At 71.1% G+C, this 112,114-nt stretch carries 103 protein-coding genes, 3 tRNA genes and 1 pseudogene; 56 read left to right on the top strand and 51 right to left on the bottom strand.

The features are described 5' to 3' along the window. Positions 1-129: 129 nt before the first annotated feature. Positions 130-1,122: a helix-turn-helix domain-containing protein gene (locus AB0E24_RS29570; protein ID WP_069864027.1), complete on the top strand. Its 993-nt coding sequence runs from the start codon at positions 130-132 to the stop codon at positions 1,120-1,122. A gap of 189 nt (positions 1,123-1,311) precedes the next feature. On the opposite strand, the gene AB0E24_RS29565 is transcribed toward AB0E24_RS29570, so the two are convergent. From AB0E24_RS29565 to AB0E24_RS29550, 4 genes are read right to left on the bottom strand one after another with little or no spacing between them, the layout of a single operon-like run. Then, the gene (locus AB0E24_RS29565; RefSeq protein WP_069864026.1) at positions 1,312-1,989 is read right to left on the bottom strand and encodes a response regulator; all 678 of its coding nucleotides are present in this window, start codon (positions 1,987-1,989) and stop codon (positions 1,312-1,314) included. Next, positions 1,986-3,308 carry a sensor histidine kinase gene (locus AB0E24_RS29560; RefSeq protein ID WP_069864024.1) on the bottom strand — a complete coding sequence of 441 codons (1,323 nt, stop codon included), beginning with the start codon at positions 3,306-3,308 and terminating at the stop codon, positions 1,986-1,988. Before AB0E24_RS29560 ends, AB0E24_RS29565 begins: the two co-directional genes overlap by 4 nt. Positions 3,309-3,318: 10 nt before the next feature. After that, positions 3,319-4,611, bottom strand: a complete 1,293-nt coding sequence (locus tag AB0E24_RS29555) for an acyltransferase family protein (RefSeq protein ID WP_359381495.1) — start codon at positions 4,609-4,611, stop codon at positions 3,319-3,321. After that, entirely contained in the window at positions 4,604-5,533 is a 930-nt protein-coding gene (locus tag AB0E24_RS29550) for an alpha/beta hydrolase (RefSeq protein WP_359381493.1), read from the bottom strand. Before AB0E24_RS29550 ends, AB0E24_RS29555 begins: the two co-directional genes overlap by 8 nt. Before the next feature lie 194 nt (positions 5,534-5,727). On the opposite strand from AB0E24_RS29550, the gene AB0E24_RS29545 reads away from it, so the two are divergent. Continuing rightward, a complete protein-coding gene (locus AB0E24_RS29545) occupies positions 5,728-5,862 on the top strand; it encodes a hypothetical protein (protein WP_359381491.1) in 135 nt (44 codons plus the stop codon). Here the strand turns inward: AB0E24_RS29545 and AB0E24_RS29540 are convergent. Further along, a complete protein-coding gene (locus AB0E24_RS29540) occupies positions 5,844-6,473 on the bottom strand; it encodes an SRPBCC family protein (RefSeq protein ID WP_069864018.1) in 630 nt (209 codons plus the stop codon). The genes AB0E24_RS29545 and AB0E24_RS29540 overlap by 19 nt on opposite strands. Beyond that, a complete protein-coding gene (locus tag AB0E24_RS29535) occupies positions 6,470-6,865 on the bottom strand; it encodes an ArsR/SmtB family transcription factor (RefSeq protein WP_069864016.1) in 396 nt (131 codons plus the stop codon). Before AB0E24_RS29535 ends, AB0E24_RS29540 begins: the two co-directional genes overlap by 4 nt. Before the next feature lie 88 nt (positions 6,866-6,953). Between AB0E24_RS29535 and AB0E24_RS29530 the strand changes: the two genes are divergently transcribed. Beyond that, positions 6,954-7,568: a TetR/AcrR family transcriptional regulator gene (locus AB0E24_RS29530; RefSeq protein ID WP_197710421.1), complete on the top strand. Its 615-nt coding sequence runs from the start codon at positions 6,954-6,956 to the stop codon at positions 7,566-7,568. 35 nt (positions 7,569-7,603) lie between these two features. On the opposite strand, the gene AB0E24_RS29525 is transcribed toward AB0E24_RS29530, so the two are convergent. Further along, positions 7,604-7,903: an SCO5918 family protein gene (locus AB0E24_RS29525; protein WP_069864012.1), complete on the bottom strand. Its 300-nt coding sequence runs from the start codon at positions 7,901-7,903 to the stop codon at positions 7,604-7,606. 294 nt (positions 7,904-8,197) lie between these two features. Between AB0E24_RS29525 and AB0E24_RS29520 the strand changes: the two genes are divergently transcribed. The 3 genes from AB0E24_RS29520 to AB0E24_RS29510 all read left to right on the top strand — a co-directional run bounded on the left by AB0E24_RS29520 (position 8,198) and on the right by AB0E24_RS29510 (position 10,830). Continuing rightward, on the top strand, positions 8,198-8,401 hold the full coding sequence (locus AB0E24_RS29520) for a cold-shock protein (protein WP_020871138.1): 204 nt from the start codon (positions 8,198-8,200) through the stop codon (positions 8,399-8,401). 97 nt (positions 8,402-8,498) lie between these two features. Beyond that, the gene (locus tag AB0E24_RS29515; protein ID WP_359381487.1) at positions 8,499-9,887 is read left to right on the top strand and encodes a DEAD/DEAH box helicase; all 1,389 of its coding nucleotides are present in this window, start codon (positions 8,499-8,501) and stop codon (positions 9,885-9,887) included. A gap of 133 nt (positions 9,888-10,020) precedes the next feature. Beyond that, positions 10,021-10,830, top strand: a complete 810-nt coding sequence (locus AB0E24_RS29510; RefSeq protein WP_371350666.1) for a phosphatase — start codon at positions 10,021-10,023, stop codon at positions 10,828-10,830. Positions 10,831-11,128: 298 nt separating this feature from the next. On the opposite strand, the gene AB0E24_RS29505 is transcribed toward AB0E24_RS29510, so the two are convergent. The 3 genes from AB0E24_RS29505 to AB0E24_RS29495 form a co-directional block, all read right to left on the bottom strand. Then, positions 11,129-12,025, bottom strand: coding sequence for an acyl-CoA thioesterase (locus tag AB0E24_RS29505; RefSeq protein ID WP_069864008.1), 897 nt, complete (start codon positions 12,023-12,025; stop codon positions 11,129-11,131). Positions 12,026-12,084: 59 nt separating this feature from the next. Further along, positions 12,085-13,242, bottom strand: a complete 1,158-nt coding sequence (locus AB0E24_RS29500; protein WP_069864006.1) for an acyl-CoA dehydrogenase family protein — start codon at positions 13,240-13,242, stop codon at positions 12,085-12,087. Between the two features lie 130 nt (positions 13,243-13,372). After that, positions 13,373-14,065 (bottom strand): SACE_7040 family transcriptional regulator, encoded by a 693-nt coding sequence (locus AB0E24_RS29495; protein ID WP_250849179.1) that lies wholly within the window; start codon positions 14,063-14,065, stop codon positions 13,373-13,375. 117 nt (positions 14,066-14,182) lie between these two features. On the opposite strand from AB0E24_RS29495, the gene AB0E24_RS29490 reads away from it, so the two are divergent. The 4 genes from AB0E24_RS29490 to AB0E24_RS29475 are packed head-to-tail and all read left to right on the top strand — an operon-like array spanning position 14,183 to position 20,393. After that, positions 14,183-15,835: a carboxyl transferase domain-containing protein gene (locus tag AB0E24_RS29490; RefSeq protein ID WP_093702289.1), complete on the top strand. Its 1,653-nt coding sequence runs from the start codon at positions 14,183-14,185 to the stop codon at positions 15,833-15,835. 50 nt (positions 15,836-15,885) lie between these two features. Beyond that, on the top strand, positions 15,886-18,294 hold the full coding sequence (locus tag AB0E24_RS29485; RefSeq protein WP_359381581.1) for an ATP-binding protein: 2,409 nt from the start codon (positions 15,886-15,888) through the stop codon (positions 18,292-18,294). Beyond that, positions 18,291-19,223, top strand: coding sequence for a hydroxymethylglutaryl-CoA lyase (locus AB0E24_RS29480; RefSeq protein ID WP_093703335.1), 933 nt, complete (start codon positions 18,291-18,293; stop codon positions 19,221-19,223). The genes AB0E24_RS29485 and AB0E24_RS29480 overlap by 4 nt, the downstream gene beginning before the upstream one ends. Positions 19,224-19,226: 3 nt before the next feature. Then, a complete protein-coding gene (locus tag AB0E24_RS29475) occupies positions 19,227-20,393 on the top strand; it encodes an acyl-CoA dehydrogenase family protein (protein WP_069864000.1) in 1,167 nt (388 codons plus the stop codon). Between the two features lie 353 nt (positions 20,394-20,746). On the opposite strand, the gene AB0E24_RS29470 is transcribed toward AB0E24_RS29475, so the two are convergent. Further along, positions 20,747-22,387, bottom strand: a complete 1,641-nt coding sequence (locus tag AB0E24_RS29470; RefSeq protein WP_069863998.1) for a beta-N-acetylhexosaminidase — start codon at positions 22,385-22,387, stop codon at positions 20,747-20,749. A gap of 103 nt (positions 22,388-22,490) precedes the next feature. Here AB0E24_RS29470 and AB0E24_RS29465 point away from each other — a divergent pair, with 103 nt between their 5' ends. The 3 genes from AB0E24_RS29465 to glmS all read left to right on the top strand — a co-directional run bounded on the left by AB0E24_RS29465 (position 22,491) and on the right by glmS (position 25,687). After that, positions 22,491-23,399, top strand: coding sequence for a DUF4429 domain-containing protein (locus AB0E24_RS29465; protein ID WP_359381480.1), 909 nt, complete (start codon positions 22,491-22,493; stop codon positions 23,397-23,399). Positions 23,400-23,488: 89 nt separating this feature from the next. Further along, positions 23,489-23,764: a hypothetical protein gene (locus tag AB0E24_RS29460; RefSeq protein WP_055552634.1), complete on the top strand. Its 276-nt coding sequence runs from the start codon at positions 23,489-23,491 to the stop codon at positions 23,762-23,764. A 90-nt stretch (positions 23,765-23,854) separates the two neighbouring features. Continuing rightward, the gene (glmS, locus tag AB0E24_RS29455; RefSeq protein ID WP_102934747.1) at positions 23,855-25,687 is read left to right on the top strand and encodes a glutamine--fructose-6-phosphate transaminase (isomerizing); all 1,833 of its coding nucleotides are present in this window, start codon (positions 23,855-23,857) and stop codon (positions 25,685-25,687) included. A 624-nt stretch (positions 25,688-26,311) separates the two neighbouring features. Here the strand turns inward: glmS and AB0E24_RS29450 are convergent. Next, entirely contained in the window at positions 26,312-26,833 is a 522-nt protein-coding gene (locus AB0E24_RS29450; protein ID WP_069863992.1) for a universal stress protein, read from the bottom strand. A 500-nt stretch (positions 26,834-27,333) separates the two neighbouring features. On the opposite strand from AB0E24_RS29450, the gene AB0E24_RS29445 reads away from it, so the two are divergent. The 5 genes from AB0E24_RS29445 to AB0E24_RS29425 all read left to right on the top strand — a co-directional run bounded on the left by AB0E24_RS29445 (position 27,334) and on the right by AB0E24_RS29425 (position 30,787). Then, positions 27,334-27,708, top strand: a complete 375-nt coding sequence (locus AB0E24_RS29445; protein WP_306425003.1) for a hypothetical protein — start codon at positions 27,334-27,336, stop codon at positions 27,706-27,708. Between the two features lie 507 nt (positions 27,709-28,215). Then, positions 28,216-29,538: a helix-turn-helix domain-containing protein gene (locus tag AB0E24_RS29440; protein ID WP_069863989.1), complete on the top strand. Its 1,323-nt coding sequence runs from the start codon at positions 28,216-28,218 to the stop codon at positions 29,536-29,538. Between the two features lie 5 nt (positions 29,539-29,543). Further along, positions 29,544-30,152 (top strand): oligoribonuclease, encoded by a 609-nt coding sequence (gene orn, locus AB0E24_RS29435; RefSeq protein WP_069863987.1) that lies wholly within the window; start codon positions 29,544-29,546, stop codon positions 30,150-30,152. A gap of 108 nt (positions 30,153-30,260) precedes the next feature. Then, positions 30,261-30,335 (top strand) — tRNA-His (locus AB0E24_RS29430). Positions 30,336-30,469: 134 nt separating this feature from the next. Next, positions 30,470-30,787, top strand: coding sequence for a hypothetical protein (locus tag AB0E24_RS29425; protein ID WP_359381593.1), 318 nt, complete (start codon positions 30,470-30,472; stop codon positions 30,785-30,787). A gap of 4 nt (positions 30,788-30,791) precedes the next feature. On the opposite strand, the pseudogene AB0E24_RS29420 reads toward AB0E24_RS29425, so the two are convergent. The 5 genes and pseudogenes from AB0E24_RS29420 to AB0E24_RS29400 form a co-directional block, all read right to left on the bottom strand. Next, positions 30,792-30,920 (bottom strand): annotated as a pseudogene (locus tag AB0E24_RS29420) (Tn3 family transposase); the annotation flags it as partial. Between the two features lie 140 nt (positions 30,921-31,060). Further along, on the bottom strand, positions 31,061-31,831 hold the full coding sequence (locus tag AB0E24_RS29415; protein ID WP_099016941.1) for a DUF899 family protein: 771 nt from the start codon (positions 31,829-31,831) through the stop codon (positions 31,061-31,063). Positions 31,832-31,870: 39 nt separating this feature from the next. Next, positions 31,871-32,191 (bottom strand): ArsR/SmtB family transcription factor, encoded by a 321-nt coding sequence (locus AB0E24_RS29410; RefSeq protein WP_309145506.1) that lies wholly within the window; start codon positions 32,189-32,191, stop codon positions 31,871-31,873. Positions 32,192-32,208: 17 nt separating this feature from the next. Beyond that, positions 32,209-32,706, bottom strand: a complete 498-nt coding sequence (locus AB0E24_RS29405) for an SRPBCC family protein (RefSeq protein WP_079257745.1) — start codon at positions 32,704-32,706, stop codon at positions 32,209-32,211. Between the two features lie 389 nt (positions 32,707-33,095). Then, positions 33,096-33,974 (bottom strand): helix-turn-helix transcriptional regulator, encoded by an 879-nt coding sequence (locus tag AB0E24_RS29400; protein ID WP_069863979.1) that lies wholly within the window; start codon positions 33,972-33,974, stop codon positions 33,096-33,098. A gap of 105 nt (positions 33,975-34,079) precedes the next feature. Here AB0E24_RS29400 and AB0E24_RS29395 point away from each other — a divergent pair, with 105 nt between their 5' ends. Next, positions 34,080-34,778 (top strand): SDR family NAD(P)-dependent oxidoreductase, encoded by a 699-nt coding sequence (locus tag AB0E24_RS29395; protein WP_093703946.1) that lies wholly within the window; start codon positions 34,080-34,082, stop codon positions 34,776-34,778. Between the two features lie 557 nt (positions 34,779-35,335). After that, on the top strand, positions 35,336-35,551 hold the full coding sequence (locus AB0E24_RS29390) for a hypothetical protein (RefSeq protein ID WP_146055580.1): 216 nt from the start codon (positions 35,336-35,338) through the stop codon (positions 35,549-35,551). Positions 35,552-36,316: 765 nt separating this feature from the next. On the opposite strand, the gene AB0E24_RS29385 is transcribed toward AB0E24_RS29390, so the two are convergent. Genes AB0E24_RS29385 through AB0E24_RS29375 form a run of 3 tightly spaced genes read right to left on the bottom strand, consistent with a single transcriptional unit; the run spans position 36,317 to position 37,954 of the window. Then, positions 36,317-37,171, bottom strand: coding sequence for a helix-turn-helix domain-containing protein (locus AB0E24_RS29385; protein ID WP_069863971.1), 855 nt, complete (start codon positions 37,169-37,171; stop codon positions 36,317-36,319). A 23-nt stretch (positions 37,172-37,194) separates the two neighbouring features. Further along, a complete protein-coding gene (locus AB0E24_RS29380; RefSeq protein WP_147965105.1) occupies positions 37,195-37,722 on the bottom strand; it encodes a DUF6879 family protein in 528 nt (175 codons plus the stop codon). Continuing rightward, a complete protein-coding gene (locus AB0E24_RS29375; protein ID WP_069863967.1) occupies positions 37,694-37,954 on the bottom strand; it encodes a hypothetical protein in 261 nt (86 codons plus the stop codon). Before AB0E24_RS29375 ends, AB0E24_RS29380 begins: the two co-directional genes overlap by 29 nt. Before the next feature lie 238 nt (positions 37,955-38,192). Here AB0E24_RS29375 and AB0E24_RS29370 point away from each other — a divergent pair, with 238 nt between their 5' ends. From AB0E24_RS29370 to AB0E24_RS29360, 3 genes are all read left to right on the top strand, one after another. After that, entirely contained in the window at positions 38,193-38,789 is a 597-nt protein-coding gene (locus AB0E24_RS29370) for a hypothetical protein (RefSeq protein ID WP_359381467.1), read from the top strand. Positions 38,790-39,021: 232 nt separating this feature from the next. Further along, positions 39,022-39,990: an SMP-30/gluconolactonase/LRE family protein gene (locus tag AB0E24_RS29365; protein ID WP_359381464.1), complete on the top strand. Its 969-nt coding sequence runs from the start codon at positions 39,022-39,024 to the stop codon at positions 39,988-39,990. A gap of 390 nt (positions 39,991-40,380) precedes the next feature. Further along, complete coding sequence (locus AB0E24_RS29360; protein WP_359381461.1) at positions 40,381-41,283, top strand: helix-turn-helix domain-containing protein; 903 nt, start codon at positions 40,381-40,383, stop codon at positions 41,281-41,283. A 3-nt stretch (positions 41,284-41,286) separates the two neighbouring features. Here the strand turns inward: AB0E24_RS29360 and AB0E24_RS29355 are convergent, their stop codons facing one another. Next, on the bottom strand, positions 41,287-41,589 hold the full coding sequence (locus AB0E24_RS29355) for a helix-turn-helix domain-containing protein (protein ID WP_079257751.1): 303 nt from the start codon (positions 41,587-41,589) through the stop codon (positions 41,287-41,289). Between the two features lie 66 nt (positions 41,590-41,655). On the opposite strand from AB0E24_RS29355, the gene map reads away from it, so the two are divergent. Then, a complete protein-coding gene (map, locus tag AB0E24_RS29350; protein WP_099013842.1) occupies positions 41,656-42,438 on the top strand; it encodes a type I methionyl aminopeptidase in 783 nt (260 codons plus the stop codon). A 133-nt stretch (positions 42,439-42,571) separates the two neighbouring features. Then, a complete protein-coding gene (locus tag AB0E24_RS29345; RefSeq protein WP_359381455.1) occupies positions 42,572-43,189 on the top strand; it encodes a C39 family peptidase in 618 nt (205 codons plus the stop codon). Positions 43,190-43,273: 84 nt separating this feature from the next. Here the strand turns inward: AB0E24_RS29345 and AB0E24_RS29340 are convergent, their stop codons facing one another. Beyond that, complete coding sequence (locus AB0E24_RS29340) at positions 43,274-44,167, bottom strand: NADP-dependent oxidoreductase (RefSeq protein ID WP_079257754.1); 894 nt, start codon at positions 44,165-44,167, stop codon at positions 43,274-43,276. A gap of 70 nt (positions 44,168-44,237) precedes the next feature. Between AB0E24_RS29340 and AB0E24_RS29335 the strand changes: the two genes are divergently transcribed. Then, complete coding sequence (locus AB0E24_RS29335; RefSeq protein ID WP_359381450.1) at positions 44,238-44,867, top strand: TetR/AcrR family transcriptional regulator; 630 nt, start codon at positions 44,238-44,240, stop codon at positions 44,865-44,867. Positions 44,868-44,948: 81 nt separating this feature from the next. On the opposite strand, the gene AB0E24_RS29330 is transcribed toward AB0E24_RS29335, so the two are convergent. The 3 genes from AB0E24_RS29330 to AB0E24_RS29320 form a co-directional block, all read right to left on the bottom strand. Then, on the bottom strand, positions 44,949-45,326 hold the full coding sequence (locus AB0E24_RS29330; protein WP_079257756.1) for a MerR family transcriptional regulator: 378 nt from the start codon (positions 45,324-45,326) through the stop codon (positions 44,949-44,951). Between the two features lie 186 nt (positions 45,327-45,512). Continuing rightward, on the bottom strand, positions 45,513-46,265 hold the full coding sequence (locus AB0E24_RS29325; RefSeq protein WP_359381447.1) for a Clp protease N-terminal domain-containing protein: 753 nt from the start codon (positions 46,263-46,265) through the stop codon (positions 45,513-45,515). A 222-nt stretch (positions 46,266-46,487) separates the two neighbouring features. After that, complete coding sequence (locus tag AB0E24_RS29320; protein WP_079257757.1) at positions 46,488-46,760, bottom strand: hypothetical protein; 273 nt, start codon at positions 46,758-46,760, stop codon at positions 46,488-46,490. A 154-nt stretch (positions 46,761-46,914) separates the two neighbouring features. Here AB0E24_RS29320 and AB0E24_RS29315 point away from each other — a divergent pair, with 154 nt between their 5' ends. Further along, a complete protein-coding gene (locus tag AB0E24_RS29315) occupies positions 46,915-48,483 on the top strand; it encodes a N,N-dimethylformamidase beta subunit family domain-containing protein (RefSeq protein ID WP_359381578.1) in 1,569 nt (522 codons plus the stop codon). A 51-nt stretch (positions 48,484-48,534) separates the two neighbouring features. On the opposite strand, the gene AB0E24_RS29310 is transcribed toward AB0E24_RS29315, so the two are convergent. Beyond that, on the bottom strand, positions 48,535-51,426 hold the full coding sequence (locus AB0E24_RS29310; protein ID WP_359381442.1) for a glycoside hydrolase family 48 protein: 2,892 nt from the start codon (positions 51,424-51,426) through the stop codon (positions 48,535-48,537). Between the two features lie 299 nt (positions 51,427-51,725). On the opposite strand from AB0E24_RS29310, the gene AB0E24_RS29305 reads away from it, so the two are divergent. Together AB0E24_RS29305 and AB0E24_RS29300 are read left to right on the top strand one after the other, a co-directional pair. Then, entirely contained in the window at positions 51,726-52,901 is a 1,176-nt protein-coding gene (locus AB0E24_RS29305; protein ID WP_359381438.1) for a glycoside hydrolase family 5 protein, read from the top strand. Next, positions 52,898-54,265 carry a glycoside hydrolase family 6 protein gene (locus tag AB0E24_RS29300; RefSeq protein WP_093702503.1) on the top strand — a complete coding sequence of 456 codons (1,368 nt, stop codon included), beginning with the start codon at positions 52,898-52,900 and terminating at the stop codon, positions 54,263-54,265. The genes AB0E24_RS29305 and AB0E24_RS29300 overlap by 4 nt, the downstream gene beginning before the upstream one ends. 198 nt (positions 54,266-54,463) lie before the next feature. On the opposite strand, the gene AB0E24_RS29295 is transcribed toward AB0E24_RS29300, so the two are convergent. Further along, the gene (locus AB0E24_RS29295; protein WP_100807138.1) at positions 54,464-55,510 is read right to left on the bottom strand and encodes a LacI family DNA-binding transcriptional regulator; all 1,047 of its coding nucleotides are present in this window, start codon (positions 55,508-55,510) and stop codon (positions 54,464-54,466) included. A 284-nt stretch (positions 55,511-55,794) separates the two neighbouring features. On the opposite strand from AB0E24_RS29295, the gene AB0E24_RS29290 reads away from it, so the two are divergent. From AB0E24_RS29290 to qcrB, 5 genes are all read left to right on the top strand, one after another. Next, a complete protein-coding gene (locus AB0E24_RS29290) occupies positions 55,795-57,129 on the top strand; it encodes an extracellular solute-binding protein (protein ID WP_069863938.1) in 1,335 nt (444 codons plus the stop codon). Between the two features lie 7 nt (positions 57,130-57,136). Next, on the top strand, positions 57,137-58,162 hold the full coding sequence (locus tag AB0E24_RS29285) for a carbohydrate ABC transporter permease (RefSeq protein WP_069863936.1): 1,026 nt from the start codon (positions 57,137-57,139) through the stop codon (positions 58,160-58,162). A 17-nt stretch (positions 58,163-58,179) separates the two neighbouring features. Then, positions 58,180-59,094 carry a carbohydrate ABC transporter permease gene (locus AB0E24_RS29280; protein ID WP_087684217.1) on the top strand — a complete coding sequence of 305 codons (915 nt, stop codon included), beginning with the start codon at positions 58,180-58,182 and terminating at the stop codon, positions 59,092-59,094. Positions 59,095-59,169: 75 nt separating this feature from the next. Beyond that, positions 59,170-60,576 (top strand): GH1 family beta-glucosidase, encoded by a 1,407-nt coding sequence (locus AB0E24_RS29275; protein ID WP_079257760.1) that lies wholly within the window; start codon positions 59,170-59,172, stop codon positions 60,574-60,576. A gap of 179 nt (positions 60,577-60,755) precedes the next feature. Further along, positions 60,756-62,438: a cytochrome bc1 complex cytochrome b subunit gene (qcrB, locus tag AB0E24_RS29270; RefSeq protein ID WP_069863932.1), complete on the top strand. Its 1,683-nt coding sequence runs from the start codon at positions 60,756-60,758 to the stop codon at positions 62,436-62,438. Between the two features lie 209 nt (positions 62,439-62,647). Here qcrB and AB0E24_RS29265 read toward each other — a convergent pair whose 3' ends face one another. The 3 genes from AB0E24_RS29265 to AB0E24_RS29255 form a co-directional block, all read right to left on the bottom strand. Beyond that, positions 62,648-63,664, bottom strand: coding sequence for a chitinase (locus tag AB0E24_RS29265; RefSeq protein WP_231981441.1), 1,017 nt, complete (start codon positions 63,662-63,664; stop codon positions 62,648-62,650). 159 nt (positions 63,665-63,823) lie between these two features. Beyond that, positions 63,824-65,221 (bottom strand): sensor histidine kinase, encoded by a 1,398-nt coding sequence (locus AB0E24_RS29260; RefSeq protein WP_093701705.1) that lies wholly within the window; start codon positions 65,219-65,221, stop codon positions 63,824-63,826. Continuing rightward, on the bottom strand, positions 65,218-65,931 hold the full coding sequence (locus AB0E24_RS29255; RefSeq protein ID WP_173963286.1) for a response regulator transcription factor: 714 nt from the start codon (positions 65,929-65,931) through the stop codon (positions 65,218-65,220). The genes AB0E24_RS29260 and AB0E24_RS29255 overlap by 4 nt, the downstream gene beginning before the upstream one ends. A gap of 42 nt (positions 65,932-65,973) precedes the next feature. Here AB0E24_RS29255 and AB0E24_RS29250 point away from each other — a divergent pair, with 42 nt between their 5' ends. Continuing rightward, the gene (locus AB0E24_RS29250) at positions 65,974-66,570 is read left to right on the top strand and encodes a hypothetical protein (protein ID WP_359381428.1); all 597 of its coding nucleotides are present in this window, start codon (positions 65,974-65,976) and stop codon (positions 66,568-66,570) included. Between the two features lie 94 nt (positions 66,571-66,664). On the opposite strand, the gene AB0E24_RS29245 is transcribed toward AB0E24_RS29250, so the two are convergent. After that, on the bottom strand, positions 66,665-67,555 hold the full coding sequence (locus AB0E24_RS29245) for a spermidine synthase (RefSeq protein ID WP_069864189.1): 891 nt from the start codon (positions 67,553-67,555) through the stop codon (positions 66,665-66,667). Between the two features lie 108 nt (positions 67,556-67,663). Beyond that, a complete protein-coding gene (locus tag AB0E24_RS29240) occupies positions 67,664-68,182 on the bottom strand; it encodes a hypothetical protein (RefSeq protein ID WP_359381425.1) in 519 nt (172 codons plus the stop codon). A 186-nt stretch (positions 68,183-68,368) separates the two neighbouring features. Here AB0E24_RS29240 and AB0E24_RS29235 point away from each other — a divergent pair, with 186 nt between their 5' ends. Beyond that, positions 68,369-69,790 carry an NsdA family TPR-like regulatory protein gene (locus AB0E24_RS29235; protein WP_359381422.1) on the top strand — a complete coding sequence of 474 codons (1,422 nt, stop codon included), beginning with the start codon at positions 68,369-68,371 and terminating at the stop codon, positions 69,788-69,790. Positions 69,791-69,805: 15 nt separating this feature from the next. Here the strand turns inward: AB0E24_RS29235 and AB0E24_RS29230 are convergent, their stop codons facing one another. Beyond that, on the bottom strand, positions 69,806-70,399 hold the full coding sequence (locus AB0E24_RS29230) for a histidine phosphatase family protein (RefSeq protein WP_069863917.1): 594 nt from the start codon (positions 70,397-70,399) through the stop codon (positions 69,806-69,808). A gap of 309 nt (positions 70,400-70,708) precedes the next feature. On the opposite strand from AB0E24_RS29230, the gene AB0E24_RS29225 reads away from it, so the two are divergent. The 7 genes from AB0E24_RS29225 (at position 70,709) to AB0E24_RS29195 (ending at position 77,946) form a co-directional block, all read left to right on the top strand. Continuing rightward, the gene (locus AB0E24_RS29225; RefSeq protein ID WP_359381419.1) at positions 70,709-71,728 is read left to right on the top strand and encodes a phosphatase PAP2 family protein; all 1,020 of its coding nucleotides are present in this window, start codon (positions 70,709-70,711) and stop codon (positions 71,726-71,728) included. Continuing rightward, positions 71,619-73,238 (top strand): hypothetical protein, encoded by a 1,620-nt coding sequence (locus tag AB0E24_RS29220; protein ID WP_359381416.1) that lies wholly within the window; start codon positions 71,619-71,621, stop codon positions 73,236-73,238. Before AB0E24_RS29225 ends, AB0E24_RS29220 begins: the two co-directional genes overlap by 110 nt. Then, positions 73,229-74,935 (top strand): hypothetical protein, encoded by a 1,707-nt coding sequence (locus tag AB0E24_RS29215; RefSeq protein WP_359381414.1) that lies wholly within the window; start codon positions 73,229-73,231, stop codon positions 74,933-74,935. Before AB0E24_RS29220 ends, AB0E24_RS29215 begins: the two co-directional genes overlap by 10 nt. Further along, positions 74,935-76,317, top strand: coding sequence for an AAA family ATPase (locus tag AB0E24_RS29210; protein ID WP_173963458.1), 1,383 nt, complete (start codon positions 74,935-74,937; stop codon positions 76,315-76,317). Before AB0E24_RS29215 ends, AB0E24_RS29210 begins: the two co-directional genes overlap by 1 nt. A 225-nt stretch (positions 76,318-76,542) precedes the next feature. After that, positions 76,543-76,908: a DUF8844 domain-containing protein gene (locus tag AB0E24_RS29205; protein WP_069863913.1), complete on the top strand. Its 366-nt coding sequence runs from the start codon at positions 76,543-76,545 to the stop codon at positions 76,906-76,908. Between the two features lie 128 nt (positions 76,909-77,036). Then, entirely contained in the window at positions 77,037-77,816 is a 780-nt protein-coding gene (locus tag AB0E24_RS29200; protein ID WP_283886536.1) for a bifunctional DNA primase/polymerase, read from the top strand. A 56-nt stretch (positions 77,817-77,872) separates the two neighbouring features. Continuing rightward, a tRNA-Lys gene (locus tag AB0E24_RS29195) sits at positions 77,873-77,946 on the top strand. Between the two features lie 113 nt (positions 77,947-78,059). On the opposite strand, the gene AB0E24_RS29190 is transcribed toward AB0E24_RS29195, so the two are convergent. The 5 genes from AB0E24_RS29190 to AB0E24_RS29170 all read right to left on the bottom strand — a co-directional run bounded on the left by AB0E24_RS29190 (position 78,060) and on the right by AB0E24_RS29170 (position 83,720). Further along, positions 78,060-79,361: a nucleotide disphospho-sugar-binding domain-containing protein gene (locus AB0E24_RS29190; protein WP_069863909.1), complete on the bottom strand. Its 1,302-nt coding sequence runs from the start codon at positions 79,359-79,361 to the stop codon at positions 78,060-78,062. A 97-nt stretch (positions 79,362-79,458) separates the two neighbouring features. Further along, positions 79,459-80,166, bottom strand: coding sequence for an SDR family NAD(P)-dependent oxidoreductase (locus tag AB0E24_RS29185; protein ID WP_102934766.1), 708 nt, complete (start codon positions 80,164-80,166; stop codon positions 79,459-79,461). Between the two features lie 143 nt (positions 80,167-80,309). After that, positions 80,310-81,260 (bottom strand): GlxA family transcriptional regulator, encoded by a 951-nt coding sequence (locus AB0E24_RS29180; protein ID WP_167501813.1) that lies wholly within the window; start codon positions 81,258-81,260, stop codon positions 80,310-80,312. A 90-nt stretch (positions 81,261-81,350) separates the two neighbouring features. Then, the gene (locus AB0E24_RS29175; protein ID WP_069863905.1) at positions 81,351-82,586 is read right to left on the bottom strand and encodes an FAD-dependent monooxygenase; all 1,236 of its coding nucleotides are present in this window, start codon (positions 82,584-82,586) and stop codon (positions 81,351-81,353) included. Positions 82,587-82,895: 309 nt separating this feature from the next. Then, complete coding sequence (locus AB0E24_RS29170; protein ID WP_030836626.1) at positions 82,896-83,720, bottom strand: AfsR/SARP family transcriptional regulator; 825 nt, start codon at positions 83,718-83,720, stop codon at positions 82,896-82,898. A gap of 183 nt (positions 83,721-83,903) precedes the next feature. Between AB0E24_RS29170 and AB0E24_RS29165 the strand changes: the two genes are divergently transcribed. From AB0E24_RS29165 to AB0E24_RS29155, 3 genes are all read left to right on the top strand, one after another. After that, complete coding sequence (locus AB0E24_RS29165; RefSeq protein ID WP_359381408.1) at positions 83,904-84,158, top strand: hypothetical protein; 255 nt, start codon at positions 83,904-83,906, stop codon at positions 84,156-84,158. 7 nt (positions 84,159-84,165) lie between these two features. Continuing rightward, the gene (locus AB0E24_RS29160; protein WP_359381405.1) at positions 84,166-86,562 is read left to right on the top strand and encodes a TOMM precursor leader peptide-binding protein; all 2,397 of its coding nucleotides are present in this window, start codon (positions 84,166-84,168) and stop codon (positions 86,560-86,562) included. Positions 86,563-86,700: 138 nt separating this feature from the next. After that, complete coding sequence (locus AB0E24_RS29155; RefSeq protein ID WP_231981439.1) at positions 86,701-87,939, top strand: sensor histidine kinase; 1,239 nt, start codon at positions 86,701-86,703, stop codon at positions 87,937-87,939. A 130-nt stretch (positions 87,940-88,069) separates the two neighbouring features. Here the strand turns inward: AB0E24_RS29155 and AB0E24_RS29150 are convergent, their stop codons facing one another. Together AB0E24_RS29150 and AB0E24_RS29145 are read right to left on the bottom strand one after the other, a co-directional pair. After that, complete coding sequence (locus tag AB0E24_RS29150; protein ID WP_206332524.1) at positions 88,070-88,675, bottom strand: response regulator transcription factor; 606 nt, start codon at positions 88,673-88,675, stop codon at positions 88,070-88,072. Between the two features lie 227 nt (positions 88,676-88,902). Further along, positions 88,903-90,171: a M6 family metalloprotease domain-containing protein gene (locus AB0E24_RS29145; RefSeq protein ID WP_102934769.1), complete on the bottom strand. Its 1,269-nt coding sequence runs from the start codon at positions 90,169-90,171 to the stop codon at positions 88,903-88,905. Between the two features lie 612 nt (positions 90,172-90,783). Between AB0E24_RS29145 and AB0E24_RS29140 the strand changes: the two genes are divergently transcribed. Further along, a complete protein-coding gene (locus tag AB0E24_RS29140) occupies positions 90,784-92,430 on the top strand; it encodes a putative bifunctional diguanylate cyclase/phosphodiesterase (RefSeq protein WP_093706699.1) in 1,647 nt (548 codons plus the stop codon). Here the strand turns inward: AB0E24_RS29140 and AB0E24_RS29135 are convergent, their stop codons facing one another. The 6 genes from AB0E24_RS29135 to AB0E24_RS29110 form a co-directional block, all read right to left on the bottom strand. Beyond that, complete coding sequence (locus AB0E24_RS29135) at positions 92,431-93,558, bottom strand: LLM class flavin-dependent oxidoreductase (RefSeq protein WP_173963285.1); 1,128 nt, start codon at positions 93,556-93,558, stop codon at positions 92,431-92,433. Positions 93,559-93,779: 221 nt separating this feature from the next. Further along, complete coding sequence (locus AB0E24_RS29130; protein WP_079257774.1) at positions 93,780-95,654, bottom strand: phospholipase C; 1,875 nt, start codon at positions 95,652-95,654, stop codon at positions 93,780-93,782. Positions 95,655-95,810: 156 nt separating this feature from the next. Continuing rightward, complete coding sequence (gene efeB, locus AB0E24_RS29125; RefSeq protein ID WP_206332527.1) at positions 95,811-97,031, bottom strand: iron uptake transporter deferrochelatase/peroxidase subunit; 1,221 nt, start codon at positions 97,029-97,031, stop codon at positions 95,811-95,813. Beyond that, entirely contained in the window at positions 97,028-98,275 is a 1,248-nt protein-coding gene (locus AB0E24_RS29120) for an EfeM/EfeO family lipoprotein (RefSeq protein WP_359381396.1), read from the bottom strand. The genes efeB and AB0E24_RS29120 overlap by 4 nt, the downstream gene beginning before the upstream one ends. A 141-nt stretch (positions 98,276-98,416) precedes the next feature. Beyond that, on the bottom strand, positions 98,417-99,172 hold the full coding sequence (locus tag AB0E24_RS29115) for a maleate cis-trans isomerase family protein (RefSeq protein WP_069863885.1): 756 nt from the start codon (positions 99,170-99,172) through the stop codon (positions 98,417-98,419). A gap of 268 nt (positions 99,173-99,440) precedes the next feature. Next, entirely contained in the window at positions 99,441-100,427 is a 987-nt protein-coding gene (locus AB0E24_RS29110; RefSeq protein ID WP_069864183.1) for a maleate cis-trans isomerase family protein, read from the bottom strand. A gap of 207 nt (positions 100,428-100,634) precedes the next feature. On the opposite strand from AB0E24_RS29110, the gene AB0E24_RS29105 reads away from it, so the two are divergent. Next, positions 100,635-101,582 carry a D-2-hydroxyacid dehydrogenase gene (locus AB0E24_RS29105; RefSeq protein WP_174881940.1) on the top strand — a complete coding sequence of 316 codons (948 nt, stop codon included), beginning with the start codon at positions 100,635-100,637 and terminating at the stop codon, positions 101,580-101,582. A 37-nt stretch (positions 101,583-101,619) separates the two neighbouring features. Next, positions 101,620-103,038 (top strand): amidase, encoded by a 1,419-nt coding sequence (locus tag AB0E24_RS29100; RefSeq protein ID WP_102934774.1) that lies wholly within the window; start codon positions 101,620-101,622, stop codon positions 103,036-103,038. Between the two features lie 196 nt (positions 103,039-103,234). On the opposite strand, the gene AB0E24_RS29095 is transcribed toward AB0E24_RS29100, so the two are convergent. Further along, a complete protein-coding gene (locus AB0E24_RS29095) occupies positions 103,235-103,744 on the bottom strand; it encodes a DUF3830 family protein (protein ID WP_069863879.1) in 510 nt (169 codons plus the stop codon). A gap of 120 nt (positions 103,745-103,864) precedes the next feature. Between AB0E24_RS29095 and ehuB the strand changes: the two genes are divergently transcribed. The 6 genes from ehuB (at position 103,865) to AB0E24_RS29065 (ending at position 108,075) form a co-directional block, all read left to right on the top strand. After that, positions 103,865-104,788 (top strand): ectoine/hydroxyectoine ABC transporter substrate-binding protein EhuB, encoded by a 924-nt coding sequence (ehuB, locus tag AB0E24_RS29090; RefSeq protein ID WP_079152970.1) that lies wholly within the window; start codon positions 103,865-103,867, stop codon positions 104,786-104,788. Next, positions 104,785-105,537: an ectoine/hydroxyectoine ABC transporter permease subunit EhuC gene (ehuC, locus tag AB0E24_RS29085; RefSeq protein ID WP_069863875.1), complete on the top strand. Its 753-nt coding sequence runs from the start codon at positions 104,785-104,787 to the stop codon at positions 105,535-105,537. The genes ehuB and ehuC overlap by 4 nt, the downstream gene beginning before the upstream one ends. Next, positions 105,534-106,184 (top strand): ectoine/hydroxyectoine ABC transporter permease subunit EhuD, encoded by a 651-nt coding sequence (gene ehuD / locus AB0E24_RS29080; protein WP_069863873.1) that lies wholly within the window; start codon positions 105,534-105,536, stop codon positions 106,182-106,184. Before ehuC ends, ehuD begins: the two co-directional genes overlap by 4 nt. Before the next feature lie 22 nt (positions 106,185-106,206). Beyond that, positions 106,207-106,977, top strand: coding sequence for an ectoine/hydroxyectoine ABC transporter ATP-binding protein EhuA (gene ehuA / locus AB0E24_RS29075; protein WP_069863871.1), 771 nt, complete (start codon positions 106,207-106,209; stop codon positions 106,975-106,977). A 201-nt stretch (positions 106,978-107,178) separates the two neighbouring features. Beyond that, positions 107,179-107,940: an IclR family transcriptional regulator domain-containing protein gene (locus AB0E24_RS29070; RefSeq protein WP_079257779.1), complete on the top strand. Its 762-nt coding sequence runs from the start codon at positions 107,179-107,181 to the stop codon at positions 107,938-107,940. 61 nt (positions 107,941-108,001) lie between these two features. Continuing rightward, positions 108,002-108,075, top strand: a tRNA-Lys gene (locus AB0E24_RS29065). Positions 108,076-108,121: 46 nt separating this feature from the next. Here AB0E24_RS29065 and AB0E24_RS29060 read toward each other — a convergent pair. From AB0E24_RS29060 to AB0E24_RS29050, 3 genes are all read right to left on the bottom strand, one after another. Then, positions 108,122-108,340: a DUF2277 domain-containing protein gene (locus AB0E24_RS29060; protein WP_359381387.1), complete on the bottom strand. Its 219-nt coding sequence runs from the start codon at positions 108,338-108,340 to the stop codon at positions 108,122-108,124. Between the two features lie 75 nt (positions 108,341-108,415). Further along, positions 108,416-109,270, bottom strand: a complete 855-nt coding sequence (locus AB0E24_RS29055) for an alpha/beta fold hydrolase (RefSeq protein WP_069863865.1) — start codon at positions 109,268-109,270, stop codon at positions 108,416-108,418. 23 nt (positions 109,271-109,293) lie between these two features. Then, complete coding sequence (locus AB0E24_RS29050; protein ID WP_359381382.1) at positions 109,294-110,112, bottom strand: 4'-phosphopantetheinyl transferase family protein; 819 nt, start codon at positions 110,110-110,112, stop codon at positions 109,294-109,296. 265 nt (positions 110,113-110,377) lie between these two features. Here AB0E24_RS29050 and AB0E24_RS29045 point away from each other — a divergent pair, with 265 nt between their 5' ends. Further along, on the top strand, positions 110,378-111,289 hold the full coding sequence (locus tag AB0E24_RS29045) for an alpha/beta hydrolase (protein ID WP_079257783.1): 912 nt from the start codon (positions 110,378-110,380) through the stop codon (positions 111,287-111,289). A 114-nt stretch (positions 111,290-111,403) separates the two neighbouring features. On the opposite strand, the gene AB0E24_RS29040 is transcribed toward AB0E24_RS29045, so the two are convergent. Beyond that, positions 111,404-112,114: biotin/lipoyl-containing protein (locus AB0E24_RS29040; RefSeq protein ID WP_359381378.1), on the bottom strand; the 711-nt coding region annotated here is incomplete at its 5' end.

The raw sequence follows: 112,114 nt of genomic DNA, 5'->3' as shown, positions 1-112,114 counted from the left end.
TCATCCTCCCGCAACAAATGGATCGGCCTGAAAGCGGACTGTTCAATGCCGGACCGTTCATCAAACACTTGGCAGGGCCGTCTAAGGTCGCGTCCGCCGAAGAGCGCACCGCCATACCGCGAAAGGGTGATGATCGTGACGGGGCTCCAGATCGACGACATCCCGCCCGCGGAGCGGTTCGCCGCCTGGCGCGCCCTGTGCGAGCTGGCCGCGATCCCGATGGAGCTGCGCAGCGATCATGAACACGACTTCCGCGCGACCGTACGGGGCGGCATGGGCCTCGGCGAGGTGATGCTCACCTACACCTCCGTACCGTCCCTGCGGAACGAGCGGACCGCGGCCCATATCCGCCGCTCCGACCCGGAGCTCTACCATCTGCGGCTGACCCTGCGCGGGGAGAGCGATGTGTGCCACGGGGACGGTGAGGCCACGGTCGGCGCCCGGCAGTTCATGCTCACCTCCACCTCCGTGCCGTATCAGGCGGTGTGCGAGCGCGGCAGGGTGGACGGGATGACGGTCACCCTCCGCCCCTCGCTGCTGCCGTTCCCGGTGACCGAGCTCCAGCGGCTGATCGGGCGGCGGCTGTCCGGGCGGTCCGGGATCGGGGCCATGCTCGCCGACTTCCTCACAAGGCTGGCCACCGAGTCCGACCGCTACGGCCCGGCCGACGCACCGCGCCTCGGCACCGTCGCCGTCGATCTGCTCAACGCGCTGCTGGCGCATGAGCTGGACGCCGGTGCCGAGGCGTGCGCCGAGGACCGGCTCACCCCCGAGAGCCGTCGGCGCACCTTGCGGTTACGCATCCAGGAATTCGTCCGGCAGAATCTGCACCACCCGGGGCTCAGCCCGGCGTCGATCGCCGCGGCCCATCACATCTCGCTCCGGTACCTCTACCGCCTCTTCGAGGAGCAGGGGCACACCGTCTCCGCGTGGATCCGCGCCCAGCGCCTGGAGTGCTGCCGCCGCGATCTCGCCGACCCCGCCCTGGGCGACACCCCCATTCATGTCATCGCCGCCCGCTGGGGTTTCAGCCACGCCGCGGACTTCAGCCGTGCCTTCCGCGGCGCCTATGGCGTGCCCCCACGGGACTTCCGCCGGCTGGCGCTCGCGACGAACAGGTGAGCGGGGCTCCCCCCGTAGGCGCCCCTGCTCACCCGTCACTGTTCAGCATGGGTGCCGCGGCGCCGGGATGTCGTTGGCCTCCTGTGCACAGTGTCTTGATCCTCCGTGCACGGACTTCACGCGGACCCGCACAGACCAGCGCGGACCCGCATGGACGCGCGCGGACCGCGTCGCGCATGACGGGGACGGTCAGGACGCCGACGGGCGCACCAGGCCCGTCTCGTAGGCGAAGACCGCGGCCTGGGTGCGGTCGCGCAGCCCCAGCTTGAACAGGATCCGGCTCACATGGGTCTTCACGGTCTGCTCGGCCACCACCAGCCGTGCGGCGATCTCCGCGTTCGACAGCCCCTGGGCGATCAGGGTGAGCACCTCGGTCTCGCGCTCGGTCAGATCGCCCACCCGGTCCCGGAGGGGCGCGCGCGGGGCGGCGGCGGTCACCCGGGAGAACTCGCCGATCAGCCGCTTGGTGATGTTCGGCGCCAGCAGCGCGTCCCCGGCCGCCACCACCCGTACCGCATGGGCCAGCTCATCCGCCGAGGCGTCCTTCAGCAGAAACCCGGAGGCGCCCGCGCGCAGCGCCTCGTAGACGTACTCGTCGAGGTCGAAGGTGGTGAGGACCAGGACCTTGACGGTGGCGCCGGCGGGTTCGGTGAGCCGGCGGGTGGCCTCGATGCCGCCGACTCCCGGCATCCGTATGTCCATCAGGACCACGTCCGGGGCGAGTTCGGCCACCTGGGCGATGGCGTCGGCGCCGTCCACGGCCTGGCCGACGACCTCGATGTCCGGTTCGGCGTTCAGGAGCACCGTGAAGCCCTGGCGGACCATCATCTGGTCGTCGGCGATCAGAACACGGATGGTCGTCGTCATACGGGGTCCTCGGCGGTTTCGGTCGCGGCGGTGGACGGGGCGGGGTGGTGCGTGGGCAGTACGGCGGTCACCTCGTAACCGCCGTCCGGCGTCGGGCCGGTGGTCAGCTCACCCCCTAGCATCGCAGCGCGCTCCCGCATCCCGAGCAGCCCGTGCCCGGCGCCCGGCGAGGGCGGGGCGGGCCGGTCCGGGGCGGTGTTGACGACCCGGACCGTGAGCCCGCGCCGCTGGTACCCCAGCTCCACCCGCGCCTCCGCCCCCGGCGCGTGCCGCATCACATTGCTCAGCGCCTCCTGCACGATGCGAAACGCCGACAGCTCGACGCCCGGCGGCAGCGGCCGCCGCTCCCCGGTGACATCGGTGAGGATCGTGATCCCGGTCCCGCGCACCGTGCCCACCAGTTCGTCCAGCCGGTCCAAAGTGGGCTGCGGGGCATGCCGGGCGCCGTCGGCCAGGGCGTCCTCGGAGCGCAGCACGCCCAGGACGCGGCGCAGTTCGGCCAGCGCCTCGACCGCGTTCTGGCGGATGCCCGCGAGGTTCTCCTTGAGCTCGTCGGAGGGGTTCTCGGCCAGATGCGGGGCGACCTGGGCCTGGATGGAGATCACCGACATATGGTGTGCCACCACATCGTGCAGTTCGCGGGCGATGCGGTTGCGCTCCTCCAGCAGGGTGCGCCGGGCGCGTTCCTCCGCGGTGAGCTCCTCCTGCTCGACCAGCCGGGTCCGCGCCACCCGGCGGCCCCGCAGCGCGGCGCCCACCACCACGGCGGTCGTGAAGGACACGACGATCTCGTCCACGCCGTCCGAGTGGGTACGGGTGGCGAGGGACGAAGTGAGCGCGCCCACCAGGAGGGTCAGTACCAGCGCCTCGGCGGCGATCCGCGGGCGGACCCGCAGCGCGAGGAGGAACAGGACGAAGGTGTGCAGCGCGATCTGGCCGTAGTTCCAGGGGTAGAGCAGCTGTGAGGGGAGGCGGTCTTCCACGGACAGCGCCGTCACCAGGAGCATGACGGTCGAGAGCCACCACGCGGCTATCGGGCGGGTCAGCGCCAGGAGGACGGCCCCCGCCTGGAGCACGACGAACCAGATCATGGGCACCGGGCCCTGAATCGTCCCCGGACGGGTGGGCTCCTGGAACTGCGCGAAGCTGAGCGAGCCCATGACCACCGCGAAGAGCACCGCGTGGCCATGGGGCAACCGGCCCAGCCAGCGCATCCGCGGCAGTGGGTCGCGCGCCACCGTCAACAGGTCCGCGCGCAGGATGCCCGGCACCGCGCGCAGGCCCTCCGCCAGCCGGTCCGCCATCTGCCCGCCCGTCATGGCCCTGACCTTAAACACTTCGCTTCTCCCCGTTCCGAGTCCGCTGTGCCTCACGTCCCTCACGGACGACGCCCCCGCCACCATGAACCGTCCGGTTGCCGCCGCGCACCGTCCGGTTGCCACCGATGACGCGCCCTCCGCCACGCACCGTCCGCACGCCGCCGACGACGCGCCCGCCGCCCTTCCGCGGCCGCCCGGCCTCGTACCCGTGGAACGCCGCCCAGCAGATCAGCAGCGCCCCCGCGAACGCCGGCAGCCAGAACAGCCGGGCCAGCACCCAGCCGGGGCCGTCGGGCACGGTGTGCAGTCCGGGCAGCGGTCCGGCGGAACGCAAGGTGGTCACGGTGACCGCCATCATCGCGGTCTGGTGCCACAGGAAGATCGTCATCGCGGAGAGGTTGACCAGCGCCACCACCGCCCACGCGACGGGCCGCGCCAGCACCCGGCGCAGCGGGCCGCGCAGCAGCAGGGCCGCGCCGCACTGGGCGAGACCGAAGGTGACGGCCGCCAGGGTGGGCGGGTTGAGGTTGGAGACGGAGGCGCCGGGCACCCCGACCATCGCCGCCGGATAGCCGCCGAACAGGACAAGCCCCGCGGTGACCGCCGCGCCCCCGGTCAACAGCACCCATCCGGCCGTCCGCCCGCGCAGCAGGCCCCGGCCCCAGGCGGCGCCCAGGCAGTACGGAACCAGCCAGCCCGCCGCCAGGTTGATCCAGCCGAGCCAGGCCGGGCCGCCGAGGCCGAACCTGATCAGATCGACATGGAGCACCACGGCGAGCGGCCACAGCGGATGCAGCCGCGCCACCAGCGGGGTCGCGGCCGTGAGCGCCGCGTAGACCAGCAGGAACCACAGCGGGGACAGGACGAGTTTGAGCAGCGTGTGCACGGTCAGCAGGCTCACCCCGGAGCCGAGCATCGCCCCCGCCGCCAGGGTCCACACGATGAGTACGGCGGCGACGGGCCGGAACAGCCGGACCAGCCGGGCGCGCAGCCACCGCCGGTAGCCGATGCCTTGGGCGCGGGCGCAGGCGTGGCTCTTGGCGCCCATCTGCCCGCCGACCAGGAAGAACACCGCGAGGGTCTGGAACACCCAGGAGACCGGGGAGAGTTCGGGCTGGTACCGCAGCGGGCTGGCCGCGCGCAGGGTGCCGCTGTCGGCGACGAGGGCGGTCACCAGCCAGTGGCCGAGCACCACGCCGAGGATGGCGAAGGCCCGCAGGGCGTCCACGGCGCGGTCGCGGTCGGGCGGGGTGGCGGCCTCGATCCGCCGCACGAGGTCGGGTATCCGGACCGTGTCACGCATGGCGGCCCTCCACGATCCGGCCCAGGCTCGCCAGGGCGGTGGATCCGGGCGAGAGGTAGTCGCTGTGCCCGACGTCGCCCGCGTCGAAGATCCGCGCGCCGAACTTCCGGGAGACCGGATCGGTCCCGAAGCCGATGGTCGTGCCCAGCAGCGGGATCCGCACATGCGGCACCCCGCCGATCCAGTCGTTCCCGCCCCGCCCGGCCCAGACGGTGGCGCGGGTGCGCAGCTGCCGGGCGTCGTCGAAGCCCGTACCGGGGCTGCCGTAGAGGACGATGTCCGAGGCGTTCAGCCCCCGCGCGGCGCGGGCGCAGACCACGGTGCCGTAGGAGTGGCACAGCAGCGAGATCCGGGCCCGGGGCTTGGCCGCGCCCAACTCCCGTACGAGCGCGGCCAGTCGGGGGGCAGCACCGGCGGCCCGGCCGGTGGTCAGCACCTCGGGTGCCACGGTGCCGGGCGTCTTGTAGCCGAGCCAGCCGATGACGGCGGCGCCGCCGCCGAGTCGCCGGCTCAGCGCGAGGGCCCCGTCCCGGAACCGGTCGTACGTCTCCAGGTTGGTGTCCGACCCCGGCACCAGCACGGCGATGCGCGTGGCGCGGCCCAGATCCCCGTACACCTCGACGGCCCGGCCGCCGTTCCGCCCGTCGAAGGACAGGAAGTGCCGCGAGGGCCGCCGCATCTTGCGCAGCGCCCGCGCCCGCGTACGGTCCCCGTGCCGGGCCGCCATCGTCTCGGCCGCCCGGATCCCCTCCCGGTTGGCCGAGTACCGGTGCTCAAGCCCCGCGACACTCACCAGCCCGAGCGCCACGGGCGCGGGCGCGGGCGCGGGCACCTCGGTGGGCCCTGCGGCCCCCACCAGGGGCGCCACCACCGAGGCGGTGACGAGCGCCGCGAGGAGGGCGCGGCGAAGACGGGACACCATGGGAGTTCCTTCCGTACCAACAGTTGTCTTGGGTACGGAAGGTAGGGAGCCGGCCGTGTGGTTGGCGTCCCACCGGGGAGTGCATCCGCGGGGTAGTCCCCAGGTATGACGGGTAGGGGGTCGGGCCGGTGCGGCGGTCGTGTTCCGCGCCGCGGTGGGGCCCGGGTGCACGGCCGGTACGCGGTTGACGCACCGTGCGCGCCGAACCACCGCGGCGCACCGTGCTCATGGCCGACCTCAACGGCACCCTCGACGACCGGGCGCGGTCGGCCGTCACCTCCCCGGCCGCGCTCGGCCCGGGCGGCCGACGCTACGCGTTGGGCACGTAGAACTCCGTCGTGGCCCGCACCACGGACGCCACCACGTCCGCCGGCGCCCCCGAGGCTTCGTACGCCGCGCCCCAGAGCTCGCTGCTGCGGGTCATGAACTCCCGTGCCTCGTCCGATGCCTGCCACGCCTCCGGGTCGGCGGGCGTGGCGTCCGCCAGATGCAGGGCGAGGCCGAGCAGCGCGCCGTCCCAGCCGACGCCGACCGCGCCGGGGCCGAACTGGTCCCACATCCCGGGCGGTACGACGGCAACGTGCTCCAGCTCGAACACGGTCCGCTCCTCGCCCTCGGCGGTCAGCCGGACCTCGACCTCGCTGAAGCCGGGGTTCTCGCCGAACAGCCAGCTCACGGCGAGCAGCCGCGGGGGTTCGCAGCGCAGGATCTCGCCGCCCGCGTTGCCCTCCAACTGGTAGTGGCCGCCGAGCTTCAGGTCGCCGCTCACCGGCAGGAACCAGCGGCTGATCCGCTCCTGGTCGGTGCACGCGTCCCAGACGTCCTCGATCGCGGCGTCGTAGGCGCGCCGCAGCAGAACGGTACGGGCCTCGCCCTCGGGCACCTCACGGGTGCCGACCTTACGGTGGACGTGGTTGATCTGATCGACGATCTCGCTCATGACGTGTCCGTCCCATTTTTTGGCTTTTCGGTCGGTTTTTGACTGTCGCCGCCGCGCCCCTGATCGAGCCGCCGCTGCCGCTTGCCCCGCGCCAGTTCCGTCCCCAGCGCGTCCAGCCGCTGCTCCCAGAAGCCCCGGAACCGGTCCAGCCACCGGTCGACCTCCCGCAGGGGCGCGGCCTCGACGGCGTATAGCCGCCGCGTGCCCTCGGCCCGCACGGAGGCGAATCCGGCCTCCCGCAACACCCGCAGATGCTGTGACACGGCGGGCTGCGAAATGCCGAACTCGGCCCGGATGACCGAGCTGACCTCGCCCGAGGATCGCTCCCCCTCGGCGAGCAGCTCCAATATCCGGCGCCGGACGGGGTCTCCGAGGACATCGAGTGCGTGCACGCCGGGACTATGCCAGTCGCCGCTTATATAAGTCAACGCTTAACTTGCCTGGCGCGCCCGCCATGGACGCCCCAGTACGATGTCTGCCGTGACAGGCGAGAGTAAGCGCCGGACCCAGCAGGAGCGCCGGGCCGAGACCGAGCAGCGCGTCCTCGACGCCGCCACCGCGCTGATCGCCCGCAACGGCTCCCGGTCGGTCTCACTGGCCGAGGTCGGACGCCTCGCCGGGTACAGCCGCGGCATCGTCCACCACCACTTCGGCAGCCGCGAACAGCTGCTCGGCGCCGTCGTACGGCATGCCCAGCGGTTCGATCTGCCGGCCGTCGAGGGCGGGGGCCTCGCCCGGATCACGGCGCTGGTCTCGACGTATCTGGTCAACCTGCGTGACCGGGCGCCGGCGAGCCAGGCGTTTCTGCTGCTGTGGGCCGAGTCGATGGCCTCGGATCCGGTGCTCGGCCCTCTGTTCGCGGAGCGCGACGCGTGGTTCCGCGAGCGGCTCACCGATGACATCCGGGCGGGTATCGAGGACGGAACCGTGCGCTCCGACGTCGATCCGCCCAGCGTCGCGATCTCCCTCGCCGGGCTGCTGCGCGGCATCGGGATGCAGTTGCTCTCCGCGGCGGACGACCCGCTGCTGGACCGGGTCACCGAACAGGCCGTGGACCTCGTCCACCGCTCACTCGCCGCGCCCGGCGGTCCATGAGGGATCGGGCGCCGTCCGCGCGGCCGCGGCGGGCGTCAGCTGTCCGCAGGCTTCCCCAGCAGCTCGGAGGCGGTCTCGACGGCGTCGGACGCCGTGGCCGTGGGCGCCGGATGACAGGTGAAGCCGAGGCGCTTCATGGCCCGCGTCACCTCTCCCGCCGTGAAGTCGCGGCGGTCCTGACGAGTGATCACCGCTCCCACCTGCTTGACCGGGTAGACGCGGCGGCCGATCTGGACCGAGGGGCCAGTGATCGGTTCGGGAGTGACGCCGCTCATCGCGTCCGTCACCTCACGCACGGTGAGGTCGAAGGCGTAATTGGCGATGATGCAGCGCATAGCGCCTCCGCAGGGAGAGACGGGAGTCGGAAACACCAGCGTGTCACACCTCGAAGCGGGAGGGGACAGCTCGGCGGCAAAATCGTCCACCTGATTCCCGCCGCTCCGATGCCGCACGTGATAGGATCTCCGTTAGTTGCAGTTTTGGTACTCATGGACTTATGTGCGCCTGACGGTATGTAGCCTCAGGCGCATTACTTGTTTTTGCCGGTCATTTCCGGATGGGGTCATTTCGGCGACTCGGGACGCATTCCCTGTGCGTTCCGGACCAATCCCTATCTGAAGGAGAAGGACATGGCTACTGGCACCGTGAAGTGGTTCAACGCGGAAAAGGGTTTCGGCTTCATCGAGCAGGACGGCGGCGGCGCCGACGTCTTCGCCCACTACTCGAACATCGCGACCAGCGGTTTCCGTGAGCTCCAGGAAGGCCAGAAGGTGACCTTCGACGTCACCCAGGGCCAGAAGGGCCCGCAGGCCGAGAACATCGTTCCCGCCTGATCGCAGCGCCTATCACAAGCCGGGGCCCGCACCTGAAGGGGTGCGGGCCTCGGCTCGTACTCATTTCCGCAGACCGCGCCCAGCAGAAAGCAACGCGTTGAGCCGTTCCCCCCGCTCGTATCGCAAAAAACCGGCGCCCTCCCGCGCCACCGGCAATGGCCGCCCCCGCCCCACCGGCGGAAACGAATTCGCCCTGCCGCCCGGCTCCGCCCCGGTACTGCCCGCCGTCACGTCGTTCTCCGAACTCGACATGCCGGAGGGGCTGCTCAAGGAGCTGGCCGAGCAGGGCGTCACCACGCCCTTCCCGATCCAGGCGGCCGCCCTCCCCAACGCCCTCACCGGCCGGGACGTCCTGGGGCGTGGCCGAACCGGCTCCGGCAAGACCCTGGCCTTCGGCCTCGCCCTGCTGGCCCGCACGGCCGGGCAGCGCGCCGAGCCCCGCCACCCCCTCGCCCTGGTGCTGGTCCCCACCCGGGAGCTGGCCCAGCAGGTCACCGAGGCGCTCACCCCCTACGCTCGGCGGCTGCGGCTGCGCCCGGCCACCGTGGTCGGCGGAGTGTCGATCGGCCGCCAGGCGGACGCCCTGCGCGGCGGCGCGGAGGTGGTCATCGCGACCCCCGGGCGCCTCTACGACCTGATCGAGCGCGGCGACTGCCGGCTGGACCATGTGCGCACCACCGTCCTCGACGAGGCCGACCAGATGGCCGACATGGGCTTTCTGCCCCAGGTGACCCGGCTGCTGCGGCAGGTCCCCGCCGACGGTCAGCGCTTGCTGTTCTCCGCGACCCTCGACCACAACATCGGCCTGCTGGTGCGCCAGTTCCTGCACGATCCGGCCGTGCATTCACTCGACCCGTCCGCCGGCGCCGTCACCACGATGGAGCACCATGTGCTGCACATCGCGGACACCGACAAGCGCTCCGTCGTCACCCGGGTCGCCGCCAGGGACGGCCGCGTCATCCTGTTCCTGGACACCAAGCGCGGCGTCGACCGGCTGACCAAGCATCTGCTGGCCAACGGCGTACGGGCGGCCGCGCTGCACGGCGGCAAGTCCCAGCCGCAGCGCACCCGGACCCTGGACCACTTCAAATCCGGCCATGTCACCGCGCTGGTGGCCACGAACGTCGCCGCCCGGGGCATTCATGTGGACGATCTCGACCTCGTCGTCAATGTCGACCCGCCCGCGGACCACAAGGACTATCTGCACCGTGGTGGCCGTACCGCCCGTGCGGGCGGATCCGGCAGCGTCATCACGCTGGTCGGCCCGGACCAGCGCCGGGACATGGTCCGCCTGATGGCCGACGCGGGCATCACCCCCATGACCGCCCAGGTCCACTCCACCGACCCCGAACTCACCCGTATCACCGGAGCGCAGGATCCCTCCGGTGTCCCCGTGACCATCAGCGCGCCCGTGCCGCCGCCGCAGCCACACCGTGGTGGCAGGTCCGCCCGGCGCCCCGCCAGGCGCCGTCGGCCCGGCCGTTAGGCCCGGTGCGGGTCCCGGGCGGCGGCGGTCCGGGCGGACATCCGGCATTTCTCCGGACATCCGGCATTTCGCCATGGTCGTGTCACGCCCGACCGGCGGTGGATGTCCCCATTCCCTCGTCGGAGAGGCGACAATGGTCGACATGCCGATACCCAGCTCCGTGCCCAGCCGTGCCGAACTGATCGACCACCTCATCCGTACGCGCATCGCGGGCGATGTCGCCACTCCTCGCGAGAACAACCTCTCCCACTACCGCAAGCTGGCGAACGGCGACCGCCACTACTGGCTCGGCCTGGAGCTGGGCGACCGCTGGACCGATGAACAGGACGTATTGGCGGTCATGGCGGAGCGGTGCGGTGTGGTGGACGACCCGGAGCACCGCTCGGGGCAGGACACCATCGACCCGGAGCTGACGGTCGGCGCGCTGGACCGGATGGCGGCGGTGCTGCGGAAGGCGGCGGAGACCGGCGAGCGGGTGCTGTTCGCCACCGGGCACCCGGGCGGGCTGCTGGAGGTCCACCGGGCCACGGCGGCGGCGCTGCGGGCCGCTGGATGCGAGATCGTGGAGATCCCCGCCGGGCTCGACGCGGACGAGGGCTACGTCTTCCAGTTCTGCGATGTGGCGATGCTGGAGCGGGGCGCCACCCTGTGGCACACCCACTCCCCCGCGCCCATGGCGGCGATCCTCGACGGGCTCGCCCGCGAGGGGCGGCCGCTGCCCGATCTGGTGGTCGCCGACCACGGCTGGGCGGGGTGCGCGGGCCAGCGGGGCATCGACGCGGTCGGCTACGCGGACTGCAACGACCCGGCACTCTTCCTCGGCGAGTCCGAGGGCACGCTGTCGGCGGTGGTCCCGCTGGACGACCACGTCACCAGCCCGAGGTTCTACGACCCGATGACGGCGTACCTGCTGGACGCGGCGGGGCTGACGGCCCAGTTCTGACGGCACCGGGCGGCCGTGCCGGAGGCCGGGCGACGGGCCACGGTGGCAGGCGCCGGGCGGGGGCGGGCCATCCCCGCGGACTTACGGCGGGACCGGGCCGCCATGGCGGACGTAGGGCGAGGCCCTGCCGTCCCCGCGGGCATACGGCGGGTCCGGGCCACCCTGGCGGACATCCGGCGGGCCCCGGCCATCCCCGCGGACTTACGGCGGGACCGGGCCACCCTGGCGGGCATCGGGCGGGCCCCGGCCATCCCCGCGGGCATACGGCGGGACCGGGCCGCCCCGCCGCCCGCCGCGCTCACTTCTTCTTCCCGCGCGGCACCCGCATGACCCCCTCCTGGATCACGGAGACGGCCAGCCGCCCGTCGGCGGTGAAGATGCGGCCCTTGGCGAGCCCGCGCCCGCCGGACGCGGAGGGGCTCTCCTGGTCGTACAGCAGCCAGTCGTCCACCCGGAACGGCCGGTGGAACCACATGGCGTGATCCAGGCTGGCCCCGACGATGTCGCCGACCGTCCAGCCGCCGCGCCCATGGGCGAGCAGCACGGAGTCCAGCAGCGTCATATCGGAGACATAGGTCGCAAGGCAGACGTGGAGCAGGGGGTGGTCGGCGAGGCCGTCCAATTTGCCGTTGGTCCGGAACCAAACCTGCGACTTCGGCTCGCGCGGCCGTCCGACGCTGCCGAAGGGCGGCTCGTCCACGTACCGCAGATCGACCGCGGCGCGCGCCTGGAGCATCCGCTCGGTCACCCCGGGGCTGAGGAAGAGGTGCTCATAGCGGGGCAGCAGTTCCTCGGCGGTCGGCAGGGAGAGCGGATCCGGTACGTCCGGCATCGGCTCCTGGTGCTCGAGGCCCTCCTCGTACAGCTGGAAGGAGGCCGAGAGATGGAAGATCGGCTGCCCGTGCTGGACGGCGACCACCCGGCGGGTGGTGAAGGAGTGGCCGTCCCGGATCCGGTCGACGGTGTAGACGATGGGCGCCCCGGGGTCGCCGGGCCGCAGGAAGTACGCGTGCAGCGAATGCGCCGAGCGGTCCTCGGGGACGGTACGGCCCGCGGCGACCAGGGCCTGGGCGGCGACCTGACCGCCGAAGACCCGCGGTACGAGGGGTGCGGCGTCGCTGGTGCCGCGGAAGATGTCCTCCTCGATCTGCTCGAGGTCGAGCAGATCGAGAAGGCCCTGAAGTGCGTCATTCATGGTTCAAGCAGTCTTGCAGACCCGTATTGCGGTCCTGTTGCCCCTGGTCATGACGGTCGTCACAGCCCCATCGACTTGGCGATGATGGACCGCATGACCTCGCTGGTGCCGCCGTAGATCCGGTTCACCCGGGTGTCCGCGTACAGCCGGGCGATGGGGTACTCCATCATGTAGCCGTAGCCGCCGTGGAGCTGGAGGCACCGGTCGATGACGACGGCGGCGCGCTCGGTGGTGAAGAGCTTGGCGGAGGCGGCGTCGGCGGCGGTGAGCTCGCCCGCGTCGTGCGCGTCCAGGGCCCGGTCCACGACCGCCTGCATCGCGTCCACCTCGGACTTGCAGTCCGCGAGCACGAACTTGGTGTTCTGGAACGACGCCACCGCCTGGCCGAAGACGGTCCGGTCCTTGACGTACTCGGTGGCGAACCGTACGGCGGCCACGGCCTGTGCGTACGCCCCGACGGCGATGCCCAGGCGCTCCTGCGGCAGATTGTGGGCGAGGTAGCCGAACGCCTTGCCCTCCTCGCCCAGCAGGTCCTCCACCGGCACCTTGACGTCGGTGAAGGAGAGCTCGGCGGTGTCGGAGGTCTTCAGGCCCAGCTTCTCCAGCTTGCGGCCGACCGCGTAGCCCTCGCTCTTGGTGTCCACCACGAGGATGGATATGCCGCCGCGGCGGTCCTCGGGGGTGGGCGGGGCGGTGCGGGCGCAGACCAGCACCCGGTCGGCCAGGACGCCGCCGGTGATGAAGGTCTTGGCGCCGTTGAGGACGTAGTGGGTGCCGTCCTCGGAGAGCTTGGCGGTGGTCTTCATGCCCGCCAGGTCGGAGCCGGTGCCGGGCTCGGTCATGGCGATGGCGGTCATCATGTCGCCGGAGACGAAGGAGGGCAGCCAGCGCCGCTTCTGCTCCTCGTTGGCGTACTTGAGGAGGTACGGCAGGCACAGCGCGGTGTGGACGCCGCTGCCGCCGAAGCTGACCCCGGCGCGGGCGGTCTCCTCGGTGATCACGGCGTTGAACTTGAAGCTGGTCTCGCCCGCCCCGCCGTACTCCTCGGGCACCTCGATACCGAAGACGCCGAGCTCGCCGAGCTTCTTGTAGAACGCCCGCGGGGCCTGGCCGGCCTCCCGCCACTGGTCGTAGTACGGCACGACCTCGGCCGCGATGAAGTCGCGGATGGTCTCCCGGAACGCCTCGTGGTCCTCGTTGAACACCGTACGGCGCATATTGGCGCGGCCCTCCTTGCGGCTAAGCCGCCGCCGCTGTCCGCGGATCCGCCCGGCCGCCGTCGTGATTCCTCAATGATGGCTTGGCAGCACTCACCTAAGCGCTTGCTCAGTGAAAGCTACCCGCGAGTCACAGATCCTGTCCAGCCTCTACAGGGCCCGGTTCTCCCCCAGCCACCGCCGGGAGGTGCCCCCTCCGGGCCGCCCCACTCGCCGCGCCGTCCGCGCCATGGGCACCGCCGAAGGCGCCGAGGGCCAGCCGGCGCAGCAGGGCGGCGGTGGCCGCGCGCCCCGGGAGGGCACCGGGGCGGCCCAGGTGGGGGGTGGAGTTGAGCAGTCCGAAGACGGCGTGGACGCACGCGCGGGCCTCGGCCTCGGCGAGCCGGGGGTAGACCTCGCGCACCACCTCGACCCACAGCTCCACGTACTGGCGCTGGAGCGAGCGCACCAGCTTGCGGTCGGTGTCCCGGAGCCGGTCGAGCTCGCGGTCGTGGAGGATGATCAGCGGGCGGTCGTCGAGGGCGAAGTCGATATGCCCCTCGATCAGCGAATCCAGCACCTCGGCGGGCGTATGCCCGGCCCCCTCCCCCTCGGCGGCCCGCCGCTTGCCCCCCGTCAGCAGCCGGCCGCTGATGCCGACGAGCAGCTCGGCGAGCATCGCCTCCTTGCCGGGGAAGTGGCGGTAGAGACCGGGACCGCTGATGCCGACCGCCGCCCCTATCTCGTCGACGCCGACGCCGTGGAAGCCGCGCTCGGCGAAGAGCCGGGCGGCCTCCTTGAGGATCTGCTCACGGCGGGTCGGGGCGGCTGCTTGCGTGCTCATGAAATCAATTCTAGACAGCGGGGTTAGTGGTCGTTAACCTGGTAGTAACTAGTTAACGTTCACTAACGGGACCCGAGCGGGACCGATGAGCGAGACCGAGCGAGGGGGCTCGTAGCCATGGAGCAGGCACCGGCGCTGCGCAGCGGCGCCGACCCGGCGTCCGACGCCTGGCAGGCCAATGAGGCCGCGCACCGCGAGCTGGCCGCGCGGCTGCGCGAGAGGCTGGCCGTGGCGCGGCTGGGCGGCGGGGAGAAGGCGCGGGCGCGGCACACCGCGCGCGGCAAGCTGCTGCCGCGCGACCGGGTGGACACACTGCTGGATCCGGGCTCCCCGTTCCTGGAGCTGGCGCCGCTCGCGGCCGAGGGGATGTACGGCGGCCAGGCCCCGGCGGCGGGGGTGATCGCCGGGATCGGGCGGGTGGCGGGCCGTGAGGTGGTCGTGGTCGCCAATGACGCCACGGTCAAGGGCGGCACGTACTACCCGATGACGGTGAAGAAGCATCTGCGCGCCCAGGAGATCGCGCTGGAGAACCACCTGCCGTGTGTCTATCTGGTCGACTCCGGCGGTGCCTTCCTCCCCATGCAGGACGAGGTCTTCCCGGACCGCGACCACTTCGGGCGGATCTTCTACAACCAGGCGCGGATGTCCGGCGCCGGGGTTCCGCAGGTCGCGGCGGTGATGGGGTCCTGCACGGCGGGCGGGGCGTATGTCCCGGCGATGAGCGACGAGGCCGTGATCGTGCGCGGGCAGGGCACGATCTTCCTGGGCGGGCCGCCGCTGGTGAAGGCGGCCACCGGGGAGGTCGTCTCGGCGGAGGAGCTGGGCGGCGGCGAGGTCCACTCCCGGGTCTCGGGCGTCACCGACCATCTGGCGGAGGACGACGCCCACGCGCTGCGGATCGTCCGTTCCATCGTCGCCACCCTGCCACCGTCCCCGATGCGGCAGGGGTCGCCGCCATGGCCGCTGGAGCCCTCCGAGGAGCCCGCGGTGGACCCGGCGGGGCTCTACGGGGCGGTGCCGGTCGACTCGCGCACGCCGTACGACGTGCGGGAGGTCATCGCGCGAGTGGTGGACGGCTCGCGGTTCGCCGAGTTCAAGGCCGAGTTCGGCACCACACTGGTCACGGGCTTCGCGCGGATCATGGGCCATCCGGTGGGCATCGTCGCCAACAACGGCATCCTGTTCTCCGAATCGGCCCAGAAGGGCGCCCACTTCATCGAGCTGTGCGATCAGCGCGGCATCCCCCTGGTCTTCTTGCAGAACATCTCGGGCTTCATGGTGGGCCGCAGCTATGAGGCGGGCGGTATCGCCAAGCACGGCGCCAAGATGGTGACCGCCGTGGCCTGCACCCGCGTCCCCAAGCTGACGGTCGTGGTCGGCGGTTCCTACGGCGCGGGCAATTACTCGATGTGCGGCCGGGCCTATTCGCCCCGCTTCCTGTGGATGTGGCCCAACGCCAAGATCTCCGTGATGGGCGGTGAGCAGGCCGCCTCCGTGCTCGCCACCGTCAAGCGCGACCAGATGGAGGCGCGCGGGGAGGAGTGGAGCGCCGAGGAAGAGGAGGCGTTCCGGGCCCCGGTCCGCGAGCAGTACGAAGCGCAGGGAAACGCCTATTACGCCACCGCCCGGCTGTGGGACGACGGTGTGATCGACCCCCTGGAGACCCGCACGGTGCTCGGTCTCGCCCTTACGGCCTGCGCCAACGCACCGCTGCCCGGCCGTACGGCCACCGAGCCCGTGGCGCCCGGCTACGGCGTCTTCCGGATGTGAGGGGGATGCACCCGATGAGTGCTACGAAGGCGGCCGGCCCGTCGCCCGCGATGTTCGACACCGTCCTGGTGGCCAACCGCGGTGAGATCGCCGTGCGCGTCATCCGCACCCTGCGGCGGCTCGGGGTGCGCTCGGTCGCCGTCTACAGCGACGCCGACGCGGACGCCCGCCATGTGCGCGAGGCCGATACGGCGGTGCGGATCGGGCCCGCCCCCGCCGCGGAGAGCTATCTGTCCATCGAGCGGCTGCTGGAGGCCGCGGCGCGCACCGGCGCCCAGGCCGTCCACCCCGGCTATGGCTTCCTCGCGGAGAACGGCGCGTTCGCCCGCGCCTGCGCCGACGCCGGGCTCGCCTTCATCGGGCCGCCCGCCGGGGCCATCGAGCTGATGGGCGACAAGATCCGCGCCAAGGAGACCGTGCGCACCGCCGGGGTGCCGGTGGTGCCGGGCTCCTCGGGCAGCGGGCTGACGGACGACCAGCTCACCGCGGCCGCCCGGGAGATCGGGATGCCGGTGCTGCTGAAGCCCTCGGCGGGCGGCGGCGGCAAGGGCATGCGGCTGGTCCGTGACGAGGCGCTGCTCGCCGACGAGATCGCGGCCGCCCGCCGGGAGGCGCGCGGGGCGTTCGGCGATGACACGCTGCTGGTGGAGCGCTGGATCGACCGGCCCCGGCATATCGAGATCCAGGTGCTGGCGGACGGTCAGGGGCACGCCGTCCACCTCGGGGAGCGCGAGTGCTCGCTCCAGCGCCGCCATCAGAAGATCATCGAGGAGGCGCCCAGTCCACTGCTGGACGAGGCCACCCGGGCGCGGATGGGCGAGGCGGCGGTCGCGGCGGCACGGTCGTGCGGCTATGTGGGCGCGGGCACGGTCGAGTTCATCGTGCCGGGCGACGATCCGTCCGCGTACTGCTTCATGGAGATGAACACCCGGCTCCAGGTGGAGCATCCGGTGACCGAGCTGACGGTGTCGGTCGGCGGGCGGACCGGTCTTGACCTGGTGGAGTGGCAGCTGCGCGTCGCCGCGGGCGAGCAGCTGCCGTTCGGGCAGGACGACATCGCCTTCGCCGGCCACGCCGTGGAGGCCCGTATCTGTGCCGAGACCGCCCGCGCGGCGGCCGACGGCCGGGTGGACTTCCTGCCCTCGGCCGGCACCGTGCTGGCGCTGGACGAGCCGGAGGGCGAGGGGGTGCGGGTCGACTCCGGGCTGAGCGCGGGCACCGAGGTCGGCACGGTCTACGACCCGATGCTCGCCAAGGTCATCGCCCACGGCCCCGACCGCCCCACCGCCCTGCGCCGGCTGCGCGCCGCGCTCGGCTCCCTGACCGTCCTCGGCGTGGACACCAACACGGGCTTTCTGCGCCGTCTGGCCGCCCATCCCGCGGTCGCCTCGGGCGAGCTCGACACGGGCCTGGTCGACCGCGCGGCGGCCCAGTTGATCCCGGCGGCCGTCCCGGAGGAGGTCTATGCGGCGGCGGCCCTGCTACGCCAGGCGGCGCTGGAGCCCGCGGCTCCGCGCGGCGGCGGATCCGGTGGGCGCCCGGAGCCCGGCGGCTCCGCCCTCGGCGGCCCGGCCGCGGACGTCTGGGTCGATCCGTTCTCGGTGCCGACCGGCTGGCGGCTGGGCGCCGAGCCCGCCTGGACCGTCCACCGCCTCCGCGTGGCGGGCCACCCCCCGGTCACGGTCCGCGTCCGCGGCCGGGCCCACGACGCGGAGGTGCGCATCGAGCGCGCTGACGCCACCCCGGCAACAACCGGCTCGACGGCCCGCCCCGGCGGAACCCCGACAGCAGCCGAGGCGACGGACCGCCCCAGCGGGCCCCAGGGCACGGGCCAAGGCACCCCGGAGACCCCCGCCACCGGCCGAACGGACCCGCGCCCGGCGGCCGACACGGGCGCGGGCACCACCACTTCGGCCCCCGCAGACGCGGGCGCGGGCACAAGCACCGCTCCGGCCCGCGCGGAGGCGGACGCCGCATGGCGTCCGGCCGCCGACGCCGACGCGGGTGCCGACGCGGGTGCGGGTGTGCGGGCGCGGCTCATTGCCCTCGACGAGGGCTCCGTGTTGCTGGACCTCGGCGGGGTCACCCACCGGTTCCGCCATGCCGGGCACGGCGCGAGCCACTGGCTGGGCCGGGACGGGGACGCCTGGCGGGTGGTCGGGCACGACCCCGTGGAGGAGGCGCTGCGCGGCGGGGCCGCCACCGCGCACGCCGGGGAGCTGACGGCGCCCATGCCCGGCACCGTCACCGTCGTGAAGGCGGCCGTCGGCGAGGAGGTCACCGCAGGTCAGGGCCTGCTGGTGGTCGAGGCGATGAAGATGGAGCACCTCATCTCCGCGCCGCACGACGGCACCGTCACCGAGCTCGAGGTGACCCCCGGCAGCACGGTCGCCATGGATCAGCTGCTGGCGGTCGTCACCCCGCACGAGCCGCAGGAGAGCGAGGAGCGTGAGCGATGACCCTCCCCATGACCGTCCCGGCCCCCGGGCTGCCCGCCCGGGTCCGGATCCACGAGGTGGGCCCGCGCGACGGGCTCCAGAACGAGAAGGCGCTGGTCCCGGCGGCCATCAAGGCGGAGTTCATCCACCGGCTCGCCGAGGCCGGTCTCACCACCATCGAGGCCACCAGCTTCGTCCATCCCAAGTGGGTGCCCCAACTGGCCGACGCCGAGGAGCTGATGCGGCTGATCGACGACGTGGACGCCCGGCTCCCCGTGCTCGTGCCCAATGAGCGCGGGCTGGACCGCGCCCTCGCGCTGGGCGCGCGCGAGATCGCCGTCTTCGCCAGCGCCACGGAGTCCTTCGCCAAGGCCAATCTCAATCGCACGGTGGACGGCGCGCTGGAGATGTTCGAACCGGTCGTCGCCAAGGCCAAGGACGCGGGCGTGACCGTGCGCGGCTATCTGTCGATGTGCTTCGGCGACCCGTGGGAGGGGCCGGTCCCGATCTCCCAGACCGTCTCGGTCAGCCGCCGGCTGCTGGACATGGGATGCGACGAGATCAGCCTGGGCGACACCATCGGCGTGGCCACCCCGGGCCATGTGCGGGAGCTGCTGGCCACGCTCAATGAGGCGGGTATCGCCGACGACCGGCTGGCCGTGCACTTCCACGACACCTACGGCCAGGCGCTCGCCAACACCCTCACCGCGCTCCAGCACGGTGTGACCACCGTCGACGCCTCCGCCGGGGGCCTCGGCGGCTGCCCCTACGCCAAGAGCGCCACCGGCAATCTCGCCACCGAAGACCTCGTGTGGATGCTGGACGGCCTCGGCATCGAGACCGGGGTCGACATCGGCCGTCTCACCGCCACCAGCGTGTGGATGGCCCGGCACCTGGGCCGGCCCAGCCCGTCCCGCACCGTCCGCGCCCTCTCCCAGAAGGAGACCTGAGCCATGTCGATCGACCACCGACTCTCCGCCGAGCACGAGGAACTGCGCCGCACCGTCGAGGCGTTCGCACACGATGTGGTCGCACCCAAGATCGGGGAGTACTGGGAGCACCATGAGTTCCCGTACGAGATCATCCGCGAGATGGGCCGGATGGGGCTGTTCGGCCTGCCCTTCCCGGAGGAGTACGGCGGTATGGGCGGGGACTACTTCGCGCTGTGCCTCGCCCTGGAGGAGCTGGCCCGGGTGGACTCCTCGGTGGCGATCACCCTGGAGGCGGGGGTCTCGCTCGGCGCGATGCCGATCTTCCTCTACGGCACGGAGGAGCAGAAGCGCACCTGGCTGCCGGGGCTGTGCTCCGGGGAGACCCTGGGCGCGTTCGGCCTCACCGAGCCCGGCGGCGGCTCGGACGCGGGCGCCACTCGCACCACGGCCCGGCTGGACGAGTCCACGGGCGAGTGGGTGATCAACGGCACCAAGTGCTTCATCACCAACTCCGGTACGGATATCACCGCGCTGGTCACGGTCACCGCCGTCACCGGCCGCAAGGAGGACGGCCGCCCCGAGATCTCCTCGATCATCGTGCCCTCCGGCACCCCTGGCTTCAGCGTGGCCGCCCCCTACTCCAAGGTGGGGTGGAACGCCTCGGACACCCGCGAGCTGTCCTTCTCCGACTGCCGGGTCCCGGCCGCGAATCTGCTGGGCGCGGAGGGCCGGGGCTACGCCCAGTTCCTGCGGATACTGGACGAGGGCCGGATCGCGATCTCCGCCCTGGCCACCGGGCTCGCCCAGGGCTGTGTGGACGAGTCGGTGGCGTACGCCAGGACCCGCGAGGCGTTCGGCCGCCTCATCGGCTCCAACCAGGCCATCCAGTTCAAGCTGGCCGATATGGAGATGCGCGCCCATATGGCCCGGGTGGCCTGGCGGGACGCGGCCTCCCGGCTGGTGCTGGGCGAGCCGTTCAAGAAGGAGGCGTCGATCGCGAAGCTCTACTCCTCCGAGGTCGCGGTGGACAACGCCCGCGAGGCCACCCAGATCCACGGTGGCTATGGCTTCATGAACGAGTATCCGGTGGCCCGGATGTGGCGGGACTCCAAGATCCTGGAGATCGGCGAGGGCACCAGCGAGGTCCAGCGCATGCTGATTGCGCGGGAGCTGGGGTTCGCAAGCTGAACAAGCGGCGTTGAGCACCGCCCGGCGGGCACCGCCTCAACGGCGGTGCCCCACCGGGAAGGTGCGGGCCCCGGCCCCCGGCCGGGCGGCGGACCCCACCGGTCCGCCCACCCCCGTGGCCGGACCTCGGGGCCCGGCCCGAGGCCCGACGCCGTGACAACAACCCCCGGGCACGAGCCGGGCGGCACCGCCTCCAACCCACCCGCCACCCGCCAGGGCGGGCGCCCGGGCGCCGGAAACCGGAGCCCGAGGGCCCGAGGCCGGGAGCCCGGAGCCCAGGGCCCGGAGCCCGAGGCCGAGGCCCGGAGCCGGGAGCCGGGGGCCCGGGGGCCCGACGCCCCCCGGGGAGAGGCTCAGTCGTTGGGCCAGGGGATCTGCGGGGAGTGGTAGTACTCGATCCCCAGCGCGTCCCAGCGGGGGCCCTGCGCCGCCACCCGCACCTTGTACTCGTCCCAGTCATGTGCGCTCGCGGGTGCCCAGCCGAGTTCGGCGATGCCGGGGAGGCGCGGGAAGGCCATGTACTCGATATGCGAGCTGGTCTCCAGGGTCTCCGTCCACAGCGGCGCCTCGACCCCGAGCACCGAGGACGCCGGGGCGTCCTTGATGTATGTGCCCGGGTCCCAGTCGTAGGACTGCTTCGCCTCGACGTACCCGGCCCAGCTCTGCCCCAGCGGCGTGTTGGCGTCGTACTTCATGTCCAGATAGGCGCGGTTGGCCGGTGAGAGGACCAGCCGGGTGCCCGCCTTGGCCGCCTCCGCGACCTCCTTCTCGCTTCCGTCCGTCCCCCAGTACTGGGCGATCGCGCCCTTCGCGGGATGCGCGCCGGTCAGCTGGTGCCAGCCGACCACCGTCTTGCCGTACTTGGCGACGACCGGCTGCACCCGGTCCATGAAGGCCACGTAGTCCTCGTGGCTGGTGGAGTGGGCCTCGTCCCCGCCGATGTGGAGGTAGGGGCCGGGGGTGAGCGCGGCGAGCTCGCGGATGACATCGTCCACGAAGTCGTAGGTCACCTCCTTCGGCACGCACAGCGAGCTGAAGCCGACCTCGGTGCCGGTGTAGAGCGGCGGGGCGACGCCGTCGCAGTTGAGCTCCGCGTAGGAGGCGAGGGCCGCGTTGGTGTGGCCCGGCATGTCGATCTCGGGGACGACGGTCAGTTCACGGCTCGCCGCGTAGCTCACGATCTCGCGGTAGTCGTCCTTGGTGTAGTACCCGCCGGGCCCGCCCCCGACCTGGGTGGAGCCGCCGTACGTGGTCAGCCGCGGCCAGGAGTCGATCGCGATCCGCCACCCCTGGTCGTCCGAGAGGTGCAGATGCAGCGTGTTGATCTTGTAGAGGGCCAGCTGGTCGATATAGCGCTTGACCTTGTCCACGCCGAAGAAGTGCCGGGAGACATCGAGCATCGCGCCCCGCCAGGCGTAGCGCGGCACATCGGTGATGGTGCCACGGGAGACCCGCCAGGGGCCCGCCTGCCGGGTGGTGCGCTCGACGGAGGTGGGCAGCAGCTGCCGCAGCGTCTGGACGCCGTGGAACAGCCCCGCGGAGCTCCGCGCGCTGAGGGTGATCGCGCGCCCGGTCACCTCCAGCCGATAGCCCTCCTCGCCCAGCTTCCGCACCCCGGCGGCGTCGGGCGTCAGCCGCAGCCGGATGCCGTCGTCGCCCGACCGGGTGGTGACGGGCAGTCGATATCCGGTGGAGGGGCGCAGCAGGCCCGCCAGATAGTCGCCCACCCGACGCGCCGGTCGTGCCGAGCGGTCGGCGCCGGACACCCGGATACGGGTGTCCGGGCTGATCGCGTACGAGCCCTCCACGGACCGTACGGACGCGGGCGCGGGCACCACCCGGTCCAGCGGGATCGGGGCGGCCGCGTCGGCCGCGGCCGACGCGGGAGGAGCCGGAGAAGCCGGAGAAGCGGAGGCGGAGGAGGCCGCGGTCCCCGCCCCGGCGGCCACGGTCAGCAGCAGGGAACACAGAAGTCGAGCACGGCGTCGTCGCACAGGGGGTCCCTTCAACGAAACGTGGCATCTTGGGTACCGCGAGGGTCAGTTGCGGTCAAGGTGTAGACCAATGTGTCGCCGTGGGGCTGTCAGAATTCACCGCATGGCGGAAATCACCCAGCGCGACGGCGCCTGGAGCTTTGACGGGGAAGCGCTCCGGATCGTCCCGGGGCGCGATCGCGGCGTGCATGCCGTACGGCAGACGCTCGGCGAACTGACCGTTCCCCTGACGGCCTTGGCCGGTGTGGCCTATGAGCCGGGGCGGAAGTCGGGCCGGCTGAGGCTGCGCCTTCGCGAGGGGGCGGACCCGCTGCTCCAGGCCACCGGCGGCAAGCTGCCGGACGCCGCCGATCCGTATCAGCTCTCGGTGGAACCGGAGCGCAGGGACCTCGCCGAGTATCTGGTCGACGAGGTGCGCCGGGCCCTGACCCTGGAGCAGGTGCCGCCCGGCCCGTGTGACCGCTATGTGCTGCCCGGCCCCTCGGTGCCGATCTCGGCTTCGGCGGGCGACGCCACGGCGTCCTTCGACGGTGAGCGGGTCCGGCTGGACTGGAACTGGAAGACCGAGGAGTCGAAGAAGTCGGGCGGCCCCCGCAGCATCCTGCTGCCGGATGTGGAGATGGTGGAGTGGGTCCCGGCCGCCGGACTGGAGAACGGCTACCTCCGCTTCATCGTGGCGAAGGCCACGGCGACGGCCGCGCCCAAGTACGACCCGCATGCCGTGGTGCTGTACGGCTTCAAGAAGGACCCGCTGATGGCGCTGATCGCGGCGGCCGTGGTGGCGCGGATGCCGCATCCGGGCGCCCCGGCGAAGGCGCTCCCCGCCCAGGCCACCGCCCCCGAGCCGCCCGCGGACACCCCGCCTGCCGGGGGCGAGGAGAGTGATGTGGATCACGACGCCCTGCTGCGGCGGCTGCGGGAGCTCGGCGATCTCCACCGGAGCGGGATCCTCACCGAGGAGGAGTTCAGCACCGCCAAACAGGCGGTGCTCCGCCGCTTCTCCGGCGCCTGAGCCGCGGATTCTTCGTCGCCAAGCCCAGCTCCTGCCCGATATCGGGCAGGAATGTTGCGAAACACCTCGCCGCACCGCAGTATCAACGGATGCTCGACCGCCGTATGTCCCACGATGACCTCATCGACCACCTGGTCCGCAGTACGCCGCTCAGCCGCGGCGAGGCGGCCCGGGTGGTGCTGGACGTGCTGGCGTACTTCGACGAGACGACGGAGGAGTTCGTCCGGCGCCGCCACCGCGAGCTTCAGTCCGGCGGGCTGACCAACGCGGACATCTTCGAGCGGATCACGGCCGAGCTGCCGTACCGCGCGGTGGCCCCGCCCGAACTCTCGCTGCGCCAGCTGCGCCGCATCGTCTACGGCTGACGGCGCCGGTCCGCGGCGCCCGTCCAGCGGGCCGCCGCCGGACACGAGCACGAGCACGCACGAGCGATCCAATGGGAGGGCCTGAACACCATGTGCGGAATCGTCGGATACATCGGGAAACGCGATGTGGCACCGCTGCTGCTGGAGGGGCTCCAGCGCCTGGAGTACCGCGGCTATGACTCCGCAGGCATCGCCATCCAGGGCAAGCCCGCCAAGGGCACCCAGAGCGCCGGGCTGAAGACCGCCAAGGCCAAGGGCCGGGTCCGCGAGCTGGAGGCCAGGCTTCCCAAGCGGTTCACCGGCACCACCGGGATCGCCCACACCCGCTGGGCCACCCACGGCGCGCCCAATGACACCAACGCACATCCGCATCTGGACGCGGACGGCAAGGTCGCCGTCGTCCACAACGGCATCATCGACAACGCCGCCGATCTGCGCGCCAAGCTGGCCGCCGACGGTGTGGAGCTGGTCTCCGAGACCGACTCCGAGGCGCTCGCCCATCTCATCGGCCGCTCCCAGGCGCCCACCCTGGAGGAGAAGGTCCGCCACGCGCTCGCGCTGGTCGAGGGCACCTACGGGATCGCCGTACTGCACGCCGACTTCCCGGACCGCATCGTCGTCGCCCGCAACGGCTCACCGGTGGTGCTGGGCATCGGCGAGAAGGAGATGTTCGTCGCCTCGGACGTCGCCGCGCTGGTCAGCCACACCCGCCAGGTGGTCACCCTGGACGACGGCGAGATGGCCACCCTCAAGGCCGACGACTACCGCACCTACACCACCGAGGGCAGCCGCACCTCCACCTCCCCCACCACCGTGGAGTGGGAGGCCGAGTCGTACGACATGGGCGGCCACGACACCTATATGCACAAGGAGATCCACGAGCAGGTCGACGCCGTGGACCGGGTGCTGCGCGGCCGGATCGACGACCGCTTCTCCACCGTCCATCTGGGCGGGCTCAACCTGGACGCCCGCGAGGCGCGCGGAGTGCGCCGGGTCAAGATCCTCGGCTGTGGTTCGGCCTACCACACGGGCCTGATCGGGGCCCAGCTGATCGAGGAGCTGGCCCGGATCCCGGCGGACGCGGAGCCCGCGAGCGAGTTCCGGTACCGCAACCCGGTCGTGGACCCGGACACCCTCTACATCGCGGTCAGCCAGTCCGGCGAGACCTACGACACCCTGGCGGCCGTCCAGGAGCTCAAGCGCAAGGGCGCGCGGGTGCTGGGCGTCGTCAACGTGGTGGGCAGCGCGATCGCCCGGGAGACGGACGGCGGGGTGTACGTCCACGCGGGTCCTGAGGTGTGCGTCGTCTCCACCAAGTGCTTCACCAACACCGCCGTCGCCTTCGCGCTGCTCGCCCTGCACCTGGGCCGGATCCGCGATCTCTCGGTGGCCGACGGCAAGCGGATCATCGCCGGGCTGCGCAAGCTGCCCGAGCAGATCGCCGAGGTGCTGCGCGGCGAGGAGGAGATCAAAAAGCTCGCCGGGGAATATGCGAACGCAAAGAGCATGATGTTCGTCGGACGGGTCCGCGGCTATCCGGTGGCGCGCGAGGCGTCCCTGAAGCTGAAGGAGGTCTCCTACGTACACGCCGAGGCGTACCCGGCCTCCGAGCTCAAGCACGGGCCGCTCGCGCTGATCGAGCCCGAGGTGCCGACCGTGGCGGTCCTGCCCGACGACGACCTGCTGGAGAAGAACCGCGCGACGCTGGAGGAGATCAAAGCCCGCAGCGGCCGGATCCTGGCCGTCGCCCACCGGGAGCAGGAGAAGGCGGACCACACGATCGTGGTACCCCGCAACGAGGTCGAACTCGACCCGATCCTCATGGGCATCCCGCTCCAACTGCTCGCCTACCACACGGCGCTGGCGCTCGGCCGGGACATCGACAAGCCCCGCAACCTCGCCAAGTCGGTGACGGTCGAATAGGGCCGCACCGCCCGCGACCTCGGCGGACCACTCGGCGGTCCCCCGCGTGTGCCACCACGCACGCGGGGGCCGCCTCCCCTTCGCCGGCGTCGCCTTATCACGCCGACGGCTGGCCGCCGCGCGGGAACCGTCACTTCCCGCGCGACAGCACGATTGAACGGTTTGTACCCCTCACAAACGCACAATCCACCTCTACGCACGGGTAGGTTCGGCCGTTGTCAAGATGAACTTGACGCCATCTCGTCCGCGGTCAACCGGAGTTGAAGGTGTCCGGTTCCAGGCGCCCCATGAAGTCGCGCCGACGGCAGAGGTTTTGGAATCAACAATGCGCTTGGGTCAGAGACGCCGGGGCGTGGGGCGCGGGAGGCCCGAGGGGCCACAGGAGTGCTCAGAAGGGCTCAGAAGGACCCAGGACGGCCCGCGAGGACGCGGTTGAGCCCCGGCGACCCGGCAAGACCCGGGGAGGACTCGGAGCCGCTCAGGGGCGGTTCGGGGACGCTCGGAACGGCTCCGGGGCGGTCTGGAGCGGCCCTGCGGACACTCAGGGACGACTCACGGACACCCAGGGACGACTCACGGACGCTCAAGGGATCTCCAGGCGACGCTCAGAAGACTCGGGAACGCTCAGGGGATGACGATGACGGGCCGCTGCGCCCGCCGTGCGAGCCGCCCCGCGACCGAGCCGAAGATCCGCCCCACCAGCCCGTGCGTGGAGCCCACCACGATGGCGTCGGCCGCGTACTCCCGGCCGACCTCCTCCAGCTCATGGCAGATGTCCCCGCCGCGTTCGACGAGGATCCAGGGCACCTCGGCGAGATGGTCGGCGCAGGCCAACTCGAGCCCCAGCACCTCGGTGCGGTGATCGGGGACATCGACGAAGACCGGCGGCTCACAGCCCGCCCAGACCGTCGTCGGCAGCCGGTTGGCCACATGGACGATGATCAGTCCTGAGCCTGAGCGCCGGGCCATGCCGATGGCGTAGGCGAGGGCGCGTTCGCTCGACATGGAACCGTCGAATCCCACCACAACACCGTGCTGGAACGCTGGATCGCAGGAATGACGTGTTTCTTCCGCCGCTTCGGGGTGCGCCATATGATCGGCGACCCGCTTGCGGTCCGCGGGTTCGGGGATTTCGTGACCGGCCATCGGTGTCTCGGCGAAGGATGTCCTCGTGCGGAGGGATCGGCGGGGGCTCAGGTTGGGGGTCGTCGGGGGACTTGAGCTCCGCTGGAGCTCGGCGGACGGCCTCGAGCGGTCGAAATCCGTCCGGGATTCATCTTTCCAAGCCCTTACCCCCAAGGGTACGGCGGCATTCACCACCTGCCCAGAGGTAGCCACGGGAGCGGAGCCGCCCGAAGCGTTCCCCGGAGCATGCCGGAGGGCGGCCCGTAACGCAATGCCCCAAGTGGTCCCCCATCGGCCCGGGGCCGGGCCCGGAGTCCGGCCGGGCCGGGCCGCCGCGGTGGGTCGTGCGGCCGCCCGGCAGTGACCTGGGAGCGGGCCGGGCGTTGTAGTAGCGGCACCGGTTGCGGCATCCCCGGCCCGACGCGCTCACCTGCCCGGATCCACCGCCCGCCGCCCCTTCACCGCCCCTGCGCGCAATCCCCTGCCGACACCTCGCCGGCCGTTCGAGAGGAACCCTGCCCGTGCCCGTCGCCCGCGAGTACGACGCCCCCGGCGGCACCCCCGGCGGCGGGGCCGGGGCGCCCGGACGGCCCCACATTCCGAGCCCCGCTCGAGCCCCGGTCCAGGCCCCCGCTAGCGACGCGGTGAGCGAGGTGATCCGCTGGGCGGGCTTCAGCTGTGCCGTGGTCCCCGTCGTCCTGCTCCTGTGCGGACTGCCCTTCGGCGCCGCCCTGGGAGCCGCCGCGGGCCTGGCCGCCGTGACGGCCGCCAGCCACGCCCTGCTGCGCCATTCCGAGCGCACCGCGGCCCGGCTGGACGCGGACGGCGTGAGCCCGCACCGGGGCCGTCACGGCCGTACGGGGATCGGCGCGCACCGGGGCGGCCGCCGCGTCTGAGACATGACAACGAACCGGACCGCGACCCGGAACCGGGGACGCGGTGCGTGATGCTCCGCGCACTCAGCGCTGATGGAGCCTCGCTGGAGAACCGCTCAAGCCTACGGAAGTACGAGGGTGAGGTACGCCGGTCGTATGACGCATCCGTACGTCTGCGCCCGCTTGTTTTCGGCCAACTTCCGGCCACACTTCTTCCCTTGGCAAACACCGTGCTCAACCCCCGTCCGGCCAGCGTGGAAAGGGGTCCGCGAGGCATGTACCCCCTACGGGAAGTGGGTGTCCGCACAAGGCGTACTTCACAGCGAGGGCTACGAGTGCAACGCTTCGTGATCGAATGCTTCGCGCCAAGTTGTCATGTCGACATAGTGGCGGGTGGTGAACTGGTCACGGCGACCACACGCGACACAGTAGATTCGATCTTGGCCATGACCGGCGGGGGAACCGTTCAGGACCGAGGGGAAACGTGCAGGACCGAGAGGACGCGACCACCGAGGGGGGCTTAGTGCCATGAGCCAGGACTCCACGACCGTACCGGAGACCTCGCGCAAGCTCTCCGGACGCCGGCGACGAGAAATCGTCGCGGTGCTGCTGTTCAGCGGCGGCCCCATCTTCGAAAGCTCCATCCCGCTCTCCGTCTTCGGTATCGACCGGCAGGACGCCGGAGTCCCTCGGTACCGACTGCTGGTGTGCGCGGGCGAAGATGTGCCACTGCGAACAACTGGCGGACTGGAACTGACCGCACCATACGGCCTGGAGGCACTCTCCCGGGCCGGCACCGTCGTCGTACCGGCCTGGCGGTCGATAACCCAGCCGCCACCGGCCGCCGCGCTCGACGCGCTGCGCCGCGCGCACGAGGAGGGCGCGCGGATCGTGGGCCTGTGCACCGGGGCCTTCGTACTGGCCGCCGCCGGGCTGCTGGACGGCCGCCCGGCGACCACCCATTGGATGTACGCACCGACGCTCGCCAAGCGCTACCCGTCGGTCCATGTGGACCCCCGAGAGCTCTTCGTCGACGACGGTGACGTACTGACCTCGGCGGGCACCGCCGCCGGGATCGACCTGTGCCTGCACATCGTGCGCACCGACCACGGCGCGGACGCCGCCGGCGCCCTCGCCCGGCGCCTGGTCGTCCCACCGCGCCGCAGCGGAGGGCAGGAGCGCTATCTGGACAGGTCATTACCAGAGGAGATCGGAGCGGATCCGCTCGCCGAGGTCGTGGCGTGGGCGCTCGAGCATCTGCACGAGCAGTTCGACGTCGAGGCCCTGGCCGCCCGCGCCTATATGAGCCGTAGAACCTTCGACCGCAGGTTCCGCTCGCTCACTGGGAGCGCTCCACTCCAGTGGCTGATCACCCAGCGGGTGCTTCAGGCGCAGCGGCTCCTGGAGACCTCCGACTACTCGGTCGACGAGGTCGCCGGCCGCTGCGGCTTCCGCTCGCCGGTCGCGCTGCGCGGGCACTTCCGGCGGCAGCTGGGGTCCTCCCCGGCCGCCTACCGGGCCGCGTACCGCGCCCGCAGGCCCCAGGGCGGGCCCGCGGAGCGTCCGGACCGCCCCGACCGCCTGGAGCGGCTGGAGCGGGCCGACCGGCCCGACCGGGCCGAGGTGATCGAGCCCCGTACGGGCGACCACGCCCTGCCGCTGCGGCGGCCGGGCGCGCCCGGCGGTCCCACCGGTCACTCGGGGCACCCTCCGCACCACCATCACGCTCCGCATCCGGAACCTGGCAAACCGGAGTCGGATGCCTACGCCCCACGCCTGCCCGAACAGGCCGCGGGCCGCGCCCCAGGCCGTCCGACCCTGCCCGGCCAGCGGGAACGCCCCGTAGGGTGAGACGTATGAACGATCGCATGGTGTGGATCGACTGCGAGATGACCGGGCTCTCGCTGGCGAACGACGCGCTTATCGAGGTGGCCGCGCTGGTCACGGACTCCGAGCTGAACATCCTGGGCGACGGAGTGGACATCGTTGTCCGGCCCCCCGCGGAAGCGCTGGTCACCATGGTCGAGGTGGTGCGCGATATGCACACCACCTCCGGCCTGCTCGCCGAGCTCGAGGGCGGGACGACGCTCGAGGATGCCCAGGACCAGGTCCTGGGCTACATCCGCGAGCACGTCCCCGAGGCCGGCAAGGCCCCGCTGTGCGGAAACTCGGTCGGTACCGACCGTGGCTTCCTCCTGCGAGACATGCCGACGCTCGAGAGCTACCTCCACTACCGGATCGTCGACGTCTCCTCGATCAAGGAGCTGGCCCGCCGCTGGTACCCGCGGGCCTACTTCAACAGCCCCAAGAAGAACGGCAACCACCGAGCGCTCGCGGACATCCACGAGTCCATCGCCGAGCTGCGCTACTACCGGGAAGCGATCTTCGTCCCGGCGCCCGGCCCGGACTCGGACACGGCGAAGTCGATCGCGGCCAAGCACGTCCTGCCCGCCCGGTCCGCCTGACCCGTACCGCCGTCCCGGTGCTCGCTCCCGACTCCCCGAAAGCCGGGAGCGAGCACCCCTCCGGACCCTGTACACTTTTTCTCGGCCGGTGCGGAAAGCGCCGGTCATGGTGGGTATAGCTCAGCTGGTAGAGCACCTGGTTGTGGTCCAGGATGTCGCGGGTTCGAGTCCCGTTACTCACCCTCCACGATCAAGGGCCTGACCTGGGAAACCAGGTCAGGCCCTTAGTGCGTCACGAGGACTACCACCGCGGAGCCGGATCCGCCCGTCCCTGCTCCAGCACGTCGAGCCAACTGGCGTGTGCCACAGCCCTCAAGGTGAAGGACATCACCTTCGGCGCGGAGCGCTCCACGGTCTCCATCCAACGGGCATGGAAGAAGGCCAAGAAGGGCGCGCCAGGGGGCGCCTACTATCTCGGCGCGCCCAAGACCCGGAAGGCACGGCGGATCCTCCGGCTGACACCCGCCCAGGAGGCCCTGGCACGGCGGCTTACGGTCGGCCGGCCCGCGGAGGCGTACCTGTTCCGCACGCCTGCGGGGAAGCACTGGCGGCACGCGAGCGCCAATGGAGAGCCCCAGGGCGGTCACGGCGAGGTTCTGCGGGGAGTCTTTTGCCTCCTCCGGCATGGACGATGAACCTCCGCAGGATGTCTTCCCAGTGCCGCTCGATCCTGGCCAGGTCGACCCGGCCGCGGGCCGCGTCCTGGAAGGCCCCGTAGTCCGCGGTGCGGTCGATGCGCCACATCTTCTGATCCGACAGGTCCGCCACGGCTGCCGAAGACTCCGCCTCCGCCAAACCCCAGGTCAAAGCCCTCTCAAGCCCTCCCGAGGCTTAGCGCCGGTTTTCGTTCGATTATCCGAACCGGCGGCTGATCGCCAACCACTCGGGACTGCGAGCCGACTGTGCCGTCACGGTCGAGGCGTGAGGTCGTCGGAGCGCCCGGCCTCGATGCGGGACCACTGGGGGATGGGACGTCCGTTGCTCCGCAGGCCGACGTGGTCGGCGGGTGTTCCCTGGCCACGCAGCCAGCCGGGGGGCGAGTCCTCCCACAGCTCCTGGCGTCCGTACACGGTGAGGTCCATGAGCGCGTAGCTGTAGTCCGTCGCCTCCACCCCGCGCAGCGTCGTCCAGTAGGTCTCGTAGACGCGGTCGCCGTCGCGCAGGTAGCAGACCAGGTGCATCATGCCGACGTGGCGTCCGACCAGAAGCTCGTCATGCGACGGAAGGGCCGAGTACCACGGCACCTCCCAGCCCATGAAGTCCCGGTAGCGGCGGCTTTCCTCGTACGGGCCTTGGCAGAAGACCGCGTAAGTGATGTCGCGGGAGTGCAGGTAGGACAGCTCCTGCACCTGGGTGGTGACCCAGGTGCAGCCCTCGCACTGCCCGGCCGCGTCGTGGCCGTCGTGCCACATGAAGTAGTAGGCGATGAGCTGCCGGCGCCCTTCGAACGCGTCGAGCAGGGTGACCGGCCCGTCGGGCCCGGTCAGTTCGAGGTCGGCGGCCACCTCGACCATGGGCAGCCGGCGCCGGGCCGCGGCGATCGCGTCGCCTTCCCGGGTGTGCGCCTTCTCGCGGACTCGCAGCTTGTCCAGTTCGGCCTGGAAGGCGGCCCGCTTGGCCACCGGCGGCAGCGCCGGCGCACGGTCAGGGTCTCCCCTCCAGCTGTCGTGCTCGGTCACGATCGTGTCCAATCGTCGTAAGTCATCAGTCGTCTTCCGTCACTCGGAGGCTTCCGGGGCTGCCGGGCCGGGGCGCTCCGCCAGTTCCCTGAGCCGCAGCAGGCGGGTCTCCCAGGAGCGGCCGATCCGGTCCAGTTCCCGGGCCAGCGCGCCGAGCCGGACGCCGACCGCGAGATAGACGACCTCGCGCCCGCGCTGCTCGGACTCGATCAGCCCGACCTCGCGCAGCACCTCCAGGTGCTTGCCGATCGCCTGTCGGCTCACCGGCAGCACCCGGGCCAGCGTGGACGCCGACTTGGGGCCCTCGCCGAGCCGGGTGAGGATCTCCCAGCGCGTCGGGTCGCCGAGCGCTGCACACACGACGGGGAGAGTGGCGGTCACGGTTGCGTCGTCGGGGTCGGCACGGACTTCTCGACGAACGCCTTCGCGGCCTCCAGTTCGGCGAGCCACCCCTTGTCGTTGCCCTCGCGCTCCTTCAGCCACGCGGCCGGGTCGTCGGCGAGGCCGGAGAATCCACTCTCGACGACGCGTAGCGTCACCCCGCCGCCGTCCCTCTCGTCGATCCAGAACTGGACGAGGGTCGAGGGCGTCGACTCATCCCGGAACGGAGTACCGATCCAGCGGAACGCGGCGTAGCGCGGCTTGTCCAGCGTCACTGTCCGGAACCGGAACTCGCCCAGCGTCGGATGGCGCACCACGGCCACGTCGCCCTCGTAGCACAGGTCCGGGTCGGCCTCGACCGCGCCGTCGTTGACATACCAGCCGGGGCGCGCGATCAGCTCCCAGACCCGCTCTGCCGGGGCGTCGATGTCGATCTGCCGGGCGATCCGGTCAAGCTCGGTGAGCTCGGCGTTGGTGTAGGTGGTGTCGTTCATGGCTTCCTCCCTCGGGTGTTTCCCGCGCATTTATCCGCAACCCAACGGTTGCACATCGGAGCCCATAACTGCAACCTAACGGTTGCAGTTGTGTCGCGCCGTCGAGCACCACCCTGCGCCGCACCCCCCGTAACGACACCACCGTCCGCCTTGCTGAAGGAGCCGGGGGAACCTGGCGCCACAACGCCTCCTGCAATCACTCACGGTGATCACGAGCTCTCGCGCCCCGAGGAATACGCGACTCCCAATTACGCGAGGTCGCCAGTTGACCCCCGTCTTCCAGAGAGGGAACCGGCTCCTCCCCGCTCTGGTCGCCACCAGCACAGATAACTATCGGTGGAGATGCACAACGGCTTCTGAGCCGTCGGTCGGCCGATGGGCGGGGCGGATCAGTTGCGCGTGCCGGCCGGTGGGCCGACGACGGTGGTGAGCTGGAGTTTGGTCTCGTCCTCACTGCCCGGCGCGGCGGTCATGATGACAATCTTGAGCTCCGTGTCGCCGTCGGTCAGGACATCGCAGTCCACCGTGACCGGGCCCACCGACGGGTGATCGACCCTCTTGTGGACCTCGCGGTTCGCGGTCACCTCTCCCGTCGCCCACAGTTCGGCGAACCTCTCGTTGCCTGCGTTCAGGTCGCGGACCAGCGCGGCCAGGCGGCTGTCCCGGGGGAAGCGGCCGGTGGCGCGGCGCAGATCGGAGACGAGGGCGGCGTCGGCGGTGTCGGGGTCCGTCTCGGTGACCGGCCACAGCGCGAGGGGGGTGTGATCGACGTCCACCGGGAACCTGTCGCGGGCGAAGTTGCGCATCCGCGGCGGCGAGGCCAAGGGGTCTCCCAGCAGGGCGGCCCACCCGTGGTTCCACCACACCAGTTGCCAGTCCGCCGCGAACACGGCCACCGGTACGTCTCCGAGGCGGACGAGTACCCGTTGCATACCGGGCGGGAGATGGTCGCAGATCGTGCCGTCCGCCGGCGGCACGATCCGGGCCAGCCGGTAGAGGTGGTCCCGCTCGGCGGTGGACAGTTGGAGAGCGCGCGCCAGGGACGCCACTACCGACGCCGAGGGTGTCGTGGCCCGCCCCTGCTCCAGGCGCACGACGTAGTCGACCGACACTCCGGCCAGGTCGGCCAGTTCCTCGCGCCGCAGCCCGACAGCCCGGCGCTTGCGGACGACCGGCAACCCAGCGGCTGACGGGGGCAGCCGGTTCCGCCACGTGCGGATCATCGCGCCCAGTCCAGCTCCGGGGGGTGTCGTCGCCATGCTCTCCATCCTCCCGCGTCCCCGATCACATGCGGGGGCGCGAGGGTGGTACTGGTCTTCCCACCGTCGAAGCGTCCCTGGTCCGGCTCCCTCGTCGAGGCAACTATCGAAGGCATGACGATCACTTTCATCACCGGAGCCAACAAGGGCATCGGCCGCGAGACCGCCCGCCGCCTCATCGCGTGCGGTCACACCGTTCTCCTGGGAGCCCGCGACCGTGAGCGGGGTGAGGAGGCAGCCGCCGCGCTGGGCGCACGCTTCGTCCCCATCGACGTGACCGACGACGCGTCCGTGGCCGCCGCCGCCGCGGACGTCGCCGAGCACGAGGGCAGGATCGATGTCCTGATCAACAACGCGGGGGTCCAGGGTCCCTTCGGTGATCCCGGCGACCTCACCGCCGCCGACGCCCGCGCCGTCCTCGACGTCAACGTCATCGGCGTGGTCCGCACCACCACCGCGTTCCTGCCGCTGCTGCGCCGTTCGGACGACCCCGTGATCATCAACATCAGCAGCGGCATGGGCTCCCTCGCCTTCACCCACGACCCCGGCCGGTCCGAGTCGCACGTCGTCGTGCCGCTGTACGCCTCCTCGAAGGCGGCGCTGACGATGTTGACCACGCAGTACGCCAAAGGGCTCAAGGGCATTCGCGTCAACGCCGCCGACCCCGGCTACACCGCGACCGACATAAACGGTCACAGCGGCTCCCAGACCGTCACCGAGGGCACGGACGCGATCATCGCCCTCGCCACCGAGGGGCCCGGTGCCGGCACCGGACGCTTCATCGACCGCCATGGCGAGATCGCCTGGTCCTGAGACCGGCGGTGCCGGGTCACCGGCCCTGAAGAACAGAACGGGCAGAACATCGAGACCGGTCCCGGACAGGAGAACCGCTGCCGCTACTGGCGTCGGCGGAACCTCCGGCCGAGGTGATCAGGACGTACGAGCCGGGGCCCGGCACGTCGAGACGGTAGCCGCCGTCGGGCCCGGTGACCGCACGGTCCAGACGGCGTTCCACATCTCCGCCGCCTTCTTGGTGTTCGCCGCCCTCGTCGCCGCGTTTGTACTCAAGCAGAAGGGCGGGGAGAGCCTCGCAGAGGCAGATGCCGCCGTCGGGATGGCGGAAGGATGACGATGCTGCGGCAGCTCGGGTTCCTGACCGGAACTACTGCGCGACGCACTGGACTTGCGAGTGAGCACGGAGACCACCCGCGCCACCCACCTCCTGCGCGCCCTGCTCGTCCTGACGAACCTTGAAGTCAACCGCTGACAGACGATCTACTCCGGAGACTGCCGCCTCCGACCAGCGCGAGAACCTCGGGAGACCGTCACGCCAGCCCTTTGACCTGTGCCTTCAAGTTGGCGGAGGCTCAGTGACCATCGCCATCGACTTCGCTGGAGTCATCCACGCCTACAGCGGCGGTTGGGCCGACGGCACCATCTACGACCCGCCCTTCCCCGACGCCCTCGACGGCCTCCGCACGCGCATGGAGCAGGACACCTTCCCTGTTCGTCTTCACCACACAAGACATCGGCCAGGTCGCCGAGTGGCTGATCAATCAGGGCTTCTCCTGCCGCACGGGCTATGACAGGCCGGAACGAAAGCGGTGTGCTGCTGGTCACTAACAGGAAGCTCGCGGCGACCGGGCCGTCCGCTTCGAGAACTGGGACCAGGCGTTCACTGACCTCAGCCGCTGATACGACGACGGGGCGTGCCCATGATCTCCCCAGACCAGCGGGGGGTAGAGATCGTTGGATGGTCCGCGCCTCGGGTACTGCCGGTAACGCCCACGTGTAGGTAGCCGCTGATGCTGATGGCACCTAATTGAATAGTGCAACCGTCTCGACACCGAGCGCACGAGCAGTGAGCGCGAGATGGTCGATAGACGTCCCGTACTGCGCCAACTCAATGCAGTAGATCGTATGGCGGCTGAGGCCGGTCCGCTCGGCCAGCCGCTCCTGTCATAGCCCCCTGGCCCCTCGCGGAGGTCCCTGATGCGATCGCCTACGCGGCCTGGAGCGCCCAGTCGGATAGAGGATCAGTCGGCACCCGACCACGCTCGGGCTGTCGTGATCATTCGCCAGCAACGTGTTGCGGCAAGGCCGTTTGCTACTCGCCCGGGGGAACGCGGAGCCCCCTCGGGGTGTCTGTTCCCACGGGAACAGACACCCCCTCATCCACCCCCCGCACCGTCATTCAGCGTCATCGAATCTCGCCCGTATGCCCCGAATTCGGGAATCACCACAGGTCATAATATGTTCAAGGATCTGGTTCGAGTCCCGTTACCCACCCTCCTCCAAGAGGCCGCTGACCTGCACAAATGGGTCGGCGGCCTCTTTCGTCGTACCCGAGGTCAGTGCAGGGCCTCGATGGCTTTGAGGATCAACGCCCGTGCCTCGGCCCCGTACACGGCCATGCCACGCAGCTGCTCGAACGCCTTCAGGTACAGAGCGATCTCGGAGGGCTGGTTGATCCGTACTCTCGCGGACACCAGTTCCACGGACACGAGCTTGTCGTCATACACATGGAAGGTCTCGCGTGGCCACTGGGAGCGCTGGTGCGCGGCCGCCGGGATGATGCCCAGGGACACCGCGGGGATCGCGCCGGCGGTGAGGAGGTAGCCGAGCTGCGCCGCCATCGCGTCGGTGTCGGCGATCTGGCAGTGCAGGACGGACTCTTCGATGAGCAGGGCGAACCGGCGGCCGGGGTCGTGGATGACTCGCGAGCGGTCGACCCGGGCACGCGCGGCCTCGGTGCTGTCGTCAACAGGGAGTTCACGGAAGCGGGCTGCCGACCCGAGGACGCTGGTCGCGTAGCCCTCGGTCTGAAGCAGGCCGGGGACGAGCGTGGACGAGTACACGCGGAAATGGTTCGTGGCGCGGAAGAGCTTGCCGGTGTTCTCCTGCAACTCTGTCAGACCCCTGCGGATCTGATGGCGCCACTCCCTGTACATCGACTCGGCGTTCACCGATTGCACGACGATGTCCTGTGCCTGGGACTGTGTTCCGAGGGCAGCGCACCACTGGCGGATGTCGTTGGCCGTGGGACCGGTGATCGCATTCTCGATGCGCGACGTCTTGGAGTGGTGCCAGCCGCACCGGTTTGCCAGCTCGGTGATCGTCAGTCCTGCCTCCTTACGGAGGTCGCGCAGGCGTCCGGCGACGGCCTCGCGAGCGGCCTGGGCGGACGAGGAGGGGGAGACGGGCATGAGCTGGCCTACGATGCTTTCTACTAGTGGATCTCGTACTGCTCGTGCGGGACGGCTCTGGCCCATACCTCTTCAAATGCGGCGGCGCACAGTTCGGCGGCGGCGGGATCGTCCGAGAGGTCCTGGCCCGCCGACCCGCCGTCGCCGGTGAAGTGGTTCCACCGAATGACGCGGCCGTCGAAGAGCCAGAAGTCATTGCCGGGCAGAGCGATGTCCGAGGCGCGCCGACGTGGGAGCCAGCGCACTTGTTCGCCTGCCGCGATGTTGGTGAAGGTGCCGGAGTGCTCGAAGCGGATGTATTCGCTGACCGGCTCAGACACGATCCGCGCGCGGCGTACGACAACCCCGCGGGCAACGGTGTCCTGGATCAGGTCCAGCCATGGCCGCCACCAGGACGCCCGGTCTGCCGGGTCATGGCGGAAACCCTGTCGCCACGCCTCGAACTGCTGCCGTTCGCCGTCGACCGAGTAGACGTCGCGCATCTCCAGGTGCACGGCCGAGCGGGTGCACCCCGCCATCAGTTCAGTGAACGTCGGTGCGCTCGACGGCATCGCATGCCTCCCTGATCATGTGCACCATCCTGGCCGGAATACGGATGACGGCCTCGTGCGCCGGGATCCCCTTCGCGTGACCGGGAATGTCGAACGCCGCGCATTCGGCTTGGAGTTCTGGGCTCGGCTTCCATCCCTGAAAGACGAGTTCGTGCTTTTCCTCATCGACCCAGACCGTAGGACTCTCGTCGTCGCCGGTGTTCGGGTCGATCCCGATGAACAGTAGGGCCATGACTGCCTCCCCCAACGTGGTGTGCAGCTTTCTGCAATAACGTCACCTCCACAGAGCGCTGAGGTCAAGGGTACGAAGCCTCAATGTCCCTCCACAGGGGGATGTTCTGCACAGATCTGCACACTGCTGGTATCGACGTTGTTCACGCTCGTAGCGTCGGCGAGCACGACAACCCCCGACGAGGCGGCGGAGCCTCGGCCGTTTAGGGAGCCGCTACCTGATGAGCACGGAGCCGACCATGACGACCCGAGCCCTGCCGTGGGCACCACCGAACGCCGAGGACGTCGAGCTCTTACCGGTGGGCGAATGGTGGGACGCCATCTCCGCGCCCACTCCCGTCGCCGACCGCGCCCTCGAGCTGCTCGGAGGCCGGTCCGGAGCCGTGATCCAGGACGACACCTACGGCAAGACGTACTGGCTGATCGGCATCGATACCGCCCGCAGCTGGTGCATGCGCCGGATCCGTGTCCTCACGGCACTCGCCGACGAAGGCACCCTCCTCGGCGTACCGCCCGTCTCCTGGGGACCCGAGCACCGGACCCACTGGCGCATCCCCCTCGGTCCCGACCGGTATCTGACCGGGACCCATCAGCTGGCCCACGCCCTGCGCCAGGCCCTCGACGACGTCCTCGGCCCGGCACCGGATAGCCGCCAGCTCTGCCACCGCTGCCAGCTCCCCACCGACGAACCGATCCCCATCACCGTCGAACACACCGGCAGCGTCGCCAGAACGACCGTCTACGCCTGCCCCACCCACGCCCGGGACCACCCGCACGACACAGTGGCCCAGGTCGCCGCCATGCGCCGCGCCCTCGAACGGGGCAGCTCCCGATGACGGCCCGCGACGAGGCCAAGAACCCAACAGGATCGGTCCTGCCGGACATCGTGGTCCTGCGGTTCCAGAGATAAGCGGGGTACTGGTTGAGCCACGCGGATGCGCTGATGCTGCTTCTTGCGGGCCAGCTCGTGGCTGACCGGGAGCTCTGGGGGAATATCCGCTGCCCCTTTTCATCCCGCCTGCCGCGGTGGCCTGACTGCTATGAAGCGCATCACTCTCGGAGGCGATCATGCCGAAACACCTTCCCTTCCGCCTGGCCGTGGCCACTGCCGGCGCGGTGCTCGGATTTACCGCGGTTTCGTCAACGGCTGAAGCGGCCGCACCGCCCCTCTCGCATCCGCGGATCGTCGCCCATTTCGACCGTCCGGCCGGGCAGGTCGCGGAAAGCGTCGTCGTGCGGCCGAATGGGTCGGCGGATGTCGGCCTCATTCTGTCGCGGCAGGTGGCTCACGTCACGCTTGGCGGACGGGTTGAGGTATTGGCAACCATGCCTCTCCCGGCGGATGGGGGCGTGAACACCCCCGGCACCGGGTTCGCCGCCGTGACGGGGATCGAACGAACTGGAGATGGAACTCTTTACTTCCTCTATTCGGCCGGAGACGAGCACCTCACCGGTCTATGGAAACTGCGCCCGGGAGGCAAGCCGGAGCGCGTCGCCGCTCTGCCGACCGCGAGTTTTCTCAACGGACTTGCCAGGGACGACCGTACGGGGAACTTCTACATCACCGACTCCACACAGGGAAGGGTTTGGCAGGTCGGGCCGCACGGCGGAACCGCCGAGCTCTGGGCCGCGGGAGAGGATCTCGCCCCGGTTCATTTCTTCGGCGCCAATGGCGTGAAGGTGCACAACGGAGCCGTATGGGTTTCCAACATCGATCGGGGCACGATCCTTCGTATACCGCTGACGGACAAGGGAACAGCCGGCCCCCATCAGGTCAAGGCATCCGGACTCGACAGCGTCGACGATTTCGCCTTCACCGGTCGCGGCGATCAGCTGCTGGCCGCGCTCAATATCCCGAACAAGGTGGTCCTCATCACTCCGGGCAAGGCCGACCGTATCGTCCTCGATGAGAGCGATGGCCTACAGAACACCACATCGGTGGCGGTCGACGGCGACACGGTCTACGTCGCCAGCGGTGCGCTCACCACAGGCGGGGATGCGAATCTCCTGACGGCCCATCTCGGCCACCGCGGCTAGGGCCTGTCGTCAAAGGGGGCGCCCTGCTCCCGACGCCTGGCACGGCCGCTCGCCGCGTTGTCGCGTCACCCGAGTACGCCCAGTACGAGGGCGACGCTCCGCCTTGCGATCGACCGCACCAGCCTCCCCCAGCTACCGCTGGGAGGTGCCCCCTGCTCGCGGCCGGGCGCCCCCTTTGACGACAGACCCTAGGACGGCAGCGGGTTCGCCATTCAGGCGGATCGACAGGCTCCGCCGCTCGGGCGGAGCCTTCCCACGGCAGCCCGCTCCCCGGCGGTCGACGCGGGAGTATCCGCGGCCGGCAGAGCAATCGCCCCATTTATCCCAGGAACTTTATCCCAGGAACGGCAGTACCACGCTATCGACCGCGGGGTCGGTGACAATGGGGACATGAGCCGTCCAGAGAACTCGCTGGGTAACACGCTGCGCGCATGGCGTGCCCGGATCACGACTGAAGACGTCGGGCTGCCGGCCACCCGACGGCGACGCACCGCCGGTTTGCGCCGCGAAGAACTCGCCTCTCTGGCCGGGATATCCACGGATTACCTTCTGCGCCTCGAACAGGGCCGGGCCCTGCGCCCATCTCGAGACGTCGTGGCCTCACTCGCCCGCGCACTGCGCCTGAGTACGAATGAGACCTGTCACTTTCATCTGGTGGCCGGGCTTCTTCCGCCGACGCCCCAAAACATCCCGCATCAGCTGCCGCCTGGTGTACAACGGCTCGTCAGCCGCTGGGGGAACATTCCGGTGGGAGTGTTCTCCGCCTCATGGACCCTGCTGACGTGGACATCCATGTGGGCGGCGCTGCTGGGTGACCCGTCCCGTCGACCGCCGGAAGAACGAAACCTGGTACGCGCGGTGTTCAAGAAGCCATCGGACGCGGGCCATCCGCTCTTTCTCATGGAGCAGAGCACCACAGAATTCAAAGCCGCTCTCGTCGCAGACCTTCGGATCACACACGGAGCGTATCCCCATGATGAGGAATTCAGAGTTCTGATGGGCGAGGCCATGAGCGAAAGCGAAGAGTTCCGCGCCCTGTGGAGCACCCCGGCGCTCGGCTCACGCCTGGGTGGCCGCAAACGCCTCCAGCATCCTCTCGTAGGGGAGATAAGCCTCGACAACGATGTACTGAAGGTGCCTGACCACGATGTGCGGATCGTGACCTATACGGCGGAGCCGGGTACCACTGACGAGGAAAAACTGGAGTACTTGCGCATTGCCGCCGCCCGGACCGCACCGCCGGCGCCCCCGCTTTCCCTCTCGCCGACCCCTCCGGCGCCGCTGCGGGATTGAGCCTTACGAGGTCAACTGCTCATGTGCGGTGCGACCGGAGTCGGCCGGCACGACGCCACATTCGGGCTGATTGATCTCGGCCCACACCGCGTCGAGGGAGAGGCCGAGGACATCGGCGATCGCCGCGATGGTCGGGAAGGCAGGGGTGGCGACACGGCCCGACTCGATCTTCCGGAGGGTCTCCGGTGAGACACGTGCGTCGAGCGCGGTTTCGAGCATCGAGCGCTCTCCCCTGGCCCGACGGAGGAGGGCGCCGAGACGCTGTCCGCGTTCGACCTCTGCGGGAGTGAGCGGCAACCTGACCATGACCCCGATTCTAGTACCGGTATAGTATGGCCGGTATAATTATTGGTCGCATGAGGAAGACGCCGCATGATCGAGATCCTGAACCACACCCGGCTGGCCCGAGCCAAGGACACCGGCGCCCTGGTCGCCGACATCCTGCACACGCTGAAGGGCCGCAGCACGGTCGGCACCAACCTCCTCGACATCGACCGGTGGGCCAAGACCATGATCGTCGAAGCGGGAGCGCAGTCCTGCTACGTCGACTACGCGCCGTCCTTCGGGCGCGGCCCGTTCGGCCACTACATCTGCACCGCGGTCAACGACGCGGTGCTCCACGGTCGGCCGTACGACTACTCACTCGCCGACGGCGATCTGCTGACGCTCGACCTCGCCGTCTCCCTGGGCGGAGTCGCCGCGGACGCCGCCATCAGCTTCATCGTGGGCGACGCAAGGCCCACGGAGAGCGTCGCGATGATCGGCGCGACCGAGCGCGCGCTGGCCGCGGGGATCGCCGCCGCCGGGCCCGGGGCCCGCATCGGCGATATCTCCCATGCCATCGGCACGGTCCTCAGCGAGGCGGGGTACCCGATCAACACCGAATTCGGCGGTCATGGCATCGGGTCGACGATGCACCAGGACCCGCACGTTGCGAATACCGGACGGCCCGGCCGTGGATACAAGCTGCGCCCCGGGCTGCTGCTGGCCCTGGAGCCATGGGTCATGGCGGACACCGCTCAACTGGTCACCGATGCCGACGGGTGGACCCTCCGCAGCGCGACAGGCTGCCGGACGGCCCACAGCGAGCACACGATCGCCATCACCGACGACGGAGCCGAAATCCTCACCCTGCCGAAGCAGGCGCAGCCGTGAGGCCGGAGCCCCCGCGTTCGTCTTCTCCAAGCACTTCCAAGCACTGCGTGCTGAGCGCCGCATGCTGACCCGACATCCCGTGCGGACCGCGTTCGCCAAACCGGTGTACGTGCCGTAGGCAAGACTGGGGCGCATGGATGTCCCAACCACCCGGCACTCCGTTCCCTACTACTCCCAATGGGAATCGGCGTCCCTGGTCCCGGAGTTCCTCGCCGGCCTGGACGCGGCCGATGACCCGCTGTGGCAGAAGTCCGGCGCGGACAATCCACATGAGTACGCGTTCTGGGCCCGGCGGATGTGCGGTGTGGCGTGCCTGCGGATGGCGCTGGCCTTCTGGGGACACCAGGTCCCGCCGTCCGTGCCACTGGTGCGGGAGCTGAGCGAGGCCGGGGCCTACGTCCGTGACGGGGACACGGTACGGGGGTTGATCTACCAGCCCTTCGCCGAGCATGTGAAGGCACGGTGGGGGCTGGACGCCCGGTCGGTCCCCGACCTGCCGCCGGAGCGGATCCCCGCGACCATCGCGAGCGGACGCCTGGCGCTGCTGTCCGTCCACCCTGCGATCCGGACGCCTGAACTCCCGCCACCAGGCAAAGGAGGGCATCTGGTGCTTGCCGTCGGCGCCGGTGCGGAAGGCGTCATCATTCACAACCCATCGGGACTGCCGGGCGACTCCCAGGAGTACGCCACGGTCGCGTGGGAACACCTCGACACCTTCTACGCGCGCAGGGGCGTGATCATCGACAAATGAGGCGGCGCCCTGACGGGCCGATGGCCGACACGGGCGTACCGGCGTCGTCCTCGATTCCGCTCGAGGACGACGCGCGGCCGGCCCTCAGACGACGATGACCCGGCGCCCGCGTGTATGGCCCGCGGCGCTGTCGATATGCGCCGCCGCGGCCTCGGCCAGCGGGTACGACTTCTCGACCGGGATATGGAGCTTGCCCCGCGCGATGAGGCCGGTGGCCTCGGCGAGCGCTTCCGGCACGCTCCCGGCCACGCCGGAGAACCGGACGCCGAGCTCCGGCGCGCCGAGATCGGCGATGGAGATCACCTTCCGCGGATCCCCGGTCAGCTCGACGAGTTCGGGAATCACGCCCGAGCCGGCCAGATCGAGGGCCGCGTCGACATGGCCGAGCCGCCGCACCCGCTCGACCCAGCCCTCGCCGTACGTCGTGGCGAGGGCACCAAGGCTCCGCAGATAATCCTGGTTCGCGGCCCCGGCCGTGCCGATCACCGTGATGCCGCGGTCGCGGGCGATCTGCAAAACCGCCGATCCGACTCCCCCGGACGCCCCGCTGACCAGCAGCGTCTCCCCGGGCCGCACACCGACCTCGCGGATGATACGCAGCGCGGTCTCCACCACGGAGGGGTACCCGGCCGCCTCTTCGAACGTCAGCCCCTCGGGCATACGGGCCCAGGCCGACAGCACGGCGAACTCGGCATAGGTGCTGAAGCCTTCGCCGAATACATGGTCGCCGACCTCGACCCCTTCGACGCCCGCGCCGATCTCGTCCACCACCCCGGATGCGTCCAGCCCGACTCCGGCGGGCAACTCGATCGGATGGGCCTTCAGGATCTGGCCTTCCCGGATCCTCCAGTCGACGGGGTTCACCCCCGCCGCCCGCACGGCGATGCGTATCTGGCCGGGGCCCGCATGGGGCTCCTCGGCGTCCACGAGTTGCAGAACGTCCGGACCGCCGAACTCGGCGAAGCTCACTCTCTTCATGCGGCCGACCGTAACACTAACGGTTAGGTTTTAAAAACGGTTTCGGCTTTGTATCTGATAGCGTCAGGGCATGACCGTGCCGCCCGGACGCCGCGAGCGCAAGAAGGCCGCGACCCGCCAGAAGATCGCCGACACCGCCCTGCGGCTCTTCCTGGAGCGCGGATACGACGCGGTGGGCATCCGGGACGTGGCCGCCGAGGCCGACGTGGCCGTCACCACGCTCTTCTCCCACTTCGCCTCGAAAGAGGCCCTGGTGTTCGAGCAGGACGAGGACTTCGAGCACCGCCTCACTCAGGCGGTCACCGACCGGGCGCCGCACGAGCCGCTCATCCCCGCGCTGCGCCATGAGGTCCAGGCCCTGGTGCGACATTGCACGGCGGACAGCGCCACCCCGATCTGGCGCATGGTCGAGGAATCACCCGCCCTGCGGGAGTACGAGGAGTCGATGAGGCTGCGCCATGCGGAATCGCTGGCAACGGCCATCACCGCCGACCCCGGCCTGCCACAGGACACAACGGCCTGCCGGGCGATCGCGAGATTCGTGATCGACGCCTATGCGCTGGCCCGGGAGGCGGCCGATCCGGAGACCGCGCTCGACGAGATCTTCCGGATGATCGAGGCGGCCTGGGCCGTCACCCGCCCCTCCGGAACCGCCACCGGCACGGCCGGACCGCAGTCAGGGCCGCGGTCAGGACCGTAGTCAGGGCCGTGGCCAGGACTCACCCCCGCGACGGCCGGCAGCGCTCCGGCGCGGTGACTTCACGGTGGCTTCGCCGTGACGTCAAGCGCTCTGCGGAACGCAGACCGGTTCGCAGCTGACCGTGCCACTGGCCGCCGCGATGACGGCCTCGAGGCGGTCGCGGGCCATGGCCAGGTCGGCGATCCGGTCGTTCATGCGGTCGCGTTCGGCGGTCAGACGGTTGATGGTGTCGGGAGTGGCGACACCGGTTTGAGTGCAGGGGATGAGCTCCCGGATGGTCCTGCTCGACAGGCCCGAGGCGTAGAGGCACTGGATCAGCAGGACGCGGTCGACCGCGGTGTCCGGGTAGTGGCGCTGGCCGCTGGGGCTGCGCTCCGAGGTGAGCAGGTGCTGCTCTTCGTAGTAGCGCAGCGCCCGTACGCTGACGCCGGTCTGGGCGGCGAGCTCGCCGATGCGCACCGTGACTCCTGCCTCTGCCTCTGACGTCAAGGATGGATTTCAGAGTATTTCAAGGTAGTCGAGCGCGGAGAAGCGAGCCGGGGTTCGGCGGGGCAGGGGCCCCGCCGGGCGGCCGGGGCCCCTGCCGTCCGGTTTCCGGTGCCGCCGCCAGATTTCCTTCGCCGCTCGGTTGCGGCCGCCGCCCGGTTACGACTGCTGCTCGTCCTCGATGGCCTCCGCGATTCGGGCCAGCGTCTTGGTGATGGACTCCTCGACACCGGCCTTCTCGAGGCCGACCCCGGTGAGCACGCCCGAGCCGTCCTCGTGTTCGAGGAGGGCGAGCAGGATGTGCTCGGTGCCGACGTAGTTGTGGCCCAGGCGGAGCGCCTCGCGGAAGGTGAGCTCCAGGACCTTACGGGCGTCCGCGTCGAACGGGATCAGGGCGGGCAAGGACTCGGCCGCGGACGGCAGGGCCTCGGTGGCGGCCTGCCGGACGGTGTCCAGGAGGACGCCCTCCTGGGCGAGGATCGCCTTCGCGGCCAGGCCCTCGGGCTCCGCGAGAAGGCCGAGGACGAGGTGTGCGGGGCCGATCTCGGCGCTGGAGGCGGCGCGGGCCTCGTTCTGGGACGCCACCACCACATTGCGGGCGCGGGGGGTGTAGCGGCCGAAGCCCTGGCTGGGGTCGAGGTCCTGGATCACCTCGGACGCCTTGGGCACGAAGCGCTTCTGGGCGGCCTGCCGCGTGACCCCCATGGACGCGCCGATGTCGGTCCAGGAGGCGCCGGAGCGGCGGGCCTGGTCCACGAAGTGGCCGATGAGGTGGTCGGCCACCTCATCGAGGTGCTCGGCGGCGATCACCGCGTCGGCGAGCTGATCGAGGGCGTCGGTGTGGACCTTCTTGATGGCCTCGATCAGATCGTCGAGACGCACGGGATGGGTGGATCCGACTGGTTTCGTCATGTGTCAACCATAGGTTGACACCCTAGTGACTGTCAACGTCGGGTTGACAGTGAATCCGGTGCGAGCACCGCCTGAGCGCTTAGCTGGAAGTGCCCCGACCTGCCGTCGATCGTCTGCGGCACCATCGTGGCTGGTCGCGCCCACGCGGCGGAGCCGCACATCGACACGGCCCCGCGCCCCTTCGGGGCGCCACCGAACCGCAGCCGACCTCCGCCGATCCACCTAGCCCTGGTGCCCGGAGCGCGACTGATGCGGGGGCCAGAACGAAGTCCAGGTGAACTTGTCGCCGCCCACCCACCGGACCACATCCGGATCGTCCAGATCGACGTCGTCCAGGCCGACCTCACGGGCGATCTCGATGACGTCCAGGACCGAATACGCCTTGCCCGCCAGCTCACCGGCGATCTCGACCAGCCGGAACGGGGGCTCGTCGTGCTGAACGCCGAGCACCACGATCGGAGGCCGGTGGATGCGCGGGGCCTGGGATTCGGTCATATGTCCAAGGCTGCTCCCCACACCCCCTCACCGCACCTCGGAGCCGCCGGACCGCGCGGCCGGGCACTCCGTCGGACCGCACCGGCTCGCCGATGCCCGCGGCGCGGCCCACGATGGCCCGGTGGACGGAGAACATGGCCCGATAGCCGGCGGGATGGGCCGCCGGGGCTTCCTCGGAGCCGCCGCGGCGGCAGGTGCCGGGGCCGCCGGGGTGGCCGCGACGGGCTGCGACTCCTCGGCCGAGCGGAACGGCCCGCGCGCCCGCCCCTCCCGTCGCGCCGACGCCGCGCGCCGGGCGGAGGAGGCGGAGCGCGCCCGGCCGGGAAGTGCCGACTGGCGCATCCGCTCGGCGGGGCCGCCCGACGCCATCGAGGGCTATACCGACCGGGTGAGCGTGCTGCCCGACGGGGAGTTCGGGCTTCATGTGTCGACCACCGCCCCCGCCTTCCGCGTATCGGCCTACCGGATCGGCTGGTACGGCGGGACGCAGGCGCGGCTGGTGTGGCGGTCGGGCCGGGTGGACGGCAGAAAGCAGGGCGCGCCCCTGTTCCTCGACACCACCCGCACGGTGCGGGCCGACTGGGACCGTTCGCTCCGGGTCCGCGCCCGGAACTGGCCGGAGGGCGCGTATCTGCTGCGGCTGGACGCCTCGAACGGCCATCAGCGCTACGTACCGCTGATCGTCCGCTCACGGCAGGCGCGGGGCCGGACCCTGCTGATGCACGCACCGGCCACCTGGCAGGCGTACAACACCTGGGGCGGCTACAGCCTCTACCAGGGCCGGGACGGTGCGTACGGGACGCGCTCGCTGGCCGTCAGCTTCGACCGGCCGTACGCGAGCAGCGGGGCGGAGAAGTTCCTGGTCTACGAGCGGGCCGTGGTGGTACTCGCCGAGCGGCTGGGCCTTCCGCTCGCGTACACCACGGGCGTGGACGTCCATCTGCAACCGGCCGTGCTGAAGGACGCCTCGGCCACCCTGTCGCTCGGTCACGACGAGTACTGGACCCCGCAGCAGCGGCAGTACGTCACCCGGGCCCGGGACGACGGCACCAATCTGGCCTTCCTCGGCGCCAACACCTGCTTCCGCCGGATCCGGCTGGAGCCCGGCCCCGGAGGCGCCCCCGCGCGCACCGTGGTCTGCTACAAGACCGCCTACCGGGATGACCCGTACCTGGTGAACCATGGCGACCTGGCGACCACCGACTTCCGCCAGCCCCCCGCGTCCGATCCCGAGTCCTCGCTGACCGGCGTCCTCTACGAGGGCTTCCCGACCGACGCCCCGTACGTCGTCCTGGACAGCGGTCACTGGCTGTTCGCCGGGACCGGGGTGGACGACGGCGACTCCTTCGACCACCTGGTGGGTGTGGAGTACGACCGGGTCACTCCGGGCGATCCCACCCCGGCGCCGCTGCGGATCATCGCCCACTCCCCCCTGGTCTGCCGGGGGCGGCACAGCCACTCGGACTCCGCGTACTACACGGTGGCGAGCGGGGCCGGGGTCTTCGCCTCGGGGACGATGCGCTGGGTGGAGGCCCTGATGGCGGGGACCCATGAGAACGGGCGCAACCATGGGATGGACGCACGCACCAGGGCCTTCGTCACCCGCACCACGGAGAATCTGCTGCGCGCCTTCGCGGCGGGGCCCTGTGGCAGGAACAAGCCGCGGCCGAAGGACAATGTGCGCGCGGTGTACGGGGCCGGGGCACGCGCCGAACTCGCGTGAGCGGCGGGGCTCCCGAGCCCGGGAGCCCCGCCGGTCGGACGCCGGAACCGGCTATTCGAAGAGGTCCGCGTACGAACCCATCGCCAGCGCGATATCCGCCTGTGCCCAGAACCGGTGGTACGTGAAGGTGGGAACCGCGCCGCCCTTCAGATACGCCTCGACCTTCGACCAGGCCGGGTCGTTCTTGTAGAAGGAGCGGATCGACATGAAGGTGGAGCTGGAGTCGATCTTGTCACCGTTCGGCATGGTCCCGGTCCACCCGCTGGGCACGTAGACCGGGTCGTCGAAGCGGTTGTAGTCGGCGCGGGACTCGGGGGCGGCGATGCCCAGGTCGTCCTGGTAGTTGCTCCACATGCCGTCCAGCAGCGCCTTCGCGGTGTCCCTGGCCTGGGTGTCGCCGGACTTGGCGGCGTAGTACGACAGGGTCTTGGCGTACGCGGCCGCCACGCCGACGTCGTTGGTGTAGTCGGCGACGGTGACGTGCAGGCTCGCGTTGGCACCGGGGCTGGAGGCGTTCCAGGTGTCGGGCTGGCCGGACCACTGGAGGGTGGACGGGATCTGGTACGTGCCGTCGGGGTTGACGGTGGTCTCGGACAGCGCCCACTTGACCCACTTGTCCAGGACCGTCTTCGCGGAGGCGTCACCGGTGCGGTTGTAGTACTCCGCGACGCGCTCCATGGACCACGCCTGGAAGCCGAACCACTGGTTGGACGGCGGGTCGTGGTAGACCGGCTTCTCGTCGTAGTACATCCCGTAGAAGGTGGACTTGCCCGACGGCGGGGTGGCGTAGCGGCCCTGCCAGCTGTTGGTGGCGCCGCCCGCGATGGCGCCCTCGCTGGACTGGAGCCAGCGGTAGAACTCCAGCTGGCGCTTGAGGCTGGTGGACCAGTCGCTCGCGCCGGTCGCGGACTTGGGCTTGAGGTCGGCGTACGAGCTCAGGGCCCAGGCCGCCATGGGGTTCTGGTAGCCGCCGTGGGCGTGGCTGGAGCCGATGCGCCAGGACCAGCCCGCGGAGGTGTCGGTGGCGCCGCCCCACGCGTAGTACCAGGACAGCAGGTAGTGGGAGCTGTTCTTGCCGCTGCCCGCCGGGCAGGTGGTCTCACCGGCGCAGTTGCCGACCTTCTTGAAGTACTTGTCGTACATCGCGTAGCGCAGATAGTCGCCCATCTTGGCGGCCTTGGCGATGTTGCCGGAGATCTGGCCGCCCTTGCCCTGCGCCTTGGCCCACTCCGAGGCCCAGTAGGCGGCCTGGACGACACGTGCGTCGGCGTCGGGGGCGTTGGTGAACTTCCACTGCTTGGCGTACGCGGCGTCGCCGGTGAACAGGTCCAGATAGCCGTTCTTGCCGCCGTACTTGAAGCTGTCGCAGGTGGGCTGGGTCACGGTCTCCCAGACCGACTCCTGCGGGCCGCGCTGGAAGGTGTTGACATAGCTCGGGCCGGTGTCGCTCGGGCCCGCCTCGCACTTGCCGGGCGCGTTGCCGTAGCCGTAGACGTTGTCGACATCCTGGATCCAGTGCATGCCGTAGATGTCATCGGTGCCGTACGCGCTCTTCAGCTCGCCGGCGATGGGGTCCTGGCCGACCGGGACATTGCCGTTGAGCTGGGAGGGGTACTGCGAGGGCTGGTCCCACTCGGGCGCGTAGGTGGCCGGCTTGGAGGGGTCGTAGAAGCTGTTGGTGGACTGGTCCGCATGGGTGGGGATCATGTATTTCTCCATGATGTCCCACGCGTTGTTGAACTTGGCCCAGTCGCCGGTGACCTTGCCGTACATCGCCTGGAGCCAGATCAGATAGCTGTACGCCTCGGAGGTCGTCTCATGGCCGTGGTCGGGGGCCTCGACGATCAGGGTCTCCACCGAGTGGTACGGAACGCCCTCGGGCGAGAAGTAGCCCGCCGAGGGTGCGGTGATCTTGTTGTAGAGGTCGAGGAAGCGGGCGTCGTAGACCTTCGATGCGGCCAGCTGGGTGACGGTGACCTCGGCCTTGATGTGGCCGGCCGCGGTCGCGGTGAAGGTGGCGGCGCCGGTGCCGGTGGCGGCGGCGGCCACGGTCACCTGCTGGGCGGTGTCCCAGTTGGTGGGGGTGAAGGTGAGGGAGGCGCCCGAGGAGATCGTCAGTCCGGTGTTGCCCGAGGTGCGGGCGACGGAGACGGTGACGTTCGCGGACGGCTTGGTGGACAGCTTGACGCCGAACGTCCCGGTCTTGCCCTGCTGCACCCCGAGCTGACCGGGGCTGGCCACCAGCGTGGGCCCGGCCGCCACATGGATGCCGACGGGGGTGGACTCGGCGGAGGCGCCCTGACTGTCGTACGCCTTGGCATAGAGCGAGTAGTCGCCCGCCGGGACGTCCTTGTAGTCGAAGGCGTACGGGGAGGCGGTGTCGGTGCCGAGGAGCTTGGTGTCGCTGTAGAACTCGACCTTGGTGATCGTCGCCCCGTCGGCCGCCGCTGCCGTGGCCGTCATCGGGACGGTGCCGCCGGAGGAGAAGACGGCGCCGGGTGACGGGCTGCTCAGCACCGCGATGGGCGGCTGATGGGCGCCCCGGCAGGCCACTCCGTTGACGGCGAAGGAGGTCGGGGCGGCGTTGGTGCCGCTATAGGTGAACTGGGCGCCGGTGGTGACATTGCCGCCGGCCGCGATCTTCGCGTTGTGCCCGGCGTTGGTGACGGTGACGGTCTTGCCGGACTGCGACCAGCTGCCGTTCCAGCCGTTGCCGAGCTTCTGGTTTCCGGCGTAGTCGTAGGTCAGCGTCCAGCCGTCGATGGCGTCGGCGCCGGGGTTGGTGATGGTGAGATCGGCGGTGAAGCCGGAGCCCCAGTCATTGGTCTTGTAGTCGACCCCGCACTGGACGGCGGCGGCGTGCGCGGGGGCGACGCCGCCCGCGGCGGTCATGGCCACCGGGAGCGAGAGCGCGGCGGCGAGGGCGGTCACCAGCCGTCTCATTCGTCGTCGTGCCCCGGATAAGGGCGAGCCACGCTGTACGCGCATCGGGGGACCTCCTCGCGGTTCGTGCGGTGGTGGGGGATGTGCGAACCAGTGGGAGCGCTCCCAAGGTTCGTGTCAGCCTGAGGGAGTGTCAAGTCTTTGAACAACACCGGGTCGTCGGACACCTTCGACCGATAATTCGTGAACGAGGTCTGTTGACATGCGCCCGTCGAGCGCTACCGTCACCTCAACCAGTGGGAGCGGTTCCAGCAGTCTGCGCCGTATCGAACGGCGCTTGGACCTCGAGGAGTCGCTCCATGCGAGCACCCCCGCGCCTTTATGCCTTGGTGGCCGCCGCGGTGTTATCCGTGGCGGGCACCGCCTTGGTGCCCGCCGCCGCCTCGGCGGCGGGCGGCCCGGCCACGACCGCTTCGGCCGACGCGTCGGCACAGCCGTCAAAGCCGTTCCGCGCCAACGCCGCACCACCGGAGCTCCGCGCCTCGGGCAACAAGCTCGTCGACGAGAGCGGAGCCACCCGGCGGCTGCTGGGCGTCAACCGCTCCGGCGGTGAGTTCATGTGCGTCCAGGGGCGTGGCATCTTCGACGGCCCGGTGGACGACGCGTCCATCAAGGCCATCGCGGGCTGGAAGGCCAACGCGGTCCGGGTCCCGCTCAACGAGGAGTGCTGGCTGGGACTTTCCCATATCGACGCGGCCTACGGAGGGGCCAACTACATCGCGGCGGTCAAGGCACTCGTCGCCCGGCTGGAGGCCAATGGCATCACACCCATCGTCGAACTCCACTGGTCCCACGGCAGATACACCGGAGGGGACAGCCACTGCCCCGACACCGAGTACGCCACCTGCCAGAAGCCGATGCCGAACGCGCAGTACACCCCGGCGTTCTGGACCTCGGTCGCCCAGACCTTCAAAGGCGACCAGGCCGTGGTCTTCGATCTGTTCAACGAGCCGTTCCCGGACCGCGCCACCTCCGACCCGACGGCGGCGTGGACATGCTGGCGGGACGGCGGCGACTGCCCCGGAATCGACTTCCGGGTCGCCGGGACGCAGACCCTGCTGAACGCCGTACGGTCCACCGGCGCCAGGAATCTGGTCCTTATCCCGGGGGTCGCCTATTCCAACGATCTGCGCCAGTGGCTCACGTACCGGCCGGACGACCCGGCGGGCAACCTCGCCGCCGCCTGGCACACCTACAACTTCAACACCTGTTCCAGCGAGAGCTGTTTCGACGAACAGCTGGCCCCGGTCATCGCCCAGGTCCCGTTCGTGGCGGGGGAGATCGGCGAGAACACCTGCTCCCACGGCTATATCGACCGGGTCATGGCCTGGCTGGACGCCAAGGGCGCCTCGTATCTGGGGTGGACCTGGAACACCTGGGACTGCTCCTCGGGGCCGTCCCTGATCAGCGACTACAACGGCACGCCGACCAACTTCGGCGTGGGACTCCGCGATCACCTGAAGGGAATGCAATGAGCCGCAGAATCCGAATGGCGGGCACTCTGCTCGCCGCCTCCGCGCTGACCATGGGGGCGCTGACCGGCGTGGCGTCCGCCCAGGGGGACAGCGGCAGGGCGGCCGCCGCGAAGGTCGACAACCCCTACTCGGGCGCCAAGGTGTATGTGAACCCCGACTGGTCGGCGAAGGCCGCCGCCGAACCCGGCGGCAGCAAGATCTCCAACCAGCCGACCGGCATCTGGCTGGACCGGATCGCCGCGATCAACGGCACCGGCGGCGCGATGGGGCTGCGCGCCCACCTCGACCAGGCGCTCCAGCAGTCCGGCGGCAGCCCGACCGTCGTCCAGTTAGTGGTCTACGACCTGCCCGGCCGTGACTGCTCCGCACTGGCGTCCAACGGCGAGCTGGGCCCGACCGAGATCGACAAGTACAAGACGCAGTTCATCGACCCGATCGCGTCGATCCTCTCCGAGTCGAAGTACGCCAACTCCAATCTGCGGATCGTCACCACGATCGAGATCGACTCGCTGCCCAACCTGGTCACCAACACCGGCAGCCGCCCCACCGCGACCCCGCAGTGCGACACCATGAAGGCCAACGGCAACTATGTGAAGGGCGTCGGCTACGCCCTGAACAAGCTGGGTGCCATCGGCAACGTCTACAACTACGTGGACGCCGGCCACCACGGCTGGATCGGCTGGGACGACAACTTCAACCCGAGCGCCCAGGTGATCAAGGAGGCGGCGACGGCCGAGGGCAGCACGGTCGACAAGGTGGCCGGCATCATCGTCAACACGGCCAACTACAGCACGCTCAAGGAGAACAACTTCACCGTCAACGACTCGGTCAACGGCACCACCGTGCGCCAGTCGAAGTGGGTGGACTGGAACAAGTACGTGGACGAGCTCTCCTTCGCCCAGGCGTTCCGCCAGGAGCTGGTCAACGTCGGCTTCCCGAGCAACATCGGCGCGCTGATCGACACCTCCCGCAACGGCTGGGGCGGCTCGGCCCGGCCCAGCGGCCCCGGTGCGAAGACGGACGTCGACACCTACGTCAACGGCGGGCGCTACGACCGCCGCATCCACATCGGCAACTGGTGCAACCAGGCCGGCGCCGGGCTCGGTGAGCGGCCCAAGGCGGCACCCGCCTCCGGGATCGACGCGTATGTGTGGATGAAGCCCCCGGGCGAGTCCGACGGGTCGAGCTCCGAGATCCCGAACGACGAGGGCAAGGGCTTCGACCGGATGTGCGACCCGACGTACACCGGCAACCCGCGCAACGGCAACAACCCGTCGGGCGCGCTGGCGAACGCTCCGGTGTCGGGCCACTGGTTCTCGGCCCAGTTCCAGGAGCTGCTGAAGAACGCCTACCCGGCGCTGTAACCGCACGACCCGTCCCCTGAAATCCGGGGCCGGTGGACGCCTTCCTCCGCGTCCACCGGCCCCTTCTTCACGGGGCTCGGCTCTCCTCCGGCCACCGCCGGGAGGTGCCCCCGCCGGGGCGCCTCGGCCCTCCCCCGGCCACTGCCGGGAGGTGTTCCGGCCGGAAGGCCCCGACACCCCGGGGCGCAAGCCGTATCCTCAGGACGACTCCCGCCGCACCAGCTGGGTGGGAAGCACCACCTGCGGCCGTTTGGAGGTGCGGTCCGACAGCCCCTCGATCTCCTCCAGCAGCACCCGCACCATCGCCCGGCCCATCTCCTCCGTGGCCTGGCGGACGCTGGTGAGCGGAGGGTCCATATGGCGGGCGACGGCCGAGTCCTCGAAGCCGACCATCGCGACATCGTCCGGGACGCCGCGCCCGTGCTCGCGCAGCACCTGGCGGGCGCCCGCGGCCATCACATCCGAGGCGGCGAAGATCGCGTCCAGGTCCGGGCGCTGGTCGAGCAGCCGGCGCATCGCGCTGCGGCCGCCCTCCTCGGTGAAGTCCGCGGAGGCCACCAGCCCGGGATCCACCTCCCGGCCCGCCGCCCGGACCGCGGCGCTGTAGCCCTCCAGGCGGCACTGCGCGACATACATGTCCAGCGGGCCGGTGATGGTGGCGACCGTCGAGCGGCCGCGGCCGATGAGGTGCTCCACGGCGGACTGGGCGCCCCCGGTGTTGTCCGAGTCGACGTATGGAACCGTTTCATGCGCCGAGCGGCGCCCGCTGAGCACCGCGGGCATCTCGATCTGCTCCAGCAGATCCGGAAGCGGATCATCCGCATGCACGGAGACCAGCAGCACCCCGTCGACCCGGTGCGCGGAGAGATAGTCCGCGAGCCGCTGCCGTTCCTTGGGGGTGCGGATGAGGGTCAGCAGCAGCTGGAGATCGGTGTCGGCGAGCTCGGCGCCGACACCGCGGATGATGTCGGAGAAGTACGGCTCGGCGAAGAGCCGGGTCTCGGGCTCGGGTATGACCAGGGCGACGGCGTCGGCGCGGTTGGCGGCGAGCGCGCGGGCCACCCGGTTCGGCACATAGCCGAGCTCGGCGACGGCCTGCTCCACGGCCGTGCGGGTGCGGTCGCTGACCCGGGGCGAACCGTTGATCACCCGGGAGACGGTGCCACGGCCGACTCCGGCGCGGGCCGCCACTTCCTCGAGGGTCGGCCGTCCCCGCCCCGCGCCATGCCGCCGCGTTCCTGCCATATCGCGCCTCCAGCCGTCCGTACCCAGCAGCAACCCCCCAAATGGGCGGCTGCGGGGACATTCAACAGCAGTGTCGTTTCGGGAACTGGTTTCGCGTACTCCCTTGACACCCCAGCGGAGAGCCGCGACCCTTCAACACATCACAGCTGGGAGCGCTCCCACCGTACCTGAGCCATAAAGCCATACATAACCCGCACGATACCCGCCCGGCTCGATGCATCTTAAAGAGTCGCAAATCACCACCTTTCGGCCGGAGCCGTAGGGCGGGGCGCTAGGAGGACGGAATGCGCAGGAGCACTGGTAGTCACCGCGGCAGAGCCGTGGTCCTCGCGGCCGTCGCCGCTCTAGGAGCCGGACTGCTCAGCGGCTGCGCCGACGACGGCGACGACGGATCCGCCGGCTCGTCCGGCGGCGGTGACAGCAAGGGCAAGACGGTCGTGACGGTCGGCACGTACGGCGTCATGGGTTTCAAGCAGGCCGGGCTCTATGACGAGTACACGAAGCTGCACCCCAATATCAAGATCGAAGAAAATGTGATCGACCCGGCGTCGAACTACTACCCGCAGCTGCTGACCCACCTCGGCTCGGGCAGCGGGCTCGCCGACATCCAGGCGGTCGAGGTCGGCAACATCAATGAGGTCACCACCACCCAGGCCGACAAGTTCGTTGATCTTTCGAAGGCGGACGGCGTCAAAAAGGAAAACTTCCTCGACTGGAAGTGGGCGCAGGCCACCGCCAAGGACGGAAAGACGATCGGCCTCGGCACGGACGTGGGCCCGATGGCGATCTGCTACCGCAAGGACCTCTTCCAGCAGGCCGGGCTCCCGACCGACCGCGCCGCGGTCTCCAAGCTCTGGGCGGGCGACTGGCAGAAGTACCTCAACGCCGGCAAGGACTTCGCGAAGAAGGCGCCGGGCGGAGCCGCGTTCCTGGACTCGGCCGGCGGACTGTTCAACGCGGCGGTCTCCGGCGGTTCCGAGGTCTACTACGACAAGAGCGGGAAGCCCATCTACAAGGACAACCCGGCCGTCAAGAAGGCGTGGAAGCTGGCGACCGACGCGTCCGCGTCCAAGCTCTCCGCCGGGCTCCAGGAGTTCACCAAGCCCTGGCAGCAGGCGCTCGCCAACGGCAAGTTCGCCACCGCCTCCTGCCCGGCCTGGATGCTCGGCCAGATCAAGGAGTACGCCGGGGACAAGTACAGCGGCAAGTGGGACGTCGCCGCCGCCCCCAAGCCCGCCAACTGGGGCGGCTCCTTCCTCTCCGTGCCGCAGGCGGCGAAGAACAAGGACGAGGCGGTCAAGCTGGCCACTTGGCTGACCGCGCCCGAGCAGCAGGCCAAGCTCTTCGAGAAGCAGGCGAGCTTCCCCAGCGCCCAGGCCGCGTACGACCTGCCCCAGGTGGCCGACGCCAAGCTCCCGTACTTCAACAACGCGCCCATCGGCAAGATCTTCTCCGAGGCCGCGAAGGACAGCCCGACGCAGGTCCTGGGCCCGAAGGACGCCGTCATCAAGCAGAACTTCGTCGATGTCGGCCTGCTCCAGGTCGACCAGCAGGGCAAGTCCGCCGCCGAGGGCTGGAAGGCCGCGATCAAGACGAACGACAACGCGCTGGATCAGTGACCCGGATATGACAGCAACCTCCGGTTTTACCCCTGATACGGCCGCGCCCCCCGCAGGGCAGGGGGGCGCGGCCCCGCGCGCCGCGACCGCGCAGGCGCCCGACCCGGCCGAGCAGCGGCGTCGCGACCGGCGCAGCCGCCGCTACCGCTGGGATGTGCGATGGAGCCCGTACGCCTTCGTCGCCCCCTTCTTCATCTTCTTCGCCGCCTTCGGCCTCTTTCCCCTGCTCTACACGGGGTGGGCCTCGCTGCACCAGGTGGAGCTCACCGACCCCACCCATATGGAGTGGGCGGGATGGCACAACTTCTCCAGGCTGTGGGAAGACGAGTTCTTCTGGAAGGCGCTGCGGAACACCTTCACCATCGGGGTGATCTCCACCGTTCCCCAGCTGATGATGGCTCTCGGGATCGCGCATCTGCTCAACTACCGGCTGCGCGCCTCGATGTTCTTCCGGGTGGCGATCCTCACCCCGTACGCCACCTCCGTCGCTGCCGCCACGCTGGTGTTCGCGCTGCTCTTCGGGCGTGACTACGGCATGGTCAACTGGTCGCTGGGGCTGGTCGGGCTGGACGGCATCGACTGGCAGAACGGCAGCTGGACCTCGCAGATCGCGGTCTCCACGATCGTCATCTGGCGGTGGACCGGCTACAACGCGCTGATCTACCTGGCCGCCATGCAGGCCGTGCCGAACGATCTGTACGAGTCGGCGGCGCTGGACGGGGCCTCGCGCTGGAAGCAGTTCCTGCATGTCACCGTCCCGTCGCTGCGGCCCACCATCCTCTTCACGGTCGTCGTCTCCACGATCGGGGCCACCCAGCTCTTCGGTGAGCCGCTGCTGTTCAACACCGCGGGGACGGCCACCGGCGGCGCCGATCACCAGTACCAGACGCTCGGCCTGTACATGTACGAACAGGGCTGGGTGAATCTGCACCTCGGCCGGGCCTCCGCCATCGCCTGGACGATGTTCCTGATCCTGCTGCTGATCGCCGCGGCCAACGCGCTGTTCGCGCGACGGCTGCGAAAGAGCCAGTGAGGGAGACGAGGAGAACCATGAGCATCACTGTCTCTTCCCGGCGGACACGCGATCCGGCGGCTCCCGTGCGCACCGCTCCACACGGTGGAAAGGGCCGCGGCCGAGCGGGCAGGCAGCTGCACGGGGGCAAGATCACCTACGCCGTGCTGATCCTGTTCACCGTCGGCTCGCTCTTCCCGCTGGTGTGGACGGCCATCGCCGCCTCCCGCACCAACACCAGGCTGGCCCAGACACCTCCTCCCCTGTGGTTCGGCGGCAACCTCTTCAACAATCTGGACAAGGCGTGGAACGGCGCCCACATGGGCACCGCGCTGCTCAACACGACGGTGGTGGCGGGCACGGTCGCGGCGTCGACCGTGCTGTTCTCGACCATCGCCGGCTTCGCCTTCGCCAAGCTGCGCTTCCGCTTCAAGAACATCCTGCTGATGCTCACCATCGGGACGATGATGGTGCCGCCCCAGCTCAGCGTGGTGCCGCTGTACATGATGGTGGCCAAGCTGGAGTGGACCGACCAGCTCCAGGCGGTCATCGTGCCGACGCTCGTCAGCGCCTTCGGGGTCTTCTTCATGCGGCAGTACCTCTCCCAGGCGCTGCCGACCGAGCTGATCGAGGCGGCGCGGATGGACGGCGCGAGCAGCCTGCGGATCATCTGGCATGTCGTCTTCCCGGCGGCGCGTCCGGCGATGGCGGTGCTGGGGATGCTCACCTTCGTCCAATCCTGGAACGACTTCTTCTGGCCGTTCATCGCGCTCACGCAGAACGGCAACCCGACCATGCAGGTGGCATTGACCGGTCTCAGCCGTGGATACACCCCGGATCAGTCACTGATCATGGCGGGGGCGCTGCTGGGCACCCTGCCGCTGCTGATCGCCTTCGTACTCTTCGGCAAGCAGATTGTGGGGGGCATCATGCAGGGCGCGGTCAAGGGCTGAGCCGCCCGCGACCACCAGTCCGTCCTCCCTCCCCGTTTCCCCTCCTCCCCCACGACCTCGAATGGGAGCGCTTCCATGTCTCTTACCTTCCCGCCCGGATTCCTGTGGGGCGCTGCCTCGGCCGCCTATCAGGTCGAGGGGGCCGCCCAGGAGGACGGCCGCACTCCATCCATCTGGGACACCTTCAGCCATACGCCAGGCAGGGTGCTCGCCGGTGATACCGGCGATGTGGCCGTCGACCACTACCACCGCTTCCGCGAGGACGTCCGGCTCATGGCGGAGCTGAACCTGGGGGCGTACCGCTTCTCGGTGTCCTGGTCACGGGTGCAGCCCACCGGCCGGGGACCGGCCGTGCAGCGCGGGCTCGACTTCTACCGCTCGCTGGTGGACGAGCTGCTGGGCGCGGGCATCCAGCCGGTGCTCACCCTCTACCACTGGGACCTCCCCCAGGAGCTGGAGAACGCGGGCGGCTGGCCGGAGCGCGAGACCGCCGAGCGATTCGCCGAGTACGCGGGCATCGTGGCGGGGGCGCTCGGCGACCGCGTCGAGTTCTGGACCACCCTCAACGAGCCGTGGTGCAGCGCCTTCCTGGGCTATGGCTCGGGGGTGCACGCCCCGGGCCGCACCGAGCGGCTGGCCCCGCTGCGCGCCGCCCACCATCTGAACCTCGCCCATGGCCTCGGCGCCCAGGCGCTGCGCGCCGCGCTCCCCGCCCGCGCCCAGCTCGCCATCAGCCTCAACCCGGCCGTGGTCCGGCCGCTCACCGACAAGCCCGAGGACCTGGACGCCCAGCGGCGTATCGACGCGCTGGCCAATCGCGTCTTCACCGGTCCGCTGCTGCGCGGTGCGTACCCCAGCGACCTGATCAAGGACACCGCCTCGATCACCGACTGGTCGTTCGTCCGCGACGGCGATCTGGCCGTCATCAAGCACCCCCTGGACGCGCTGGGCATCAACTACTACACACCGTCATTGGTATCAGCAGGCACCGACAGCGCCGACTCGCCCGCCCGTCACGACGGCCACGGCGCCAGCGCCCACTCCCCCTGGCCCGGCTCGGAGCAGGTGGCCTTCCACCAGACCGCGGGCGAGCGCACCGAGATGGGCTGGACGATCGACCCGACCGGACTGCACGACCTGCTGATGCGCTACAGCCGTGAGGCCCCGGGCGTACCGCTGTACATCACCGAGAACGGCGCCGCGTTCGACGACAAGCCGGACGCGGAGGGCGCGGTCCACGACCCGCGGCGGGTCGACTACCTCCGGGACCATCTGGCCGTCGCCCACCAGGCCATCGCGGACGGCGCCGATCTGCGCGGCTATTTCCTGTGGTCGCTGATGGACAACTTCGAATGGGCGTACGGCTACAGCAAGCGCTTCGGCGCGGTCTACGTCGACTACCCGACGCAGACCCGGGTGCCGAAGTCCAGTGCCCGCTGGTACGCCCAGGTGGCTCGCACCGGAGAGCTCCCCTCGGCGTAACGGGACCCACGTCCGCGGCGCCGCCCGCTGGGGGGCGGGCGGCGCCGCGGACGGCAGTGGATACGCGGGCACGGGCGCAACCGGGCGGACGCCTTCTTCCTTCAAAGGGATTACACCCTGATCCACCCGGCGGAAGGGCGCCGTCACCGCGGGGGAATGCCTGGTAAACCCATAGAGACATGAGAGCATTTCCGGAGCGCCGGCAGAGGTTCCGCGATGAGGGATCCGGTCGGCGCGCGCCCGCCGGAAAAGGCGAGGCCCTCGCCGGCTGGTTCGACGGCCGGGTGGGCCTGTTCAAGATGGCCAAGGCCAATCTGCGCAAGGTCTTCCCCGACCACTGGTCCTTCCTGATCGGTGAGATCGCCCTCTATACATTTGTCATCATCATTCTGACCGGCGTCTATCTGACCCTGTTCTTCAAACCGGCGATGAACGAGGTGGTCTACAACGGCCGGTGGACACCGCTGAACGGCATCCGCATGTCGCAGGCGTACGAGTCCACGCTGAACATCAGCTTCGATGTGCGCGGCGGACTGCTGATGCGGCAGGTCCACCACTGGGCGGCGATCGTCTTCATCGCCAGCATGCTCGCCCATATGATGCGGACGTTCTTCAACGGCGTCTTCCGCAAACCCCGCGAGATCAACTGGCTCTCCGGCGCCGGTCTGCTGATTCTGGGGATGTTCGACGGATTCATGGGCTATTCACTGCCCGACGATCTGCTGTCCGGCACCGGTCTGCGCTTCATGGAAGGCGCGATCCTGTCGATTCCGATCGTCGGCACCTATCTGTCGTTCTTCTTCTTCGGCGGCCAATTCCCGGGAGAGTCGATCGTGCCACGGCTGTTCACCGTGCATGTACTGCTGATTCCGGGCATCATGCTCGGGCTGCTGGCGCTCCATATGATCCTGCTCGTCTACCACAAGCACACCCATCACCCGGGGCCCGGCAAGAAGAACATGAATATCGTGGGGCCGCCCCTGTGGCCGATCTATGTGGCCAAGTCCGGCGGTTTCTTCTTCCTGGTCTTCGGCGTCACGACTTTGATGTCGGCCATCGCCCAGATCAATCCGGTGTGGGCCTATGGCCCCTACCGGCCCGACCAGGTCTCCACCGACGCCCAGCCGGACTGGTACATGGGCTATTCCGAAGGGCTGATCCGGCTGATGCCGGGCTGGGAGATCAACCTCTGGGGCCACACCCTGGTGCTCGGGGTGCTGATCCCGTTCCTGGTCTTCCCCACGGTGCTGCTGGTCATCTGGCTCTATCCGTTCCTGGAGGCGTGGATCACCGGGGACCACCGCGAGCACCATCTGAACCAGCGCCCGCGCAACGCCCCGACCCGCACCGCCTTCGGCGCCGCCTGGGCCGCCCTCTACGCGGTGCTGCTGGCGGGCGGCGGCAATGACCTCATCGCGACCCACTTCCATCTGTCGATCAACGCGATCACCTGGGCCGCCCGGATCGGCTTCTTCGTGGTGCCGGTCGTGGTCTTCATCATCACCAAGCGGGTCTGTCTCGGCCTCCAGCGCAAGGACCGGGAGAGACTGCTGCACGGCCGCGAGACCGGCATCATCCAGCGGCTGCCGCACGGCGAGTACCTCGAAGTGCATGAGCCGCTGACACCGGCGGAGAAGTACACGCTGAGCGCGTACGAGCAGTACGAGCCGCTGGAGCTGCCGCCATCGGTCGACGAGGCCGGGGTCGTCCGCAAGATCCCCTTCAAGGACCGGCTGCGCGTCTCGCTGTCCCGGAGCTACTTCGGCCTCAACGGCCAGATCGCCAAGCCCACGAAGGAGCAGGTGGCGGAGCACGAGGAGCATGAGGAGGCGGAGCGGGCCGAGGAACCCCAGCGGCCTTAGGGGTCCTTGCACTATGAGCGCCCGATGGCCATGGGGCGACGGAAACGGCGGGGCGCGGCGGTGGGGGATTCCGTCCGCGCCCCGCCGTGTGGGGGGTGCCGTGGGGGGTGGGTGATGTGGGGCTTTATGCGGCCGACGGGCGGTGTGGGGCCGCCCCGATGTCAGCCGTCGCTGCTGTCAGCTATTGCGGCTGTCAGCTGTAGCGGCTGTCAGCTGTTGTAGGCGGCGAACGCCTTGGCGAAGGCGAACTCCTCCTGGTCGATCGAGCTGCACGTCGGCGACGCGGTGTCCTGCGGGCTCGGGCACTGCTTGTCGCGGGTCGCGGACCACATCGACAGCCACGCCAGCCCCTTGGACTTGGCGAACTCCACCAGCTGGGAGGCGTCGTCGACCTTGAATATCTCGTTCTTGACGTCATTGACGCCGATCATCGGGGTGACCGCGACGGCCTTCCACGCCTCGTCGTCGCTCAGCCCGAGGGCCTCCTTGATCTGGCCCTGGGTCGCGGTGGCGGCGTCGATGGCGTACTGGCCCATGTCGCCGTCGAAGGAGGCGCCGTAGTCCATCGCCATGATGTTGACGGAGGAGACCTTCACCCCGTTCTTCTTGGCGTCGGCGACGAGGTCCACACCGTCCTGGGTGAGACCGGTCGGGAGCACCGGCAGGGTGAAGGAGACGTCCAGGTCCGAATGCTGCTCCTGGAGCTTGGCGATGGCCTGGGCGCGGCGGGTGTTGGCCTCCTTGTTCGGAAGCGCGCTGCCCTCGATGTCGAAGTCCACCTTGGTGAGCTTGAGGGCGTCCACGACCTTGCCGTAGGCCGCGGCGAGCTCGTCGGCCGAGGTGCAGGCCAGACCCAGTTCGGAGCCGGAGGCACCGCCGAAGGAGACCCGGACGTCACCGCCGGCCGCCCGCAGCTTCTCGGTCTGGTTGGCCACCTCGTTGTCGCCGACCTCGGTGACGCCGCCCCACTTGGGGGTACAGCCGCCACCGGAGGTGATGAAGGCGAGGTTGAACTGCTTGACGCCGGTCTTCTCGGCGGCGCCCACCATGTCGTAGGCGGGGTAGAGCGAGGTGTCGATGTACGGGGCGAAGCCGCCGGCCGCCGCCGCGGCGGGCTTCTCGGAGACGGTTCCCGCGTTCGCCGCCCCGCTGAGCGCGAACGCCGTGCCACCGGCCAGGACGGCGGCGGCGGTCACGCCGATCACCTTGGTGGTCCGGTTTGTCATGCGACGGTGCGTACTGCTCATCAGGTGCCTGCCTTCGCTGTACGGATGTGGGGGGAGATGGTGCGGGCGACACGCTAGCGAGGGGAAGTCGGACAAACGGCAGGATCCGTGCACCGGCCACGGATCTTATGGCTGCCTTAAGGAACCCATCGGCGGCGATTAATGCTCCGCGGGCTCCCTAGTACGGCCACGGGTCCTCTTCTTACGGCCGCGCCGCCGCTGCCCCGGGCCGGCGAGGCCGCCGCCGTTCAGCGAGAGCCACACCCGTACCTCGGTGCCGCCCAGCACCGACCGTCCGATCCGCAGATCGCCGCCCGTGGACTCCGCGACCCGGCGCACGATGTCCAGCCCGAGGCCGGTCGAGCCGGGGCCGCCGTCGCCGTGGCCGCGGCGGAGCGCCGCGTCCGGGTCGGCGATCCCGGGGCCCGCGTCGGAGACCAGGATGATCACTGAATTGCTGGCGTCCCCACCATCGTGGACGTCCACCGCGAACGCGGTGCCCTCGGGCGTGTGCCGGAAGACATTGCCGAGCAGGGCGTCCAGGGCCGCGCCGAGTTCGGGGCGGGCGACCGGCACCCGTACGGTCCGGTCGACCCCGGCCAGCCGCACCGTACGGTCCTCGTCCTCGGCGAGCGCGGACCAGAACTCCATCCGCTCCCGGATCACCTCGGAGGCGTCACAGCCGGAGGGGGTGTGCGTCTTCTGCTGGCGCGCGGTGCGGATGATCTGGTCGACCTCGCGCTCCAGCTTGGCCACGGCGGCGCGGGTCTGCTCGGCCGCGGGTCCCTCGCCCAGCGAGGCGGCGTTGAGCCGCAGCACGGTGAGCGGGGTACGCAGCCGGTGGGAGAGGTCGGCGGCCAGCTCACGCTCGCTGGCCAGCAGTTGGACCACCTGGTCGGCCATGGAGTTGAACGCGGTGGCGGCCGCCCGGAGTTCGGCCGGGCCGTCCTCCGGGACGCGCACCCCGAGCTCGCCCCGGCCCAGGTCGTGGGCGGCCTCGGCGAGCTGCCCGGCCGGGCGCACCAGCCGGGTGCCGAGCCGGTCGGCGATGGCGACCGCGCCCACGATCAGCGCGAGGCCCACGCCCGCCAGCACCAGCCAGGACGTGGTCACCCCGCTGGTGACCAGGGCACGCGGCACATACACCTCCACGACCGCGACCTGACCGCTGCTCAGCGCGGTCGGCTGGAGCAGTGCGTAGCCCCCGGGGGCATCGGACACCGAGGCGCGGCCGAGCCGCCGCGCGGTGGTCAGCTCGCCCTTGGGCGCACGGCTCTTGCCGAGGTCGTAGCCGCTGCCCGGCTCGCCCGGATCATCCGGGACATGCACCGCCATCCGGCCGTCCCCGCCCGCCTGGGTGCTGGCGACCGCGCGCTGGAGCCGCGCCCGCTCGGTGGTGATGGCGAGCGCCGGGCCGATGGTGGCGGCCTGCCGCTCGGCGTCGGCGAACGCCCGGTCCCGGGCCAGCTCCTTGACGACGAGGCCGAGCGGGACGGCGAAGGCCACCACGACCATCGCGGTGACGGCCAGGCAGACCTTGACCAGGGCCCATCTCACGTGTGCTCCGCCGGTGGCTCCAGTTTGACGCCGACCCCGCGCAGCGTGTGGAGGTAGCGCGGCCGGGCGGCGGTCTCGCCCAGCTTGCGGCGCAGCCATGACAAATGGACGTCTATGGTCTGGTCGTCCCCGTACGCCTGGCGCCAGACCTCGGCGAGGAGCTCCCTGCGCGGTACGACGACACCGGGCCGCCCGGCGAGATAGGCCAGCAGATCGAACTCGCGCCGGGTCAGATCGAGCGTCACCCCGTCCAACTGGGCCTGGCGGCGCAGTGGATCGACGGCCAGCCCACCGACCCGGAGCACCGTGGGGAGCGCCGCCGCACCGCCCGGCTCCCCCGCCCCGCCGCCGCGCGCACGGCGCAGCACCGCGGTCATCCGGGCCGAGAGATGGGCCACGGAGAACGGTTTGACCAGGTAGTCGTCGGCGCCGTCGTTGAGCAGCCGGACGATCTCGGCCTCGTCGTCACGGGCGGTGGCCACGATGACCGGCACATCGGTGATGCCCCGCAGCATCTTGAGCGCCTCCGCCCCGTCCAGATCGGGGAGGCCGAGGTCCAGGATGACGACGTCGAACCCGATCTGCGCCACCTCGCGCAATGCCTCCAGGGCGGTGCCGACGCTGCGCACGGTATAGGACGCCTCGGTCAACTGCCGTATGAGGGCTGAGCGTACGAACTGGTCGTCCTCGACCACGAGCACACTTGCCATGACCGGCACCGTACGCCATTCGGGTGAGGCAAGATGAGGAAGATGCAAAGAGGTCTGGTCCAATGTCTGGCGTGGGTGCTGGCGACCGGCGCCGCGGTCACGCTGTCGTGGTACGGCGTGCGGACAGTGCTGACCGGTACGGCCTACGATCCGCCGCGGGCGCTGCCGATCACGGACGGCTCCCGCTCGGCGAGCGGGGCCTGGTCCTCCTCGACGCATCGGCCCAAACCCCCTTCGCCCGCCGCGACTTCACCGTCCGCCCCGTCTTCGCCTTCGCGCCCCGGGTCGGACAACGAGGGAGCCGAGGGAGCCGAGGGAGCCGATGGAGACGGGAAGACGGGGTCCGGTTCGGCCGGGGGCACCCGGAAGCCGACCCAGGCACCGACCCGGCGGGAGTCGGCGCGGCCGGAGGAGAGCGGCGAGGTCCGCAGCTATCCGGCCAAGGGCGGCCGGGCGGTCTTCGACATCCGGGCGGCATCGGCGGAGCTGGTATCGGCCACACCGGACGGCGGATGGCAGATGCAGGTGTGGAAGCAGAGCGAGTGGATCCGGGTGGACTTCGTCTCCGGGGCCGACACCACCACGATCTTCTGCACCTGGCACGACGGCCCGCCCAAGGTCCGCATCGACGAGCACTGAGCGCTCCGCGCACCTCCGCTCGGCACCCTCCGGTCCGCTCCGCTCCGTTCCGGTCCGCCTCAGGTCGAGTCAGGTCAGGTCAGGTCGAGTCAGGTCAGGTGAAGACGGCGGGCGGCGGGGCCGGGGAGGGAGCGGCGGTCGCGTCGGTGACCGGGGCCGCGCCACCGGTGAAGTCCGTGAGCGCACGGCCGTGTTCCACCCGGGCGGGGTACGGATCGCCCGCGGCGCGCCGGGTGAGCTCGGCCAACGGCAGTTCGCGGTCGGCGGCAAGCAGCACGGCGTTGCCGAAGCGGCGGCCGCGCAACAGGGCGGGGTCGGCGGTCAGACACACCTCGGCGAACACGGCGCGGGCGGTGGCGATCTGGGCCTTGAGATGGGCCAGCGGCGGGCCGTCGGCGAGATTCGCGGCGTAGAACCCATCCGGGCGCAGGGCGCGCCGCACCTCGGCGAGGAACTCCACACTGGTGAGATGGGCGGGGGTGCGGGCCCCGCTGAAGACATCCGCGACGATCAGATCCGCCCAGCCGTCGGGCACCTTGGCGAGCCCCGTCCGCGCGTCCGCGCCGCGCACCCGTATCCGGTCGCCGGGGTCCAGCGGCAGCTCACGCCGGACGAACTGGACGAGCGGGGCGTCGATCTCGATGATCTGCTGGGTGGAACGGGGGCGGCCGGCCGCGATATAGCGGGCGAGTGTGAAGGCGCCGCCGCCCAGATGGACCGCGTGCAGCGGGCGGCCGGGAGGGGCGGCGAGATCGGCGATATGGCCGAATCTGCGCTGGTACTCGAAGTCGAGATGGGCGGGGTCGTCGAGATCGACATGCGACTGCGGCTTGCCGTCGAGCAGCAGCGTCCAGCCGCGGGGCCGGTCCCGGTCCGGCACGAGCTCGGCGAGCCCCCCGTCGACGGATGCGGTGGCCGGCTCGGGGCCGCGTCCCCGTGCCGCTCCGCGTCCGCGCGCGGCTCGCTTGTTCGTGCCTTTCGCCATGTGTCCCAGTATGCGGCGCACCACTGACAGCGGGTCGCCGGTGTGGAGGACGCGGCTGGTCACCGCCGATGGCCGGTGCTCATCACCGACGGCGGCGGTCACCCGGGTTCACTGGCAGCGGTCGACGGCCTCGATCGTGCGGGCCGCCTCGCCGAGCGCCGCCCGGAGTTCGGCGGGGTCGGTGGCGACCGTGTACGCCGCGTCGGGCGGCACCAGCCAGCCCGTGCCGGTGCCCGGCGGCGCCTCGACCCCGGCCGCCGCGGCCGCTAAGTCGCCGGGTGCGGGGGCTTCGGCCGGGGGGTCTCCGGCTTCGGCGGGGGCGCCGGTGCCGGAGCCGGTATTTATCCGGATCCCGCGCCCGGAGGTCTGGGTGCACGCCGAGCCCGGCAGGTCCCAGCCGTCCGCCGTACCGGGCGGGACCAGGAAGCCGAGGGTGTCGCAGGCGTTGTCGTGCAGGACGGGACCGAGGCCGTCGCACGCACGACGCAGGATGTCCACCGCCTCCAGCCCCTGCCGGGCGGGCACGGTGACGAGATCGCAGTCCTGGCGCTGAGCGTGCTGGGGGTGCTGGGGGTGCTGGGTAGTCGTCCGTGAGCGGCTGATATCCACTCCGGCCTCCCTCTTCATCGGGTCGCACCCGGTTCAACGCGCGGCGGTGTCAACGGCTACGGCCGAATGCCGCCGTAAAGGATGGCAGTTCATGGCAGATCATGGGAGGGATGTAACGTTTGCCGGAAATCTCCGAGTGTCGCCGATCCCATGGCCGGTACGGTTCTCCCCCGCCCACCTGGCATCACCAAGGGAGAGGCTCAGATGGCGCCGCTTCCAGAGCCCTCGCCGCCCCGGCCGAACACCGCGTTCCGCCGGCTGCGCGGACAGCTCTCGCCCTCCGAGTTCGCGGCGTCCGTACGCCGTGCGGCCCGTGAGATCGGCGAGCAGGTCTCCTGCGACGCCCGCTATATCGGCCGCGTCGAGTCAGGGGCGATCCGCTGCCCCAACTACGCCTACGAGCGCGTGTTCCGCCATATGTTCCCCGGCCGCACCCTTACGGATCTCGGCTTCGCCTCCCGGGAGTCGGTGCGCGGCCATGGAGCCCGCGGCCCCGTGTGCCCTTCCGCCCCCTTCGTCCCTGTCCCCGTACCCGGCCCGCGGCTCGGGGCCCCCGAGCCCGAGGGCGAGGGGACCGTCGACATCTTCGAGGAGAGCGAACTCCTACGGCGCTCGTTCGTGGCCGGTGGGGCGGCGGCCGCCGCCGTGGCCGCCGCTCCCCGGGCTGGGACGCCGCCTCAGCGGACGGGGCGGCGAGTGGGCGAGGCCGAGGCCGCCGCCGTGGAGGAGGCCGTACGGCGGATCCGGGTGCTGGACGACCGGCACGGCGCCGACCCCCTCTACGCGCACACCGCCAAACCGCTGAGCGCCGCCTACGCACTGCTCGACGCGGGCGGCTACAGCCGCTCGATCGCCGAGCGGCTCTGCACGGGCGCCGGTGAACTGGCCATCTCGGTGGGCTGGCTGGCCCATGACTCCGGACGGCTGTCCGACGCGCGGTCCCACTACGCCGAGGCCCTGGCCACCGCACGCGTCTCCGGTGACGCCGCCCTGGAGGCACACGCGTTCTGCAACACCGCCTTCCTCGCCCGCGACGCCGGACGCCCCCGCGAGGCCGTACGGGCGGCACAGGCGGCCCAGCGGGTCGCCGAGCGGCTCGCCTCACCACGGCTGCTGTCGCTGCTCGCGCTGCGCGAGGCCGGGGGGCTCGCCTGGCTGACCGACCGGGGCGGCTGTGAGCGGGCGCTGCTGCGCGCCCGGACGCTGTTCGGGCGCGGGCCCTGCGACGCCGACCCCGAGTGGATGAGCTTCTTCGGCGAGGCCGAGTTGGAGGGGCTGGAGGCGCAGTGCTGGTCGGCGCTCGGCGATTGGCAGCGCGCCGTGGAGCACGCACGGCGCGCGGTCGCCCTCCAGAACCCCCACTTCACCCGCAATATCGCGCTGTTCACCACGGAGCTGGCGAGCGATCTGGTGGCCGGGGGCGCGCCGGACGCGGCCGCCGCCGCCGCGGGCCGGGCGCTGAGCCTGCTGGACCAGGTCAAGTCGTCGCGGATCCGCCGGATGCTCGACGACACGGCCCGGATACTGCGTCCTTACGGTCGCGATGAATCGGTCGCGGACTTCCTCGCCCGCCATGAGGCGGCCGTCGCCCGTCCCGAGGCGGCCGGCCGCACCAGCCCGGTCTGACGCCGGTCCGGGTTCTCAGGCGAGATGGCCGGTGTCGTTCCAGCGCTCGATGGCGGGTTCGCCGTAGGCCCAGCCGAGCACCGACAGGGACGTCGGATCGAGCCGGATGCGGGCGGCGAAGGAGGCGTCGTAGCCGAGCCAGCGGGCGCCCAGCGTCCGCAGGATGTGGCCGTGCGCGAAGACCAGCACATCGCGGTCGGCCGAGCGCGCCCACTCCACGACCTCGTCCGCCCGTGCCTCGATCGAGGCGATCGGCTCGCCCTCGGGCACCCCGTCGCGCCAGATCAGCCAGTCGGGCCGGATGGCCTTGATCTCGGCGGGGGTCATCCCCTCGTACGCGCCGTAGTCCCACTCCAGGAGCGCGTCCCACTCCCGTGCGCGGTCGCCGAAGCCCGCCAGGTCACAGGTCTCCTTCGCCCGCGACAGCGGGCTGGTGCACACCTCGGTGTCCGGGAGGCCCGCCCAGGGGCCGTGGTGCAGCCGCTCGCCGAGCAGCTTGGCGCCGCGCCGCCCCTCGTCCAGCAACGGGATGTCCGTACGGCCGGTGTGCTTCCCGGAGAGCGACCACCGCGTCTGTCCGTGCCGGGCCAGGAGGATGCGTGGTGCCATGGGGTACTGCCTTCTTTCAGCGGTTTCGCACCGCCGCCCCGCCGTGCGCCATTACACGCCGCTGCCTGCGGTTTCATGCACTTCGCGGGACCGGCACATGGCCGGTCGCCATCCCCCCATCATCGCGCACGTGATCGGCGGGCAACCTCCGGGTCGCTCCTGGCGTCTTCCAGGCTGCGCGCGAGTCCGCCGGGGGGGTCCCGGAGCGGGCGCGCACGCGGACGGGGGCGGTGCGTGGGTCGCTTCGCCTACACCGTACGGTTGACCGCGCGCCTTTTTGTGGCCGCCTGATCTTTGGAGAGCGTCCGAATGCCCCATACCGTGCCCCGTGCCGGAGCAGCACAGGGCAGTCGGCCCCGTTGGTGGACCGAACTGCCGCTCATAGCGGTGGTGTACGCCGCGTACTCGGCCGGTCGGCTGCTCGCTCGCGGCGATGTGTCCACCGCCGTCGATCACGGTCTGGCGATCCTCCATTTCGAACAGCGGCTGAACATCGACTTCGAGTCGCCGCTGAACGACATCTTCACGGCCCACGCGGCGATAGGCATACCCGCGGACTTCGCCTACGCCTCACTGCACTACGTCCTGACCCCGGCGATCCTGATGTGGCTGTGGAAGCGCCGGAAGGCATCGGACTACCGCTTTCTGCGCACCTGGCTGCTGGTCTCCACGATCATCGGACTCATCGGCTTCACGCTGCTCCCGACCTGCCCGCCGCGCCTTCTGGAGGCGAGCCACGGCTTTGTCGACACCATGGCGCAATACGGCTCGTACGGCTGGTGGGGCGGCGACGCCAGCGCTCCGCGCGGGCTCGGCGGGCTGACCAACCAGTACGCGGCGATGCCCAGCCTCCATGTGGGATGGGCGCTGTGGTGCGGGATCGCCCTGTGGCGGCACGGACGCTCGGTGTGGGCCAAGATCGGCGCGGTCGGCTATCCGCTGGCGATCACGATCGTGGTCATGGGCACCGCCAACCACTACTTCCTGGACGCCGCCGCAGGCGCCGCCGCCATGGGGCTCGGGGCGCTGCTGACCGGCCCGGCGCTGCGGCTCGCCGACACGGTGCGCACCCGCCTGCGCCCGGCCCGCGAGACGGCCACCGCCGCCCGAACCGCCGGTGTGCCCGCGAATGTCGGTGACAAGTGCGAGACTTCGGCGCGTGAACGGGAACGGATCCCCCGGCAGCAGGGCGGGGGCGCGGACAGGCGACGCAAGGACGGTGCCGCGGACGACGGCGGCCGGGGAGCCGGTGCCGGCGGCCGGAGCACCACGGCCACGGGCGGCACGGCCCCCGCGGCAGGCGACGGGGCTGCGGCAGCGGCTCGCTGAGCTGCGCGGCCCGGCCACCACTCCCCGTCCGTTGGACGCCCGTGCGCTGGCGGCGCTGGCCGCCAACCCGGGCTGCCGCCGCCGCGCGCTGCTGGACGGGGCCGGGGTCGACAAGGGCGCGCTCGCGCAGGCGTTGGGGGCTCCCGCGAACTTCGGGCAGTCGCAGTTCGCGCATCAGCGCGGCAACTCCTTCGAGGCCCGGGTCAAGGCGGACGGCGGCGCGGATCTGGTGCGGCTGCTGCACGAGCGGCTGCGCGACGGCACGGAGCCGCCGGGCCCCGGCGCCGTGGCGACCCCCGATCTGACCGCGCCCGGCCCACAGGGCCGCACGGCCCGTACGGCGCTCGCGCTGCGCGAGGCCACGGAGGCGGGGCGCTGGGCGCTGCTGGACCATCCGATGGTGAGCCTGGACGTCGCGGGCTCGCCCGCCTTCCTGGAGCCGGACGCGGTGGTGGTCCACCCCGACGGATCGTGGACGGTCGTCGAGATCAAGTCCTTCCCCATGGTGGACGGCTCCGCCGACCCGGCCAAGGTGGGCGCGGCCGCCCGGCAGTCGGCGGTCTACGCCCTGGCGCTGGAGCGGGTGGCGTCAATGATCGGCGAACCGCCGGAGGACGGCGACGACGCGGCGATGACTCCGAGCGCGGCGGGCCCGGCGAACACGGCCGGGGCGGCGGGGGCGGCGAGCCCGGCGGGGGCGGCGGAGGCGGCAGGCCCGGTGGTCCCGGCGGACGCGGCGGGGGCGGCGGGCGCGGTGGTCCCGGCGGGGGCGGCGGGCGCGGTGGTCCCGGCGGAAGCGACGGCCCTGGCCGGGACGGCGAAGGCAGCAGGCCCGGCGGACGCGGCAGACCCGGCGGACGCGGCAGGCCCGGTGGTCCCTGCGCCCCCGGCGGACGCGGCGGAGGCGGTAACCCCGGTTGAGGCGGCAGACCCGGCTGGAGCCACAGCCCTGGAGGGTCCGGCCGCCTCGGCGGGCCCGGCCCCTGCGCGGGGCCGGGTGCGTCATCAGGTGCTGCTCGTATGCCCCAAGGACTTCTCCAACCTGCCGACCGCCGAAATGGTCGACGTGCGCAAGCAGCTGGCGGTCACTCGGCGGCAGCTGGACCGGCTGACCCGGATCGAGGAGATCGCCGCCGCGCTCCCCGAGGGCACCACCTTCGACCTCCGGCTCACCGACGACGGCCGGACCCCGACCCGGCCGCTGGAGGAGCTGACGGCCGCCGTGGACGCGGTGGACGCGGCGTACGCCCCGGAGTGCCTGTCCGCGTGTGAGCTGGCCGCCCACTGCCGGACGCGGTCCCGTGGGGCGGGCCTGGTCGAGGCGCTCGGCCGTGGTGTCCGGGGCGAGCTGGGCGGGCTCACCACCGTGGACGCCGTCCTTACGGCCGCCATGGAGCGCCCCGCCGACGACGCCCCCACCGGCGACCCCGCCGTGGACGCCCTGCGCCGCGCGGCGGCCCTGCGTGCCGAGGCGCTGGCGTCCCGCCCCGAGGCGGTGCCATGTCGCTGATCACCACCCTGGCCCGGATGGAGGCGGTCCGGGAGGGGCGGGCCCAGCCCCTGACCACCGTGCGCCACCGCCATCTGTCGGAGCGCCCGCTGGCGTTCGTCCCGCTCACCACCGCCGGTGAGGCGGGCGCGCCGCTCGGGGCGATGGTGGGCACCGACCGGGACGCGCCGCGGCTGCTGATCGTGGCCCAGCCGCGCGACCGCGATCTGCGGTTCGCGTTCCTCGCCGAGCTCGCCGAGGAGATCCAGCCGTATCTGGACTCGTACGCGGACGGGATCGAGCTGGAGGAGCGCAAGGAGACGGATCCGGAGACCGGTAAGAAGGTGCCGGTCCAGGTCGAGCTCTGTGAGGACGCGCCGCAGCTGCTGGTGCCGAGCGCCGCGGGCGTGGCGTTCGTCCGGCTGCTGGGCCGCTCGATGCGGTTCCGGCGGACCGCCGAGCAGGACCCGGAGACGCCTTTCCCCGCGCCCGCGCGGGTGCCGCTGCTCGGCCGCTGGCTGACCCACTACGGGGAGCGGTCGCGGGTGCCCGGCTCATGTCTGCTGCTGTCGCTCACCGAGCTGCTGAGCCGGCACTGGGCGACCGGGCAGAGCAATCTGGAGGATCAGCACCTGGGCTCGCTGCTGGCCTGGATCGACCCCCCGGAGGGCGTACCGGGTGCGGAGGCGGCGCTGCGGGCGGAGTCGGAGCGGGACGCGCACAACCAGTTGCGCTGCCCGCCCGCCGGTCCGGCCACCGACCCCGCCTTCGACAACAAGCTGCTGGCACCGGCGATGTCCCGCTACGACGCGGCGCGTGCCGAGGTGTCACAGGGCGTGGCCGGGGGCGAGGCGCGGCTGCGGCTCGCCGAGGCGGAGCTGCGCCGGCTGCTGGCGTCACAGCTGCGGCCCACCTGGGACGCGCTGTGGCGCGGGGTGGACCTGCTGCGCTCCCTCCCGGAGGGCGCGCGGGTGGCGGACCGCTGGAGGCGCGACCGCTGGTCCTACACCGGCCACCGGGACCGGGTCAGGGCCGGGGAGCCGCCGCAGCCCAAGCGGGACGACGCGGTGACGGCCGCGCAGAAGCTGGCCGCGCGCGAGACCGCGCAGGCCCAGCTGGACGCCCATGAGGCGCTGGACGATCCGCTGGTCATGGCGGGGCGGCGGCTGGCCGGAGAGGCGTTCGCGGGCGAGGTGATCGATGTGGAGATGGCCTGGTCGGACGCGAAGGTGCCGCGTCCGCGCCCGCTGGTCACGGTCCGCACCGAGGACCGTCCGCACTTGGCCGAGCGGGTCAAACTGCACCGGGTCGTGGCCGACGGCAAGGCGCAGAGCGGGGAGTTCGCCGGTTTCGCGGACATGGACGGGGCTGACGGAGCCGACGAGTCCGGTGAGAGCGACGGGAGCGGCGCAGCCGATGGCGCGGACACTTCGGACGATACGGGTGCTTCGGGCGCCGAGGACGGCCCCGGCGGTGCGGCCCGTGCGCTGGTGGTGCGGCTGACCGGCGGAATGGGCCGGGGCAAGCAGCCCGAGCCGGGCACGGTGCCCGGGAAGGGCGACCGGGTGTGCTGGACGCTGTTCGAGCATGCCCCGCGCGGCGGCCCGGAGCTGCCCGACCCGGAGAGCACGCCATGGACCCACGGCGGCCCGCCGGACGCCGCCGCCCCGGCCCAGGGCCCTGAGCCCGACCCGATGACCGAGGAGGACTATCTGTGATCGGCGCGGACCCGGCCGCCGCCGCGGCCCACACGGGCCGTGCCCGCGCGGGCGAGCCGTTCGACCCCTCGGCCGCGGCGGCGCGCGCGACCGAGGCGATCCTGCGGGACACACTGCACGGGGCGGACCGCGGCGTCGTGGTGGACTCCCCGCCCGGTGCGGGCAAGTCGACGCTGGTGGTGCGCGCGGCGCGGGAGCTGGCCGCCGCCGGGCGGCCGCTGATGGTGGTCGCGCAGACCAACGCCCAGGTGGACGACCTGGTGGACCGGCTGGCCACGGCGGATCCCGACCTTCCGGTGGGGCGGCTGCACAGCAGCGATCCCCATCCGTACGACCCGGTGCTCGACGGGCATGCGGCGGTCCGCGCCTCCGCGAAGATCGCCGACCTGGCCGGGCTCGACATCGTCGTCTCCACGGCCGCGAAGTGGGCGCACATCAAGAACGTCGAGCCGTGGCGGCACGCGATCGTGGACGAGGCGTACCAGATGCGCTCCGACGCGCTGCTGGCGGTCGCCGGGCTGTTCGAGCGGGCGCTGTTCGTGGGCGACCCGGGGCAGCTGGACCCGTTCAGCGTGGTGGGCGCCGACCAGTGGGCGGGGCTTTCGTACGATCCGTCGGCGAGCGCGGTCACCACTCTGCTCGCGCACAATCCGCGGCTTCCGCAGCACCGGCTGCCGGTGTCCTGGCGGCTGCCGGCCTCGGCGGCGCCGCTGGTCTCGGACGCGTTCTATCCGTACACGCCGTTCCGCAGCGGCACCGGCCACGGCGAGCGGCGGCTGAGCTTCGGGGTGGCCTCGGACGGCTCGGGGCCGGACCGGGTGCTGGACGAGGCCGCCGCGTCCGGCTGGGGGCTGCTGGAGCTGCCCGCCCGGCGCACTCCGCGCACCGACCCGGAGGCGGTCGCGGCCGTGGCGCAGGTGGTGCGGCGGCTGCTGGACCGGGGCGCGGTGGCGGTCAGCGAGCGGTCCGAAGAGCCGCTGCCGGTCGCGGCGGACCGGATCGCGGTGGGCACGGCACACCGGGACCAGGCGGCCGCGGTCCGGGCCGCGCTGACGGGGCTCGGGGTCTCCGGCGTCACCGTCGACACCGCCAACCGCCTCCAAGGGCGTGAGTTCGATGTCACGGTCGTTCTGCATCCGCTGTCGGGGCGGCCGGACGCCACGGCCTTCCATCTGGAGACCGGGCGGCTGTGCGTGCTGACGTCGCGGCACCGGCAGGCGTGTGTGGTGGTGTGCCGGGCGGGCGTGACCGAGCTGCTGGACGAGCATCCGTCCACGGAGCCGGTGCAGTTGGGCGTGACGGTGAAGTTCCCGGACGGATGGGAGGCGAATCACGCCGTGCTGGCGCATCTGGCCGAGCACCGCGTGGCATGGCGGCCGTAAGGGCGTGAGGCGCGACTCCGGCGGCGTGAGGACGGCGCGTCCGCGGCGGGCGTACGGTTCGTCACCGGGAGTGAGGGGTCCGGCCATGGTTCAGGGGGCGATGGGGTGGGGAGAGACCCCAGGTCGGCGGCGTACGGCGGGGGCGCCCTTGTCCTACGCGCGACAATGGAGACAACAGGACCACCACGAACCGTATGTGCCTCACGACCCAGGAGGAGAGATCACATGCCCGAGCCGGAATCGGCTCACGGCCGGCATGGCTCCGCGCCCCGGCGGCTGAAACCAGCGCCCCTGCTCTTCGAACCGGCCGCCGCGGCCTCGGACGAGGCGCACTTCTTCGACCTGGAGTCGATCGAAGACCCGCGTGAGCTGCTGTCCCGCTCGACGGAGCTGGCGCTGGCGTTCCGTGCGGCGACGGACCGGGCCATGGAGTTCCAGGCGATGGCGGCCGCGCAGCTCGCCGACCCGAGGCGGTTCGATCGGCTGACCCCCGCCGTGATCGCCGAGCGCGCCGAGTGGACCGAGGACTACGCCAAGAAGATGGTCGAGTTCGGTCGTGAGCTGATGCGGGGCGGCGAGGTGCCGGACTGACGGCACCGGACGGACGGCAGGCGTGAGCCCGGGGCATATGCGGGCGGAAGGTACCGGATACCGCCACCCGATGTCCCGGTTTCGTCTCATCTCTCTACACCGTCATCGCCGACGGTAAAGGTGGAAACATGAGCAGAACGCCTCAGGACTCACTTCACGCCGCCGTCTTCGTCACCCCGGCCGGTGCGGACTGGCTAGCCTCGGCCAGCGCCTCACCGCGCGGTGTGCAGGCCCTGTGGGCCGGGGCCCCGACCGCCCCCGTGACGCTGCCCTGCGGCACGGCGTTCGACGTGATCAGCATGGACGCGCTCTTCGGCCGCCGGGTGGTGGGCCGGTTATGGACCGACGGGCCCGGCACCGGGCCGGTCGCGGCCCAGGGCGGCCGGGTGATGCTCTTCGCCACCCCGGGGACCGCCCAGCGGCTGCCGGCGCTGCTCGGCTGGGAGGAGTGGCGCGCAGCCGCTCCCCCGCTGCTCTGCTACGGGCGGGGCGACGCGGTGACCGTGCCGCCGCTGTTCCCGCCGGACCCCGATCCACCGGCGACGGCGCCGCTGGAGCAGGATGCCCTGGAGCACAGTGCCCAGGAGCCGGGCGCGAGGGAGCCCGGAACCCCGGAGTCCGGCGTTCCGGAGCCCAGCGCCATGGAGTCCGGCGCCGTCGAGTCCAGCACTCCCGAGTCCAGCGCTTCGGAACCCGGCCTCCCGGAACCCGCCGTCCCGGAGCCCGGCGGAACGCGGGAGTCCACTCCGGCGCCATCGCCGCGCTGGCTGGTAGCGCCCGATGTCCGCAATCCCTGGCTGCCCGGCCCCGAGGTGCTGCTGTGGGCCTGTGTGAGGGCGGCCCGCACCGCCGGTAATGATCTTGTCGGCACGGCTGTGACCAGCGCACCCGCCGTCTTTCCGAGCTGAAACTTATCGATTTTCACTCCGTGGCGTCCGGGTGCTAAGGTCTCCTACGTCAGCAGGCGCCGCTAGCTCAGTTGGTTAGAGCAGCTGACTCTTAATCAGCGGGTCCGGGGTTCGAGTCCCTGGCGGCGCACAGACAGCGAAAGGCCCCTCACTTCGGTGGGGGGCCTTTCGTATGGCCTCACGCGCGGGGAGGGGCCTTCGCGTATCACGGCCGCTTCAAGGCCGGGTCGCGCATGACGGCCCTCATACGGCCGGGCCCGCGAGCCGGGTGACCGCCCGCACCGCCTTGTCCGGGCCGGGCATCGCGAGCGCCTCACGGCGCAGCACATGCGCCGCCGCGACGTACGAGGGCTGCTCCAGCAGTGCGAACAGGTCCAGCGCCAGCCGGGCCCCCGCGGCACCCGCCCCGCGCCGTGTGCCGTCGAGGGCATCGGCGGGCAGATACATCCCGGCGCCCGCCCGCGCCAGCCGCGCCCCGTTCAGCTGGTGCTCCAGACGGGGCGCGACGACCAGCTGCGGCACCCCGGCCATGGCGGCGGCCAGCACCGACGCGCCCCCACCCTGGTGGAGCAGCGCCCGGCAGCCCGGCAGCACCCGGTGCAGCGGCCCGGCGGGCGGCCGCCCCTCGGCGGCGCTTCCGACCCGGACGACTTCCACGCCCCGGGCCTCGGCGGCGCACAGAGCGACCCGTACGGCGTCCGGCGGACCACCGGCGTCGTCCCACGCCGCGCACACCCGCACCGGTCCGGAGCGCCTGGGGCCGCCCGGTCCGCGCCGCCCGTTCGACGCGGCGGCCCGGCGCCCGAGGTACGGCCCGGCACGGCGGGCCCCGTACGGCGACGGCGCCTCATCCAGGGAATTCGGCAACCCCAGCGGGCGCGTAGCACCCGGCGAGCCCGGCGGCGATCCGCCCTGGGGAAGGAAGCGCACCGGCAGCCGCCGCGCCCGCGAGGGCAGCGCGAGGCTCGGCGGGCAGGGGTCGAGCCACAGATCGGGCTCGCGCGACGGGTCGGCGCCGTAGCGCCGCATCAGCCGGGCGTAGCCGGGCAGCGGCGGGCCTTCGAGCCGCTGCCGGTCCAGCCGCAGGACGGCCGCGCTCCCCCACAGCTGACCGACGGCGGGCACCCCCAGCGCCCCCGCGGCCACCGTGCCCGCGTAGGCGCTCGCGTCGTGCACCACCACCTCCGGCTGCCAGCAGCGGGCGAAGGCCACCAGCCCCTGGGCCATCGCCTCGGCGATCCGCACCTGACGATCGCCGCACGCGCGCAGCACTCCGTGCTGCTCCGGGGTGAGCGCGGCGGGCCGCACCGGCCAGTCCGTCGGCCAGACGCCGCGCGGGCGCCGCGCCGCGTCCGGCGCCCTGACCACCGCCATGGGCAGGGCGCAGATCTGCACCGGCACCAGGCCGGCGCGGGCGACGGCCGCCGCGCATGCGGACGGCACCGCGACCCGCACCTGATGCCCGGCCTCGAGCAGGGCGCGCGCCAGCGGCACCATGGGGACGAGATGGGCACCCGAGGCCCAGGTCGTGAACAGGACGCGCACGGTGACCTCCCGCGGAGTCGAGCCGGCCGGACCGCCCCGTCCGGCCGATGGACATGACACCGAGCCGACTCATCGCATCCCGCGCTCCTCGGCGGGCTCAGCGGCGCCCCGCGAGCGTCAGCGCTTCGCCGGTGACCGTGCCGTTGGCCGCGGAGCACAGGAAGAGGAGGGTGCGGGCGATGTCCTCGGGGGTGGTGGGCGGCCGGTCGGGCGGGGTGGGCCCGGGGCATACGGCGTTGATCAGCACTCCGTCGCCACCCACCTCGTCCACCAGACCGCGGACCAGACCGTGCAGCCCGGCCCGTGCCACCGCGTGGAACTCCCCGCCGGGATCGCCGTCCGCCGCGTACGGCGCGGCCACCAGCGCGATCCGGCCCCAGCCGCGCTTGCGCATCCCGGCGAGGGACCACTGGACGGTGCGGATCGCGGGCGCGAAGCCGTCGGTGACCAGCGGCCGCCAGTGCTCCTCCGGCACGTCCTCGAACCGGGTGTGCGGCTCGCGTCGCGCACCCCTTCGCCCGGCGGTCGCCACCAGCACGTCCAGCCCGCCCCAGCGCTCTTCCACGGCGGCCACGACCCAGCGCGGCGACGCGGCGTCGTCCAGGGCATACGGCACGGCGAAGGCCCTGCCCCGGTCGGATCCGGACAGCTCGTCGGCCAGCGCCTCGGCGGCCTCGCGGCGGTGCCGGAAGGCGAGCGCGACCCGGGCGCCCTGCTCCGCGAAGGCGCGCGCGGCGGCCCGGCCGATGGCCCCGGTGGCCCCGGTGACCAGGACCGTGCGCCCCTCCAGGCCGAGGTCCAACATGGGCACTCCTCGCGGTCGTTCCCACTGAGAAGGCCATGGTCGCCGCCGTGACTCGAGGCAGCCTCGACTCGCGCCCGCCCCTGCCGGGATGTGGCGGCCGTCCGGCGTTCGCCGAACGGCTTCCAGCGTTTCGCAGAAGCGGCTTATCCGGCGTTTCGCCGGAAGGCGGAGCGGTAGCTGTGCGGGCTGGTGCCGACGACACGCTTGAAGCGGTCCCGGAAGGAGGTGGGCGAGCCGAATCCGACCTGGGTGGCGATGCGCTCGACCGGGTGGGTGGTGGCCTCCAGCAGATACTGCGCCTGGCGGATCCTGGCGCGGTGCAGCCACTGGAGCGGGGTGGTCCCGGTGTGCTCCCGGAAGCGGCGGTTGAGGGTGCGGGTGCTCATGCCGGCATGGGCGGCGATCTCGGTGAGGGTGAGGTCCCGTGCGGCGTTGTCCTCCATCCACCGCAGCAGGGGTTCGAACAGCGATCCGCGCGGTACGGGCGGCTGGTCATGGACGATGAACTGAGCCTGCCCGCCCTCCCGTTCCAGGGGCATCACGGAAAGCCGGGCGGCGTCGGCGGCCACGGCGGAACCATGGTCGCGCCGGATGATGTGCAGACAGAGATCGAGCCCGGCCGCGGCGCCCGCCGAGGTGAGGAACTGGCCGTTGTCCACATAGAGCACATCCGGGTCGACCTGGATCTTCGGATGGAGCTCGGCGAGCAGCGCGCCGCCGAGCCAGTGTGTGGTGGCGCAGTGCCCGTCGAGCAGCCCGGTGGCGGCGAGGGTGAAGGCCCCGGAGCAGATCGAGGCGATACGGGTGCCCCGCCCGGCCGCGTCCCGCAGCGCGTCGTTCACCTCGGCGGGGACCGGGAGCAGGGGGTCGCTACGGCCGGGCACGACGATGGTGTCGGCCTCGGCGAGCGCCTCGAGCCCGTACGGCGCCTGGAGGGCGAACACCCCGGCGTCGATGGTGGGGGTGGGCCCGCAGACCCGGACCCGGTAGGGCTCGCGGCCATCGGGGAGCCGGGTGCGGGTGAACACCTCGATCGGGGTGGCCAGATCAAAGGGGATCACCTGATCCAGCGCCAGGATCACGACAGTGTGCATGGCCTCAACCTAGGCCGTACGGCCTATGGCACCACCGCCGGGGTGGCGAGAAGCCGGTCCACCCACGAATTCCGGCCACTGCGCTTCGGGTCATGTCCGGCCGCACACTCCGGCGTCGGCGATACGGATCGACGGATTGCCGTAGGCCATGCGCTGGAGGATCTTGCGATAGAGCGGTGTACGACGCAGCGCCCGCGCGAGACGGGGGCGCACCCGGGTGGTGAACGCGCCCTGCGAGAGGATCGCCCGGCTCTGCAAGGTCTGCATCCGCATGACCGCCGCGATATCGGGCCCGCGCCGCCGCTCGAACTCCGCCAGCCGCTCGGCGCTGGTGTCGCCCTCGGCCAGGGCACGGGTCAGCAGGGGGTGCAGCACCACCGCGTCCTGCACCGCGAGGTTGATGCCCTGGGCGCCGATCGGGCTGTGGGTGTGGGCCGCGTCGCCGATCAGCACCAGACCGTCGGCGGCCCAGCGCTCGGCACGGGCGGAGAAGACATCGAGCACACCGAGATCGGCCGGGGTCCGGATCTGGTCGCGGATCAGCGTGGCGTACCGCGGCACGGCGCGCACCAGCCGCTCCTTGACATGGTCGAGGCCGAGGGCGGCCAGATGGCCGTAGCGCCGGTGCGGCAGGGTCCAGCCGATCTGGATCCGGTTCGGCCAGGAGCCGTAGACCAGCACCGGGCCGCCGCCGGTGCGGAACACCCGCACATCGCGGACCGGCGGCTCCTCCGGGGACGCGGTGAGCGCGCACCACAGGACATCCTGGGCGAACGCCTCGGCGCGGCCCGCCCCGATGCCCGCCAGCCGCCGGACCCGCGAGAACCGGCCGTCCGCGCCGACCACGACCCGCGCCCGTACGGCACAACGGCCCGGGGGTCCGTCGGCGATCACCCCGGCGATCCGCTCATCCCGCCGCAGCAGACCACCGGCCCGCCGTCCGGGCAGATAGCGGAAGCCGGGCGAGCGGCGGCAGCGGGCGAGGAGCTCATCCAGCAGATGGGGGCGCGGAACGCTCAACAGATGGTCGTACGGGGCCGGAAGCAACCGGTAGTCGGCCTCCAGCAGCACCCGCTCGCCCTCCATCACCAGGAACCGGTGGTGTTCATGGGCGCCGCGGGCGCGGGCGCCGGAGAGCACATCGAGCGCGTCCAGCAACTCCATCGCGCCGGGCTGGAGGATTTCGCCGCGGACCACGCGCTGATGCGCGCGGGCGCACTCCAGGACGGTCACCCGGGCCCCCGACCGCAGCATCAGCAGCGCCAGCACCAGACCGGCCGGGCCGCCCCCGACCACGCACACATCGGTGTCGATCTCGCGCATCATCGCGCCTCCTGCTGGTCGGGCTCCAGGGCCTGGGCACCGGGCGCCAGTGACACCCCCTGACGCTCCCTGGACGCGCTACGGCTCCGCTTGCCCGCGCGGGGGGATCGGGCAGCGGAGCCGTAGCAGGCCCGGCTGAAGGGCGGCGCCGGGCGTTTTTGGGGGGATGGTTCATCGGACGGGGACGGCTGGTACGGGACCTACGAGACCTGTGGGAACCGGACCCACGAGACTTCGGACGAGGGCGGTATCAGGGATCGACTGTCGGCTGTCGGCTGTAGCTGTCGGCTGTCGGTCTATTCGGTCGAGGGACTATGCGGCGAACAGGTCGAGCACAGGGCGGCGCCAGTGGCCGTCCAGGTCCAGATCGAGCGCCGGGTCGGAGGCGAGCACCGCCTGCTGGAGCTTCTGGAGCCGCGGCGACGGCTCCAGCCCGAGGTCCTCGACCAGCCTGGCGCGCAGCCCCTGGTAGACCTCCAGCGCCTGCCAGGGGCGGCCCGCGCGGTAGAGCGCGGCCATGCACTGGGCGTGCAGCCCCTCGTGCAGCGGATGGCGGGCCGTCAACTCGGTGAGCTCGGTGAGCAGCTCGGCATGGCGGCCCAGCCGCAGATCGGCCTCGATACGGCGCTCCAGGACGCCGAGCCGGCTCTCCTCCAGACGGGCCAGCTCGATCTCCAGAACCGGCCCGACCTTCACATCCACCAGCGCGGGGCCGCGCCACACGGCCAGCGCCTCGCGCAGCAGCAGGGACGCCTGTACATCGTCCCCGGCGTCCAGCGCCTCCCGCCCCGCGGCCACCAACCGGTCGTACTCATGGATGTCCACCGCACCCGGCTGGGCCTCCAGCACATATCCGCCGTAGCGCGTGGCCAGCACATCCTTGGATGCCTGCGGGGCCTGCGGGCCATAGGCGGCGGCCAGCCTGCGGCGCAGCTGAAGGATGTAGGTCTGCAAAGTGGTGAGCGCGCTGCGTGGCATCTGTGTGCCCCAGATTTCCTCCATAAGAGTGGGCACCGGGAGCATCTGGTTGGCGTAGACGGAAAGCAATGCAAGGATCTGGCGCGGCTTGCCCGCGCTCGGCACGATCGACTGACCGCACGCCTCGACGCTCAGCGGCCCCAACACCTTGATGTCCATGGTCGTGTACCTCCGTCAACGGTCCGTCAAGTGCCTCCTGGCCGCGCGGCCCTGCCACCGAGGCATCTAAGAGCCTCGCTTGTGGGCGGCCTGTGCGGCCAGTGCCGGAGTAACGAGCTCGATATGAGTTCCAGAGCCCCGCACCATGACAAATTCACACCCCTGGCGATGAGAGAGTCCGCGATGACCGATACGCCCGTCCCAAATGAGTCCACGAGCCCCGCCGGCCTGGCTTATTCCGCCGAGAACACCGAGGTCACCGGGGTCGCCGAGATCACCGAACGCGTCAGGTTCGCCGAGCGCGCCGGGGCCGTCGGGGCCGCCGAGGCCGTTCATCCGCCCGCCGAGGCGGACGACCTGGTCATCGAGGACCTCTCCGAGTCCGTCTGGGCTGTCCCCGCGGCCGGCATCTGCATTTGCACCGTCGGCGCCGAATGACCGGCCGATGACCGGCGAACTGGGCTTCACACCACATCTGCGGGTCGAGCCGGTGCCGGGCGAGGCCGTGTATCTCGTCTCCGAGCACGGGGTCACGGCGCTGCACGGGCAAGCGATCGCCGCGCTGGCGCCGCTGCTCGACGGGTCGCGGGACCTCGCCCACATCCTCACCGAGGCCGCCGCGCCCGCCCGCGCCGCGGGCCCGGCCGGCGCGGTCCCGGCCGGGCAGGCCGAGCGCGTCATCGCCCGCCTCCGCGCGGCCGGGCTGGTCTCCGAGCGGAAGCGCGCCTCGACCCCCGAGGCGGCGTACTGGGAGCTGGCGGGGCCGACCGCCGTGGGCGGCCCCACCTCGGCGCCCGCGCCCCGGGCGTCCCGCCCCGCCGTGGCCCCGCTGGTCCTCGGCTCGGCCGATCCGGGCGAAGTGGTCCGGGCGCTGCGCGCCGCGGGGCTGAGGACCGCTGCCTCGAGGACCGTGGGCGGGGCCGCGGCGGACCGGGGGGCGGTGGACGGCGATCCGACGGTTTCCGGGGCCGCTACTCCTCGCCGAGAGATATGTCAAATCGCCCCTCGTCAACATGGCGACACGGAACTCACCCTTGTGGTGTGCGATGACTACCTCGATCCCCGGCTCGCCGCCGTGGACGCCGCGCACCGCGCAGCCGGCCTTCGCTGGCTGCCCGTCAAACCGGTGGGCACCCAGGCGTGGCTGGGTCCGTTCCTCGGCGCCCCCGACGATCCGTGCTGGGTCTGTCTGGCCGACCGGCTGTGGCGCGGACGGCAGGCCGAGGCGTATCTCCAGCGCCGGCTCGGCCGCCCGGGGCCGGTGCCGCGCCCGCCCGCCTCCCTGCCCGCGAGCCGCGCCGCGGCGCTCCAGCTCGCCGCCCTGGAGGCCGCCAAGTGGCTTGCCGGGCACCGGCATCCGGGCCAGCGGGAGCTGCGCACCCTGGACAGCCTCACCGCCACCGTGGACCGCCATCCGCTCGCCCGCCGGCCACAATGCGCCGGCTGCGGCGATCCGGCGCTGGTCGCGGCCCGGATACGGGCGCCCCTGTCGCTGCCGTCGCCACGGGACCCGCTCATCGGCACCGACGCCGACACCTCCCCGCGCGGGATCGCCGACACCTCCCCGCGCGGGATCATGGAGCGCTACGGACATCTGGTGGACCCCGTCACCGGGCTGGTCACCGAGATCCGGCGCGATCCGCGCGGCCCGGCCGTCCTCAACTGCTTCCACGCCCGCCACCCCTCGTACGCCGGGGCGGGCCCCCACAGCGGTCTGGACGCCGTAAGGGCGGGGCTGCGGGCCGCCGCCCACGGTAAGGGCCGCACGGCCGAACAGGCGCGGGCGAGCGCGCTGTGCGAGGCCCTGGAGCACTACAGCGGCCATTTCCAGGGGGACGAGCCCCGTCAGCGCGCCCGCTATCGCGATCTGCGCCCGGACGACGCGGTGCATCCGGACACCGTCCAGCTCTTCGATCCGCGGCAGTTCCGGGACCCAGCCCTCCCCGCGCGCCACCGGATCAACGATCCGTTCGACGAGGGCGCGGAGCTGGACTGGACCCCGGTGTGGTCGCTCACCGCCGAACGCCACCGGCTGCTGCCCACCGCGCTGCTGTACTACGGCGCCCCGCAACCCCCGGGCGGCCGCTGCTGCCGGGCGGACTCCAACGGCGCGGCGGCCGGCGGCACTTTGGCCGACGCCGTCGTACGGGGCTTTCTGGAGCTGGTGGAACGGGACGCGGTCGCCCTGTGGTGGTACAACCGCACCCGGCAGCCCGCCGTGGCCCTCGGCGCCTTCGACGACCCCTGGCTGGCCGAGGTGCGCGCCGCCCACCGGGGCGTGCGGCGCGAGGTGTGGGCCCTGGACCTCACCACGGACTTCGGCATTCCGGTGGTCGCCGCGCTCTCCCGGCGCCTCGACAAGCCCGCCGAGGACATCACCCTCGGCTTCGGCGCCCACTTCGACCGGCACACCGCGCTCTGCCACGCCTTCGCCGAGCTCAACCAGATGCTTCCGGCGGTGGTCGAGGCCCGTGCCGACGGCGGGGGCTACGGCGCGGCCGAGCCCGAGGCGCTGCGCTGGTTCCGCACCGCGACCCTCGCCGACCACCCGTATCTGACACCCGATCCGGCCGCCCCGCCGCCCCCGATATCCGGCCCCCCGGAGGGCGACGCGACGGCCGCCGTAAGGGAGTTGGCGCGCGGGCGCGGGATGGAGCTGCTGGTGCTGGACCAGACCCGGCCGGATGTGGGACTGCCGGTGGCCAAGGTGTTGATGCCCGGGATGCGCCCGCACTGGGCCCGGTTCGCGCCCGGCCGGCTCTTCGACGTACCCGTCGCGCTCGGCCGGCTGTCGGCCCCCACGCCCTATGCGGACCTCAACCCGATTCCGTTTTTCCTGTGATTCCCCGTGACACCCGGTAACTCTGCGTACACCATGAGCCTTCTACGCGGCCTCTCCACCTCCACCGAAGATCGGATACTCTCGGGCAAGCCACCCAATCCGGCTCGACCATCCGGAGGACGAGTGCAGGGGAGCCTCTTGCCCGACGGTGCCGGGAACCACCCACCGCGTCACCATGACGATCTGGCGCCGCGTCTGGCCGTGGTCATCACGGTCATCGTGCTGGTGGGCTACTTCTCCGTGGCCGTCACCTATGTGGTCGACGGCAATCGTTCGGGCGGGACGATCGACGCGGCGATGCTCGCGCTGGCGCTGCTGCCGATGACCGTCCTGCTCTGCCTCCAAATGCTGCACTCCTTCCCCGGCCTCGCGCCCCGGCTCAGCCGCGCCCGGCACTGGACGCTGGCGCTCCAGGCGGTGCTGACCTTCGCCCCGTTCGCGATCTTCAAGCACGCCTGGCTGGGCATGCCGGGCTTCCTGGCCGGCTCCTCGCTGCTGGTGCTGGTTCCGGCGCTGGCATGGCCCGCGTTCGCGGCCATCCTGCTGTGCACGGACGTGCTGCTGTTCCAGGTCGGCTTCGGCTGGGGCCAGGTCGCGTACACCTCGGTCTCCACCGCACTGACCGGGCTGGTGGTCTTCGGGCTCTCGCGGCTGTCCGGGCTGGTCGCCGAGGTGTCCCGGTCCCGGGCGGAACTGGCCCGGCTGGCGGTCGCCCAGGAGCGGCTGCGGTTCTCCCGGGATGTGCACGATCTGCTGGGCTACAGCCTGTCCACGATCACCCTCAAATGCGAGCTGGTGCACCGGCTGGTGCCCCGGCAGAACTCCCGCGCCCAGCAGGAGCTCTCGGAGATCCTCCAGACCTCCCGTCAGGCCCTCGCCGACGTACGGGCCGTGGCCAGCGGCTATCGCAAGATGTCGCTGTCGGCGGAGGCTGCCACGGCCCGCTCGATGCTGGCCGCGGCGGGCATCAGCGCCACGGCCGAGATCGACTGCGCACCGCTGCCGGAGCTGGTGGACACGGTGCTGGCGAGCGTGTTGCGCGAGGGGCTGACCAATGTGCTGCGCCACAGCAAGGCCGACCACTGCGCGTTCGAGGCACGGCGCAGCGGCCACCGGGTGTGGCTGACCCTCGTCAACGACGGGGTCGGCCGGCCGTCCACGATCCTGCGCGCCGACAGCACGGACGGCGGCAGCGGAATCGGCAACCTCCGGGTGCGGGTGGAGAACCTCGGCGGGCGGCTGCGCGCGGGCGTACGGTCGGACGGCTGGTTCGAGTTACGGGCGGAGCTGGATGTGTCCGTGGCCGCGCCGCGGCGGAGCGGCCGGGAGCGCGGCTCGGAGGAGGAGTACGGCCCGGGGCCGACCGTGACGGCGTGACAGGGGCCCGTGGCGGCGTCACAAGGCCCGTGGCGGCGTGGCCCGCGACGCGCGGCGAGAACCGGGGCGGCGCGGCGAGAACCGGGGCGGCGCGGCGAGACTGTGGCCGCGCGGCAAGGCCCGGTCGCCGCTACAGCCAGCCCGCCTCTCGGGCGATCCGGATGGCGTCGACGCGGTTGCGGGCGTCCAGCTTGGTCACGGCGGACGTCAGGTAGTTGCGCACCGTGCCCACCGACAGAAACAGCTTGGCCGCGATCTGCCCGGAGTCCTCCCCCTTCGCGGCGAACCGCAGAACCTCCAGCTCACGTGGGGTCAGCGGCTGCGGACCGTCGTCCAGGGCGGCCAGCGCGAGCTGTGGATCGATCACCCGCTCGCCCTTGGCGACGGCGCGGATGGCCTCGCTCAGCTTCTCCGGACTGCTGTCCTTCAGCAGGAAGCCGGAGACATGGGCGGCCAGCGCCCGGCGCAGATTCCCGGGGCGGCCGAGGCTGGTGAGCATCATGGTGCGGCATTCGGGGACGGCGGTGCTCAACTCGGCCGCGGCGGTGAGCCCGTCCATACCCGGCAGATCGATGTCCAGCACCGCGACATCCGGGCGGAGCTCACGGGCGCGCGGCAGGATGTCGGCCCCGTCGGGGAATTCGGCCACCACCTCGATGTCCGGTTCGAATTCCAGCAGGGCGACCAGGGCCTTGCGCAACATATGCATGTCTTCCGCGATCAGCACCCTGACCATGCCGCCCCCTGCTCCACCCGCCCGGCTTCCCCCGCATGACGATTATTCCCCCGCTCTCCCGGACCTTCCATCGATTCGCGGGCAAATCCGCCCGTCGAACGCATATCCCGTAGCACGAGCGCGATCGCGCGCCCCCTTGTCATGCCGCACCACCCCGGCAGGCAGCGGTGCGGGAAGGCGGCCAGGTCCCGGCCGGGACGGGCGCCTTCGGCCGGCGGGCCGCCGCGTCATCCGGGCGCCTGGCGGTTGACCCGTACGGTCCAGCCTCCGTCGGCGGCGCGGCCGGCCACCGTGATCCGTACGTCGTCCTCCTTGACCGACAGGGTGTCGCCGACGCCGAGCGGGGCGTCGGCGAGTTCGGGATAGACCGACTCGTTCCAGCAGGCGGAGGTGGTGGGGTGGCCGTCCAGCACCTGGACGGGGCCGTCGCCGGACGCCTTGTCGTTGTGGACGCGGTAGACCAGCACGCCCTCGGTACAGGTGCCCGCGTCGTTGCCGCGGCCGCCGCGCGCCTCGATGGCCAGCGCGGTGGTGGGCCCGGTGCGGACCACGACCAGCCGGGTGCGGAGGTCGGCGCCGGGCCCGCCGCGCGCCATGGGGGCGCTGAGGGGCTGGAGGGTGTATCTGCGCGGACCCGTGAGGCGGTCGCAGGCCACCTGGCGCGCGCCGAGCCAGCCCAGCTTCCACTTGTGCCAGCCGAACGGATCGGGTGCCATCCCGAACTGGCTTCCCATTAGGTCCCAGTCGCCGACGTAGGTATCCCATTCGGCGTTACCGTCGGTGTCCTTCGGCCGGTGGTAGAGGTCGGGAAGGTCGAAGACATGCCCGGTCTCATGGGCCAGCACATTGCGGTCCGGCGGATGGTGCTCGAAAACGGTGACCAGACGACGCAGATCGACACCATCGGCGCGCAGCGGCTTTTCGAAGTTGACCACTTTCGTCGCATCGGCGTCCACACCGGGGGCATCGGGGTCGGCGACCAGATAGACGAGGTCGTAGCGGCCGAAGTCGAGGTGCGGATCGGCGGACGCGATGGCGTCGCGCAGATAGGCGGCCCGCCGCTGGGCGTTCCAGTCGCGCTGTATGGCGTACGCGGTGGACCGCTGGGGCATGGCGATCCAGCGCCGCAGCGGATGTACGCGCAGCGCGAATTTCCCGTAGGAGGCCCTTTTGAAGAAGTCGGGGGTCGCGGGGATATGGTCGGCGGCCAGCCGGGCGGGGGTCACCCTGGGCCTGGCGTCGGGAAAGGACAGGAAGACCATCGCCGCGTCCAGTCGGCGTACCGGGCGCGGATAGCGGGAGTTCCAGGTGTCCAGGCCCTCGGAGTGGTGGGCGTCGGTGCGTTCCAGGTCACAGGGTCCGCCGGGGCCGGCGGCGACGGCGGGCCCCGCCACCACGGTGGTCGCGATGAGCGCGCTCAGCGAGGTCAGCAGGGCCTGGGTCCGACGCAGCCGAGGCCGCTGGTGCACTCCCTCGGGTACCTGAGGACGCACCATGTCGACCTCCCGGGCGTAGTCGGAACACCCACTCCACCCTGAGGTGAATTGGCGGGGTACGCCCTGTTGAGTTGGGCTGGTCGAGTGAAGAGGCCGCTATCCGGGTACGTAACAGACGGTCACATTCGGTCAGAGCGGCTGTTTGCACGCGCAGAGTCGAACAGATACGACCAAACACATTGTCAAGGCGGCGGTGAGCGCGATGACGTCGATGGAACGCCCGAAGTACGAGCCCCTATGATCGGCACATCTTCAGCGGGGAATCCCCCTTCAGGCAGGCAATTACGGTCTGCCCGGCACCCGGTGTGAGACATGCGCAAGATGTGTACGAACAACTTGGAAACAACAAACGCCACGCGGGAGCGAGCGGTGAGCGGAACCCCCGACGGGCAGGGCCGCGCCCCGGGCGCGACGCTGCCCGCGATCACAGAGCGTGATGCCATCCCGAGCGTCCTCCCTGTCGCGGAGGACCCCGGCGCACCACGTCCGGCCCCAAGCGCGCCGTCGGTCCCGGGCGCGCCCCCGAGCCCGGTCACGCCCCCGGGCGCCGGGCACACCCCGGGCCCGGCGCCCGGCGACTACCGCGCCGCCTTCAACGCGGCGCGCCTGGCCATGGCGGTCGTCGACCGCGAGGGGAGGGTGCTCGACGCCAACCCCGCGCTCGGCGCCCTGCTCGGCACCGATCCGGGCCTGTTGACCACCCGCAGCGCGGCCGACCTGGCCGATCTGCACGAGGATCCGCGCACCTGGCGGGAGTACCGGGAGGTCCTGGGCGGCCGCCTCGCGCGGCTGCGCCGCACCCGGCGGCTGCTGCGCGCCGACGGCCATGCCCTGTGGGCCGAGATCACCGTCGAGCCGGCGCCGGACAGTTGCAGCCTGCTGCTGTCCATGGCCGACATCAGCGATCAGCGGGATCTCCAGGGGCGGCTGCGCCATCTCCAGATGCACGACCCGGTGACCAGGCTGCCCAACCGCAGCCTGTTCTTCGAGCGGATGACCTCGGCGCTGGAGGCGGCCACCTACGACCACGAGGGCACCGGCCGGATCGGGCTCTGCTATCTCGACCTGGACGGCTTCAAGGCGGTCAACGACACCCTCGGCCACCGGGTCGGCGACCGGCTGCTCGGCGCGGTCGCCCAGCGGCTCATCGACTGCGCGGCGCCCGGCGGCCATCTGGTGGCGCGGCTCGGCGGGGACGAGTTCGCCCTGCTGGTCCGCAACTCCACCGGCACCGAGCAGCTGTGCGACCTCGCCCGGTCGGTGCTGGCCGCCCTTCAGGAGCCGTTCGACGTGGGCGGGCAGCGGCTGTCGGTGTCGGCGAGCATCGGCGTGGTGGAGCGGCCCGCGGCCGGCACCCACACCACCTGGCTGATGCAGGCCGCGGACACCACGCTGTACTGGGCCAAGGAAGACGGCAAGGCGCGCTGGACCCTCTTCGACCCAGAGCGCAACGCCCATCGGATGACCCGGCAGGCGCTGTCCAGCACCCTGCGCCCGGCGGTCGAGCGGGAGGAGTTCGTGCTCGACTACCAGCCGCTGGTGGGGCTTGGCGACGGGGTCGTACGGGGGGTGGAGGCGCTGGTGCGCTGGGACCATCCGCAGTTCGGACGGCTGTCGCCGAACCGGTTCATCCCCCTGGCCGAGGAGAACGGCGCGATCGTGCCGCTGGGCCGGTGGGTGCTGCGCACCGCCTGCCGCCAGGCCCGTGCCTGGCAGCTGGCCAATCCGACGCATCCGCTGGTGGTCAGCGTCAATGTGGCGGTCCGCCAGGTGTGGGACTCCGATCTGGTGGCCGATGTCGGCGCGATCCTGGCGGAGACCCGGCTGCCGCCGCATCTGCTTCAGCTGGAGCTCACCGAGTCGGCGGTGATGGGCTCGACGGGGCGTCCGCTCCAGGCGCTCCAGCAGCTCAGCGACATGGGGGTGGCCATCGCGATCGACGACTTCGGGACCGGCTACTCCAACCTCGCCTATCTCAGCCGGCTGCCGGTCTCCACGCTCAAGCTGGACGGCTCGTTCGTCCAGGGGTTCCGGGCGGAGGAGCATCCGAATCCGGCCGACCAGACCATCGTCGAGGCGCTGGTGCAGCTCGCGCACCGGCTGGGCCTCACGGTGACGGCCGAATGCGTGGAGAGCGCCGAGCAGGCGGAGCGGCTGAGGCGGATCGGCTGCGACACGGGGCAGGGGTGGTTCTACTCCCGTCCGGTGCCGCCGGACCGCATCCAGGCGATGATCACCACCTGCCCGGCGTCGGGGTAGCTACGCCTCCGTCTGCGCCGTCGGCAGATCGTAGGCATCGGCGATCAGCTCGTACGAGCGCAGACGGGCCTCGCGGCCGTGGGCATTGGCGGTGATCTTGATTTCGTCCACTCCGGTGCGCTTGATCAGCCCGTCGAGTCCCTCACGGACCTGGTCCGGGGTGCCGTACTCGACATTGGCGAGCCAGCTGTTGATGAAGTCGCGCTCGATCTCGTTGGACTCGTACCCCTCGGCCTCCTCGGGCGTCGGCACCAGGCCGGGGCGTCCGGTGCGCAGCCGGATCATGGCCAGGGCGCCGGTGAGCACCTGGCGGTGGGCCTCCTTCTCGTCCTCGGCGGCGAAGGCCGAGACGCCGATCGAGGCGTACGGCTGGTCCAGCACGGCGGACGGCCGGAAGGTCTCGCGGTAGAGGTCGAGCGCGGGCACGGTATTGGCCGCGGAGAAGTGGTGCGCGAAGGAGAACGGCAGCCCGAGCATCCCGGCAAGCCGGGCGCTGAAGCCGCTCGAGCCCAGCAGCCAGATCGAGGGCCGGCCGACGGACTGGACCCCGCCGGGCACGGTGCCCTGCACCGGCCCCGGCACCGCGTGGATACGGGCGTAGCGGTGGCCGTCGGGGAAGGAGTCGTCGAGGAAGCGGGTCAGCTCGGCGAGCTGCTGGGGGAAGTCGTCGGCGCCCTCGCGCAGCCGTTCGGTGCGGCGCAGGGCGGCGGCCGTGGCCCCGTCGGTGCCGGGCGCGCGGCCGAGGCCGAGGTCCACCCGGCCGGGGGCGAACGCCTCCAGGGTGCCGAACTGCTCGGCGATGACCAACGGGGCGTGGTTGGGGAGCATCACCCCGCCGGAGCCCAGCCGGATCCGCTCGGTGTGCGCCGCGAGATGGGCGAGGATCACCGCCGGGGAGGAGCTGGCGACCCCGGGCATGGAGTGGTGCTCGGCGACCCAGAAGCGGTGGAAGCCCCGGCGCTCGGCGAGCCGGGCCAGCTCGGTGGTGGTGCGCAGCGCCTCGGCGGCCGTCACGCCACTGCCGACGGTCGCGAGGTCCAGCACCGACAGGGGCACCGGTGCGCTGCCGAGGGGCCGGGCCCGGATGGGGTCGCGCTGGTCGTCTCGCCGGTCCTGCTCATCGGCCACGGTGGCCCGCCTCCCTGGTCGCGCTGCGGTGCGCGTACGCCTGTGCGTCTGCTCGTACGTCTTCGGCTCTACGCCTCTACGTCTACCGGGCACATTCAACCGGAGAAAGGCTCCGCTTTATTCCCCGGGCCCCCGGCGGACGGCCGGGCCCGCCGCCACCTGGGGAGGAAGTGCGGCGGCGGACCCGACGGCGGTGTGCCGTCTCTCGCGGCGGACCGGGGCTAGCCCACGGTCCGCGCGGTGCGGCGGCGGTGGAGGGCCAGCGCCGTACCGGCGCCGCCGAGCACCAGCACACCCGCCGTGATGCCGATGGGCAGGGCGGCGGAGGTGCCCTGGTCGTCGGCGAGACGCCGGGTGGTCAGGGCGTCGGCCGCCGCGGCGTTGACGATCGGGGCGTGGGCGGCCAGGGCGGAGGTCGTGTAGTGACCGGCCTTGTGGACCGACGCGACCGAGCCGTCGGACTTCAGCAGCACCTGGGTGTTGTTGGGGTGACGGAAGTCGAACAGCCCGGAGAGGGAGTTCGCCCGGCTGTCGAAGGAGGCGTCACCGATCCGGCCGGTGTGCCAGTTGTCCTCGATGAAGCGGGTGATCGACGTCTGCTCGGTCCGGGTGTGGTCGACCTTGTTGGACTTGCTGAAGGGGGAGATCACCAGCAGCGGCTGCCGGGGGCCGGGGCCGCAGCGGTCCTGGTAGCCGCCCGCGGGCTTGGGGCCGGACTGGCAGGCGGGGCTGTCGGTGGCCTTGCCGCCCGAGCCCGCGGTCTTGTCCGTCGACCCGTTGAGGGGCTTGGCGTAGGCGTGGTCGTACCAGCCGTCGCTGTCGTCGTACGCGACGACGATCGCGGTGTCCTTCCACTGCGGGGACTTCTGGATCGCGTTGATCTGCTCGACCAGGAAGTGCTGCTCGTCGACCGGGTCGGAGTAGGCGGCGTGGCCGTCCTGGTACTCGGCGGCCTTCAGGAAGCTGACGGCCGGCAGATGGCCGGTCTTGAGCGCCGCGCCGAAGTCGGTGAGGTCGTAGTTGTGGTTGGCCCGGCCGCTCCGGCCGATCTCCTGGACGTTCTTCGGCGGGAGGTGATGCGGGTTGGCCGTGGACTTGTAGTACTGGAACGGGGCGTGGTGCGGGCTGTAGTCCACCGACTCCGCGCCGCCGACGTTCTTGTGGGTGGTGCCTGAGCACTTGGCGTAGTGGTCCTGCCGGCCGTCCCAGGCGGTGCTGGGCCGGAAGCCGCCCTGGAACCAGCCCCAGGTCACGCCCTTGTCGTTGAGCAGATCGCCGAGGTTCCTGCCCTGCATCACGGCCAGGGCGTTGCCGCTGGTGTGGTCCTTGTTGGAGCAGTCGTCGTAGGCCGGGTCCGGGTCGTTGATCATCGTGCCCACACCCTTGGCGTCCGGTGAGGCCACCGTGTACGCGTCCGGCTTGTCGGTCTGGATCGGGTTCTCGGTGGAGGACTTGGGGTCGGTGGAGATCACACCGTGGGTCTGGCCCGAGACCAGCTCCAGGGCTCCGGGGGTGGAGGGGCCGTAGGCCGAGCTGAAGGAGCGGTCGCTCATCGCGTAGTGCTGGGCGTAGTTCCACAGCCCGGTGACGGTGTTGCCGTCGTAGTAGTCCATCACCAGACCGGGCTCGCCGAACAGCCCGGTGCACTTGCTGACCTCGGTGTTCTCCACGAACTTATCGGCCTTGCCGGCGTTGGCCGCGTACTGCTCGGGGCCGTAGGAGTGGTTCTGGTCGCAGGTCATGGCCTGGTCGCTGCGCAGCCGCTTGGGCTTGTAGAGATTGGGGTTCTTCTTCAGCAGCCCGGCGTGCGCCAGGGTGTCGATGTCCTTGGGGGTGCCCTTGGCCGGCGTGAACGTGGTGCCGTCCGTGTTCGCCGCCTTGGGGTAGGTGCCGAAGTAGTGGTCGAACGAGATGTTCTCGTCGAAGATCACCACCACATGCTTCACCGGGGTCGCGGTGCCGCCGCCCTTGGCGGGCGCGGCCCATGCGGGGGCCACCCCGCCCACGGTCGCCAGGGCCGCGGCGCCGGCGAGGGCGCCCCAGCGCATGGCCCGGCCGCGCCGTCGGCCGCCTACGGATCCTGCCGTGCCGCCCATGTCATGCCTCCACATGATTCGCGATTCACGCCTGCGCCTGATCCTGTGCCGCGGGCCGGACTCTCCGATGGAATCCATGGAGGCGGCCGAGTGAATAGAGGGTCAGAAGAATCCAAGGAACTCTTGAGGTGTTCTTGACCGGAAGGTGGGGCGGTGTCAGGCCAGAAGGGCGCGCCCCAGCCAGTCGGAGCGGTCTCTCACCCCGGGGAGGGCGAAGAAATAGCCGCCGCCGAAGGGGGTGATGTAGTCCACCAGGGGCTCGCCCGCCAACCGCTTCTGAACGGCCTCGAACTGACGCACGAGATCCTGCTGATAGCAGCAGAACAGCAGCCCCATGTCCAAGTTGCCATTGCCGTCCATGCCCCGGTCGTAGTTGTAGGGGCGGCGGAGTATGCGCTGGTCCTCGGTGCGGGCGGTGCGCGGATTGGCCATCCGTATATGGCTGTCCAGCGGAATGATGTCGCCCTTGGGGTCCTGTGCGTAGCGCGGGGTGTCGAACTCATGCTGACCGTCCAGCGGGGCGCCCGAGTCGCGGCTGCGGCCGAACATGCGCTCCTGCTCGCTGATCGACACCCGGTCCCAGAACTCCACCAGCATCCGGATCAGCCGGATCGCCTGATAGCTGCCGCCGGTCGCCCAGGCCGGCTCCCCTGAGTGGGCGCCCACCCACACCAGACGGTCCATCGCACGGGCGTCGCCGGTGTCCGGATTGGCGGTGCCGTCCTTGAACCCCATGTGGTTGCGCGGGGTGCCGGACGGACGCGGCGGGCTGACGAAGCCGTCGATACGCCAGCGGATCTGGAGCGCGCCCCGGGTGTGCCGGGCGATGTCGCGCAGCGCGTGCAGCACCGTGTCGGGGCTGTCGGCGCACAGCTGAAGACTCAGATCGCCATGGCACCAGTCGGGGTCGAGATCGTCGTCGGGGAAGGATTCCATCGTGCTCAGCCGCCGGGGCTTGCGATCCCGCAATCCGTAGCGCCCGTCGAAGAGCGAGGCGCCCACGCCGACGGTCGCGGTCAGCCGGCCGGCGGCCACCTGGGGGCCGAGGGTGCCGGAGTCGGCGGGCGGCGCGGTGATCCCGACCGGGTCGGGGGTGCCTCCGGTGGTGAGGAAACGGCACCGCTCGGTGAGCGTGCGGAAGGCGTCGGTCAGCTCCTCGCGCCCCTCGGCCATGGCGTCGAACGCGATGAAGGCGGCGGCCCGCTGGGGCGGGGTGAGAATGCCGGACTGATGGGTGCCATGGAAGGCGACACGGGTGGGCTTCTTCTCCGGTCCTTCCTCCTTCGCGGACGCCGTGCCCGCGGCAGCGCCCGCCACCGCGCCGACCGTGCCCGCGGCAGCGCCCAGCAGAAAGCCCCTGCGCAGCACCTCGCTCACCGGGTCCTCCGCACATCCATCAGCGCCGCCACCCGCGACAGCCGCTCCACCAGCGCGCCCGCGTCCGCGTTGAGCCGCTGGCGCCCGGTGCGGCTCAGCCGGTCCAGCGGGGTCCAGTGGTCCCCGTGGTGCGAGCGCTCCAGGGTCCGCTGGGTGCGGTCCAGGTCGCTCTTGAGCTCGGGCAGCCAGGGGGCGCGGGGCTTCAGCAGCGGCTCCAGCCGGCGCAGCACGGCCCGGGTGCCGTCGAGGTTGGCCCGTGCGGTGGCCAGGTTGGTGCCGCTGCCGTAGTCGGTGCGGCCGGTCAGCTCGAACTGCACGGTGTTCTCCATGATCTCGTGCGCCCGCAGGCCCAGGTCGGCCGGGTCCATCCGCGCCTGCGACCAGTCCTCCCTCAGCTTTCGGACATCCTTGACGAGCTGGTCGGCGACCGGGCGCAGAGCGCTCGCGGACTGACCGTGCCACAGGCCGTACTCCAGGCGGTGGAAGCCGGTGAAGTCCGGGTCGTGGACCCCGCCGGACAGCCCCGCCGTGGTGCCGTTGATCGCCCCGTCGGCGTCGCCGAAGGCACCATAGGCGGCGCCCATCCGCTCGTACACCAGATGGGCGGGCAGCCAGGCCGCACGGGCCGTGGCCGGCTCACCGCAGTGGATGGCCGAGCGCAGCGCGTCCGTACGCCGCACCAGCTCGTCCATCCGGCCCGCCACCCACTTCTGGTAGGCGATGGTGGGCGGGATCAGATCCTGCTGGCTGACCGGGACCGCGGCCGGTCCACCGCCGCGCGCCGGTCCGGGCACACGGACGGTGGGCCCGGTGACCGCGTCCGCGTCCTCGGGCAGGCAGACAAAGGCGTAGGAGCCCCCGCCGAGCGTGACGCCCATCGGTCTGCTGGTGCCGGGGCCCAGGCCCTCCACCTCTCCGTAGACGGCGCCGTTCGCCGGATCGGTGAGATAGACCTCGGCCGGTCTGCTGGAGGTGTTCCGCAGATCGAAGACCTGCTTGCCACGGGTGGCATCGGTCCAGCCATGGCCACAGCCGCCCTCGGACACCTCGACGGAGGTGTGCCGGAGCCCGTCCGGGGCCTTCGCGGGCGCGCTCGCGCTCGCGGAGGGGTTCGCACGGGGGCCGTCCGAGGACCCTCCGCCGACCGCCAGCACGCCGATCCCGACGGCCGTGGCCACCGTCACCGCACCGGCGACCAGCAGATGACGTGCCGGCGGGACCGGGGAGAGATGATGGCGACGCACGGCTGCATGCTAGGCGCAGTCCGATAAGCGGAATGCCCCGATGGCGAAAGAGCGACATGGAATTCCGCCCGGATTCAGCTCCCTGTCATCGGCTCCTCGGCCATCTCGATACGCCCCCGCCGGCGGCCGCACCGCCTTCCGCTATCCGCCGCTCCGGGCGAAGAGCGTGCCCAGCCGGTCATGGACCGGATCCCGGCCCAGCAGCCGCAGCCCCTCCCAGACCGTGACCTGGTTGGCCGTGAGCACCGGCTTGCCCAGCTCCGCCTCCAGATCCGGAATCCAGGCGGCGGTGTGCAGGGCGGTGTCGGGCAGAAGCACCGCCTGGGCCTCGGGGTGGTCCCCGGCGCGGCCCAGCTCCAGCACCTCCTCCCGCCCCCAGGTGCCGACCTCCGCGGCCGTGATGATCCCGCTGCCGCGCATCGAGACCACCTCGGCTCCGGCCGCCTTCAAAAATGCCCTGAAGTAGTCGGCGACATCCTCCGGATAGGTGGCGGCGATGGCCACCCGCTCGGCGCCGAGCTCCTGCACCGCGTGGGCGAAGGCGAAGGAGGTGCTGGAGGCGGGCATCCCGGCCGTCTGGCTCAGCTCGCGCACCTGCTCCTTGGCGCCCTCCCAGCCGAAGACGAAGCTGGCGCTGGTGCACGCCCAGACCACGGCCTGGGCACCGCGCTCGGCGAGCTCGGCGACCCCGGCCGCGAGACGGGCCGCCGACCCCATCTCCAGCAGGGCGTCCACCCGGTGGGCGTCCTCGCCGATGTCGGTGTGGACGAGCGGAAGCCGGATGTCGCCGCTGTCGCCGCCGAGCATGCCTTCCAGGCGCGGATATTCGTCCTCGGCGGAGTATCCGGGGTAAAGAAAGCCCACCGTGTCCGGGGCCGGGCGCGTCGAGTCCACCATGACTGCCTCCTTCACTGGCGGCCCCCGCGAGCGCCGCCCCCTGCACTGCTGTCACTTCTCCCTACACCGCGGACGCCCGGCGGGTTCCCATCCGCCGCACAGCGCCCCTCGGTCAGGTGATGGGCCTGCCCGCCCCGCCCGGGCGGGCCTCCGGCCACGCCGGGACGCCCGCCCCCGCTCACACCGGGACGAGCCTCCCCTCACACCGGGACGCCCGCCCCCTCGCATCGGGACGGGCCTCCCCTCGCGCGGCTGACGGGCCTCCCCGTCACCCCATTGCCGGGCCTCCGGAATCGTCCAGGTAGGGGCCCTCGCCGAGGCCGGCTCCGAAGCCCGGGTCGAGTCCGTCGACCGGATCGCCGTCCGACCCGGGCGACGCCGCCCCGGCCAGCGCCGCCTCCGGCTCGTCCACCACCGACTCGACCGACTCCACGGCCTCGATCACCGACTCGACGACCGGGTCCGTCATCGGGAGCGGGCCGCGCAGCGGCGAGACCGACATCCCCGCGGGACCGGACCGGGCGACCGGGTCGAGCAGCGCCTGGTACGGCCCGACGGCCTGTGCGCCGATCGCCCGCAGCGCCGCCCACATCGTGACCTGGTTGGCGGACAGCACGGGCATCCGCAGCTCCGCCTCCAGTTGCGGGATCACGTCGTAGGTCGGCAGATTGGTGCAGCTGATGAAGAGCGCGTCGGTCGCCCCGACCACCGCCTGCCGGGCCATGTCGACCACATCGCGGTACGGCACCTTCCAGATGTGCCGGGTCAGTCCGAGGTACGCCCGTCCGGTGACGGTCATCCCGCCCTCGGCGAGGTACTCCTCCAGCGAGTCGGTGACGGACCGGGTGTACGGGGTCACCACCGCGATCCGCCGGGCGCCGATCTCTCTCAGCGCCTCCAGCAGGGCGCCCGAGGTGGTCAGCGACGGGATCTCACCCGCCTGGGTCATGGCGGCGCACATCGCGCGCTCACCGGCCACACCGCCGACGAAGCTGCCCGAGGTGCATGCGTACGCCACCACTTCCGGTGCCACGGCGGCCAGCGCCCGCACCGCGTCGTGCAAGGTCTCGTGCTCGCTCACGAGCCGGGCCAGGTCGAGGCTCACCTCGACGGGTACGAACGGGGTACGGGTGAGGTGCAGGGAGACCTCGTCCGGTACCCAGCGCCACAGTTCACGATCGAGTGCGAAGTCGAACGGTGCCACCACTCCCACGCCGCGCTGCGGCTGTGGGCCACCTAGAAAAGAGACGTCCAAAGCGAGCCCCAATACGGAACGGAGGGACTGGACCATTGGCCAGAGGTTTCGATGGAGAGAGACCGGCCTGATGCCGGGACGCCGGGACAGATGCCGTTGTTGACGACGGTAGTTTCCGCTGCCTAGCGTGGTCAATCCTCAAACTGAGGCGCCTGCCCCCTCCTTCTCCAGGCAAACCCACCCACGTTTCGAAACGGTTTCCCGCCTATGTCCGAAAGCACAGTTGTCGTCTTCGGCGACCAGCCACCCGTCCACCTGGACCGGGTGGCCGAGCGGGCCAAGGTGCTCGTCTGTGACGAGAAATCGCTCCCCCAGGCGCTCCCTGTCGCGGATGTGCTCCTGGTCTGGGACTTCACCTCCGACGCGGTCCGCGACGCCTGGCCCGGCGAGGGCCCCCGGCCGGCGTGGGTCCATACCGCGAGCGCCGGCGTGGACCGGCTGCTCTGCCCCGAACTCATCGCGTCCGACACGGTTTTGACCAATGCCCGGGGGGTCTTCGAACAGCCGATCGCGGAGTATGTGGCCGGCCTGGTGATCGCCATGGCCAAGGACTTCCACGGCACCTGGGAGCTACAGCGGCAGCGCCGCTGGCAGCACCGGGAGACGATGCGGCTGGCCGGGACGCGGGCCGTGGTCGTGGGCGCGGGCCCCATCGGCCGGGCGATCGGCTCCACCCTGGCCGCGCTCGGCGTGGTGGTCGACCTGGTGGGCCGCTCCGCGCGGCAGGGCGTGCGCGGCGGTGACGAGCTCCCCGGGCTGCTGCCGTCGGCCGACTGGGTGGTGTGCGCGGCACCGCTCACCGAAGCCAACCGCGGCATGTTCGACCGGTCCGTCTTCGACCGGATGAAGTCCAGCGCCCGGTTCATCAACATCGGCCGCGGCCCCCTGGTCGTCGAGAAGGACCTTACGGCGGCCCTGATGGCCCGCCGGATCGGCGGCGCTGCCCTGGATGTCTTCGAACACGAGCCGCTGGCCTCGGACGATGCCCTGTGGGACGTGCCGGGGCTGTTCGTCTCGCCCCATATGAGCGGCGACACGGTGGGATGGCGCGACCATCTGGCCGAGCAGTTCCAGGACAACTTCGAGCGCTGGTGCGCGGGCGAACCACTGCTCAACATCGTCGACAAACGCCTCGGGTACGTACCGGTGGACTGATCGCACGACCTGTCGCACGACCTGAACGGAGAGCCGGATGACCGATACGCACGACCTGACAGCCGTTCAACTCCTGGAGCGCTACGCCTCCGGCGAGCTCTCCCCCGTCGAGGCGACCCGTGCCGTCCTCCACCGGATCGAGCAGATACAGCCGGAGGTGAACGCCTTCACAAGGGTGGACGCCGAGGGCGCGCTGCGCCAGGCGGAGGAGTCCGCCGAGCGGTGGCGGCGTGGGGCCCCCGCGGGCCTGCTGGACGGCGTACCGGTGTCGGTGAAGGACATCCTCCTGCTGCGCGGCGCCCCCACCCTGCGCGGTTCGCGGACCGTGCGGCCCGATGCCCAGGCATGGGACGAGGACGCGCCCTCGGTGGCGCGGCTGCGCGAGCACGGCGCGGTGTTCGTGGGGAAGACCACGACCCCCGAGTTCGGCTGGAAGGGCGTCACCGACAGCCCGGTATACGGGGTCACCGGCAATCCGTACGACCCTCAGCGGACCGCGGGCGGCTCCAGCGGCGGCAGCGCGGCCGCGGTCGCGCTGGGCGCGGGTCCGCTGAGTCTGGGGACGGACGGCGGGGGTTCGGTCCGTATCCCGGCCGCCTTCTGCGGCATCTTCGCGTTGAAACCCACCTATGGGAGGGTTCCGCTCTACCCGGCGAGCGCGTTCGGCACCCTGGCCCATGTGGGGCCGATGACCCGGGACGCGGCCGACGCGGCGCTGATGATGGATGTGATCTCCGGTCCGGACTGGCGTGACTGGTCCCAGCTGGCGCCGCCCCCCGAGGGCGGCTTCCGGGAGGCGCTCACCCCCGGCGGGGGCGGGGTGGACGGGCTGCGGGTGGCCTACAGCCCCGCGCTCGGCGGCGCGGCCGCGGTCGACCCGGAGGTGGCCGCGGCGGTGCGGCGGGCGGTGGATGTGCTGGCGGAGCTGGGCGCGGTGGTCGAGGAGATCGACCCGGGGTTCGAGGACCCGGTCGAGGCGTTCCACACGCTGTGGTTCAGCGGCGCGGCCCGGGTGGTGCAGCCGCTGGGGCAGGAGGACCGGGAGCTGCTGGACCCGGGGCTGCGCGAGATCTGCGCCCAGGGGGCCTCGTACAGCGCGCTGGACTATCTGGCGGCCGTGGATGTGCGGATGGCTCTCGGCCACGCCATGGGACGGTTCCACTCCGCGTACGACCTGCTGGTCACCCCGACGCTCCCGATCACCGCGTTCGAGGCCGGGGTCGAGGTGCCCAAGGGGTCGGAGCACACCCGCTGGACGGGCTGGACGCCGTTCACCTACCCCTTCAACCTGACCCAGCAGCCCGCGGCGTCGGTGCCGTGCGGCCTCAGCGGCGCGGGCCTGCCGATCGGTGTGCAGCTGGTGGGCGCGCGCCACGCGGACGCGCTCGTGCTGCGGGCGTCGCACGCGCTGTTCGAGGCGGGGCTGGCGGACGGGGTGCGCCCGGGGGCGGCCTGAGCGCCCGGGGTGCGCCCGGGGGCGGCCGAGCCATACGTCCGCCCCCGGCGGCCTTGAGGCCCACTGGCCGTAAAGCCCACTGCCCGGCCCGGGACGGCTCCGCCCCGGGCCCGGCTCATGCCCAAGCCGCGCCCGGCGGAAGCCAAGGGCCACACCGGGCGGCAACCGAGGTCCCCGCCCGGCGAAAACCGAGGATCTACGCCCGCCGGAAGCTCAGGGTCTCCCCCAGCGCCCCGGCACGCCACAGGTCCTGGCAGGCGTCGGCCATGCGGTCGAGGCCGTCGACGACCGCGCCCCAGACGATCCCGGGCACCCACCCCGCGTCGCCGTTGATCAACAGGTTGTTCCGCTCGTAGAAGAGCGCCAGGTCGACGACCTGCCGCCGCCCCTGGTGCTTGGCCTCGGTCTCGTATCCGTACGACTTGGTCCCGAGCTGGGTGTCGGTGAAGGTGAAGTAGCACAGATCCCCGGGGATCGGGGTGATCGTCGGGTTCTCCAGGGGCGGCTCCTCCGGTGCGAAGGGGGGCACCAGCGCGTAGATCTCATTGCGCGCGTACTTCGCGTGATACACATCACCTCCCAGCGGCAGCGCGTTCCACACCGCCTCACAGGTGATCGGCGCGAGCTCGTCAAGGAGCTTGGCCGTACAGCTCACCCCGCGCTTCTCGAGCGAGACCACGATGAACCGGTCGGCTCGGTCAACCATCGACTTTCCTCCAGGTCGCTTAGGAACCAGTCCTGCCCCAGGGACCTACCCACGCATCGGCTGTATCAAGGGCCGGAAACAGACTGCATACATCTGTTGGAGTCGGGTAGCCGCGCGCCCATGGCTCCACCACGTGGGAAAGACACCGATAGCAGAGAAATAGCAAAAATAGGACCCAGCCGCCGCTCCCTTCTCGCCGGCGGCGCGGCCCTGGGTCTGCTGGGCGCGGTCGGCTGTAGCCGGGTGTCCGCCTCCGGCACCGAGGACGGGGGCAATCTGCTGGAGCGACTGCGGTCGCAAGGCACGGTCCGACTGGGAATAGCGGGGGAGATCCCATTCGGCTACATCGACAAGAACGGCGAGTTCACCGGCGAGGCACCGGAGATCGCGAAGGTCATCTTCAAACGGCTGGGAGTGCCCAAGGTCCAGCCCGTGCCGACCGAATTCGGCTCGCTCATCCCGGGCCTGCGGTCGCAGCAGTTCGACGTGGTCTCGGCGGGGATGTACATCAACCCCGAGCGCTGCGCCCAGGTGATCTTCTCCGACCCCGACTACCGCATGCGTGACGCGTTCATCGTGCGTAAGGGGAACCCCAAAAACCTGCACAATTACGAAGACATCTTTAAGAAGAAGGCCAAAATGGCCACCGGCACCGCCTACGCCGAGATCGGCTACGCGGAGGACGCCGGGATCAAGCAGAGCGACATGCTGATCCTCCCCGACCAGTTGGCCGGGCTGCTCGCCGTGGAGCAGGGCCGGGCCGATGTCTTCGCGGGCACGACCGTGACCGTCCACAACGTGGTGAAGCAGCGGAACAGCCAGCGGGCCGAGGCCACCGAGCCGTTCCAGGCGTACGTCGACGGCAAACCGGACATCGGCGCCGGCGGCTTCGCCTTCCGGCCGGAGGAGACCAAGCTCCGGGACGCCTTCAACGTGGAGCTGCACAAGATGAAGAAGAGCGGCGAGCTGCTGCGCATCGTGCGGCCCTTCGGCTTCACCGAGGAAGAGATGACCGATCTGACCGCCAAGGAGCTGTGCTCATGACGGCCGGGCTGTGGGAAAACTGGCTTCTTCCGGGCGTCTGGATCACCATCCAGCTGACCCTGTACAGCGCGATCTTCGCGGCCGTCGTGGCATTCGGCATCGGGATCGCCCGCACCTCGCGGCTGTGGATCGTCCGCTTTCTGACGGGCTTCTATGTCGAGGTCTTCCGCGGCACCTCTGCCCTGGTGCTGATGTTCTGGCTGTTCTTCGTGATGCCGCTGGCCTTCCAGTTCCAGCTGGTGCCGATGTGGGCGGCGGTACTGGCCCTGGGCCTCACCTACGGGGCGTACGGCTCGGAGATCGTGCGTGGCGCGATCGCCGCGGTGGCCCCGGCACAGCGCGAGGCGGCCATCGCGCTCAGCTTCACCCCCGCACAGCGGATGCGCCGGGTGATCCTGCCGCAGGCGATCCCGGAGATGATCCCGCCCTTCAACAACCTGCTGATCGAGCTGTTGAAGGCGACCGCTCTGGTCTCCGCGGTGAGCGTCGCCGACATCACCTTCGCCGCCCAGCTGTCGCGGCTGGCCACCGGTGACAGCCTGGAGATCTACGCGATCATCCTGGTCCTCTACTTCGTGCTGGCCTTCGTGCTCACCCGGCTGATGCGGCTGCTGGAGCGGCGCGCCAAGGCGGGCATCGGCCAGGCCCCGGTGGACTCCGGCAAGCGCTCGCTGATCACCCGGAAGCTGTCCTCGCGCCAGGAGGCCGAGCAGTCGTCCAACATCATCACGGCGGGAGGTGCCCAGTGAACTGGAACTGGGATGTGGCGAAGGACTTCCTCCCCGAACTGGGCCGCGGACTGCTGATCACGCTGGAGGCGACCGCGCTGGGCTCGGTCCTGGCGTTCGCGCTCGGCCTGGTGTGGGCGATGGCCTTCCGCTCGCCGACCCGCTTCGTCCGCTGGCCGGTGGCGGCCGTTGTGGAGTTCATCCGCAACACCCCGCTGCTGGTACAGCTGTTCTTCTTCTACTACGTGCTGCCGACCTGGGACATCAAGTTCTCGGCGCTCACCACCGGGGTGATCGCGCTCGGCCTGCACTACTCGACGTACACCGCCGAGGTCTACCGGGCCGGTATCGACGGTGTGCCCAAGGGCCAGTGGGAGGCGGCGACCGCGCTCAGCCTCTCCCGCGGCCGTACCTGGACCGCGGTGATCCTGCCGCAGGCCATCCGCCGGGTGGTGCCCGCCCTGGGCAACTACGTGATCGCGATGCTGAAGGACTCCCCGATGCTCGCGCTGATCGGCGTCGTCGACCTGCTCCAGAAGGCGCGCGCGGAAGGCGCGTCGTCCTTCCAGTACATCGAGCCCTACACGATGGTCGGCATCGCCTTCATCGTCATCGCCTATCCGGCTTCCCTTCTCATGCGAGCCCTGGAGCGTCGTCTTGGCCACTGAAACCGACCACACGAACCCTGCCGTGGACGGCAGTGAACTGATCCGCTTCGACCAGGTGACCAAGCGCTTCGGCAGCAATACGGTCCTGGACAACCTCGACTTCTCGGTCTCCTCCGGCAAGCACGTCACCCTGATCGGTCCCTCGGGCTCGGGCAAGACCACGATCCTGCGGCTGCTGATGACGCTGATCAAGCCGGACGAGGGCACGATCAAGGTCGACGGCGACTACCTCACCCATGAGGACAGAGGCGGCACACTGGTCCCGGCGGGCGAGAAGCACACCCGTGAGGTGCGCAAGAAGATCGGAATGGTCTTCCAGCAGTTCAACCTCTTCCCCAATATGCGGGTGCTGCGGAACATCACCGAGGCCCCGGTGCATGTGCTGGGCCTCGGCAAGGACGAGGCCGAGACCCGCGCCCGGGAGCTGCTCGACCTGGTCGGGCTCGGCGACAAGTGCGACGCCTATCCGACGCAGCTGTCCGGCGGGCAGCAGCAGCGGGTGGCGATAGCCCGCGCGCTGGCGATGCGGCCGCAGGTGATGCTGCTGGACGAGGTGACCTCGGCGCTGGACCCGGAGCTGGTGGCCGGGGTGCTGGATGTGCTGCGTGACATCGCTCACACAACGGACATCACCATGCTCTGCGTCACCCATGAGATGAACTTCGCCCGGGACATCTCCGACGATGTACTGATGTTCGACGCGGGCCGGGTGATCGAGTCCGGACCGCCGGAGAAGATCTTCACCGAGCCGGAGCACGAGCGGACGAGGGAATTCCTGAGCGCGGTTCTCTAGATCGCCCGGCCCCGGCCGGGCCACGACCGGCACTGCCCCCGCGAGCCGCTTGCGGGGGCATGCCTGTGTCATATGCCACAGAAATACGCCCCTGCTGACCGGGGCTGTGGCGCCCCGGCAATATCCTCAACAGCCGATCCGGATAAGCCCCTTGGCGGTTATCGTGATACAAAGCCACGCCAACCTGCGAGGGGGGAAATCGTGGCGCTCAGGCCCGAGCCGACCGCGCCGTTCCACTCGGTGCAGCACGCCCTCCGGATCCTTGAGGTCGTCGCCAAACACTCGTCCGGCGTCAGCGACATCATGATCGCCCGGGAGACCGGGCTGCCGGCCCACCAGCTCGCGGATCTGCTGCGGATGCTGCGCCGCGAGGGCTATGTGGAGCAGATCGCCGACGGCGCCTATGTCGGCGGCAGCTCCCTGTCCCTGCTGGGCTCCGCGGGTCCCGGCCATGGTCACGCCGTCCAGGACAAGCTCCAGCGGTCGCTCAGCGCCTTGCGCGACTCGGTGGGCGCGGCGGTCTACCTCAGCCGCTATGTGGACGGCGAAGTCAAGATCACGCAGTACGCGGACGGGCCGCGGGCCCCCAAGGTCAACGAGTGGGTGGACTTCCGCTCCGCCGCCCATGCGATGGCGCTCGGCAAATGCCTGCTCACCCAGCTCGACCACGACAGCCGCCGCGATCACATCTCCCGCCACAAGACGGTGCGGCTCACCTCCCGGACCACCACCAGCGAAAAGGCGCTGTTCCGCAAGCTGGACAGCCAGCCCGCCACCGTGCCCGTGCTCGACCTCCAGGAGTACGCGATCGGCACGGTCTGCGCGGCGGTCCCGATCAGCGCGGGCCGCTCGGTGGGCTGTCTGGCCCTCTCCCTCCCCCTGGCCCACGCCCACCGCCTGCGCCAGGCCGCCGACACGCTCAACCGGGAGGCGGCCCCGATGCTGCTCTCCCTGTCGATCTGAGCCCATCCGCGCACGGTCAGAACCACCCCTACGGACCGGGTAGTATTTATTTCGTCAGCAGGCGCCGCTAGCTCAGTTGGTTAGAGCAGCTGACTCTTAATCAGCGGGTCCGGGGTTCGAGTCCCTGGCGGCGCACAACTGATCAAGCGGATGGCCCGGGTGCTCAAAAGCCCCGGGCCATTCAGCGTGCCGCCCCGCCCCGCACCTCGAGCGAGGCCAGCAGCTCCCCCGTGGCGGCGGCGACGGCCTCGACGGCCTTGTCGAACGCCTCCGCGTTATGCGCGGCGGGTTGGCGGAAGCCGGAGATCTTGCGGACGTACTGAAGCGCCGCGGCGCGCGTATCGGCCTCGGTGACCGACTCGGCGTACGGCGGGCGAAGGGTCTTGATGGATCTGCACATACTGACGACGGTACGCCGGGGGTCCGACAGTCCCTATGGCATAGCGGCCAGTCCCGATGCGACGGCGGCCAGTCCCTATGCCGTGGCCGCGCCGTCCAGGACGAAGGCTCGGATCAGGTCGGCCAGCGGCCCCGGCTGGTCCTGGGGGATCAGCGTGTAGCTGTCGGGGATCTCCACCAGGCTGCCCCGGGGCAGCAGCCCCGCCAGGCGCAAACCGTGCTCGGGCGGCATCACACGGTCCTCGGACGCCCAGGCCACCAGGGCGGGGCGGTCGAAGGTGCGCAGCGCCTCGGCCCAGCGCAGCAGCTCGTCCACCGGTGGCACCCCGAGAACGTACTTCCGCAGGTCCCGGCGGATCTCCGGGGAGGTCCACAGCGGCTGGAGCCAGGCGTCCATCACCTCGGGGTCCACCGGGCGCTTGGTCATCCAGCCCCAGGTCATCGGAAGCCGCCTCAGGGGCGCCACCTTCAGCAGCTTGAAGACGGCGTTGAGCCCGCCCGGCAGCTTCGCGGCCATCCGCAGATTCCGGCCGGGCAGCCCGGGCGGGAAGTTCTCGAATGCCTCACAGGAGGTGATCACCAGCCGGCCGATCCGCTGGGCGCGGGCGTCGGCGATCAGCGCCTGCGCCCCGCCCCAGTCGTTCATGGCCAGCGTGACATCCGTAAGGTCGAGCCGGTCCAGGAACTCGGCGACCAGCCGGGCCACCCCGAGCACCGACAGATCCGCGTCGGGCCGCATCGCGCGGCGGTGGCCGCCCAGGGGGAGGGTGGGGACGACACAGCGGATGTCCGGGCTCAGCGCGGCGACCACATCGCGCCACAGGGAGCCGTCCATGGCCACGCCGTGCAGCAGAACCGCGACGGGGCCCTCGCCTCCCGTGTCCTCGTACTCGACGGTGCCCGCCGAGAGATCCACCTCGAGATGCGGCATGGCGCCGACTGTACCCGGGCCGATCAGCCCAGGGACAGACCGGACAGGGTCACCACCGGCCGCGCCGGGCCGCCGGGCGCGGCCTCGTGCCGTACGGCGACCGCGGCGTGGTAATCGGGCGGTGCGTCCAGGTCGGCGAAGGCCCAGCCGCTGGGGCCGGACGGCGCGTCGGCGGGGGCCAGGCCCTCGGCGAGGCCGACATGGTGGGCGCCGATCCCGCCGGGCAGCCCGGTGCCGATGCCCTTGAGGTACGCCTCCTTACGGACCCAGCAGCCCAGGAACGCCTCCTCCCGCAGCTCCTCCGGAAGCGCGTCGACCGCCGCCCGCTCCTCGGGGTGCAGCTGCCCGATCAGCCCCGTCAGCCGGGTCCCCACGCGCCCGGGGTCGCGCTCCTCGACATCGGCGCCGACGGGCGCCCGGGCGACGGCGCACAGGGCGGCGTCCCCGGAGTGGGAGAGCGAGAAGTGCAGCGTGTCCTCGCCCGCCAGGGCCGGGCGGCCGTGCGGTTTGTCGCAGTCCGGCATTCCGCAGGTCTCCCGGGTGAACACGACATCGGCCGGGGCGATGCCGAGATAGCCGCCGAGCAGCGTCCGCAGCCCCACATGGGAGGTCACATAGCGCTCGCGCGCCACCTCGGACCGCAGCCTCGCCGCGCGCTCGCGCTCCCCCTCGTCCAGGGTGCCCTCCGCGACGGCGGCGGCAGCGGCGGCGGACGGCGGGATCCGCAGCAGCCATACGGCCACCTCGCCGGGGCCGGGGCGGTCTCCGGGGGTGGGCAGGGCGCGGGCCGGGGCCCAGCCCCGGGGCTCCCGTGCGGGCTGAACCGGGCTGCTGAAGGACACTGTTCCGCTTCCCCCGTGCTATCGGCCGATGATGCGCTCGCTATGGACGTACTGACGGTACAGCGGCGCGCGCGGCGCCGCGCCGTCGGAACGCGCCGCCACGGCGGGTTCACGTGCCCCCAACCCCCTTGACCCGAGGCGGCGTTGCGGATGACGGACACCCGGTGACTTAGGCCACGTTCACCTCCCCGCCGACGCGGTCACCTTCCGTGCGCACTACGATCGCGCACGTCCGGGCACGATCGGTGATGGGGGTTTGGCGACCATGGCGACGGGATTCCTGGCGAAGGCGGCCTCTGCGGTGACCCTCCCGGTGGCACCGTTGTACGGCGCCTTCCTCTCGTACATGATCTTCCACCCGCCGCGCAGACCGCATCACAAGAAGCCCGCCGACCTGAGCCTGACCAGCACCGATGTCAACGTTCCGCTGAACGGGCAACAGGGTCGCGGGTTGCATGTCTGGCTGATTCCCGGCGACACCGAGCGGGTCGTGGTCCTCGGACACGGCCTGGGGCTGAGCAAGTCCGCGAGCCTGGCGCACGCCCGGATGCTCAACGAGGCGGGCTATACGGTCGCGATGTTCGACCACCGCAACCACGGTAAGAGCGTCGCGGACCGGGCGGGCTGGGGTATGAGCGACCGTCACACCGACGATGTGGTCGCCGTGGTGCGACATATGCGGTCGATGGAGGAGTACGCCGCCGCGCGCATCGCGATCTACGGCTTCTCCATCTCGACCTTCCCCTCCTTCTACATGCTCAAGAGGGAGGACTGCCCGGTCGACGCGCTGGTCTTCGACAGCGGTCCGGCACTGGAACTGGCCCCGCTGTTCCGGAACTTCGTGGCGGCCGGCGGAGTGCCCATCCCCGGCCCGCTGGGCACGGGCCCCTCCCGCCCGGTCGTGGAGTCGGTCGCCTCGTCGGCGGCCGTGGCGATGCTGCGGGTGCAGTGGCCGCCGCCGGTCGGGGGCGCGTACGAGCGCACCCCGATGCTCTTCCTGACCGGTGACCGCGACACCATGATCCCCGCCTCCGGGGTACGGGCGCTGGCCGAGCGCTATCCGCTGGCCGAGGTGCACACCCTGCCGGAGACCGACCATCTGCAAGGGATCAAGAGCCAGCCGAAGACCTACGCGGACACCGTCCTGGCCTTCCTGGAGCGGACGCTGAAGGACTGACCTCGCGGAACCTCTGGGCCCCTCGGGGACCGGTCTCGAAGACCGGCCTCGTCGAGGGCCGTCCTTACGGCGGGCCCCGGCCGGAGCCCGCCGTAAGGACGCCATGGCGGCTGGTCAGTCCTTGAGCTCGCAGATGACCGCGCCCGAGCTGACCGAGGCGCCCACGTTCGCGTTCAGGTTCTTGACGATGCCGCTGCGGTGGGCGTTGAGGGGCTGTTCCATCTTCATGGCCTCCAGGACGACGATGAGGTCGCCTTCGGCGACGGTGTCGCCCTCGTTGACGGCGACCTTGACGATGGTGCCCTGCATGGGGGAGGCGAGGGCGTCGCCGGAGGCGGCGGACCCTGACTTCTTGACCGCCTTGCGCTTCGGCTTCTTGGTCCCCGCGGGCTCCCCAGGCGATACCGCCAGGCCGAGGACCGCCGGCAGGGAGATCTCCAGCCGCTTGCCGCCGACCTCGACCACCACGGTCTCTCGGGCGCCGGACTCCTCGGCCTCGTCCGTCCCGGTGGGGGTGAAGGGGGTGATGGTGTTGTGGAACTCGGTTTCGATCCAGCGGGTGTGGATGGTGAAGGGCTCGCTGGTGAACGCCGGGTCCTCCACCACCGCCTGGTGGAAGGGGATCGCGGTGGCCATGCCCTCGACCTGGAACTCGGCCAGAGCACGCGCGGCGCGCTGGAGGGCCTGGGCGCGGGTGGCGCCGGTGACGATCAGCTTGGCCAGCAGCGAATCCCACGCCGGACCGATCACACTGCCCGACTCCACCCCCGCGTCCAGCCGCACACCGGGCCCGGCGGGCGGCACGAAGGAGGTCACCGTGCCGGG

This window comes from Streptomyces malaysiensis subsp. malaysiensis (assembly GCF_040653035.1).
Classification (GTDB): Bacteria; Actinomycetota; Actinomycetes; order Streptomycetales; family Streptomycetaceae; genus Streptomyces; species Streptomyces malaysiensis.
The sequence above is the reverse complement of the archived record's forward strand: the minus strand, read 5'-3'. Positions and strand labels throughout refer to the sequence as shown.

What these genes read in the sequence shown, in the direction of transcription:
- AB0E24_RS29375 (WP_069863967.1), bottom strand. Translation starts at nt 37,954, where the DNA reads ATGGCCCTACTGTTCATCGGGATCGACCCGAACACCGGCGACGACGAG.
- AB0E24_RS29380 (WP_147965105.1), bottom strand. Translation starts at nt 37,722, where the DNA reads ATGCCGTCGAGCGCACCGACGTTCACTGAACTGATGGCGGGGTGCACC.
- ehuB (WP_079152970.1), top strand. Translation starts at nt 103,865, where the DNA reads ATGGCTCCACCACGTGGGAAAGACACCGATAGCAGAGAAATAGCAAAA.
- AB0E24_RS29150 (WP_206332524.1), bottom strand. Translation starts at nt 88,675, where the DNA reads ATGGTCAGGGTGCTGATCGCGGAAGACATGCATATGTTGCGCAAGGCC.
- AB0E24_RS29370 (WP_359381467.1), top strand. Translation starts at nt 38,193, where the DNA reads ATGACGACCCGAGCCCTGCCGTGGGCACCACCGAACGCCGAGGACGTC.
- AB0E24_RS29550 (WP_359381493.1), bottom strand. Translation starts at nt 5,533, where the DNA reads ATGGTGTCCCGTCTTCGCCGCGCCCTCCTCGCGGCGCTCGTCACCGCC.
- AB0E24_RS29320 (WP_079257757.1), bottom strand. Translation starts at nt 46,760, where the DNA reads ATGACCGAATCCCAGGCCCCGCGCATCCACCGGCCTCCGATCGTGGTG.
- AB0E24_RS29560 (WP_069864024.1), bottom strand. Translation starts at nt 3,308, where the DNA reads ATGACGGGCGGGCAGATGGCGGACCGGCTGGCGGAGGGCCTGCGCGCG.
- AB0E24_RS29295 (WP_100807138.1), bottom strand. Translation starts at nt 55,510, where the DNA reads ATGGCAGGAACGCGGCGGCATGGCGCGGGGCGGGGACGGCCGACCCTC.
- AB0E24_RS29360 (WP_359381461.1), top strand. Translation starts at nt 40,381, where the DNA reads ATGAGCCGTCCAGAGAACTCGCTGGGTAACACGCTGCGCGCATGGCGT.
- AB0E24_RS29500 (WP_069864006.1), bottom strand. Translation starts at nt 13,242, where the DNA reads ATGCGCCGTACGGTGTTCAACGAGGACCACGAGGCGTTCCGGGAGACC.
- AB0E24_RS29385 (WP_069863971.1), bottom strand. Translation starts at nt 37,171, where the DNA reads ATGCCCGTCTCCCCCTCCTCGTCCGCCCAGGCCGCTCGCGAGGCCGTC.
- AB0E24_RS29250 (WP_359381428.1), top strand. Translation starts at nt 65,974, where the DNA reads ATGCAAAGAGGTCTGGTCCAATGTCTGGCGTGGGTGCTGGCGACCGGC.
- AB0E24_RS29555 (WP_359381495.1), bottom strand. Translation starts at nt 4,611, where the DNA reads ATGCGTGACACGGTCCGGATACCCGACCTCGTGCGGCGGATCGAGGCC.
- ehuC (WP_069863875.1), top strand. Translation starts at nt 104,785, where the DNA reads ATGACGGCCGGGCTGTGGGAAAACTGGCTTCTTCCGGGCGTCTGGATC.
- AB0E24_RS29510 (WP_371350666.1), top strand. Translation starts at nt 10,021, where the DNA reads ATGGTCGACATGCCGATACCCAGCTCCGTGCCCAGCCGTGCCGAACTG.
- AB0E24_RS29100 (WP_102934774.1), top strand. Translation starts at nt 101,620, where the DNA reads ATGACCGATACGCACGACCTGACAGCCGTTCAACTCCTGGAGCGCTAC.
- AB0E24_RS29275 (WP_079257760.1), top strand. Translation starts at nt 59,170, where the DNA reads ATGTCTCTTACCTTCCCGCCCGGATTCCTGTGGGGCGCTGCCTCGGCC.
- AB0E24_RS29480 (WP_093703335.1), top strand. Translation starts at nt 18,291, where the DNA reads ATGACCCTCCCCATGACCGTCCCGGCCCCCGGGCTGCCCGCCCGGGTC.
- AB0E24_RS29475 (WP_069864000.1), top strand. Translation starts at nt 19,227, where the DNA reads ATGTCGATCGACCACCGACTCTCCGCCGAGCACGAGGAACTGCGCCGC.
- AB0E24_RS29520 (WP_020871138.1), top strand. Translation starts at nt 8,198, where the DNA reads ATGGCTACTGGCACCGTGAAGTGGTTCAACGCGGAAAAGGGTTTCGGC.
- AB0E24_RS29355 (WP_079257751.1), bottom strand. Translation starts at nt 41,589, where the DNA reads ATGGTCAGGTTGCCGCTCACTCCCGCAGAGGTCGAACGCGGACAGCGT.
- AB0E24_RS29170 (WP_030836626.1), bottom strand. Translation starts at nt 83,720, where the DNA reads ATGGACATCAAGGTGTTGGGGCCGCTGAGCGTCGAGGCGTGCGGTCAG.
- AB0E24_RS29245 (WP_069864189.1), bottom strand. Translation starts at nt 67,555, where the DNA reads ATGGCGAAAGGCACGAACAAGCGAGCCGCGCGCGGACGCGGAGCGGCA.
- AB0E24_RS29165 (WP_359381408.1), top strand. Translation starts at nt 83,904, where the DNA reads ATGACCGATACGCCCGTCCCAAATGAGTCCACGAGCCCCGCCGGCCTG.
- AB0E24_RS29215 (WP_359381414.1), top strand. Translation starts at nt 73,229, where the DNA reads ATGTCGCTGATCACCACCCTGGCCCGGATGGAGGCGGTCCGGGAGGGG.
- AB0E24_RS29440 (WP_069863989.1), top strand. Translation starts at nt 28,216, where the DNA reads ATGAGCCAGGACTCCACGACCGTACCGGAGACCTCGCGCAAGCTCTCC.
- AB0E24_RS29310 (WP_359381442.1), bottom strand. Translation starts at nt 51,426, where the DNA reads ATGAGACGGCTGGTGACCGCCCTCGCCGCCGCGCTCTCGCTCCCGGTG.
- AB0E24_RS29570 (WP_069864027.1), top strand. Translation starts at nt 130, where the DNA reads ATGATCGTGACGGGGCTCCAGATCGACGACATCCCGCCCGCGGAGCGG.
- AB0E24_RS29340 (WP_079257754.1), bottom strand. Translation starts at nt 44,167, where the DNA reads ATGAAGAGAGTGAGCTTCGCCGAGTTCGGCGGTCCGGACGTTCTGCAA.
- AB0E24_RS29235 (WP_359381422.1), top strand. Translation starts at nt 68,369, where the DNA reads ATGGCGCCGCTTCCAGAGCCCTCGCCGCCCCGGCCGAACACCGCGTTC.
- AB0E24_RS29450 (WP_069863992.1), bottom strand. Translation starts at nt 26,833, where the DNA reads ATGGCCGGTCACGAAATCCCCGAACCCGCGGACCGCAAGCGGGTCGCC.
- AB0E24_RS29160 (WP_359381405.1), top strand. Translation starts at nt 84,166, where the DNA reads ATGACCGGCGAACTGGGCTTCACACCACATCTGCGGGTCGAGCCGGTG.
- AB0E24_RS29465 (WP_359381480.1), top strand. Translation starts at nt 22,491, where the DNA reads ATGGCGGAAATCACCCAGCGCGACGGCGCCTGGAGCTTTGACGGGGAA.
- AB0E24_RS29240 (WP_359381425.1), bottom strand. Translation starts at nt 68,182, where the DNA reads ATGAAGAGGGAGGCCGGAGTGGATATCAGCCGCTCACGGACGACTACC.
- AB0E24_RS29495 (WP_250849179.1), bottom strand. Translation starts at nt 14,065, where the DNA reads ATGAGCACGCAAGCAGCCGCCCCGACCCGCCGTGAGCAGATCCTCAAG.
- orn (WP_069863987.1), top strand. Translation starts at nt 29,544, where the DNA reads ATGAACGATCGCATGGTGTGGATCGACTGCGAGATGACCGGGCTCTCG.
- AB0E24_RS29105 (WP_174881940.1), top strand. Translation starts at nt 100,635, where the DNA reads ATGTCCGAAAGCACAGTTGTCGTCTTCGGCGACCAGCCACCCGTCCAC.
- AB0E24_RS29145 (WP_102934769.1), bottom strand. Translation starts at nt 90,171, where the DNA reads ATGGTGCGTCCTCAGGTACCCGAGGGAGTGCACCAGCGGCCTCGGCTG.
- AB0E24_RS29290 (WP_069863938.1), top strand. Translation starts at nt 55,795, where the DNA reads ATGCGCAGGAGCACTGGTAGTCACCGCGGCAGAGCCGTGGTCCTCGCG.
- AB0E24_RS29325 (WP_359381447.1), bottom strand. Translation starts at nt 46,265, where the DNA reads ATGACGAAACCAGTCGGATCCACCCATCCCGTGCGTCTCGACGATCTG.
- AB0E24_RS29400 (WP_069863979.1), bottom strand. Translation starts at nt 33,974, where the DNA reads ATGGAGAGCATGGCGACGACACCCCCCGGAGCTGGACTGGGCGCGATG.
- AB0E24_RS29225 (WP_359381419.1), top strand. Translation starts at nt 70,709, where the DNA reads ATGCCCCATACCGTGCCCCGTGCCGGAGCAGCACAGGGCAGTCGGCCC.
- AB0E24_RS29525 (WP_069864012.1), bottom strand. Translation starts at nt 7,903, where the DNA reads ATGCGCTGCATCATCGCCAATTACGCCTTCGACCTCACCGTGCGTGAG.
- AB0E24_RS29140 (WP_093706699.1), top strand. Translation starts at nt 90,784, where the DNA reads ATGGCGGTCGTCGACCGCGAGGGGAGGGTGCTCGACGCCAACCCCGCG.
- AB0E24_RS29315 (WP_359381578.1), top strand. Translation starts at nt 46,915, where the DNA reads ATGGGCCGCCGGGGCTTCCTCGGAGCCGCCGCGGCGGCAGGTGCCGGG.
- AB0E24_RS29505 (WP_069864008.1), bottom strand. Translation starts at nt 12,025, where the DNA reads ATGAATGACGCACTTCAGGGCCTTCTCGATCTGCTCGACCTCGAGCAG.
- AB0E24_RS29205 (WP_069863913.1), top strand. Translation starts at nt 76,543, where the DNA reads ATGCCCGAGCCGGAATCGGCTCACGGCCGGCATGGCTCCGCGCCCCGG.
- AB0E24_RS29305 (WP_359381438.1), top strand. Translation starts at nt 51,726, where the DNA reads ATGCGAGCACCCCCGCGCCTTTATGCCTTGGTGGCCGCCGCGGTGTTA.
- AB0E24_RS29285 (WP_069863936.1), top strand. Translation starts at nt 57,137, where the DNA reads ATGACAGCAACCTCCGGTTTTACCCCTGATACGGCCGCGCCCCCCGCA.
- AB0E24_RS29265 (WP_231981441.1), bottom strand. Translation starts at nt 63,664, where the DNA reads ATGACAAACCGGACCACCAAGGTGATCGGCGTGACCGCCGCCGCCGTC.
- AB0E24_RS29460 (WP_055552634.1), top strand. Translation starts at nt 23,489, where the DNA reads ATGCTCGACCGCCGTATGTCCCACGATGACCTCATCGACCACCTGGTC.
- AB0E24_RS29060 (WP_359381387.1), bottom strand. Translation starts at nt 108,340, where the DNA reads ATGTGCAGATCCATCAAGACCCTTCGCCCGCCGTACGCCGAGTCGGTC.
- AB0E24_RS29280 (WP_087684217.1), top strand. Translation starts at nt 58,180, where the DNA reads ATGAGCATCACTGTCTCTTCCCGGCGGACACGCGATCCGGCGGCTCCC.
- AB0E24_RS29540 (WP_069864018.1), bottom strand. Translation starts at nt 6,473, where the DNA reads ATGAGCGAGATCGTCGATCAGATCAACCACGTCCACCGTAAGGTCGGC.
- map (WP_099013842.1), top strand. Translation starts at nt 41,656, where the DNA reads ATGATCGAGATCCTGAACCACACCCGGCTGGCCCGAGCCAAGGACACC.
- AB0E24_RS29185 (WP_102934766.1), bottom strand. Translation starts at nt 80,166, where the DNA reads ATGTTGGACCTCGGCCTGGAGGGGCGCACGGTCCTGGTCACCGGGGCC.
- AB0E24_RS29115 (WP_069863885.1), bottom strand. Translation starts at nt 99,172, where the DNA reads ATGGTGGACTCGACGCGCCCGGCCCCGGACACGGTGGGCTTTCTTTAC.
- AB0E24_RS29565 (WP_069864026.1), bottom strand. Translation starts at nt 1,989, where the DNA reads ATGACGACGACCATCCGTGTTCTGATCGCCGACGACCAGATGATGGTC.
- AB0E24_RS29200 (WP_283886536.1), top strand. Translation starts at nt 77,037, where the DNA reads ATGAGCAGAACGCCTCAGGACTCACTTCACGCCGCCGTCTTCGTCACC.
- AB0E24_RS29395 (WP_093703946.1), top strand. Translation starts at nt 34,080, where the DNA reads ATGACGATCACTTTCATCACCGGAGCCAACAAGGGCATCGGCCGCGAG.
- AB0E24_RS29345 (WP_359381455.1), top strand. Translation starts at nt 42,572, where the DNA reads ATGGATGTCCCAACCACCCGGCACTCCGTTCCCTACTACTCCCAATGG.
- AB0E24_RS29175 (WP_069863905.1), bottom strand. Translation starts at nt 82,586, where the DNA reads ATGATGCGCGAGATCGACACCGATGTGTGCGTGGTCGGGGGCGGCCCG.
- AB0E24_RS29055 (WP_069863865.1), bottom strand. Translation starts at nt 109,270, where the DNA reads ATGCCGCATCTCGAGGTGGATCTCTCGGCGGGCACCGTCGAGTACGAG.
- AB0E24_RS29255 (WP_173963286.1), bottom strand. Translation starts at nt 65,931, where the DNA reads ATGGCAAGTGTGCTCGTGGTCGAGGACGACCAGTTCGTACGCTCAGCC.
- AB0E24_RS29485 (WP_359381581.1), top strand. Translation starts at nt 15,886, where the DNA reads ATGTTCGACACCGTCCTGGTGGCCAACCGCGGTGAGATCGCCGTGCGC.
- qcrB (WP_069863932.1), top strand. Translation starts at nt 60,756, where the DNA reads ATGAGAGCATTTCCGGAGCGCCGGCAGAGGTTCCGCGATGAGGGATCC.
- AB0E24_RS29045 (WP_079257783.1), top strand. Translation starts at nt 110,378, where the DNA reads ATGGCGACGGGATTCCTGGCGAAGGCGGCCTCTGCGGTGACCCTCCCG.
- AB0E24_RS29335 (WP_359381450.1), top strand. Translation starts at nt 44,238, where the DNA reads ATGACCGTGCCGCCCGGACGCCGCGAGCGCAAGAAGGCCGCGACCCGC.
- glmS (WP_102934747.1), top strand. Translation starts at nt 23,855, where the DNA reads ATGTGCGGAATCGTCGGATACATCGGGAAACGCGATGTGGCACCGCTG.
- AB0E24_RS29180 (WP_167501813.1), bottom strand. Translation starts at nt 81,260, where the DNA reads ATGCACACTGTCGTGATCCTGGCGCTGGATCAGGTGATCCCCTTTGAT.
- AB0E24_RS29230 (WP_069863917.1), bottom strand. Translation starts at nt 70,399, where the DNA reads ATGGCACCACGCATCCTCCTGGCCCGGCACGGACAGACGCGGTGGTCG.
- AB0E24_RS29130 (WP_079257774.1), bottom strand. Translation starts at nt 95,654, where the DNA reads ATGGGCGGCACGGCAGGATCCGTAGGCGGCCGACGGCGCGGCCGGGCC.
- AB0E24_RS29490 (WP_093702289.1), top strand. Translation starts at nt 14,183, where the DNA reads ATGGAGCAGGCACCGGCGCTGCGCAGCGGCGCCGACCCGGCGTCCGAC.
- AB0E24_RS29365 (WP_359381464.1), top strand. Translation starts at nt 39,022, where the DNA reads ATGCCGAAACACCTTCCCTTCCGCCTGGCCGTGGCCACTGCCGGCGCG.
- AB0E24_RS29405 (WP_079257745.1), bottom strand. Translation starts at nt 32,706, where the DNA reads ATGAACGACACCACCTACACCAACGCCGAGCTCACCGAGCTTGACCGG.
- AB0E24_RS29300 (WP_093702503.1), top strand. Translation starts at nt 52,898, where the DNA reads ATGAGCCGCAGAATCCGAATGGCGGGCACTCTGCTCGCCGCCTCCGCG.
- AB0E24_RS29095 (WP_069863879.1), bottom strand. Translation starts at nt 103,744, where the DNA reads ATGGTTGACCGAGCCGACCGGTTCATCGTGGTCTCGCTCGAGAAGCGC.